The following is a 115,343-nucleotide window of genomic DNA, read 5'->3' on the forward strand; positions in this document are numbered from 1 at the left end:
GTATCACCTATAAAACCAAAATCGATCATCTTCCCGAAAAAGGTGAAACCTTCACAAATTATGCAAAATTAACAGAAAATCAAACGGTGGTGGAAGAAGTCGAAGTGAGTCGTGTCTCACAAACGGGTGGTGGAGAAGCTAATGGTGAACAATATGATGTTGAAATTCATAAAGAAGATGAAGCAGGCCAGCGTTTAGCAGGTGCAGAGTTTAAACTCATTCGTAACTCAACCAATCAAACAGTGGCCAAAATCACAACAGATCAAAACGGAACAGCGGTTGTTAAAGGCTTGTTAAAAGATAACTATACTTTAGAAGAAACCAAAGCACCTACCGGTTACCAGCTTTCGCAAAACAAGATTTCAATAACACCTGAAGACTTTGGTAAAAACTTAGTTGCACTGAAAACTGTTGTGAATCATAAGATTTCATATCAACCAGTCGCTGCCTCATTTTTAGCTGGAAAAGTTCTTTTAGGAAAACCACTGAAGGATGCTGAATTTCAATTTGAATTGTTAGATGAGAAAGGCACAGTACTAGAAACGGTTAGTAACGATACTTTAGGGAAAATTCAATTTTCACCATTAACCTTTGAAACTCCTGGAAACTATCAATACACCATTCGGGAAGTAAACACGCAACAGACAGGTGTTTCCTACGATACGCACAACCTTCAAGTTCAAGTAACCGTCGAGGCGCTTTTAGGAAATCTTGTAGCAACTACTCAGTATGATGGAGGTCAAGTATTTACTAATCACTATACGCCAGAAAAACCTATAGAAAGTACCACGCCACCAACGAGTGGGACAACAGATACTACCACGAATTCAACCACAGAAACTACTTCAATAACCATTGAAAAACAGGCGATTCGTAATAAGGAATTGCCAAAAACAGGAGAAACAAAAGAAAACGCGTTTCTTTTCTTAGGTAGCCTTCTTTTGATTCAAGGAGCATTTATCTATTTTAAAACGAAAAAATAATCGCTTAGATAGTTCCAGTAATCGAGACAAAATGTGCAAATTTCGAGAGATTTAGCTTGTTCATTTGAGTTTGGAATGGTTCTGTGCTATACTATCTTTAGCGTAATGATACTAGTTGGGAGTGAGCGGATTTCTGCTCACTCTTTTTGATGGAAAAGTCATCAGGACACGGTTCGTTACATCAATCTCGAAGGAGGCGAAAATTTTGAGTAGTGCTGTGGAAACTGTAACAAAGTTAGTCACACCAATCTTAGAAGAACAAAATTTTGAACTTGTGGAAGTAGAGTTTGTTAAGGAAGGAAAAAATTGGTTTTTACGAGTATTTATCGATAAAGAAGGTGGCATTGATATTGAGGAATGTGCCTTTGTCAGCGAAAAATTAAGTGAAAAACTAGATGCAATGGATCCAGATCCAATTCCGCAAGCGTACTTTCTGGAAGTTTCTTCTCCGGGAGCAGAACGTCCGTTAAAGAAAGAAAGCGATTATGAACAAGCGGTAGGCAAGTACATTCATATTTCTCTTTATCAAGCAGTTGATGGAGAAAAACAGATTGAGGGTACCTTAGTCCATCTTGATTCAGAACAATTAACATTAAGTGTAAAAATTAAAACCAGAGTGAAGGAAATGACTTTTGAACGTAAAAATATCGCAAAAGCTCGTTTAGCCATTCAATTTTAATCAACAGACTCGAATGTAAAAAAGGGTCCACTAAAAGTTTTACTTTTAGCCAGGCCTGTGACAAGTTTTAACGAGAAGTTTTTCCCTTGGAAGAAGAACCACTCGTTCAGCTTTAACGAATCCATAGGAGGAAAAGAAAAACAATGAGCAAAGAAATGTTAAATGCATTAGACGTATTAGAAGCTGAAAAAGGGATTCCTAAAGATACGGTGATTGAAGCGTTACAAGCAGCTTTAGTTTCTTCATATAAAAGACATTATGGACAAGCAAGCAACGTCGAAGTTGAATTTGAACCAAAAAAAGGCAATATTCACGTGTATGCTGTCAAAGAAGTAACAGAAGAAGTATTTGATTCACAATTGGAAGTTTCATTAAAAGATGCCGTTGCATTAAATGGTGCATATGAAATCGGCGACAAAATTCGTTTTGAAGTTACGCCAAAAGACTTTGGCCGCATTGCTGCCCAAACAGCAAAGCAAGTAATTTTACAACGTGTCCGTGAAGCAGAAAGAACAATTATTTATAATGAATTTAGCGAATACGAAAATGACATCATGCAAGGAATTGTTGAACGTCAAGATCGTCGTTATATCTATGTAAACTTAGGTAAAATCGAAGCAGTCTTATCAAAACAAGATCAAATGCCAAATGAATTTTACCAACCGCATGATCGGATTAAAGTTTACGTATCACGTGTTGAAAACACATCAAAAGGCCCACAAGTTTTTGTAAGCCGTAGTCATCCAGATTTACTAAAACGTCTTTTTGAACAAGAAATTCCAGAAGTTTATGATGGAATTGTTGAAATCGTAAGCGTCGCTCGTGAAGCTGGCGATCGTTCAAAAGTAGCCGTTCGTTCAACAGATCCTAATATTGACCCAGTGGGTACCTGTGTTGGTCCAAAAGGCCAACGTGTCCAAGCGATTGTGAATGAATTAAAAGGCGAAAATATGGATATTGTGGAATGGAACGAAGATCCAGCTATTTATATTAGTAATGCCTTGAATCCAGCTCAAGTATTAGATGTTATTTTTGATCCAGAAAATAGCAAAGCATGTACAGTTGTTGTACCTGATTATCAATTGTCATTAGCAATTGGTAAACGTGGTCAAAATGCGCGCTTAGCTGCTAAATTAACGGGCCATAAAATTGATATCAAATCAGAATCTGATATGGCTGAATTTTATGAGCAACAAGCCAATCAAGAAGTTGCCGAAGTGGCAGAAGAAATGGATGAAGCAATTATCCATTCAGATATGACGGCAGATGATTACGAAAACTTGGCTGCTGAAGAAGCAGTTGTTGAAGCAGAAATTACAGAAGAATTACCTGAACAAGAATAACGTTTTTGGAGGGTGAAAAAATGAAAAAGAGAAAAATTCCAATGCGTAAATCGGTTGTTTCAGGCGAAATGAAACCGAAAAAAGAATTAGTCAGAATTACTCGCTCCAAAGAAGGCGAAGTGGCCTTAGATCCAACTGGTAAATTACCTGGACGTGGCGCTTACGTTGATTTGGATCCTGCGGAAGTCCAAAAAGCTTGGGATAAAAAAATTCTTGATCGTGTCTTAGAAACAAAATTAAGTGATGAATTTTATCAAGAACTATTGGATTATGTAACACATCAAAAAGCCCGCAAAGAGTTGTTTGGCGATGGAAAATAAAACCAAAATTTTGAACCTTTTAGGTTTAGCAATGCGCGCCGGTAAATTAGTCACAGGCGAGGAATTAACCCTTAAAGATATTCGTGCAAACAAAGCGAAATTTGTGTTTGTTGCGCAAGATGCCAGTGAGAATACTAGAAAGAAAATCAAGGACAAAAGTTCTTATTATAATGTTCCTGTTAGCGAACTGTTCAGTCAATTCGAGCTCAGCCAAGCGATTGGGCGACCACGAATGGTTATCGGAGTAACTGATGCAGGATTTGCCACCAAAATCAAGGAATTACTAAAAGGTTAGGAAGGTGATTGCATGGGAAAAAAAAGAATTTATGAACTAGCAAAAGAAATGAATAAAGCAAGCAAAGACGTTGTCGATAAAGCGCATCAATTAGGTATGGATGTTAAAAACCATATGGGCGCAATTAGTTCCGAGCAAGAAACAAAGCTTCGTCAAGCATTCGGAGGAGGAAGTACCGTAAATACTCAATCAAAAGCAACAAACAACCAAAAGCAACAAACAACACAAAATAAACCAGCCAATAAGAAACCAATGAACAATAAACCTGGTGAACAAAGAAATAACCAAAATCGTCCAAACAATCAATCAACGAATGGACAACAAAGAAACAACAACAACCAAAATCGTCACGGCCAAAGCAACACACAAAACCGTAGCAATCAAACAAATACAAACAATCAAAACCGCAATACCCAAAACAATAACGGTTCTACAACGAATCAAAATCGGACCAGCCAAAATAACAATGGCGGGAACAACCAAAACCGTGGCGGCCAAAACCGTAACAACAATTTTGGAGGCGGTCAAAATCGTAATAACCGGAATAACTTTAATAACCAAAACCGCAATCGTTTCAACAAAAAAGGGAAAAAAGGCAAACATCAACAAGAATCAGCGAAGCCAGCAGTACCAGCACGTAAATTCCGTGAATTACCAGATGTTTTAGAATATACAGAAGGTATGAACGTGGCGGATATTGCGAAAAAAATCCACCGCGAACCAGCGGAAATCATCAAAAAATTATTTATGATGGGTGTCATGGTTAACCAAAACCAAGCCTTAGATAAAGATACAATTGAATTATTAGCTGTGGATTATGGCATGGAACCGCAAGAAAAAGTCCAAGTTGATATTGCGGACATTGATAAATTCTTCGAACCGGAAGCAGTTGTTGAAGAAAACTTAACCACACGTCCCCCTGTTGTCACAATCATGGGACACGTAGACCACGGGAAAACAACATTATTAGATACATTGCGTCATTCTCGTGTGACTTCAGGTGAAGCGGGCGGAATCACGCAGCATATTGGTGCCTATCAGTTAGATATTGATGGCAAACCAATTACGTTCTTAGATACACCAGGACATGCGGCCTTTACTAGTATGCGCGCGCGTGGTGCCAGCATCACTGATATTACCATCTTAGTTGTTGCAGCGGACGATGGAGTAATGCCACAAACAATCGAGGCGATTAACCATGCCAAAGCGGCAAAAGTGCCAATTATTGTAGCAGTTAACAAAATTGATAAGCCTGGTGCAAATCCTGATCATGTGAAACAAGAATTAAGTGAACATGAATTAATTCCTGAAGAATGGGGCGGAGATACGATTTTCGTCAATATTTCAGCAAAATTCAATCAAAACATTGATGAGTTGTTGGAAAATATTTTATTGATTGCTGAAGTAGAAGACTTAAAAGCTGATCCAACGCAAAAAGCAATTGGAACAGTGATTGAAGCACGCTTAGATAAAGGTAAAGGTCCGGTTGCGACATTACTCGTTCAACAAGGAACTTTACATGTTGGTGATCCAATCGTTGTTGGTAATACTTATGGACGTGTTCGTGTGATGACCAATGACATGGGCCGCCGTGATAAAGAAGCAGGACCCGCAACTCCTGTGGAAATTACCGGATTAAATGATGTTCCTCAAGCGGGTGATCGTTTTGTGGTCTTTGAAGATGAAAAAACAGCACGTCAAGCAGGGGAAGAACGGGCTAAACGTGCGTTGCTTGAACAACGTTCAGCAAGTAGCCGTGTGACATTGGATAACTTATTTGAAAGCCTAAAAGAAGGCGAATTAAAAGAAGTTAATATCATTGTCAAAGCAGACGTACAAGGATCTGCCGAAGCCGTTTCAGCAAGTTTACAAAAAATTGATGTAGAAGGCGTTCGTGTGAAAATTGTTCACGCGGCAGTTGGGGCCATCAATGAAAGCGACGTAACTTTAGCCGCAGCAAGTAATGCGATTATTATCGGCTTTAACGTTCGCCCAACACCACAAGCAAAACAACAAGCAGAACAAGAAGAAGTTGATATTCGTTTACACCGTATTATCTATAAAGCCCTAGAAGAAATCGAAACAGCGATGAAAGGGTTATTAGATCCAGAATTTGAAGAAAAAATTACGGGTCAAATGACGGTTCGTGAATTGTACAAAGTATCTAAAGTTGGCACAATCGCTGGCTGTTATGTTACAGAAGGCTTTATTCGCCGCGATAGTGGCGTTCGTGTCATTCGTGATGGTATTGTTATTTATGAAGGTAAATTAGCAAGCTTGAAACGCTTTAAAGATGACGTGAAAGAAGTCAAACTTGGTTTTGAATGTGGTGCTATGATTGAAAACTTCAATGATTTACGTGTAGATGATGCGATTGAAGGCTTCATTATGGAAGAAATCAAACAATAATTTTAGTAATTGGAGGAAGACACTATGGCAAATTATCGTGACCGTCGTGTAGGTCAAGAAATCATGCGTGAAGTGAATGATATCTTGAACAAACGCATCAGAGATCCACGCGTCCAAGGCATCACTATTACAGATGTTCGTGTGACCGGTGATTTACAACAAGCAACGATTTATTACAGCTTGTTATCTGATTTAGCTTCCGAACAACAAAAAGCTCAACAAGGCTTAGACAAAGCCAAAGGACTGATTCGTAAAGAATTAGGACAACGGTTAACCTTGTATAAAACACCAGAGTTGATTTTTGAAAGAGACGAATCTGTCCAATACGGAAATCACATTGATGAGTTGATTCGTAAGTTGAATCAAGGTGAATAATTAAAAAGAAAAAGCACACCAGACGAATGGTGTGCTTTTTCTTTTCATGATTTCTTGATAAAATAGTCATGGAGGTGCAAAGATGAAAAGAATTGTTGTTTTCTATAAAAATGGAGATCGTTATTTAAAAGAAATGGGTTCAGGCAAGAGTTCCCTGTACTTTTTTCTTTTCTTCTTTGTACTACATAGTATGCGGGAACATATTATTCAGTTCATCGGATTTTGGCCGTCATTTATATTCGTCCTCATACTTGTCCCAAATCTTATGCTTGGCGTCGGACATATTAACCATTGGTACCAAAACCGCTCTTGAATTTTCCAGAATACTTTTAAGCATGGAACAAAATCCTTATTGATTTTGTTCCATGCTTTTTAAGTTAACCCAGTATTTAATACCATCACAGAATAATCCCTAAATTCAAAAATCCGTCCTTTATAAAGATAAGTGGCGCCATACTTTTGTCGATAGTACGTAATCACATTTTTTAATGTTTCAACATCGATTTCCAAAAATTCAGCACAAGAATAATGGTTACTTAAGCCAGCTTCAGAGCAACGAATTAAATCGTCTAATGTAACTAATTGCTCTAAGGCCACATTGCGAGCTTTCAACTCTTGCTTCCGATTTTCTGTACAATTTTGATTTAAAATAGTGCCAACGGATGTTTGATAATGCCCGTATTCCTCGGCTAAAATGTTCTTCTTTTGACGGGTACTCAATGTTTTTTCAATATAAATTTTGCCATTTCGATACAACCCATAACAACCTGTTTGATTGTATAAATCAATTTCTAAAACCGTCACATCCTTTTGAATGGAACTGACGAGTTTTTCATAATCATTCACTTTACCATTCACCTGCCATTACTTAATAAAAAGAGTAGATGGGAAGTTAATCCTCTTTTTTGTCAGAAGAAATCGATTGTTGATATTTGGCATCAATTTCATCCAAGTAATCGTGAATTTTCTCGATTTCTTCTTTTGAAAATATCTTTTCTGGATCCCCAGCGTGGGCAGCCAGTGTCATTTCGTCACGGCGAGGGAATGAGAGAATTTCTGCTTGCGTTTGTTGTTCGTGTAATTGTTGTTCGGCAAATTGATAAACGATGGCTTGTCGTTGGGGCTCTAATTTTTTATAAATGCGGTCGATAGTTGAGGCATTTTTTTCCATGGGAACCTCTTGTCCCATCAACCAGGCCTCATTAATGTCTAATGCATCTGCAATGCGATAAACTTTGTCTTGTTTTGCTTCGTAACGACCAGCTAGCCAATCGCTGATCGAAGATTTACCGATGCCAGTTTTTTTCGCTAAATCACTAGGTTTGATGTTCTTGGCTGTTAAAGCCTCTTTTAAACGGACAGCAAAAATGTTCATATTTCCGAACCTCCTATTGCCTCAAAGTATACTATACCTGTTTTGAGAAGGCAAGTAACAATCGCAATTAAATTTAGCAGTTCATAAAACCGAACTTATGAGTTGACAGTGAAAATATTTGATGCTAAGATAGAGCCATTCGAATGTTCGGTTAACTGAACTATTTTTTTGAACATTTTGTTCGGAAAACCGTATTTTTGTAGAAAGGGTGAAGAAATGAGTCGGAATTATAAAAAAACGTTGTCGGATATGTTACTTTTAGCAATTATTTTATTAATAAGCAGTGTCTCAATAAAAATTGGGGCCATCGTGATTGGTATGATTGGCCTCATGGAATTACTAACAGAGTAACAATAATTTAGTCAAAAGGAGAGAAGCGGATTGGCAGAACGACGCATGTTTGCAAAAACGATTATTGATAGTGATGCGTTTTTAGATATGCCCTTATCAAGTCAGGCCCTGTATTTTCATTTAGCGATGCGTGCCGATGATGATGGATTTATCAATAATCCCAAAAAATTGCAGCGAATGGTCGGTTGTGGGGAAGACGATCTAAAATTGTTGATGGTTAAAAAATTTATTCTAGTATTTGAAAGTGGTGTGATCGTTATCAAACATTGGAAAATTCATAATTATATTCGCAGTGATCGTTACAAACCAACCTTGTATCAAGAAGAGAAAAATCAGATTGTTGAAAAAAATAGCAAAGCTTATACGTTTAAAGTAGAATCGTCTGTCAGTGGTCAACCAGCTGACTACCAACGGTTACCACAGGAAAGCATAGTCCAGTCTAAGTTAGGTCAGAGTCAAGGTAGTAGTTCAGAAAACGATTGTTTAAAGATGATTTATCATTTTTATGAGGAAAACGGCTTTGGTACACTGGCCTCAAAAACAAGCCAAGATTTTAAGTATTGGTTGCAAGATTTTATACAAAAAGGGGCTAGCCAAGAGGAAGCATGCCAATTAATCTTGCATGCTTTAGGAATTGCCGTCGATCGAAATAAACGGAATTACGGCTATGTAAATGCTATTTTGAAAAGTTGGGAGCAACAAAATTATTTATCCGTACATGAAGTTCTGGTAAATGATAAAAAACAAGTGTTGGAGCATGCGCCGCAAATGACAGAAGAATATCAAGAGTTAGGTTTTTAAAGAAAGGAGGAAATCAGTATGCATGCGACAGATCAAACTTTTCAAATACTATTGAGTCAATTGTTAGAAAAAGTTGAAGACCGTTGTCCTGGATGTGGCAGTGAACAATATGTTTGGCAACAAAAAAATAAAGATGGCACAGAACGTTGTGCCCCAACTTGTTGGTCGTGTGGGTATAAAATGCTAAAAAAACATGAACAACAAGCCAATCAACAACGTTCTCAAGAGAGTTTTGAGGCACGTACACAAAAATTTTTTCATCAAGGGTCCTTAATTGCTGATGATGCGCTACGGCAATGTCGCTTAACCAATTACCAAACCACTGAATTAGAAACAAGACAAGCAAAAGACCAGGCCTTAGCAGCAGTTTCAGCGATTGTTGAAGGAAAGCCAATCCACGTTATTTTTTCAGGGAAACCTGGTGTTGGTAAAAGTCATTTGGCTATCAGTATTTTAGTTGAAGTCTTAGAACGCTCTGCATATCAAAAGTATTGTTTATTTGTCAGCTACTCTGAGTTATTAGAAAAACTAAAAATGTCCATGAATGAGTCGACCAAAAGCCAAGCAAAGGCTCAAGCGTATATTACTAGAATGAAAAAAGCAGACGTTTTGGTCTTAGATGATTTAGGTGCTGAATTAGGAATTAAAAATAAAGTTAGTACGGATTTTAATAATGACATCTTAAACCGAATTTTAGAAGCTAGACAGAATAAAGCAACTATTTTTACTACTAATTTTTCTGGAAAACAACTGGTGGAGGCCTATGGAACACGCATTATTTCTCGTCTAATGAAGCACGCCAGTGGCTATGTTTTCCAATATAAAGACACAACAGACAAACGAATGAGGAGTGTGAAATAAATATGTTAACAATTATTATTGGGTTTATCTTTTGGACAATGACACTAATGTTAGGTTATCTAATTGGTGAAAGAGAAGGCCGTAAACATGAGTAATTTAACAAAACGTAAAAAAGATTTATTTGAAATGAAAAGCGTTGTATTTAAAGATATTTCAAAGCAACAAAGCGAAAAAGCACAAAAAAGAAAACGACTCTTACAACTAATGAATCAATATCCCGATTGGGCAAGTCAAAAAAATAAACTTATTATGCAGGAAATTCAAGAATTAGGACAAGCAATCGGTAATTGGTCGATGGATCAATCAAGACCCATCCAATCCATCAAGGCCGCATCGTTTACAAAAAGCGAGTATCTCTATTTAATTTGGCTCGGTTATTCAGATGAAGCAATTCGTCACGGCTTAGACATGTCGAAAGAGTGTTATTTTATTTATCGATTAACACTTTTAAATGAATAAAAGTAAAGGAGATTAACCAATGCGTACGTCAACATTTAATTATATCAAAGATATTTTAGCAGACTTTTATAAAACAGATGAGTATATCCGGCAACGGGAAGAAGAATTACGGCACCCTTATCAAGAAGCAGATTTAAATGCTGGTATTAGAGGACAAGGACTTCACTCTGTAGTGACCGAACGAATGGCGATTACGATAGCTATGGATCGTCGTCTGTGGAACTTAGAGAGAAATCGAGACATTATCAAAAATTGTTTAGCCGAAGCGGATGAACAAACGCGCGTGATTATTGAAGAACTATATATGAAAAAACGGCCCTCTTTAACATTAATTGGACTTGCCCAGCAATTATTTATTAGTAAAAGCCAAGCCTATAAATTAAGAAATCATTTCTTTGAAGCGGTGGCGGATGAACTAGGGATGTAAACATGGAAAAAGCGTGGAATTTTTTCAGGTGTCAACATGGTAAATTAATAGTGTCGAAAGAGATAGATAAACGTGAGGCAACCAAAAAAATAAAGACACGGAATTCTATGATTTTGACTGCTTTCTTGTGTCAGCTATGAAGGAGCAGAAAATGCCGGCTGCTTTCAAGATCCTTCATTTTGACTAGAAGAGAGCCAATTTGTTAACCAATCCTGAATTTTTAGAATGGAAAGGTGGCGCTAAAAATGAATGAAGCGGAACAAGAATTATATGAAGCCCTTGTTGCAATCTGCCAGACGTCAGGATTTTTGTTGCTAGAGGAACTGCCGACAGATTTACCAGATCAACCATTTGTTTACTTAGGTGATAGTAAAGAATTACCTAAGCCAACTAAATCAGCTATTTTGGGAGAAATTGAATTAGTAATGCATGTTTATGGTGCGTTATCTGAACGACAACAAATTTCTACAATTAAAGGAACGATTTTACGGCAGGCAACCAGTAACTTAAAACGAACGGCTCATTTTAATTGGGGTATCAAACATCAAGAAGTCAAAGCACAAATGGTAAAAGATACCAAACAAATGAAAAAAACAATTTGGCATGCTGTACTACCATTACACATGCAATTTTACTAGGAGGAATTATCAATGGGAGAAGTTATGCAAGGAAAAGACCGTATTTTATTAGTTCGTCGCTTGGATGAAGCAGCGACAAAGAAAGCAATGAAACCCTTATTTCAAATTGAACATGAATGGGAATTCTCACGTGAATCGAGCGGTACGCAAACAAAAGATGGCGTTGCGAATGCTGTTTCTGGTTTAGAAGTTACGTTATCGTTAAGCGGTTTAGCCTCTCGAGATGATGAAAATTTATACATGAAAGACGCAGTTGAAGATGGCATCTTAATGGAATTTTGGGATGTTGATTTAAAAGGTGAAAAAAATGCGGAAGGTAAATATCCAGCAATTTATGCCCAAGGTTATGTAAATTCATGGAGTTTACCAGCCAATGTAGAAGAATTAGTAGAAATCGAAACAGAAGCCTCTATTAATGGCAAACCACAAGATGGTTTTGCAACAGTAGAAGCAGATATTATTGCGGAAGCACAATATGCGTTCCAAGATACCGTTCCAGAGAAAGCACCACAACCTGGCGCATAATCAAAAAAGTGTTGAATTTTAGGAGGATAAAAAATGAATTTAGAGATTAACGGAAAAACAATTGAAGTGAAATTTACGATTGGCGCGATTCGCGAATTAGATAAACGTTACCAAATTGAAAATGGCGCTGCCAAATTCGGCATGGGCATCAGTTCAGCAATGATTTATTTACGCCAATACAATCCAGTAATCTTAGTTGACATCATGGAAGCTTTACAAAGTGGGCAATTAAAAATAGGTAAGTCGGAAATTGAAGCATGGTTAATGACCCAAGATGTCAAAAAACTTTCAGATGATTTGCTTAAAGAAATGGGAAAGCAACCTCTTACAAAACCAATGATCGATCAGTTCAACAAAGAAGCGAAGAAAGCAGAAGCGCAAGCGACCAACTAATTAAAACGAGCGATGACGTGTATCACGACATCGCTCTTTCTGCTTTTCGCTACTTAGGCTGTCGTTCATTTGAAGAAGTGGATCGGATGACCATGTCTGAATTTGAATTACGAATGATTGCTTTTAATTTAGCAGAAGTAGATGAAGAGCGGAAAAGGCACGAGCTTGCCTACTTAAATGTTAAAGCGCAAGCGACAAACAAAAAAGGAAAACCCGTTTTTGAAAGCTTTAAAAGTTTTTATGATTATGAAAAACGAGTTGCTGAAGTTCTGGCAGCTAACCAGCCACAACGAACGAAATTAAATGAGCGGAAAAAAACGCAACTTGCTACTGTGGCAGAGCGTCTACGCCGCTATCGAGAAGGGAGGAGAGTAGATGGAGAATGACAAAGAAAAAACGCCGTTGTCGGAGGCAAAGAAAAGCCTTGCAGGCGTCCAACAAGCATTAAAAAGTATGAGCGGTGAGTATGCCTTATTAAGTGGATATTTAGGGAAAATTAGTGCGGGTGTCAATCAGTCAGCCACGGTCATGAACACATTTAAAACCGTTATGCAACAATCTGGAGAAACAGTGAAAAAAACAGGAGACGAAACAGCAAAGGCAGCAGATCAAATGAACACAGCGTTAACAGATTCTGCTGAACAAGCTGGTGAAGCAGCTAAAAAAGCGGGGAAAGAAACCTCTGATGGCTTTACTAATGCACAAAATAATATGCTGAGCTTTGGGACGGCCATGACTAGTGCCGTTTCCTTACCTATGCTGAACGTTTTAAAAACAGCTATGGGCGTCGGTGCTGGGGTCAGTGGCGAATTTCAAGGAATGCAAGGACTGATTATGGCCAGTGCAGGAGGGATTTCTGATTCATTGCAAGGCGAGTTGCAAGGGGCATTGACTCAGATGAATCAATCATTTGAAGCGGCGGCACAAGTGATTCAAAGCGTGATGGCTCCAGGAATGGAAATTTTGGTTCAAGTGGTTATCACAGTCGTCAAAGGCATTACAGCTTTGGTGAATTTATTTATCAAATTACCAAAACCCGTCCAAGTTTTTATTGTTGCCATTATGGGCATTTTAGCCGCCATTGGGCCCATGTTGATTATGGTAACGATGGCTCAGCAAAAATTTCAACAGTTTAGTGATGGTTTGGTTCTTGTAAAAGGAAACATTGGGAAGTTAGGTGGTGGCTTATCAAAACTAAGTGCTAGTTTTAGTGCCTTAAGTGGAGGACCATTAATTTTACTTGTAGCAGCCGTTTTAGCAGCGGTAGCAGCGTTTATTTATTTCTATAAAACCAATGAAACATTTAGAAATAGTATCAATAGCTTAGCTAGTGCCATTCAAGGAGCTGTTTCAGCGGCGTTTGGCAAATTGGTAGGATTGCTACAACAGATCCAGCCGGCCTTTCAGCAAGTAATGGCAGTTTTTAAACAATTTTTTGCAGTAGGCTTAGAGAAAATGGCGACTATTTTTTCAACAATTGGTCGTGTGCTAGCAGGCGTTTTTGCCAGCGGTTTGCAATTAGGTAGTAACTTATTAGGGCAATTTGGTGGCACCTTTGACAAAGCTGGTTTAGCGGTTGGTCTTTTGGTAAAAGTTCTGACAAAAGTTGCACTGGCTGCATTAGGAATTTCTGGGCCGTTTGGTCTAATTATTTCCTTGATTGTTTCATTCGTGACGGCCTGGATGAAAACCGGTGATTTGAGTGCGGGTGGTATTACCCAAGTCTTTGATAATCTAGGTAACACGATTACATCGGTTACAACAATGCTGGCAGCTAATCTACCGAAAGTTATACAACTTTTTACAACCGTCTTAACCAGTATTCTCGGGAAAATAACAGAAGCTATTCCAAGCATCGTAACCGCGTTATCTAGTTTAATTACGTTAATTGTTGGTGCGATTGTTGCCAATTTGCCAGTCTTAATTGAAGCGGCAACACAAATTATTACTACGTTGATTCAGGGGATTACAACAGTCTTACCAATGTTGATAGAAGTTGGTTTGAGCTTATTAATGACTTTAGTTAATGCGATTGTCACCGCCTTGCCAACAATTACAACTGCAGCGATTAATATCATCACTACATTAGTGACAGCTTTTGTCACAGCGTTACCAATGCTAGTTACAGCAGGTGTTTCAATTATCACGGCCTTAGTCAATGCATTTGTTACTATGTTACCGTTGATTTTGACTGCTGGTTTACAAATTTTGATGGCATTAATCACTGGGATTATGACGATTTTACCTCAGTTAATTCAATCAGCGCTGACGATTATTCTAGCGTTAGTGACAGCGTTGATAGGTGCCTTACCACAGATTATCAGCGCAGGTGTCAAATTGTTAATGGCGTTAATTCAAGGAATTATTTCGATTTTACCAACCTTAGTTGCGGCAGCTATTACCTTAATTTTGACATTGGTAAATGCCTTAATTGGTGCCTTGCCACAAATCATCAGCGCAGGCGTCAAATTGCTAATGGCTTTGATCCAAGGGATTATTTCAATTTTACCGCAACTGGTTACTGCAGCAATTACGCTAATTACCGCTTTAATGGGTGCGTTAATCAATGCGTTGCCACAGTTGTTAAGTGCTGGGATTCAACTGATTCAAGCCTTAATTAATGGTGTACTCAGTCTATTGGGTGCCTTGCTGTCCGCAGCAGGAACATTAATCTCACAAATGATCACGAAGATTGGTTCTTATTTTGGTCAACTGTTAGCTTCGGGCGGACAGTTAGTTGAAAATATCAAAAATGGGGTTACCAATGCAGCCGATCAGGTAAAAAATGCCATTGGTTCTGTAATTGAAGGTGCTTGGCAAGCAATCCAAGGTTGGTTTTCAAAATTCACCGATGCCGGTGCGAATATTGTCGGTATGATTGCTGATGGAATTACAGGCGCAATTGGAAAAGCCAAAGAAGCAATCGATGGGGTCGTCAGTAAAATTCGTAACTTTTTACCATTTTCACCAGCAAAAGAAGGTCCCTTATCTGATTTGCATAAATTGAATTTCGGCGGCACGATTGCCACGGGGATTTATGCAGGCGAAACAGCCGTTAGTAGAGCAATGGCTTCTATTTTAGACTTACCGCTGTTAAATGATTTTGCCTTGGACTTAGCTGGTCGAGGAAACTTCACAGCAACGATTGACCATCGTTTAGAAAATGATGCATACAATCGACCATTATTTGTGACAGTAGAGTCAACGTTAGATGGGAAAGTTGTCGCAGCAACTACGGCGCCTTATTTAGCAACAGAGTTACAACGACAACAAGTGAAACAAAATAACCGCTTAGGAAGGAGAGGATAACATGTATAAATTTGTTGATACCAATCAAGCAACTCATTCAACGCCTCTTCCTTCAGAAGCGTTGAATTTTAACGGCCAATTTTTAGAAAAAGTCATCCCTGGTTATCAAACATTATCAGTTTCAGGACGAGAATTAGTTCCAAGCAAAATTGAAAGCTATCAATTAGGGATTCGTGATGGTAAACGTCACGTTTATGCGCGAATTCCAGAACGAGAATTAACAGTCAAATATCGCCTTTCAGCTGTGAATAATGAAGCGTTTCGAGATGCATTTAATCATTTAAACGTTGCTTTGTTTACGGAAAAAGACGTTTCTATTTGGTTTAACGATGAACCGGAAATGCTGTGGTTTGGCAGTAAGTCTTCAGTGAGTGATGTACCCGAAGGTGTTAACCAAGTAACAGGCACCTTTACTTTATTGCTTTCTGATCCGTATAAATACACACGGAGTGATGCGACTAGTGTGATGTGGGGTTCGCCAACCATTACATTTCAAGCGAATTACTTAATGGGGAATACAGGCTCAGGTGCAGTTGATTTTCCAATTTTAATTGAAGGTGGAGCCTATTGGGGATCAACCATGATTACCTTTCAAAATCGGGCTTACACGATGGGGGATTTAGGCAAAGAAGTTCGGCCAATTGAAATTTATCCTACGGTCGAAGGATTAAAAGTCAAACCGACCATTATTTTAACAGGAACCGGTCGTGGTGTTTGGATTAAAACACGGAACGATACAATTAACTTAGGAGACTTTGATCGTTCGGAAATTATCATTGATACTGAAAATTTTTATCTGACAAAAAATGGTGCACCGATGATTCGACCAATGAACGATTTTTATCTATATCCCAATGAACCGCTGTATATTCAAGCCAAAGATAGCGACTTCCGCTTGACGATTCGCTATCCTAACCGATTTGTGTAGGAGGGTGATTAAATGTTAATGGCGCTGGATTTGAAAAGAACATATACGGCAATCTTGGATAATGCCTATCAAGTCAGTTATGAAAAAATAGAGAACAAAATTGGCAGTTTAGATTTTACCATGCCGCTAGATGATCCTAAAAATGAATTTATTGCAGAAATGCAATGGGTGGAACTGACCGACAATGAGAATGAATATATTGGTTTATATCGCGTGATGCCAACCACAATTAAGAAAGATGCGAACAATAATCAAATTCACTACTCTGCCACAGAAGCATTATGTACCTTAGGCGATACTGTCCTATTTGGTTGTCACGAAATTAAAAACAAAACAACGAAAGAGGCCATTCAATTTCTATTAAATAAACAAAAAACAAAGCATTGGGTCCTAAAAAAATGTGATTTTTCAAGGAAATTAACCTATAAATGGGAGAATGAAAATGGGCTAGTCGAGCCTTTATTTAGCATCCCAGCCGATTTCGAAGAGGAATATCTTTGGCAATGGAATACAGAGGTCTATCCTTTTGAACTTTCATTAGTCAAACCGCCAACAGAACCAGTTGCGCGAATTCAAGAAGGTTACAACATGCAAGGATTTGAAATAGAACGTAATCCCAAGATGCTAATCAATCGGATTTATCCATTAGGTTCAGGCGAAGGTGTTAACAAAGTCAATATTCGCTCGGTCAATCAAGGGGTTCCGTATTTAGAGAACAAGGCCGCAATTGACCGCTATGGTTTATTAGAGTCAATTTGGGTGGAACAGCGTTTTTCTGATCCCAAGTCATTAAAGGAAAATGCTTTGCGAATGTTAAAAGAATGGACCAAACCACAAGTTTCTTGGGTAGTGACTGCAGCTGATTTAATTAAATTAACAGATCAACCTTTGGCAATCGATCGTTTGCGGTTGGGTACGGTTATCATGATTAATACGAATGAGTTTGGGAGTGTCAACCTTCGTATCAAAAAAGAAAGTAAAAAAGATGTCTTTGGTGCCCCCCAAGACATTCAGCTAGAGTTGGGAAATCTGCAAGAAACAATTCATAGTACCATGACAGCTTTCAGTCGGAAACAAGAGATTAGCGAAACTTACGCACAAGGGGCGACGACACTTTTAAATCGTTCAATACAAGGAGAACTTAGCAAGACACAGCCAGTGGAGCTGAATTTATACTTTGACGAGGACATTCTTTATGTAAACACCGCAGAATTAACATTCAAGGCAACTGCTAAAGGACCTTCGCATTCTGTAACGAACATTGATTTGGTAGTGGATGGCAAAAAATTACCCCAACTATCATTGCAACAACAACGGCTAAACATTTTGAGTTATTTACGAAAAACAACAGATGGAAAAATCGAACGCGGCAATCACACGCTTCAATTTTTCTCTCATCAGCCACTATGGTTGGATGCTTCGGTCATCTGTCGTGTGTATATTCAATCCCAATTGGGTGGCCAGTTTTAATAAAATAATGAAAACTAGAGGAGTGTGACGAAATGTCAGTAGAACATATTGAAGAATTAGATACCCTGAATCAAGGTCGCCTTAAAATCAATGCAATCTTGGATCAGTCGAATGCATCAGCTGAGAAAGTTGATGCTTACCAAGTCCAGTTAACGAATGGAATTTCTGAAGCGAAAAACATCGCAGATGAAGCTGGCAAAGAAGCCGTACAAATTGCCACCGATGCAGGCAATCAAGCAAATGAAACAGCCAACCAAGCGATGAACAATGCCAAAACAGCCATCACGATTGCAGGAAATGCAGTTTCAACGGCAAATAATAATAAACAAGAATTTGATACTTTGCGAAATGATTTCGATCAATTAGTAGCAGAAGCGGGTGATAGTAATCCAGAAATTGTCCAAGCACGCACAGATACACAAGGCATCAAACAAGCTACCTTAGCGAATCGTCTTCAAATTGATTTGAATGACCGTATGACAAAAGCAGACGGTATTTCTTTATTGGCTAAGCCAACCACTGTCAAATTGAAGTTAGACTTTAACGGTAAAACGGCCGGCAATACAGCCACCAATGCAAACAGTTATTCCACTGATTTTACGGCTAAAATTCTTAAGAAGCCAACAGACGTTTGGGAGGAAGTTTCCCAAGCGGACTACAATAAAATGGCCAGCCGTGATGATGAGGGTGTGAAAACAGGTTCCACCCAAAGTGGTGTGATTCCACAACAATTAGCGGCCTTCAATCTCGTTGAAGCCGCAAAAAAATTAATTCCACAAATGTTTGAAACATTCACAACTGACGAGGCGGTGGCATTTATTCGCCAGAACGTTCAATTTTTTACGATTAATCAACGTGTGAAAGCCGCTGCGCCCAATAATCAAACGATTAAAATCGCTACGTATTTACCAACTACGGATAATTGGGTAACTCAAATCCAAGAATCAGCAAAAGAGTTCAGCGATTTTTCAATTCAAATCAATGATCAGAATTTTATCACAGATGAAGGTTTCATTTATTTAATGAGCTATACAGATTCATCAAATGGGGTAACGCCAGCCAGCGTAGAAGTTGATTACGTTGGGCTTCATATTGGTCTGTCTGTTGATGCCCAAGCGGTTTTAGCGAAGAGTGGTTTTGTTCAAGCGGAGCAACTCAAGACCCATGTGGAAAATCAGGATAATCCGCACCAAGTAACCGCTGAACAAGTGGGGCTAGGCAATGTAGAAAATTATGGCTTCGCATCAGACAGCGAAGCAGTCGCGGGAACTTTAACGAGTAAATATATGCACCCGAAAAACGTTGCGGAAGCGATTAAAGGTCAAGCTGTGACACAAACAGGTGATCAAGAGATTGCTGGGGTGAAGAATTTTTCCGAAGCTCCTTTATTCAAAAATCTTCCCTTAGTTAGTCTAGGCAAATTTAACCTCGTAGGTATAAACGGAACAGAAGGTAGTTTTACAAAAGTCATTGGAAATATGAATAATAAAGAAGTAGGATTTGGTAGTGATTTTTCTTACATTGACGAACGAGCAAAACTTGCTAATTTAAATAAAAATAACAACCGTTTAGTTATTGAAGAAGATGGAATGTATATTTTAATTGTGCACTTTTGGGTACAGCCTATAACAACGGTAAATGGCTATTGGTACTTTAATTTTGCTATTAATGGTGTACGAGCTGGTGGTCCAACAGATCGTTTTTGGGGACTCGGAGGTACCAGTTGGAAAAATCGTCAAGATGGACTTGGAATGGTCATACGTAATTTTAAGAAAGGAGACCAACTTTCTGCATTAATTGAGACAAATTATATGGGTGAAGTAAACAGTACAGGAATTAAATCTGCTACGCTAATCAAAATAGGGTGATTTAGATGGAACGTTATCTCAACACAATAACAATGCTTTTAAGCATTTTCGGTGGGATTGTCGTACGTTTATTAGGCGGATTAGATCAATTGTTGGATGTCTTCCTCTTTTTAATTATTGTCGATTTCATCACAGGTTGGATTAAGGCAATCGCCACAAAAGAATTGTCCAGTCGAATTGGTATGCTCGGAATTGCGAAAAAAGTGACGATGTTATTTGTGGTTGCTGTAGCGGTTCGTGTTGAAAAAGTTGTGGGGAACAATTTGCCAATTCGGGAAATGGTTCTGATTTTTTACATTGCGAACGAAGGACTTTCTTTTTTTGAAAACATTGCGACCTTTATTCCTATGCCGAAAAAGTTAAAAGAGTTATTTATTCAGTTAAAAAATAAAGATGATTAAGTAGAAGTGGTCGGGACAAACGTAGAACTTTCGGCTGATTGCCGAAGAAATTACTTCTGTTCCGCCATTTATCTGCAGGTTTAAGCCGTGGAAGGGAAGTTATTTTGACTTTCCTTTCATGGCTTTTTTAAGAAAGGAGCATGCTATGTTTAAAAAATTAATGATTCAACTTGCTTTAGTGATTGGCTTAAGTTTAACGATTCCGATGACGGCTTGCGCTTACACCATCGAAGCGGATCCAATCAACTTTACTTATTTTCCCGGCTCTGCAAGCAATGAATTAATTGTTTTACATGAATCTGGAAACGAGCGGAACCTAGGACCACACAGTTTAGACAATGAAGTGGCCTATATGAAACGAAATTGGTCAAATGCTTATGTCTCATATTTTGTCGGATCTGGTGGACGAGTGAAACAATTAGCTCCTGCTGGCCAAATTCAATATGGCGCAGGTTCTTTAGCTAATCAAAAAGCCTATGCGCAAATCGAATTGGCTCGAACGAATAATGCGGCGACATTTAAAAAAGATTATGCTGCCTATGTTAATTTGGCCCGTGATTTGGCTCAGAACATTGGTGCTGATTTTTCTCTGGACGATGGAACAGGTTATGGCATAGTCACTCATGATTGGATTACAAAAAATTGGTGGGGAGATCATACAGATCCTTATGGTTATTTAGCGCGTTGGGGGATTAGTAAAGCGCAGTTGGCACAAGATTTACAAACGGGCGTTTCTGAAACAGGTGAGACTGTCATTATTCAGCCAGGTAAACCTAATGCGCCAAAATATCAAGTAGGACAAGCAATTCGTTTCACTTCAATCTATCCAACACCAGATGCTTTAATCAATGAACATCTATCAGCAGAGGCACTTTGGACACAAGTAGGAACAATTACAGCGAAATTACCGGACCGACAAAACCTTTACCGTGTTGAAAATAGCGGACATTTGTTAGGTTATGTGAACGACGGCGACATTGCTGAACTTTGGCGCCCGCAAACGAAGAAATCATTTCTAATTGGTGTGGACGAAGGCATTGTTTTAAGAGCAGGACAACCTAGTCTGTTAGCACCCATTTATGGTATTTGGCCTAAAAATACTCGCTTTTATTACGATACGTTTTATATTGCAGATGGGTATGTTTTTATTGGTGGAACAGATACGACAGGCGCGAGAATTTATTTGCCAATCGGACCAAACGATGGCAACGCACAGAATACATGGGGATCATTTGCTAGCTAAAAAAAGCCACAAACTCTGCTTTTATCAGAGTTTGTGGCTTTTTTTGCATTTAGCAGAGATTTTTCCAAAGGGAATAAGCAACGGAGACTGCGAAGCTAGGTACTTTTATGCTATAATGACAAAGTTAGTATTATCGGAACTGGAGGAACTATAATGGACGGCATTTTACCGTTATGGAAGGAACGTGGCATGACAAGTCATGACTGCGTATTTAAATTGAGAAAAATTTTACATACCAAAAAAATTGGTCATGGTGGTACGCTAGATCCAGATGTCGAAGGGGTCTTACCCATCTGCGTTGGCAAAGGAACGAAAGTGATCGAATACATGGTAGATTCTGGCAAAACCTATGAAGGTGAAATTACACTTGGATTTGCTACGACAACCGAAGATGTTAGTGGCGAAATTGTTGAAAAAAAACCAGTTACAGCACCTCTGTCAACTGAACAAATTGATCAAGCAATGGCCGAAATGACAGGTGAAATCACACAAATCCCACCGATGTTTTCTGCGGTGAAAGTCAATGGTAAACGTTTATATGAATATGCGCGGAACGGGGAAGAAGTTGAACGGCCCCAACGAAAAGCTATGATTTATTCATTTGAACGCACTAGTGAACCAATTTTTAACGAATCCGCTCATACACAAAGTTGGCGGTTTAAAGTGGTCTGTGGCAAAGGAACCTATGTGCGGACACTATCAGTGGATACTGGCAAAAAATTAGGCTATCCTGCCCATATGTCGGATTTAACGAGAACGGCAAGTGGCGGTTTGCAAGCTGCGCAATGCTTAACGTTAGAAGAAGTAGCCAAACAAATGGCTGCTGAAACAATCGATCAATGCCTGTTGCCCATTGAGACAGCAGTAGAACAATTCCCACGAATTGATTTATCAGATGAATTGTATCAAAAAGTAAAAAATGGCATGCGTTTGCACAAAAAAGAATTAGGAATAAAGGCAATGCCAGAATCCTTAGTCGCCTTATTTTACCAAAATCAAGTGGTTAGTTTATACATGCCACACCCAACGCATGATAAATTATTGAAACCAAGTAAAGTTCTACGGAACAATTAAATAAAAAAGAAGGAAGTTTTTGCACATGCAAGTTATTCAACTACATCATCCCTATGAACCCAATCAAATTCCTAATGAAGAAGTCGTGATGGTCCTAGGCTTTTTTGACGGTGTTCACAAAGGCCACCAAAAAGTAATTGAAACAGGTAAAAAGATTGCGGAGGAAAAAGGCTTGAAGTTAGCTGTGATGACCTTCAACCAACACCCATCAATCGTTTTTCAAAAAGTTTTACCAGAAAATATGAAATATTTAACTAGCTTGGAACAAAAAGAACGCCTAATGGCCAACTTGGGCGTTGATATTTTATATATTGTCGAATTTACTTCAGCGTTTGCTCAATTAAAGCCGCAAGATTTTGTCGATCAGTATATCGTTAATTTAAATAGTGCAGTGGCAGTCTCTGGGTTTGATTATACGTATGGTCCTAAAGAAATTGCTGGAGTCAAACAGTTACCAACTTATGCGCAAGGCCGTTTTGAAGTGGTGACAGTACCAAAAGAAGAAATGACTGGTGCCAAAATTAGCTCAACAAGAATTCGCGAAAAAATGGAAGCCGGCGAAATGGAGGAGGTCACGGAGTTGTTAGGATATATTTATGAAACAGAAGGAACAGTTGTCCATGGCGATGCTCGTGGCCGTTTATTGGGTTTCCCGACCGCTAATGTCAAAGTGAAAAGCACCGTGCGTTTACCAAGAATTGGCGTCTATGCTGTGCAAATCGAAGTTGGTGGCAAATGGTATGTCGGCATGGGCTCAATTGGTCATAATGACACCTTTGGAGAAGGACGCGATTTAACCGTGGAAGTCTATATTTTGGACTTCCATCAAGACATCTATGGTGAGCAAGTGGTGGTTCGTTGGAATCATTATTTACGTGACCAAGTGAAATTCAATGGGGCTGAAGCCTTGATCGACCAATTAAAACAAGATGAACGAGATACGGCTGACTATTTCCAACAATCTGAGGACAAATAATGAAGATTCGTCAAGAAAAACCTGCAGAGTATCAAGCTGTAGAACGTTTAACGTATCAAGCGTTTAAGGAATTAAACTTGACCGAAAACTGGCGTCCCACAGAGCATTTTATCGTGCATTTATTAAGAGAAAGTGCCAACTTTATTCTGGAGTTGTCCTTAGTTTCAGAAACTGATCAAGGAAAATTAACGGGTCATATTATGTCTTCAAAAGCCAAACTACGATTACCTGATCATACAGAAAAGGCTGTTTTGACCGTTGGGCCGCTAAGTGTCCATCCAGAAGCACAGAACACGGGCGTAGGCTCAGCGTTAATTAAGCATTCTGTGCAGAAGGCCAAAGAATTAGGCGTCGGCGGATTGATTATCATGGGCCATCCAACTTACTATACGAAGTTCGGTTTTGTTCCAGCGACTACTTTTCAGATTACGTTACCGGAAAAAGAAACATCAGAAGCATTATTGGCTTTGGAATTACTGCCAGGTTATTTTGGCACAAGTGGTGGGGAGTGGCATTTTTCAACATGCTTTGCTTATCCAGAAACACACCTTGCAGAATTAGAAGCCTTTGAAGCAGAACTCTGAATAAATGAATAAAGAATAATAAGACACGCCAACCACTAGTTAAGTACTGGTGGTTGTCGTGTCTTTACTACTTTTTATTACAAAGTAGTTGACAGAACCGGTACTCAGTATTATTATGTAGTGGTATGTAGCAATAAAGAGTAGTTCAGGGAGGAAAAGCAGTGAAGCAGACAGAGTTGCTAAAAGGCATTTTAGAAGGTTTAGTTTTAGCCATCATCCAAAGGAAAGAAACATATGGTTATGAAATTACAAAAATTTTAAATGACCAAGGGTTTACTGAAATTGTTGAAGGAACCATTTATACGATTTTACTGCGTTTAGAAAAAAATCAATGGGTTATAGCTGAAAAAAAGCCTTCAGAAAAAGGACCAATGCGGAAGTTCTATCGCTTAACCTCATCAGGAGAAGCAGAACTCGCTGATTTTTGGCAGCGGTGGACGTTGCTTTCAAAACAAGTAAACAAGATGAAAAAAATGGAGGGATAGAGCATGTCAAATTTTAAAGCGTTGATCAAAAAAGTTGTTGGGGATAAAAAAGAATACAAAGAATATAAACGACGGATTGCAGCATTACCAGCAGAGTATCGACAAGTATTTCAAGAAATTGAAAAATATGCATGGCATTTTTCAGATCATAGCGGAGCCAATATGTTCAATGCGTTGACTGATTTACTTGATCTGTTTGAAGAAGGAGCTGCTAACGGAACACCTATCAAAAATATTACGGAAGAAAAAGTAGGTGATTTTGCTGAAACAATTGTCAATGAAGTCGCTGGCAAATGGACTGATAAACAGAAAGAAAAACTGAATCATCAATTTTCTAAACAATAGTCAAAACAAAAAAAGGAGAATAAACATGGTTGAAAATTTTTTTAAAGAAGGAAAGTTGCTGGTTATTCCCAAGAAAAATGCGAAAAAAGTCCAAGTGTTTCAACGTGTGGCCAACCAATTTGAATTTGGGAAAGAATATACGGAAAAAGAAGTCAATCAGCGACTTAGAGAAATCTATGAAGATTATGCACTTTTGAGACGGTATTTAGTAGATTATCAGTATTTAGAAAGAGATAAGTTTGGAAAAATTTATCAGAAATGTGAGCAACACACAAAAATTATATAAATGGCTTTTTTTAAAAGTAGCGAAACTAGGTGAAATGAACCAAGTCTAGCTACTTTTTGTTATGTAAGCTTAGTAATAGTTCTATAAAAAACTCTCTATTTGTTTTCTAACTCAGACTGGTAAGATTGATTTAATTAGAAAAAGATAGAGGTGAGAGAATGAATCTACGTACTTTAGGTCTAACAAAAATTCTTTTGACCTTTATTATATTAAGTATTATTGGCGCGTTAATGATTTATAGCGCCAGTAGCTATGACTTGTTGATGCAAGGCGTGAAGCCCACTGCTGTGTTTATTAAACAAGGCATTATTATGTGTCTCAGCTGGGTGCTAATGTTCGTGATCTACAAAGTTCGATTAGAAGTGTTATTTAATAAAAAAATTGCGATTGGACTGCTTTTAGTTTCGGTACTATTACTGTTAATGGTTCGACTACCTTTTTTTGGTGTAGCAGCGAATGGCGCACAACGTTGGATTTCTCTCTTTGGAATCCAATTTCAGCCATCAGAGCTTTGTAATTTTGCGATTATTTATTACTTGAGCTGTTATTTAGGTGAAAAAGAAAATGGCTTGACAACGAAGCAGTTAAGGAAACAATGGCTGTTTGTTTTGGTCGTTGCATTTTTAGTTTTGATTCAACCCAAAGTTGGCGGGGCTATTCTTATTTTAGTTATTGGCAGTGTCTTGATTTTCTCAGCAAGTATTCATGCAAAATTTAGTGTAATTGCTGCGGGGATTGTCGTTGCTAGCGCGGCGCTTCTTTCTAAAATAATTATTTTTCTAGGCGATCACCGCTACTTACCACATTTTTTTGCGCATGTGTATGACCGCTTAGTTGTTTTGAAAAATCCGTTTTTATCCTTTCATGATCGCGGATTTCAGCCTTCAATGGCCTATTTAGCAATGTATAACGGTGGGTTTTGGGGCACTGGATTAGCCAATGGTATGGTAAAAAAAGGTGGCTTGCCAGAAGGTCAAACCGATTTTATTTTTGCGGTGATTGTGGAAGAACTTGGTTTGATTGGCGGCTTACTATTACTATTTCTTTTGTTATTTTTAGCTGCCTCGATTTTGCGGAGTAGTTGTGTAATAAAGAATCATTGTTACGGCTTGTTTTTGTTAGGGGTCGGGACCTTGATTTTAGCTCAAACGGCGATTAACATTGGTGGCGTTTTGGGTTTGATTCCAATGACGGGAATTCCTTTACCGTTTGTTAGTTACGGTGGGACAAGTTATTTAATCTTTTCAGTGGCATTAGGAATCGTCATTAAAATTATTGCAAACGAAAGGCGGCAGTTAAATGGTCAATACAAAAAAATTCAACTTACATCTTAATTATGATTTATTATTGCCCATTTTTTTACTCACACTTTTATCTTCTGGTGTGCAATATTGGATTGCCGTTAATGAAGGAAAAGACGGAACTGTGCCAGCATTAAAACAACTCTTCTTTATTTTTGTTGGCTATGCAGGCATGTTTTTAGCTAGTCGGCTGTCACAGAAGTTTATTTGGAAAGTAGCTCCTTTTTTCTATGGGTTTTCATTAATCTTAATGAGTGCTTTGTATTTTTCCTATGACAAAGGAATGTATTTATTGACGGGCACAAAGCGCTGGTTAGATTTAGGGTTTATTAAATTTCAGCCATCAGAAATTGCGAAAATTGCGTTTATTTTAATGTTGGCAAAAATTATTGTCCAACATGAGCAACAAGACTGGTCTGATAAATGGCGTTCAGACAAGCAACTTCTAAAAAAAATCGTTGCGGTTAGTGTCCCTGTTTTTTTCTTGATGGCGGTACAAAAAGATTTTGGGACATCCCTTGTTTTCGTAACGATTATTCTATCTCTTTTAGTTATTTCAGGAATTGATCGCAAAATTTTAATCATTATTTTCAGCGCTTTAGCAACGTTAGGCGTGGTCTTGATTCTGTTAGTCTTTACAGAGTGGGGGCACAAAGTACTCTTCTTTTTACATTTTAAACAATATCAATTGGATCGAATTTTGGCATGGATTCATCCCTATGATTATGTCGATAAAATCTCCTATCAACAAGTACAAGGCTTATTGGCAATCGGTTCGGGTGGTTTATTTGGTAAGGGTGTACATGGGATTGAAGTGTATGTCCCTGTTCGTGAGTCTGATATGGTTTTTACTTTTATCGGGGAAGCCTGGGGCTTTGTGGGCAGTGCCACCGTTGTTTTTCTCTATTTTTACTTGTTTTATCAAGTTTTAGTAGCTGGCTTGCGGAGCAATTCGCGTTTTTGTATGTACATCTGTGTTGCCCTCATCTTTTCGCTGGTCTTTCAAACGGTGGAGAATATCGGTGCGGTGATTGGACTGTTGCCGTTAAAAGGTATTCCGCTTCCGTTTTTAAGTCAAGGAGGCACTTCGTTAGTGATGGCTATCACTTCTTTAGGATTTGTCAAAGGAAGAGAAGCCGCTACCTGAAAACACAAATAAAAACCAAGACTGGAACTCGCTTGCCGACAAGCTCTAGTCTTGGTTTTTACTATTGAAATTGTTTTTGGCATTCAGCCAAAAGTTGTTGAAGTTGTCGACTCATGTAACGTTCTTTTAAATAATAAACTGCCATGTTTCGTTTAGGTAGTTCTTGGTAAGTTAGTGTATGGATCGAATTGTCTAAAAGTTGAATATTTGTGTATTCGGGGACGATAGCGAAACTATCGGAATGAGACACCAAGTGAGTAATAAGTGAAAGAGTATCCACTTGAATGACTTTCTCTGGAGAAAAATTAGAAAACGTAGTATCTAGCCAATTGGTTAATTTGTTTTGCTCGGAAAATTCGGTATTTAAACGGACGAAGGGGTACATTGTTAGTTCTTTTAAAATTTCTTCCGTCGTGGCTTTGGCCAAAGCTGGATGATCGTTTCTTAAAATGAATTGATAATTTGCTGTAAATAAATCAATTTTACCAATATGTTCAGGTAATGGTAAGTCAGCAAAGGAAATACCAAAATCTGCATCCATTGTTTCCAAGGATTGAAGAATATTTTCTGTAATAATAGTGTGGACTTGTAAGTTGGATGAACGATCCGTTAATGTTGTCATTAGTAAGTCATTCAATTTATATTCTAAATCACAGAGATAAGTGGCTACATAAATATGGTTGGAAGAATGATTAATTTCTTTTAGCTCTTCTTCAATTGAGACCAACTCATTGGTGATGCGCCAACAATATTTTTCTAAAATTAATCCAGCTGGTGTTAAGGTGGTAGTTTGGCCTTGGCGATTAAAAAGTTCCGCGCCTAACGTTGCTTCAAGAATTTTTATTTGCTTACTTAATGCAGCTTGAGAAATTGCTAAATTTTCGGCTGCTTTAGTAAATTGTTTCACTTTGCATAACTCTAAAAAATAATGTAAACGAAATAGTTCCATGGGAATTCCTCCTTTTTCTATTCCTAGAATAAATAACGTAATTGTTCAAATAAATAACGGTGTGCTTCACAATGTCCGTGATGATTATTCTGAACTAAATAGATGGCTCGTTCTGGACTATCTTCCAGAGGAATACCAACTAAGTTACGTCTGTTTAGTTCATCAGTGAGTGAATAGGGAAGGATGCTACAGGCTTTTTCTCGTTGGACCATGTCTAAGACTAAATGAAGAGAAGGAAGTTCGATGACGATTTGCCGATTTTCCCAATTGATTTTACGTTCCCAACGTTTAAACACTTTTTTTTCATATACTTGATCGGAATATGCAGCAAAAGGTAAAGAACGAATTTCGTCAATCGTTACGCTATCGGCATGGGCTAAAGGATGATTTTTATTGACACAAAGGAGATAGCTTTCTGTATAAATTAATTCTTTCTCTAATGGAATAGAGGTATCCAAAAATATCCCAATCCCAATGTCAATTAAATCTGTTTCCAAGGCTGTTTCAAGATCGTAATAATACTTAAAATCAATACTTACATACGGATAGGATTGATTAAATAACAACAAGACTTCTCCAAATGCTTTATCTATATCAATTAAGTTTGTTCCAATCCGAATGGTCGTTGTCGATCCTTGGGTCACTAATTCATTAATCTCTTCTTGCGCTTCCTTAATGAGTGCAAAAATCATTTCTGTTCGCTTGGCGACGACTTCGCCTGCTGGAGAAAGCCGACAATGTTTCTTGTCTCTTAAAATTAATGAAGCACCTAATTCACGTTCCAACTCCTTGAGCTGGGTACTTAAATAAGGTTGACTCGTATGGAGCTTTTGAGAAGCTAAAGTAAAACTCGCATACTTTGAAACTGCCATAAAATATTCTAGTTGTTGTAATTTCATTTTCCTCACCGCCGTTTCTTTAACTATACAAAAAATAGCAGAAGAAAAGCTTCTCGACAAGGCTATCTGACGGTCTTTAGATTAATTTAACCAGTTATGATTCTATGAATAAATACGAATCATACCAGAAAACCATAGTAAATAAGCGGATTATTTTTCTTTTTGTTACTGAATGGACAAAAAGTTATCTGCTAAAAACTTTTTCTATATCGTTATTTTTTCAAGGAAGAATTATACTTGCTGTTGTAATTAAATAAGATTTGTTAGGTGAGGCTCCTATACAAACATAGGCTACTGCCCAAAAATGTCGAGAGACGCCAATGGGTAGAACAGGAACTGTCGAATGAAGGCTTTTCTTAAGGTAGCTAAAAGCAATCGCTTTTTACGTTGTATAGTGCTAAAGCTCAACGATAAGAACGATTATTCTTTGACACGTTGAGCTTTCAGCGTGTCTTTTTTTGTGGAAAGGGTGAGGAAAATGGAAGATGAACCAATCGTCAATTCAAGTCAACAACAGATAAATGAGGTGAAAGAAAATGGAAAAGAAAATGCGTCACTTGGGCCATGACTATAGTTACAAAAAGTTTGCCCATTCAGAAGTAGAAAAAGTTTTACAACGTTTCGGCTCAACTTGGGATGGCATTAAACACCAAGATATTGAAGAATTAAAAGAACGTTATGGCCGCAACAAAATTATGAATGAAAAAAAAGCTTCACGGCTGCGACTTTTTATAAAATCGTATATCACGCCGTTTACTTTGGTGTTATTAGCACTAGCCACGATTTCATTTTTTACAGAATATGTCTATGCTGCGCCAGAGGAAAAAGATGTTACTGGCGTGTTAATTATGTTAGCGATGGTCATCTTAAGCGGCACGATGAGTTTTGTACAATCAGTCAAATCAAGCAATGCAGTTGAAAAATTACAAAATATGATTAAAGTTACAGCGACAGTCATTCGTGACAAGAAGCAAATGGAAATTCCTATTGAGGAAGTTGTGTGTGGCGACTTGGTCCAACTATCCGCTGGCGATATGATTCCAGCCGATTTACGTTTAATCCAATCTAAGGACTTATTTGTTTCCCAATCATCCTTGACTGGAGAGAGTTTTCCCATTGAAAAACACGCGACTCATCAAAAAGATAGTGATCAAATTGATACAGAATACGACAATCTTTTGTTTTTAGGAACAAATGTCATTAGTGGCACTGGTTTGGGCATTGTCATTAAAGTTGGTAATCAAACTTTATTCGGACGGATGGCTTCTGATAACGGAGAAGAGCAGCAGCAGACGAGTTTTGAAACAGGAATTAATAAAACAACGTGGGTGCTGATTCGCTTTATGTTGGTCATTACGCCAACTGTTTTTCTAATTAATGGGTTAACAAAAGGTGATTGGGTGGAAGCGTTAATGTTTGCGATTGCCACAGCTGTCGGCTTGACACCAGAAATGTTACCTATGATTGTAACAACCAATTTAGTCAAAGGTTCTCGAGAAATGGCTAAAGAAGGCACGATTATGAAAAATGTCAATGCCATTCAAAATTTTGGCGGGATGGATGTACTTTGTACGGATAAAACAGGTACCTTAACACAAGATAAAGTAATTTTAGAATACCACTATAATATTGGTTGCCAAGAAGATCAAAAAGTCTTGGATTTAGCATTTCTAAACAGTTATTTTCAAACAGGTTTGCGTAATTTAATGGATAACGCCGTTATTCAAGCGGCGACACAAGAAAGTGATATACAATCAGATGATTTTTATAAAGTAGATGAAATTCCTTTCGATTTCAATCGACGTCGAATGAGCGTGATTATCAAAGAGTTTAAAACGCGAGAAACACGCTTAATTACCAAAGGTGCGGTTGAAGAAATGCTCTTGGTCTGCACACAGGTGCTTTTAGATGGCGAAATTGTGCCCTTAACAGAGACACTGCGTCAAAAAATTACCAAAGACGTTGAAGCTTTAAATCGAGATGGTTTGCGCGTTCTAGCAATTGCCGATAAAAAAGTCGAAGCGGCTGAATGGGAGTATACAACTAAAGATGAATCAGAGTTGATTTTACAAGGTTATCTTGCCTTCTTGGATCCGCCAAAAGAAACAGCAGCGGCAGCTATTCACGCCTTGCATCAACATAATGTAGCTGTGAAAGTATTAACGGGGGACAATCAGTATGTGACGCATTCTGTTTGTAAAGAAGTTGGTCTGGCTGGCGAAAAAATTATTACAGGAAATGAACTTCAACAATTAAACCAAGAAGAATTAAGAAAAACCGTTCAAGCGTATAATATTTTCGCCAAAATTACGCCTGACCAAAAAGTTCGTATTGTAAATGCGTTAACTGAAAATGGTCAAACTGTTGGCTTTTTAGGTGATGGAATAAATGATGCTGGAGCAATGCGTGCTGCTGATGTAGGAATCTCTGTTGATACAGCTGTCGATGTGGCGAAAGAATCGGCGGATGTAATTTTATTGAGAAAAGATTTAATGGTTTTAGAAAAAGGAATTTTATCTGGACGGCGCGTGTTTACGAACACGATGAAGTACGTCAAATTAACAGCAAGTTCTAATTTTGGCAATGTTTTTTCCGTGATCCCAGCAAGTATCTTTTTACCATTTTTACCGATTGCTCCGATTCAATCGCTATTATTAAATCTAATTTACGATACTTCGTGTATGTCAGTTCCTTGGGACAAAGTAGATGAAGAATACGTAGAAAAACCAAAAAAATGGGAACCAAAATCAATTGGTAATTTTATGCGTTGGTTTGGTCCAACGAGTTCTATTTTTGATATTGTTACCTATTTATTTATGTATTTCATTGTGTGTCCGGCTATCCTAGGTGGCTCATTCTTTGAATTAAATGGAGCAGATCAATTGCTCTTTATCGGTATTTTCCATGCAGGGTGGTTCATTGAGTCCTTATGGTCCCAAATGCTCGTCTTGCATTTCCTACGAACAGAAAAAATGCCTTTCCTTCAAAGTAGTGCTTCTGGAATTATGACGTTAGTCACTACAGCAGGGATTGTTCTCGGAACTGTTTTACCCTTTACCGCTTTCGGTGCAGAACTAGGATTTGTCGGTTTATCACCAAGCTATTTCTTGTATTTAATCCCGACAATTGTTGCTTATTTAGCACTGGTTGCGTTCATTAAAGTTTTATACGTCAAACGTTACGGTCAATTACTGTAACTGATTTGTACTATTATATATAGAAAAATTTTTTTACTTTTCTTTCAAGGTTGAGGAGGTGTCGGTTTTTATGACAGCTCCTCGTTGTTGTTTTAAGTGGCTGCGCGAATTTTTTTATGGATTTATTTGTCATTTACAGTTAGTATGGCTAGTAGAGACTTTCCAAAAAGAACGAGCTTTTTGGTAATAAGGAGATAAAACGAGCTAATGACCAAAACAAACCAACTTTCAACTTCAACGCCGATGTTCGATCGGTCGGCCTATATTCATATTCCATTTTGTGAGCATATTTGTTATTATTGCGATTTTAACAAGGTCTTTTTAGAAGGACAACCAGTTGATGAATATATTCAGAGTTTATTAAAAGAAATTCAACTTACGCAAGCATTGTATCCAGAACAAGAAATGAAAACCATCTATATTGGCGGAGGCACGCCAACTTCATTATCAGCGAAACAGTTAGATGTGCTACTAAAAGGGGTTCGCGAACAGCTAACGTTTGATGACCGAAATGAATTTACGGTGGAAGCAAACCCTGGTGATTTAACCCAAGAAAAATTACAAGTCATGAAAAACTATGGCGTCAATCGTCTTTCGATGGGCGTTCAGACATTTGATGATCGCTTGCTCAAAAAAATCGGCCGCAAGCACACCGCCGAAGATGTTTATGAAACAATGAAATTTTTAGAGAAAGAAAATTTTACCAATGTCAGTATTGACTTAATCTATGCTTTACCTGGACAAACATTGGAAAGTTTTCGCGATACTTTGACAAGAGCCTTAGCATTGGACTTGCCACACTATTCGCTTTATTCATTAATTCTTGAAAATAAAACAATGTTCATGAACTGGGTTCGTCAAGGACGGTTACAGCTGCCTGAAGAAGAAATCGAAGCACAAATGTTTGACGAAACGATTGAAGCAATGGAGAAAAAAGGACGTCATCAATATGAAGTCAGTAATTTTGCTTTAACAGGAAAAGAAAGCCAGCATAATCTGGCTTATTGGAATAATGACCACTACTATGGATTTGGCGCAGGTGCCAGCGGCTATCTTGGGCAAACTCGTTACAAAAATCACGGTCCAATCCAACATTATTTGAAACCCTTGCGAGAAAATCAATTGCCAATTGTGGAGACTGAAGAATTAACTCGTCTAAATCAAATAGAAGAGGAGTTATTTTTAGGCTTACGTAAAAAAGTAGGCATTTCTAAACAAAAATTCCAACAAAAATTTCATGAACCAATTGAAGCAATTTATGGAGAGGTCATTCAACGCTTAATCAAAGAAGAATTATTAATTGAAGAAGCAGATATCTTACGTTTAACGAAAAAAGGACTATTTGTGGGAAATAATGTTTTTGAAGCATTTTTGTTAAGTGAAAAAGAGTAAAAAAACAAAAAAATCATCGAAGTGTGACAAAGCATTTCGATGATTTTTTTATTACAAAAGTTGGTATTGATGGTTTTTGAAGGTGGTTTGCAGCGATTAGCACTCTTGCGTTAAGAGTGCTAAAAAGTTGCGTATTTCCCTTGACAAAAAGGTAAGGACTTGTTATATTAGTATATGTGGTTAGCACTTAGATGTTAAGAGTGCTAATGAAGGGTGGTAATAACGATGATTACAGAAAGACAACAAAATATCTTGAGACTTATCATCCAAAATTACACGAACACGGGCTTACCTGTCGGTTCTAAGAAATTGATGGAGGATGGCATTGCCTCTAGTTCTGCCACAATTCGTAATGATATGAAAGCATTAGAGGAATACGGCTTATTAGCTAAGACCCATTCTTCTTCAGGGCGAATCCCCTCAATGGCTGGATATCGTTACTACGTGGATCATCTTTTACAACCAACACAAGTAGAAGAGAACGAACTTAGAAGGATTCGTCAATCTTTTGGAAAAGAATTTCATGAGATTAATGATATTATTCGACAATCAGCTGAAATTCTATCAGAATTGACAAGTTATACTGCTTTTTCATTAGGACCTGAAGTGAAAGAACGGAAATTAACCGGCTTTCGAATGGTTCCTTTGAATGATCGGCAAGTCCTTGCTATTATAGTGACAGATAAAGGCAATGTTGAAAACCAAGTGTTTGCCATTCCTGCCGCTGTTTCTAGCCAAGATCTTGAAAAAATGACACAAATCATCAATGATAAGTTGGTTGGACAACCTTTGTTGACCGTTTATCATCGTTTGCGGACGGAGATTCCGATGATTTTACATCGCTATTTCCAAACGCCAGAAGGAATGATGAACTTATTCGATGAGATGTTAGGACATGCCTTTGAAGAAAAAGTCTTTGTCGGTGGTCGCATGAATTTGTTAGATTTTGGCATCAAACAAGATATTGAACAATTGAAATCTGTCTATTCCTTTATGCAAAATTCTGATGAGCTGACGCATTTATTAAATGGTTCTGCAACAACAGAAAATCCAATTGTTTTTCGTATCGGCTCAGAAATTGGCAACAATCTCTTAGAAGATATGAGCATGATCACTGCTACGTATGAAGTATCAGGACATGGCAAAGGAACAATTGCCCTGCTAGGACCAACCAGTATGCCGTATTCAAAAATATTCGGTTTGGTAGACACGTTTCGACATGAGCTAGCTTCACAACTAGGTGACTATTACCGTTTTTTAGGTAATTAAGCAAACCTTGTTAGGATAAGAAGTAGATGCATAAAGAGAAAGGAAGTTGCTGAAGTGAGTAAAAAAGAAGAGAAGCAAGAAGAATTACAAGAAGAAATGGAAGCTGTTGATGCTGCTGGCGTTTCTGAAGTAGAAGTTGAAGCAACAGAGATTGAAAATCTTAAAGCAGAGCTTTCCGAAATGGAAGACAAGTTCTTGCGGGCAAGAGCCGAAATTGCTAATATGAGCAATCGAAATAAAAACGAACGAGAATTATTAGTTCGTTACCGCTCACAAGATTTAGGTAAAAAGATTTTACCATCTATTGATAATTTAGAACGAGCAATGGCTATTGAAGTATCAGATGAACAAGGCGAAAGCTTGAAAAAAGGTATTTCGATGGTGCTAGAAAGTATTACTGTGGCTTTAAAAGAAGAAGGAATTGAAGAAATCCCAGCAATGGGTGAAACCTTTGATCCAAATTTACATCAAGCCGTTCAAACAGTCCCTGCTTCTGAAGAAACCCCAGCAGATACCATTGTTGAAGTTCTACAAAAAGGGTACAAATTACAAGATCGTGTGTTACGACCATCAATGGTCATTGTTGCACAATAACAAACGTTAATTAAAAATATATTATTATAGAAAACTAATACAGATTGGAGATATTCACTATGAGTAAAATTATTGGTATTGACTTAGGAACAACAAACTCAGCTGTCGCAGTACTAGAAGGCGGCGAAGCAAAAATTATTGCAAACCCAGAAGGTAACCGCACAACTCCTTCGGTCGTTTCATTCAAAAACGGTGAAATTCAAGTGGGCGAAGTAGCAAAACGTCAAGCTGTTACAAATCCTAACACGATTTCATCTATTAAACGTCACATGGGTGAAGCTGGGTACAAAGTTGATGTTGAAGGAAAATCATATACACCACAAGAAGTTTCTGCAATGATCTTACAATATTTAAAAGGTTTTGCTGAAGACTATTTAGGTGAAAAAGTTGAAAAAGCAGTTATTACAGTTCCTGCATATTTCAACGATGCGCAACGTCAAGCAACAAAAGATGCTGGTAAAATTGCTGGTTTAGAAGTAGAACGGATCGTTAACGAACCAACAGCAGCAGCTTTAGCTTATGGCTTAGATAAAACAGACAAAGATGAAAAAATTCTTGTCTTTGACCTTGGTGGTGGTACATTCGACGTGTCAATCCTTGAATTAGGCGATGGCGTTTTCGATGTATTATCAACAGCCGGTGATAACAACCTAGGTGGGGATGACTTTGATAATAAAATCATTGACTACATGGTTGCAGAATTTAAAAAAGAAAATGGCATTGACTTAGCTAACGATAAAATGGCGTTACAACGTTTGAAAGATGCTGCTGAAAAAGCGAAAAAAGACTTATCAGGTGTAACAAGCACACAAATCAGCTTGCCATTTATTACTGCTGGCGAAGCAGGACCATTGCACTTAGAAATGAACTTAACTCGTGCAAAATTTGATGAATTAACAAGTGATTTAGTTGAACGTACAAAAGTACCAGTACGTCAAGCCTTGAAAGATGCTGGATTAAATCCTTCTGAAATCGATGAAGTTATTTTAGTTGGTGGTTCAACACGTATTCCAGCTGTAGTTGAAGCTGTTCGCAAAGAAACAAACAAAGAACCAAACAAATCAGTTAACCCTGACGAAGTAGTAGCAATGGGTGCTGCAATCCAAGGTGGCGTAATCACTGGTGATGTTAAAGACGTTGTCTTATTAGACGTAACACCGTTGTCATTAGGGATTGAAACAATGGGTGGCGTATTTACAAAATTAATTGATCGTAACACTACGATTCCAACAAGTAAATCACAAGTCTTCTCAACTGCTGCTGACAATCAACCAGCTGTTGATATTCACGTTTTACAAGGTGAACGTCCAATGGCCGCTGATAATAAAACATTAGGTCGTTTCCAATTAACAGATATTCCTGCGGCTCCTCGTGGTGTGCCACAAATTGAAGTAAGCTTTGACATTGATAAAAACGGGATTGTAAATGTTCGTGCGAAAGACTTAGGCACTCAAAAAGAACAAACAATCACGATTAAATCTTCTTCAGGTTTATCTGATGATGAAATCGAACGTATGGTGAAAGATGCTGAAGCAAACGCTGAAGCAGATAAACAACGTAAAGAAGAAGTTGACTTACGTAACGATGCAGATGCTTTATTATTCACTGTTGATAAAACATTGAAAGAATTAGAAGGCAAAGTAGACGCTGAAGAAGTGAAAAAAGCAGAAGATGCGCGTGATGAATTAAAAGCAGCGATCGAAGCAAACGATATCGAACAAATGAAAGCAAAACGTGATTCATTGAATGAAATCGTCCAAAACTTAACAGTAAAACTTTACGAACAAGCTGCGCAACAACAAGCACAAGAAAATCCTGAAGCTGCCCAAGGTGGCGCTGATGATGTTGTTGATGCTGATTTTGAAGAAGTAAATGGTGATGACAAATAATCAATAACAATTGATTTTAGGGACTGGATCATTAGTACAATGACTAATGTCCCAGTCCCTTGTCTTTTGTGAGAAAATCAACCACAATCAAGTTAGCAAGAAACTATTTAGGTTTTGAAAGAACTGTGGTATGATTACAACGATGTTAAACAAGCTGAAAATACCTATTCACAGCTAGTAACACTGATTCAAGGTGTGACAGATAATCCAACCAGAGAGACCGAAAGCAATCGATGAATTTGGCTGGTTCTAAACACATTGTAAAGTTTGAAGAAAGTTGGAGGGAAGTCAATGGCGACGAAACGAGATTATTATGAAGTGCTAGGATTAGCAAAAGGTGCTTCAGATGATGAAATTAAAAAAGCATACCGCAAACTTTCCAAAAAGTACCATCCAGATATTAACAAAGAAGCCGATGCGGAAGAAAAATTTAAAGAAGTTTCTGAAGCGTATGAAGTATTAAGTGATCCACAGAAAAAAGCGGCCTATGACCAATATGGCCATGCAGGAACTGATCCTAATTACGGTGGCGGCGCTGGTGGCTTTGGCGGTTTCGGTGGCGGCGGATTTAGCAGTAGTGGTTTTGGTGGATTCGAAGATATTTTCGATTCATTCTTTGGCGGCGGCGGTGGTCGTTCTGTTGATCCAAATGCACCAAGACAAGGCGCCGATTTACAATATACAATTCAATTGAAATTTGAAGAAGCTATTTTCGGTGTCGAAAAAGAGATTAAGTACAATCGAGAAGATACTTGTGCAACCTGTGGCGGTAATGGCGCCAAACCAGGCACACACCCAGAAACTTGTCATAAATGTCATGGCTCTGGAACAATCAATGTTGAACGTCAAACGCCATTAGGTCGTATGATGAGTCGTCAAACTTGTGATGTGTGTCATGGTACAGGGAAAGAAATTAAAGAACCATGTCCAACTTGTCATGGCACAGGTCATGAGAAAAAAGCGCATACTGTTAAAGTAAATGTGCCTGCTGGAGTAGAAGACGGCCAACAAATGCGCTTAGCTAACCAAGGAGAAGCGGGTACCAATGGTGGACCATATGGTGATTTATATGTAGTCTTTCGTGTTGAAGATAGTGATATTTTCGATCGAGATGGCGCAGAAATCTACTATGATTTACCAGTAAGTTTCGTCCAAGCGGCTCTAGGGGACGAAGTAACTGTCCCAACTGTTCATGGTGACGTGAAATTAAAAATTCCGGCTGGAACACAAACTGGCACAAACTTCCGCTTAAGAGGCAAAGGTGCGCCACGTTTACGTGGTGGGGGCAATGGTGATCAACACGTGAAAGTGAAATTAATAACACCAAAAAATCTTAATGAAGAACAAAAGGATGCCCTACGAGCTTTTGCAAAAGCTGGCGGACAAAATGTAACTGAACAACAAGAAGAAGGCTTCTTTGATAAAATGAAAGATGCGTTTGGCGGTAAGAAGAAAAAATAAACCAAACGAGTCAGAGACAAAAGCAGTTAGCTCCAAGTGTTCATCACTCTTGAAAGCTAAATTGCAACGAGTAATTGCAGGTGCTGCTTTTGTTCAACTGATTATTTTAAGATTTAGAGAGTGGGACATAAGTCGTTTTGACTTATGTCCTATTTTCGTTTTTTATTTCCAAACATTTTACGAGAATATTTTAAAATTTAGCGTATACTTAATATAAGCAAGTTAGGAGGGCTTATTTATGAAACCATATGTTTATGTAATCAGTGATATTCATGGACAAGCAGATTTGTTTGGTGCCTTACTCACAGACTATGACCCAGTCGAGCATCAGCTAGTTTTAATTGGTGATTTAAACGACCGTGGTCCGCATTCTAAAGCCTGTTTTCTCAAAGGAAAAGAACTTGTCGAGCAACACGACGCTGTTTATTTACGAGGCAATCATGAAGAATATTTTTTGCAGTTTCTTCAAAATCCAGAGGACTGGTTTGCAGGATATGTTCGCAATGGTGGCAAGGAAACAATTGAAAGCCTCTTGCATCCAGGAGCTACTGCAGAATACTCACCAACAGAAATGGCCTTAATGATCCGTAGTCGCTATCCAGAGTTAATTGATTTTTTAACAAAACGACCGCTTTATTTTGAATGGCAGCATTACTTATTTGTGCATGCTGGGGTTGATTTAACGATGGAAGATTGGCGGCAAACAGCACCTAAGGATTTTTTGTGGATTCGCGAACCCTTTCATCAAGGGAAAAATAATACAGGCAAGACCATTGTTTTTGGTCATACCATTACCCCGATGTTACATGGTGATATGCAGACCACGGACCTTTGGCAAAGTGATGGAAAAATTGGGATAGATGGTGGTGCTATTTTTGGCGGCTCTGTACATGGTGTAATTTTTAATGAAACAGGCATTGTCCAAGATATCGAATATCAAAAACGCACCCCTGCGTGGCAACCAGAATTTTGATTCCTTAATCGCACGAATCAGTTACCTCACTTCTATATTTAGAAGCAAAAATATGCTAAAATAGATAAGTATGCATAAGAAAAGAGGTATCTAGTTAATGGCAGAAGCTTATAACGAAGAAGTAGTAGCGCTACTTCAAAAAGAATTGACAACGTATCGTTCAAAACAAATAACAACGGTTTTAACTTTATTAAATGAAGGAAATACAGTTCCTTTTATTGCCCGTTACCGGAAAGAAATGACTGGAAGTTTAGATGAAGTCCAAATCCGTGAAATAGAAGAACGTTATCATTATTTACAAAACTTGAAAAAGCGGAAAGAAGAAGTTCTCCGTTTAATTGAAGAGCAAGGAAAACTAACAAAAGAACTCAAAACAGATATTCAAAAAGCAGTAAAAATGCAACAAGTGGAAGATTTATATCGACCATATAAACAAAAACGTCGGACCAAAGCGACTATCGCGAAAGAAAAAGGGTTGGAACCATTAGCAGATTGGTTGCTCTCTTTACCTGAAAACGCGGATATCTTAGCTAAAGCGGCTACTTTTATTAATGAAGAAAAAGAAGTTGCAACCGCCGAGATAGCCTTGCAAGGTGCTCATGAAATTTTAGCAGAACGTATTAGCGATGAACCAAAATACCGAATATGGTTACGTGATTATATGGTTAAACATGCGCAATACGTTAGCGTAGTTAAGGATGAAGAAAAAGATGAAAAGCGGACCTATGAAATGTATTACGATTTTGCAGAACCAGTTAGCAAAATGGTGCCGCACCGTGTCTTAGCAACGAATCGTGGTGAAAAAGAAGACATTTTAAAGGTTTCCCTTGTCGCTGATGAAACAAAAATTAATGATTATTTTCAACGTCAACTAATCGGCAAGCAAGCAACAAGCTTAGCTGCTCCATACATTGAGGCTGCTTATTTAGATAGCTATAAACGATTTATTGGACCAGCGATTGAACGGGAGATTCGCAATGAATTAACAGAAAAAGCTGATGAACAAGCGATTGCAATTTTCGGTGAAAATTTACGTAATTTATTATTACAGTCACCACTTAAAGGAAAAGTTGTTCTAGGATTTGACCCGGCTTATCGGACAGGTTGTAAATTAGCAGTTGTCGATGAAACGGGTAAAGTTTTAGCAATTCAAGTGATTTATCCACATAAACCAGCGACTGCTGCGAAACGTGAAGCCGCTGGTCCAGCCTTTAAAAAAATCATTGAAGACTATCAAGTGGACATGGTAGCTATTGGAAACGGAACGGCAAGTCGTGAATCTGAATTGTTTGTGGCAGAGCAATTAAAAGCGGTGAAGCGTGACGTCTTTTACGTGATTGTTAATGAAGCAGGGGCTTCCGTTTACTCTGCGAGTGAAGTGGCTCGTAAAGAGTTTCCTGATTTACAAGTCGAAGAACGAAGTGCGGTCAGCATTGCACGTCGTTTACAAGATCCGCTGGCAGAATTAGTAAAAATTGATCCCAAAGCAGTCGGAGTTGGTCAATATCAGCATGACGTATCGCAAAAACGTCTTGCCGAGCAATTGGATTTTGTTGTGGAAACTGCAGTAAACCAAGTTGGTGTTGATGTGAATACAGCGAGTGCTCAACTTTTACAACATATTTCTGGCTTAAATAAAACAACGGCGCAAAACTTAGTCACTTATCGTGATGAAAATGGTGTCTTCACAGCACGAAATCAAGTAAAAAAAGTACCTCGTTTAGGACCAAAAGCATTTGAACAAGCAATTGGCTTTTTACGAATTCCTAATGGCAAAAATGTGTTAGATAACACTGGCATTCACCCAGAAAGTTATCCAGTAGCACAAGCAATTTTAGAAAAAGCAGAGATTGCTTCTAAAGAATTAGGGACAGCAGAAGCTATCGAAAAATTGAAACAGTTACCAGTGAATCAATTAGCTACTGAGTTAGAAGTTGGTTCAGAAACACTCACAGATATTATTGCTAGTTTAATCCAACCAGGTCGTGATATGCGCGATGAGATGTCTGCACCACTTTTACGTAAAGACGTGTTGACAATGGAAGATTTGAAACCAGGAATGGAAATGCAAGGGACTGTTCGAAACGTAATTGACTTTGGCGCGTTTGTCGATATTGGTGTGAAGCAAGATGGCTTAGTCCACATTTCTAAGTTAAGTACTAAATTTGTTAAGCACCCAACGGATGTCGTTGCGGTGGGGGATGTAGTCACAGTTTGGGTAGAAGATGTTGACTTGAAAAAGGGGCGTATTAGTTTAACTATGTTGCCTCGGGCTGATAGAAAAGAGTAGCAATGAAAGAGTCTCAACCAGTCTTGATGACAGATCAAGCGCTTCAAACGCTAGTGGAAAAAATTTCAATCGTATTTTTTCAGAAACCTTTTCTGCATCAAGCTACATTTAATCGGCGGTTAAAAACTACGGGCGGTCGCTATCATTTAGCTTCGCATCACCTGGATTTTAATCCAACTGTTTTTTTAAAGTATGGACAAGAGGAACTGGAAAAAGTCATTAAGCATGAGTTATGTCACTATCATTTACATTTAGCTGGCAAAGGCTATCAGCATAAAGATAAGGACTTTAAAGAGTTATTGGCTAAGACTGGCGGTGCCCGTTACGCACCGCCTCTAGTAGAACGGAAAAAAGCAGTTTTCCATCAGTACCAATGTCAGTCTTGTGGAGAAGTCATCCTCAGAAAACGACGAATTGATACGACACGATATGTCTGCGGAAAATGTCATGGGCGTTTGTCCTGGCAAGCGAAAAAAGAACAAATCTAACAATTCTGGTCTTTGTTATCTTGACAAAGACCAGTAATTATTTTAGGATAAATAAGTGCTCTTAAAATGCAGATGTGTTGGAATTGGCAGACAAGCATGATTGAGGGTCATGTGGACAGATGTCCGTGTGGGTTCGAGTCCCATCATCTGCATCAACTAGTATAACAAGAGGTCGGGACAGAAGTGTTTAACTCCGAGAAATAAGAAGGAGTTGCTTCTGTTCCCGCCGTTTATCAGTTTTTGAGCGTGGAGCAAAAATCCAAAGTGATTTTTGTCCCACGCTCTTGTTTATTACGGAAAAACCATCAATTTTTTATTAAATTCTGATATTTATTATTGCTTTTTCATTATAGTTGGCGTAACTTTAGAGTATAAATTTGTGAAGCGAGGGAGTCCGTGTGAGAAATTTTAAAAAATCCGATAAATTAAATAACGTAAGTTACGATGTCCGTGGTCCTGTTTTAGAAGAAGCAGAACGCATGCAAGAAGAGGGCATACGTATTTTGAAATTAAATACAGGGAATCCAGCGCCATTTGGTTTTGATGCCCCAAATGAAATTGTGCGCGACATGATTGTAAATGTTCGCGATTCAGAAGGTTATTCCGATTCAAAAGGTATTTTTTCTGCAAGAAAAGCGATTGAACAATATTGCCAATTAAAAAAATTTCCTAATGTAACGATTAATGATATTTACACTGGTAATGGCGTGAGTGAACTAATTACCATGTGTATGCAAGGCTTGTTAAATAACGGCGATGAAGTACTTGTGCCAATGCCAGACTATCCTTTATGGACTGCATCTGTTTCTTTGGCGGGCGGTACGCCCGTTCATTATATTTGTGATGAGCAAGCAGAATGGTATCCAGACATTGATGATATAAAATCAAAAATAACTTCGAATACAAAAGCAATCGTTATTATAAATCCAAATAATCCGACTGGTGCTTTATATCCGAAAGAGTTATTACTAGAAATTGTCGAAGTGGCACGTCAAAATGATTTAATTATTTACTCCGATGAAATTTATGATCGTTTGGTCATGGACGGTTTGGTTCATGTACCGATTGCTACATTAGCACCTGATTTATTTGTCGTAACATTGAATGGTTTGTCAAAATCACATCGAGTGGCAGGCTTCCGATGCGGTTGGATGGTGTTAAGTGGAGATAAATCACGAGTAAAAGGGTATATCGAAGGGCTAAATATGCTTGCTTCCATGCGGTTATGCTCGAATGTGTTGTCACAACAAATCATTCAAACCGCATTAGGCGGCTATCAAAGTGTCGATGATTTACTTTTACCAGGTGGCAGAATTTACGAACAACGAGAATTTATTTACAATGCGATAAATGATATTCCTGGTTTATCAGCCGTGAAGCCTAAAGCAGCTTTCTATATTTTCCCGAAAATTGATACGGCCAAATTTGACATTTATGATGATGAAAAATTTGTTTTAGATTTCTTACACAAACATCATATTTTATTAGTCCATGGTGGTGGGTTCAACTGGCAACAACCAGATCACTTCCGTATTGTTTATTTACCGAAGATGGAAGACTTAAAAACTACAGCAGATAAAATGCGTGAATTTTTAAGTACCTACAAACAAAAATAAAAGAACTACCAAAAAATAGCCTCTAACGAAGCTATTTTTTGGTAGTTCTTGTTTTATCAACAATACTATTCTGCGGTTTCACATGCTTTTTTACTAATAATCATTCGGTTGGTATATTTTTCTTCCATATCAGGACTAGGATTTGCTACTACGATGAGATAAGAATTTTCATACTCCTTCTCCACAAAGCCTGAATAATTTGTTTTTTCCCAAATGAAGTGAACCTTTTTCTCTTCGGCCATACAATAACACTCCTTTTTAATAAAAATGAACCTATTTATTTTCTAAGAAAACCTTAGATAATGTTCTTGCAGTATATTATGCAATAAAGTACAATAAAAGCATAATGCGAATTCGCATATTTTGACAAAATCCCCATTTTCCAAGGAAAATGGCCGATATAAATAGGAGCTATTGTGATGAATTCTTTAGGTGCAGTTATTAAAGAAATTAGAAAAAATAGAAAATTGACACAGAAAATGTTATCAGAAGACATCTGTTCGCAAAGTGTTTTAAGTCGCATTGAAAACAATGAAGAGTTGCCAAACGTTCTCGTAATGCAACAACTTTGTGATCGTTTAGGTGTGACTGTTGACCAGATTATGCGTTATAAATCTGGTGATGTGCACGTTGTTACGTATTCATTTGAAAAAATGGCTGAATATTTTCGCCATAAAAAATATCAATTATTATTAAATTATTTAAAGGAAAATCGTATTGAAGAACAATTGTATTTAGATACGGACTGGCAAAAATATTATTATTATTTAGGTAGTTGTGAATTGTTTGTTCTAAATGATTACGAAAAAGCTATTGCTAGTTTGCGTAAAGGATTATCTTTCACCTATAAAGCCGATAAATTAAATGTTTCTGATTTAGAGATTCAATTAATTAGTTGTCTAGGTGCTACTTATGGTTACATGGGCAATCGAGTAGAGGCAGAACGATTTTTAAGTTTGAGTATTCATTATTTTAATCAATTGCCAAATGAACGCAGTAATGCAGAGTTAACGAAAATATTTTTTAATTATGCTGATTTCTTATTCAAAAATTATACAGAAAAAGATGCCGAAATTTATGTGGATCAAGGAATTACTTGGGCTCGCAAAAAAAATAGTTATTATTATTTAAGTGAATTATTAAATCTAAAATATTTAGTTTTAATGAGAAAGAATAAACATGAAGAAGCGGAACGTTATCTGAACTTAGCACAACAAATGAAAAATGTGGAAAGTGGCAATCTTTAAAAAATCCTCAGAATTGCTTAAAAGGTCTACACCATTTCTTGACTTTTGTACTGATTAAGAGTACTTTTGAAGTAAGTAAAATAAAGAAAGAAGGATGAAGATGAAAACATTTATCTTTGCAGACAAGTTCTTTTTAAAAAGCGATGTTAAAGGACCTGGTTATTTAGAAATCACGGATGGTATCTTTGGTAATTATACAAAAGATGAACCGCAAGGGGACGTAAAAATTATTCGTGAGGAAGGCAAATGGATTGCCCCAGGTTTAGTCGATACTCATATTCATGGTTACATGAATCATGACGTAATGGATAACGATGCAGAAGGCATTAAAGTGATGTCTGAAGGCTTATTATCTTGTGGTGTAACTTCATTTTTACCAACAACGTTAACTTCAAGTAAAGAACGTTTAACAGACGTTGCACGTACGATTGGTCAAGTCTACCAAGAAGTACCTGGTGCAAAAATTCAAGGGATTTACTTTGAAGGACCTTTCTTTACTGAAGAACATAAAGGCGCACAAAATCCAAGTTATTTTGGAGATCCAGACCTTGATACATTCCACGAATGGCAAGAAGCTTCAGGCGGAATTATTAAGAAAATTGCGTTGGCACCAGAACGTAATGGTGTGAAAGAATTTGTTGAAACCGTTACAGATGAAGGTGTCGTTGTTGCTTTAGGCCATAGTAATGCGACCTTAGAAGAAGCTGATGTGGCAGTTGAAGCAGGCGCTAGCGTTTTTGTTCATGCATATAATGGGATGCGTGGCTTAAATCACCGTGAACCAGGGATGGTTGGTGCATTGTTAACGTTACAACACGTTTTCTCTGAATTAATTTGTGATGGACACCATGTACATCCGCAAGCGGCTGAAGTATTGATGGAAAAAGCGGGCCATGATCACGTTGCGTTAATTACAGACTGCATGATGGCTGGCGGTATGCCAGATGGCAACTACAATTTAGGTGAATTTCCTGTTGTGGTAGCAGAAGGAACGGCTCGTTTGGATACTGGGAACTTAGCAGGTAGTATTTTAAAACTAAAAGAAGCAATTAAAAATGTAGTTGATTGGGGTATTGCAACACCTGCACAAGCAATTATGATGGCTTCATTAGTTCCTGCGATCAGCTGTAAAATTGATGATCAATGTGGCATGATTGCAAATGGTCGCGATGCTGACTTTATCGTATTAGAACCAACCATGGAATTAGCAGCCACTTATTTAGATGGCGTTGAACGCTATCGAGCATAAGACACAAGAAAAAGCTTGCGGAAATTTATCCGCAAGCTTTTTTATAATTCTTTTGGTAAAATCGCAGAAGTGATTTCTTTGTTCTCGTAGGCAATAAAAAAATCGATTAATTGCTTGTCAAATTGCTCAATATCCTCTTTGTAAAGGGAGCTAGGAATCACAAAGGTTTGCTCTAGGGTGCCTGCTAGATAATCGCCATCTAAACTTTGGGCGACAACTAAAAATTCTTGTTCGCGCCAATGTTCCACATCTGTTTCAGAAATGGTTTCCGGAGAGGCTAAAAATTTACAATTTTCGACAAACTGTTCATCAATTTCTTCACTGAAAGTTAATTCAGCATCCTCTTCTTGAGGTTGAGAGAGGATTGCTTGCAAAAATGTTTGTGGTTTTGCATCGGGTAATGTTTCTTTTAGCTGTTCAAAATCCAATGAAAGTTCCTCCTTATTGTTTGTTTAAAATAGTTACTGAAAAATCAATGGGTGAATTTGTTTTAAGGCTTTTGGCTTCTAAGATGATTTTTTCAGCCAACAAATCGTTTCCGTTATATACAGGTGTCACGCGATAGCGAACGGTTTCGCCGCGATCAAGAGCTGCCCGAATCTGATTTTCATATTTCGTCATATAAGGAGTGTTGACAGGATTCTGATACAAGGTGGTTAAGTTACGTGGATCATCACCACTGCCTCCCATTTGACGGCCGATTAGGTGGCCACGCGAATGATTAGCTTTTCCTGAAATGAAACCAGCTGGTCGAATATCTTTATTAGCGGAAGTTCCTGTATTGACCATTGCGGGTTTTAATAGCGCATCAGCGCCTGTCGCTCGTTTTAGACGATCTAGTGAATGATAAGTAATCCAGCCGTTTGAGCTATCCTTTAATTCCTCTGCTGAAAATGTGGCTTTACCATTTTCAATGGGTCCAGGATTATCTCCTTTTGGTGCTGGTGTGCTTGAGGGGGTGGTTGTTTGTGGTTGAACATTAAATAAATCTTGTAAAGCATCAGGAACTTTAACGCCAACCGCGCCTAAAATTAAAATGATTAATGCGCCAATCAGCATGATGGTTGAATTAAATGGTGGTTTCTTCTTTCTGTTTGCCATAACGTGCTCCTCTAATTTTATACTTGCAATAGTCCAAATTTAAGTGGACCATCTTTTCTATTATACGTAAATTTGCTAAAAAATCAAAAAAGGCTTTTCTTTGAAAGACTTGTTTTCTCAGATATGTTACTATTTTAATGTAGAAGGGAAGGGATAGTGGATGGCCTATATTGAAGTCAAAAATGAATACAAGCGTTACCAAATGGGAGAGACAACTATTACTGCGAATGACGGCATTTCTTTTGAAGTGGAAAAAGGAGAAGTAGCGGTTATTTTAGGCCCCAGCGGTGCTGGAAAATCAACTGTTTTAAATATTCTTGGTGGAATGGACAGCTGTGATGAAGGGGAAATTATTATTGATGGTACAGATATCGCTCAGTTTTCAGAGAAACAATTAACCACTTATCGACGCAATGATGTCGGGTTTGTTTTCCAATTTTACAATTTAGTCCCAAATTTAACGGCAAAAGAAAATGTCGAATTGGCTTCGCAAATCGTTGCGGATGCGTTGGATTCGACCACTGTTTTACAATCGGTGGGTTTAGGGGAACGTTTAGATAATTTTCCAGCGCAACTTTCTGGTGGTGAACAACAACGAGTAACCATCGCCCGTGCGATTGCTAAAAAGCCCAAGTTACTTTTATGTGATGAACCGACAGGAGCACTGGATTATGAAACAGGGAAACAAATTTTAACCATTTTGCAAAACACTGCTCGCGAAACAGGAACGACCGTCTTAATTATTACCCACAATTCAGCCATTGCAGAAATGGCCGATCGGGTAATTCGAATTAATGATGCGAAAGTTCGCGAAATGACTGTGAATGATCAGCCTAAATTGGTTGCTGAAATTGAATGGTAGGTGCCTAAAATGAAGAAAACAGCGCTAATTAAAACAAGCTTACGTGAAATTAGACAATCTACTACACGGTTTTTATCGATTATGGGGATTATTTTCCTTGGTGTAATGGTCTTTGTTGGTTTGAAAGCTACTGGACCAGATATGATTAAAACCGCGAATAATTATTACCAGAAAGAGCAGCTTCCAGATGCGCGAATAATTTCTACAATGGGACTGGAAAAGAAAGATTTAACAACACTACAGTCTTTAAAAGATGTCGAAACAGTTGTGCCGCGGTATACAATAGATGCCACGATTGGGCCGCAAAATAATGCAGTAAAATTGTTTGGCTATCGAAAAAATCAAGCAGGATCGGTTAACTATCAAGTAGTTGACGGTCGGTTACCTAAACAAACAAATGAAATTGCATTAGATACATTAGCGAAAACTAGATATGATTATAAAATGGGTGATAAAATCACTTTAAACGATGCAGCGATTAAAGAAAAAGGACTGACGCAAACCCATTTTACTGTTGTCGGATTTATCAATTCACCAGAATATATTGATAATACATCCAGGGGAACCACAACGGTCGGTTCTGGAACGTTAAACTTTTTTGGCGTGGTTTCGGAAAAAGCCTTTGACAGTCAACGGTATCCAGAATTGCTAATCTCATTTCGTTCATTAAAACATCAAAATACGTATTCCTCTGATTATGAAAAGAAAAGAGAGCAGGCCTTAAATCAAGTAAAAGAGGCACTGAAAAATCGGCCAGAAGAACAGGTTGCGGCTCTGCGTGATTCGGCTCAGCCGGACATTAACCAAGGTCGGCAAGCGCTGGAAACGGGAAAACAAGCACTTGCGCAGTTGGAGCAACAGCCAGGAATTCCAGCTGAGATGCTTGAAAAGCAAAAAGACGAATTGGCTAAACAAGAACAACTGTTGGCTGAAAAAGAAACAGAGCTAGCCAATTTAAAAGCCCCGACGTATTATTATTTTACCAGGGAAGACAATCCAGGATTTTCTGAATATCAAGATAATGCTGATCGGATTTCTTCTTTAGCCACGCTGTTCCCGTTGTTCTTTTTCCTAATTGCGGCATTAGTCAGCTTAACTACCATGACACGTATGGTGGAAGAAAAAAGAATGGAAATTGGTAGTTTGAAAGCTTTAGGTTATCGTAATCGTGAAATTGCTTCGATTTTTATTACCTATGCAACGGTTGCCAGCCTAACAGGTGCATTATTAGGATTGGCAGTTGGCTATTATCTATTCCCTAAAATAATTTTTGATGCCTACGGTCAAATGTACAATATTCCTGATTTAGTTACACCGTGGTACTTAAATTACAGTTTATGGGGCATCATTGTAGCCTTAGCTTGTACTGTGGGAGCGGCCTTAGTGACATTAAGAATCGATTTATTAAGTACCCCAGCTACCTTGCTAAGACCCAAAGCGCCGAAAGCAGGCCAACGGATTTTATTAGAACGAATCCGCCCTTTATGGCAACGCATGAGCTTTATTCAAAAAGTGACCGCTAGAAATCTGTTCCGCTATAAACGACGGATGCTGATGACTGTTATCGGAATAGCTGGTTGTATGGGGCTGTTAATTGTTGGTTTTGGTTTACGCGATTCAATTGTGGATGTCGCTACAATTCAATTTAATAAAATCTGGCATTACCAAGCAGTCGTGACTTTTAAAGAGCAAACAACACCTGAAGAGACAAAAGAGTATCAAGAAACGTTGCGCAAACTGGATGGTTTGAATAAAACAATTCCGTTATATTCAGAAATCTTTAAAACGAAGGGCCAAGGTGCACCAACTCAAAATATTACTCTTTATGTGCCACAAGATCCTTCGAAAATGGCTGATTTTCAATTATTTAATGATCGAGTCACTGGAGAAAAATATTCCCTCAACGATGACGGTGTAATCATTAATGAAAAATTAGCTAAATTATTTGGCTATAAAGTCGGAGATCAATTAAATTTAGAAAATAGTGATAATCAAACCTATCACGTGAAAATTGCCGCGATTGCAGAGAACTACACGGGTCATTTTGTCTATATGACGCCGAAACTCTACCAGACGATGACGAAACAGAAGCCGGAGTATAATACAGAATTCCTACTTTTTGACAAAAAGTTATCCTCAAAACAAGAAACCTCAATCGGAGAGGCGTTGACAAAACAGCCGAAAGTGTTGAACATTACGTTTTTAACTGCGATGAAAGGTTCGTTTGATGATATGCTGAAAAGCCTTGATATTGTCATTTGGGTACTAATTGCTGTTTCTGGTTCTTTAGCGTTAATTGTGTTATATAATTTAACCAACATTAATGTTTCTGAACGGATTCGAGAACTTTCCACGATTAAGGTTTTAGGGTTTTACGATCGTGAAGTCACTACCTATGTTTACCGTGAAAACATTATTTTAACGTTCATTGGTATTATTGTTGGCTGCTTCTTTGGAAAAATTTTGCATCAGTATATTTTAGCAACCGTTGAAGTTGATTTAATTATGTTTTCGCCAATTATTCATTGGCCAAGTTATCTATATTCCGCAGTCATCACCATGTGTTTCACGTTGTTTGTGATGGTCATTATGCATCGGAAATTGAAGAAAATCAATATGATTGAAGCGTTAAAATCAAATGAATAGCACATTTTAAAAAACGAGGAGTCCGTAGAAGTTCGATAATTCTAGGGCTGCTCGTTTATTGTTGCTTCTTTTATTAAGAAAAAATAGGTCTTAAGATGTATCTTTTGAGATTTATTTGGAAATTACTACTCTTTTTATTTAAAAATTGGTACACTATTACTAGGTTATAGCACAGAAAGGAGTGTGGGAAAAGTGTTAGAAGGTCTACCATTGGAAACGGTTTATTTTTATGCATTAGTGGGGAGCGCGGTCCTCGCTTTTTTACTAATTATTTTTGGGGATGTTTTTAATTTTGATGGACCGGTGGACCCAATGCTGATTATTCCATGGATTGCTTTTACCTCGCTGTTTGGGTACCTTGGGGAAGAGTTAACAGCGGTGAATAGTTGGCTTATTTTAATTGTCAGTGGTATTCTTTCAACCATTATTGTTTTCTTCCTAAATTTTTATGTGTTGGTCCCTTTGAAAAATTCGGAGGCCACAATTTCTATTTCGGAAAAAGACATGGAGGGTCGTGTTGCTACTGTGATTACCCCAATTCCTGTCCGGGGAATGGGCGAGATTCAATTGAAGAGTGTCACAGGTTCGTTAAGTCGACCAGCAGCATTTTATGTGCCACAAGAAGTGGCTGCGCCAAGAGGTAGTGAGGTATTGATTATTGAATTGAAAGAACGGGTTTGTTATGTCATTCCTTACGAAGGCAGTCTAAAAATATAGAGTAGGAGAGAAGAAAATGGGGATTTTGTTACCGATTATTATTGCAGTTTTAGTATTATTAATGTTATTAATTGTGTTTGTTTCTAAATATCAGACAGCCAAACCTGATGAAGCGTTAATTATCAGCGGGAGCTATCTAGGCTCTAAAAATGTTCATGTAGACGAAGGTGGCAACAAAATTAAAATCGTTCGTGGCGGTGGTGCGTTTGTCTTACCAGTGTTCCAACGCTCAAATCGAATTAGTTTGCTTTCAAGTAAATTAGATGTTTCTACACCAGAAGTGTACACAGAACAAGGGGTTCCTGTGATGTGTGATGGGACATCAATCATTAAAATTGGTTCGTCAGTTGAAGAAATTGCGACAGCAGCGGAACAATTTTTAGGAAAAACAACAGAAGAATTAGAAAATGAAGCACGTGAAGTATTAGAAGGACATTTACGTTCGATTTTAGGTTCAATGACAGTGGAAGAAATTTACCAAAACCGTGATAAATTTAGCCAAAGTGTACAAGAAGTTGCCAGTGTTGACTTAGCTAAAATGGGCTTAGTTATTGTGTCGTTCACAATTAAAGAAGTTCGTGATAAAAATGGATACTTGGATTCATTAGGGAAACCAAGAATCGCTCAAGTTAAACGTGATGCAGATATTGCTGAAGCAGAAGCCTTGAAAGAAACTCGCATCAAAAAAGCGGAAGCTGAAAAAGAATCACAACAAGCGGAATTGCAACGTCAAACAGAAATTGCAGAAGCTTCAAAAGAAAAAGAATTGAAATTAGCGTTATACAAACAAGAACAAGATATTGCCAAAGCCAAAGCAGACCAAGCCTATAACTTGGAAAGTGCGCGTGCACAACAACACGTGGTGGAACAAGAAATGGAAGTCAAAGTTGTTGAACGTCAAAAACAAATTGAGTTAGAAGAAAAAGAAATTACGCGTCGTGAAAAACAATACGACTCAGAAGTTAAGAAAAAAGCTGATGCAGATCGTTACGCACGCGAACAAGAAGCTCTTGCTCAAAAAGCACGCGAAGTAGCAGAAGCCGAAGCAGAACGCTTCAAAGTTGAAGCATTAGCCGAAGCGGAAGCCAATAAAACGCGTTTAACAGGTCAAGCGCAAGCCGAAGCTATTTTAGCTCGTGGTGCAGCAGAAGCCGAAGCCAAACAAAAGATTGCTGAAGCCTTCAAAGAATATGGTGAAGCAGCTGTGTTAAGTATGGTGATGGAAATGTTACCACAATTAATGAAAGAAGCAGCACAACCATTGGGCAACATCGACAAGATTTCAGTGGTAGATACAGGCGCAGGTGGCGAAAATTCTGGCGCCAACCGTATTACCAATTATGCAACAAACTTGTTGGCTGGTACACAAGAAACACTAAAAGAAACAACGGGCCTCGACGTGAAAGAGCTAATTGAAAACTTTTCTAAAAAAGGTACCTCAAATAGCGTGAACTATCATGCAACAGAAGGTTCAGAAAAAGAATAGAAATCAGCCATTAAGGAGTAGCGAATCGCATTTCGTTACTCCTTAATGCTGCATTGAAACGATAAACGAACAATCTGACAGAGAAATAGCGAGTGCTTGTTTTGTTTCAAAGATTCTGATAACATAGAGTTCTTGGAGGGATAGAGATGTCAAAAAAGAATAAAGATATTGAAGTACGTGTTGAAGAAGAAAAAGCCCAATACAATGGAGCAAATGTTTTAATGAACAAATTATTTATTGGTAAAAAAGAAATCGGTCGTGTCATTCCGCAAAATGATAAAAAATTCATCATTGAAATTGATGGCAAGCAAGAAGGTACAGCAAAAAATCTGGACGAAGCCTTTGAAACAATTATTCGTCAATGGAATTTAAGTGAATAAAAAATAAATAACAATTTTTTTAAAAAAAGGGTTGCTTTTTTCTGGAAAAGATTGTATTATAACTAAGTCAGGTCGTTACAGCGACAATGACTTTTTGGAGGAATAGCGAAGTGGCTAAACGCGACGGACTGTAAATCCGTTCCTTAGGGTTCAGTGGTTCGAATCCACTTTCCTCCATTTTCTTTTTGGGGTATAGCCAAGCGGTAAGGCAACGGACTTTGACTCCGTCATGCGTTGGTTCGAATCCAGCTACCCCAGTTTTCAGAACATTTCTGGTAGAGAGATGTTCTTTTTTTGTATAATTATATAACAAAAATGAGGTAAGATTTTCCTCATGTACAGGCTAGAAAAGTTTTCATTTATATAAGAATATGCTAAAGTATTAAGAAAGAATAGTCTGGAGTTGATAAGAATGAACTTTAAAGAAAAAATTACAGAAATGGTTGAAAATGTTTACGATTTAGCACGCGATGGTAAGTATGATGTCAAAGTTGACTTAATTCCTCGTAAAAAAGGCAACATCAAAAGTGGTGTTAAAGTCACTTCTTCAAGAAATACAGCCCACAATATCAAGTGGCGTTCAAAAAACTAATTCGTCTTTAACAGAAACACCGGAGCAGACAAAATTATTGTCTACTCTGGTGTTTTTATTTTTCTAATTCGATACCTAAGACAGTTAAATGCCCATTACCAACTAATTTGATAACTAATTGGGCTAAGTGGTTGGGTGTCATATCTGTTTCGCTAGTAATCCACCAATGAAGGGTACCGATGAAGATAGAGGTCATGTATTCAATAACAAAATCTATCGGTACATCAATATCATTTTCGGTAATACGCAACTGCGAAAAAATCGTCGCATATTTTTCTTCGATAATTTCAGCTAAGCGTTTTCGAAAGTGTTCGTTGAAATTATTGTCCATGATAGTTAAGAAGAAAGATTTGTTCTCTTGAATATTAATATAGAGTTGCGTCAGAAGTTCTTCAATGTGCTTCACGCGGACACGGTTGCCATTAACCAGTTGTTGCGAATCAAGAATAGCGGTAAAAGCACTAAGCGTAAAGGTGAAGATTGCATCATATAAATGCTGTTTGTCTTTAAAATGAGCATAAAAAGTCGCACGATTAATCATAGCTTCATCAGCAATATCCTGAATCGTCACCGCTTCGTAGCCTTTCGTTTCTACAAGTTTAAAAAAAGCTTCAATAATCATTTTTCTGGTTCGTTGTACTCTAAGGTCTGTTTTCTTTGCCATCATAAATTCCTTTCGAGATAGTCAACATTCGCGGAAACTTTGTTGTTTATCTCACAAAATAGGGTAAATTGCTTGTTGCAAATCATTTAGAACCTTTCTAAAATAGGTATATCTATTATAACAAACAGTTTGTATAATAATCAACAAACTGTTGGGAAATGAAGGGGTATTTTAATTGATGGTTATGAGAGCAGGGATTGATGTTGGGTCAACGACAGTAAAATTAGTATTTTTAAATAAACAAAATCAGCCTATTTTTACAAAATATGAACGCCATTTTTCAGATGTCAAAGCAGCAACGGAACGTATTTTAAAAGAAGGGCTATCAAGGATCGGTGCAGACCAACCTGTGACAATGAGCATAACTGGCTCTGGTGGTATGGGGCTGGCTGAGGTATTAGGGATTCCCTTTGTTCAAGAGGTTATCGCGTGTACACGAACTGTCGAAACAATAATCCCAGAAACGGATGTTGCTATTGAACTTGGCGGAGAAGATGCAAAAATCACTTTTTTTGATGGTGCTTTAGAGCAACGAATGAATGGTAGTTGTGCAGGTGGGACAGGCGCCTTCATCGATCAAATGGCTGTTTTACTTAAAACGGATGCCAATGGAGTGAATGAATTGGCGAAGAATTATCAAACTATTTATCCGATTGCTTCCCGCTGTGGGGTTTTTGCCAAAACGGATGTTCAACCTTTAATCAATGAAGGAGCAGCGAAAGAAGATATCGCGGCGAGTATTTTTCAAGCGGTAGTTAATCAAACAATCGCTGGGTTAGCTGCTGGTCGCAAAATTAAAGGTAAAGTAGCGTTTTTAGGGGGACCCTTATTTTTCATGTCAGAATTGAGAAAACGGTTTGTTGAAACCTTAGCAATTCAGCCAGAAGATGTTATTTTTCCAGAACAACCGCAACTGTTTGTAGCAATGGGAGCAGCACTTTATTCAGAAGATGCAGCCGAATGTACATTGGAAGAATTAATTCAGCGCTTAGTGAACAGCCAGGCTACTGATTTACAGCCGAGCGACACGTTACCACCGTTATTTAACAGCGCAGAAGATTTAGCAGATTTTCGAGAAAGACACGCGCAAGCTCAAGCAAGGGAGAAACCTTTATCTCAACATACTGGCGTGACCTTTTTAGGGATTGATGCAGGCTCCACAACGACAAAAGTTACATTGATTGATGAAGATGGCCATTTGTTGTTTTCTTTTTATGGTAATAACCAAGGGCAACCTTTAGAAACCACCATGACAGTACTGAAATCACTTTATCAACAACTGCCTGAAGAAGTTTTTATCGGAAAAGCGGCTGTTACAGGATATGGAGAACAGCTAATAAAAAATGCGTTAAAAGTCGATATTGGTGAAGTTGAAACGATGGCCCATTACAAAGCAGCCAACCATTTTCAGCCAGGTGTGGATTTTATTTTGGATATCGGAGGACAAGATATGAAAGCGATGACCATTAAAAATGGCGTGCTTTCCTCGATACAATTAAATGAAGCTTGTTCTTCTGGGTGCGGTTCTTTTATCGAAACCTTTGCGCAATCCTTAAACTATAACGTGAAGGATTTTGCTTTGGCGGCTTTAGAATCGCAAGCGCCGGTTGATTTAGGTTCTCGGTGTACTGTTTTTATGAACTCAAAAGTGAAACAGGTTCAAAAAGAAGGGGCCTCTGTCGGCGATATTTCTGCTGGACTATCTTATTCAGTCATCAAAAATGCCATTTATAAAGTAATTAAGGTTCGCCGACCTGAAGAGTTGGGAGAAAAGATTGTCTGCCAGGGAGGAACATTTTACAATGAAGCGGTCTTGAGAGCTTTTGAAAAAATTAGCGGTCGTGAAGTGGTTCGTCCATCTATTGCTGGTTTGATGGGGGCCTATGGGGCAGCGCTGATTGCTTTGGACGCTTATGAAATTGGGGAAGAAACCACGCTTCTTTCTTTAGGAGAGTTAGCGGCATTTACCTCTGAAAAGGAATTTACTCATTGCGGCTTGTGTGAAAACAATTGTCAATTAACGGTCACAGTGTTTTCGGATGGGCGCCAATTTATTACGGGAAATCGCTGTGAACGTGGTGCACGAATTAAAATTAAACGAGAAGAACGCAAAGTGAATTTGGTTGATTATAAGTACCGCAAGTTATTTAAGTACCGACCTTTGCGGGAAAATAAAGCGTTTCGTGGGCGCTTGGGTATCCCTAGAGTCCTAAACATGTATGAAAATTATCCTTTGTGGCATACATTTTTTACTGATTTAGGCTTTCGGGTCGAATTATCGCCACGTTCTAATAAGCAAATCTATGAACAAGGCCTTGAAACGATTCCAAGTGATACGGTTTGTTACCCAGCGAAAATGGCACATGGACATATTCAAGCATTAATTGATGCGCAAGTGCCAATCATCTTTTATCCTGGTGTCGTTTTTGAACAGCAAGAAACAGTGGAAGCAGATAATCATTTTAATTGTCCAATTGTGCAAAGCTACCCAGATGTTATTCGAAATAATGTGGATGCCATCAGAGAGGGCCAAGTGGATTATCGAAATCCCTATCTTAATTTAGCGAATGAAACTGCAGTTGCCAAAGTTTTAGCTGAAAATTTTGCTGATTTAGGGATTTCCTTAGAAGAAATTCAAACAGCGCTGCATCATGGTTATCAAGAATTAGCAGCCTTTAAAAAAGAAATTCAAGAAAAAGGCGAAGAAACGTTAGCCATGTTAACTGAAAAAGGCCAGAGAGGAATTGTCTTATCGGGACGACCGTATCACTTGGATCCAGAAATTAATCACGGCATTGCCGAAGTCATTACACAGGAAGGATTCCATGTCTTGACAGAAGACAGTATCTCGCATCTTGGAGACGTGCAGAATTTACGTGTGGTGAATCAATGGGTCTATCATTCTCGCTTATATGCGGCGGCTAAAGTAGTGGCTAAGACGAAAAATTTAGAACTTGTCCAACTGAATTCCTTTGGTTGCGGCTTAGATGCTGTGACAACCGATCAAGTAGAAGAAATCATGGATCGGTCTGGCAAAATTTATACAGTCCTCAAAATCGATGAAGGTGCGAATTTGGGCGCAATTCGTATTCGGTTGCGCTCCTTGAAAGCGGCTGTCAATGAGCGGGAGAAGCAACAGTTTGTTCCGCATATGCAAATGGAAGAGCCGGAGAAAATTGTGTTTACAAAACAAATGAAAAAAACACATACCTTACTGTTACCAATGCTTAGCCCGATTCATCAATCTGGATTAGTCGATGTAGCATTACAAGCTTCTGGCTATCATGTCGTCTGTTTGCCTACGCAAGACAAAGAAGCTGTGAATGTCGGGTTAAAATATGTCAATAATGATGCGTGTTACCCAGCAATTATTTCCATCGGACAACTAGTTGAAGCTTTGGAAAGTGGTCAATATGATTTGGATAATGTCAGTGTCTTAATGACGCAAACAGGGGGCGGTTGTCGCGCAACGAATTACATTCCCTTATTACGAAAAGCTTTAAATGATGCTGGTTTTTCTCAAGTTCCTGTAGTTTCAGTTTCGATGGGCAATAAAGGAGTCGAATCCAATCCAGGATTTAAATTTACGTTGCCAATGATCAAGCGCTTAGTAGTTGCCTTTTTATATGGTGACTTATTCGAACGAGTAGTTTATCGAACAAGACCTTATGAAACAGAAAAAGGAATGGTGGATCAACTGCACCAAGATTGGCTAAAAAGAGTGGAAGCCAATGTCCGGAATGGTTCGCTGACACAATTTAATCACTTCATGAAAAAAATTATTCGGACGTTTGATGAAATTCCTTTACAAGAGATAAAAAAACCAAAAGTCGGTGTGGTCGGGGAAATTTTAGTGAAATATTCGCCGACAGCGAATAATGATATTGTGCGTTTGTTAGAAGAAGAAGGTGCTGAAGCAGTTGTGCCAGATATTGTTGGCTTTATGAACTATTCTTTGTACAATCAAATTTGGAAATACGAAAATATGGGCATGTCAAAACAAAGCAAACGTTTAGCAGAATTTGCGATAAAAATCATTGAATTGGTAGAAAAACCAATGGATAAGGCATTGAGAAAATCGGTCCGTTTTGATGGTATTCATTCCATTTATGATATGGCAGCAGATGCAAGTAAAATTTTATCAATTGGCAATCATACGGGTGAAGGTTGGTTTTTAACAGCTGAAATGATTGAGCTCTTAAAACATGAGGTGAATAACATCGTTTGTATGCAGCCGTTTGGATGTTTACCAAACCATATTGTTGGAAAAGGGGTCGTGAAAGAGCTACGACGTCAATATCCGCAAGCAAACATTGCGGCGGTGGATTATGATCCAGGGGTATCTTTGGTTAATCAGTTGAACCGAATCCGTTTGATGATGGCCACAGCGAACAAGTTGTTGAAAGAAGAAAATGTAAAAAGATAATAACTAATAGCAATTCGTTTAAAAACATTTGACTTGGTCACTTTTTACTGACTAAGCCAAATGTTTTTGTTATAAAAAGAAAGCATGCAACTAGACCAACTTTGATAAAAATTCCAATTCCTCTTTTATTTATCATTTTTTGGTTGTTTACACGGTCTATACCAGTTATAATAGAAGAGGAGATGAACGAAGAGGAGGAAGCGTAAATGGTTCAAAATATACCAATTTATATTCAAATTCACGATAAAATCAAAGAAGATATTGAAAAAGGTGTCTGGAGTATCGGGGATCGTTTGCCCTCTGAGCGAGAATTAGCTTTGAAATTTGATGTTAGTCGAATGACCTTACGCCAAGCCATTCAGACTTTAGCAGACGAAGGGATTTTAGAACGAAAAATTGGTTCAGGAACGTATGTAGCACGTAAGAAAGTTCAAGAAACAATGACAGGTACCACTAGTTTTACAGAAATTACCTTGTCTCAAAATCGCGTTCCTTCTAGTCGGACGGTGTCTTATTTTGTAGCGAAACCTAGTTCTAGTGAGATGGAAAAATTACAACTAGGTCCAGAAGATTCAATTTTACGAATGGAAAGAATTCGTTTTGCGGATGACATTCCGATTTGTTTTGAGGTGGCGAGCATTCCTTATTCATTGGTCTCGCAATATGGCAAATCTGAAATCACGAATTCTTTTTATAAAACACTTGAAGCCAAATCTGGCCACAAAATTGGCCACTCTAACCAAACAATCTCTGCTGTTCAAGCATCGGAACAGATCGCAGAATATTTAGAGATTAAACGAGGCGATGCGATTCTGCGTGTGCGCCAAGTATCCTATTTTGAAAACGGACTACCTTTTGAATATGTTCGTACGCAGTATGCAGGAAGTCGATTTGAGTTTTATTTAGATAAGTAGAGAAAAAGAATGAATAAAAGATAGGAAAACTTATCACATTGATAAGTTTTCCTATCTTTTAATTTTTTTTGCTAAAGAAATAAATTGTTTTTTTAATAAAATGCATATTTACTTATTAATTTATCTGACGTTAAAAAATAACGATTTAATGGAATTTATTTATTTTTTAAATATTTTTTAAATAATTTTTATTTATCAGTTATTTTTGTTTTTATTTTGATAAATATTGATTTTGATGGTTTTGTAATGTTGTTTTTAAGAGTTTTTATTTGTTTATTTTATTGTTATAATTATTTTTATGCGAATACGTATATTTTTAAATAGTTGTTGACTATATTTTTTATATATAGTTATAATATTTGTAACAGGTAATAAAACTATAAAAAATGTGGAGGGATTACTTATGGCAGGATCAATTGCTGTAACACCAGAACAACTGAAATCACAAGCGAAAGTATATTCGCAAGCATCGTCTCAAATTCAAGATGCAATTCGTAAAGTGAATTCAATGAACCAACAAATTTCACAACAATGGAAAGGGCAAGCATTTCAAGCGTATCTGGAACAGTACAATCAATTGGAAGGTAATGTCAAACAGATGGAAGAATTATTGATTAGTATTAATCAACAATTAAACAAATATGCAGACACTGTCGCAGAACGTGACCGTCAAGATGCAGGATCATTTGGCTTTTAATTGATCAAAGATTGAAGCGCTAGCGCAATGAATTGCACTAGCGCTTTTTCTAAAGGAGAGAAGATAATGGAAGGGAAAATAAAAAAAGGTATCCCTTTTGCCTTAGCAATTGGAGCAACTTTCTTGTTATTACTTTTTTTCATTCATTTAGGGTTTAAAGATGAGAACGTGACTCGAAGTAGCAAAGATCAGACAACAAAGATGCAGTACGCATTAGTTAATGAAGATAAAGGCGCAAGTTTTGAAGGAAAACGTTATGCATTAGGTTCTGATTTTGTCACATTAATTAACAAAGATACAGCTAATCGATGGGAAACAACGACTCGGAATATCGCAACATCTGGGGTTGAAAATGGACAATTCGATGCTCAAATTATTATTCCGCAAGATTTTTCGGAGAAATTATTGTCACTACAAGCTGTTAGTCCAGAGCAGGCTTCTGTTGAATACCAAGTGCGAGACGGACAAAATGAATTGACCAATCAAGCAATTCAAGACAAAGTAAATACTATTTTGAAAGATTTTAACCAACGCGTAATTCAGATGTATTTTTCCAGTATTGTTGGAAATTTAGTTATCGCACAACAAAACGTTAACCAAATTACTGATACGCAGTTGCTGTATCAAAATCAATTAGAAGAAACAATTCAGCAACCATTTAAAGAAATTCCCATGAATTATACGACAGTATTAAGTACGGCTAGTATTTTAGATGAGGACAATAAATTATTTACAAACGAGCAAGAAGCGTTTGTAAAATCAGTACAAACCTTATTAGAAAGCAACAATCGGAGCTTAGAATCAACTAGTAAGACAACGGAAGATACGAAAAAATCAGTGGACGAGTATTCGAAAGAAGCAAATGAAAAAATAAAAAAATCAATTGCACAATTTAATGAACAGTTTGAGAGACAAAAACAAGAATTGACTAATCAATGGGAAAGTGACACGACAGTATACAAACAACAATTCGATCAACTAAATGGAATGGTAATCAATCAGTTTAGCTCCTTCTACACACCAAGTGAACAAGGAAGCTCAGGGATTTATGCTGACTTTTTATCAGAATCTAAATTATTTCAAGAAACACAAAGCAATCGCATTGGCGAACTACAAAAAGAAATCGCAGAACTACATATGCAAGTAGAACAATTAACTGCGTTAAAAAAGCAAATTGCGGCTACATATTATAATGATCTTGAAGCAACACCTGAGATAGCAACAGACACTCAAATTAAGCAAGCGATTATTCAGTTAATTACGAACGAAAAAGAAAATATACCTAACTTAGATAAAAATTATCAGGAAAGATTGGAAGAATCACTAAGTGAAATTTCTTTTGTAAGTTTAGAAAGACTCGTTAGTGAATTAGAAATGAATAATAGGATTTCAGTTGAACAAGGCAATCTTTTCCGTGATGAGTTACAAATTATTCAGCGATATGCAGAACAACATGAACTTGATTTCACCAATTCAAGCCGCTTTATGTATTTGGAACCTAAACAACTTCATGAAGATACTATAGCGATTCCACAAGAAAAAGTAACTTTTTCACTAGCGACAAATCAAGAGTCGGTTATTTCATTACGACAAACCAATACACAAAATGGCGAATTGTCATTTCTTTTAGATGATTCAAAAGTTCAAACAATTAAAACATCTTTGAATCAGCAGTTAGCAGGTACAGGTTACAGCATTGATATTTCAGCAATTACCCCAACACAGCTAACAATTACCAAACCAGTCAAAATACAAGCTGAGATTCCTGAGAATGATGAAGTGGACGAAGAAAATACGCAAGAAGAGTTGGCAGAAGAATCCGAAGATGAATCTGAAAAAGTAACTGAGCCAGTAAATGATTTGCTCTCACTTCCAGAAAAACTTTCCTTAACGATTGACTTACCAATGTCTTGGCAACTGACACCAGAACAACAAAAAACAGCATTTAATCAGATTGATTATTCTTGGTGGGTAAATAATGAGCTTCAAAATGCACGTTCGTTCGCTGTGTATATTGCAATGGACCAACCATTAGTAACCGATATTCCTGAAATCATGAAGCAATTTCAACTTTTAGATACTGTATCACAACAAATTGTGACTTTATATGGTACGCCTAATCAAAGTCTATCTATTCAAGAGTATGCAGCAATGTTAACCGCTCCTGAAAATCAGGATAAAACAATTGAAGAGTTAGCAGGTGAGACATCCATTTACTGGATGTACGACAATATCACTGAAAACGAGCAAACCATGATGATTACAGATAAATTATTAGACGAATATAAAAAAACAGGAAATCAATTATATCGAGAAACAGATGAACAAATTAATCAATTAAAACAATTAATTGGTACTGAGACAGATCAAAATACAGACGGACGACCTACAACACTTTACGGAACATTAAATTTAATGACGGTCCCTGAAAAATTATTACGAGAAGCGGAGAAATTAAATACATGGTTTGATGAAGCAACAAAACAAGTCAATGCGACATATGCTACTTGGCAAGAAGCTGGAAAAGTGGGAGCTACTTCTGTAATTGATGAAAGAAATCCACATCCAGAAGAAAATCAAACCAGCACTTTAGATGTAGAAACAGAAAATTTAGTTAAAATGATGCAAACGTTAATGCAAACAACGAAAGAAACTAGTCTAACAACAGCTGATTCAGCAGCCAAAGTCAAAGATGTTGCCCAGACTATCAAAGAATTGAAAGCCTCAACAACCAAAGTTCAAGATCATGCGCAAAATATCTTAGCAAACTTAAATGATTCAATTGATGAGTCAAAGAAAACAACCAAAGAAAATGAAGAGTATGCCAAAACATTTGAAAAAGTATTGGCTAATACAAGAGACGGCGGTGCTGATAATCCACGGGTATTTAGTTTCCTTGCGAGCCCAATTCAAGGAGAAGGGATCTTTGGCGAAACCCGACAAGTCTCTTTAATTCCCTATTACGCTACCTTGATTGTTAGTATTTTAACATTCGTTATTGCGCTAACTTTCCAAGGCTTTATGAAGAAAAGAACAGTTACTGTAGCGGATGCGTTGGTTGAACCAACCAGAGTTTGGCAAAATATACCAAATCTGTTATTACTCTTGATTACGGTTATTTTGTTTGGGAGTGTCTTTTCACTTCTACTGGTGTTCAATGTATCTCAAATAAATCGATTCGCTTGGTTTAGCTATAGTTTCTTAGTATTTGCTAGCGGTGCACTTTTGGTTTGTGCTTGTTTACGCCAATTTAAAAAACTTACTTTATATGTTTATGGAGCTATGCTGGGGTTATTTTTCATGTTGACACCTTTATTAGGCATTGCAACAAAGGTAGGCTCATTAAGCAATTGGCTCTATCGTTTATCGCCGCTTCAAAATATCCAAAATGGCTTTACTGCTTTAGTAAATGGCGTACAAATTAGTTGGGTTAGTTACCTTATTTTAATCGTTTTACTTGTTTTAGGTGTTGTCCTTAATTTATTTGTACGACCGGAGGAATAGCCATGAGAAAATTAATAAAAATAGTGATTGTTTTAAGTGTTAATATGCTCTATTTGTCATTGTCATCAACAAAAACAAAAGCAGAAGAAGTAGGCGCTTTAAAAATAAATAATCAAGTGATCTACCAAGATAATCAGCAGAAAAAAAACGTAGAAGTGAATTTCATTATTCCAGATTTGTTTTTGCCGATAAAAGCAGAGAGAGAAAAAGAAGTCAATCAAAGTAAAGCGAGGGTTGTCAACGAAGCAAAAAATGATGTATTTAGGACAGAACAGAATGCAAAAACATTAGCAGTTGATAAAAAGGTAAGGCCTTTTCTGTTCAAAGAGACGGCAACGGTCACTTCTCCTGAAAGCGTTGAATCTCTTGAGGTTCAACGAGAAATATCCATAAACTTTTGGTTGTACAGTGGTATTTTTTTAGGAAGTATAGTTATTTTATTCGTTGGTGTTTTTCTAGGAAACCGTTTTTCATATCATCGTGCACAAAGCGGAAATTAAGGAGTGAAAGAAACATGAACAAAAGAACATCGATTGGTATCGGCTTACATGTGTCGAATCAAATTATTGATTTGCAAATCCCTAATCAGGTATCAGTTGCACGTTTAAAAGAATTGTTACTCGAATCGTTTGAGATGTTGCCAAACCGTTTGCCAGCATCATTTGAATTGGTTGTTTTGAATAAACCAATTCATTTAGCTGACAATCAATTAATTGCAGATTATCCATTAGGGAATGGCGACCAACTAGTAGTAAAAGAAATTGTAAAGGAGACACATGGATGAGCGAGTTAAAGGATATTTCAGAGACAATCACGTTAGAAGCAACAAAAGAATATGTTCAAGTGACATTACAAGCAAATCAATATCAGTTAGAAAGACTAGAACAGTTTCAACAATTTTTAAAATCAAGTCGTGGATTTTTATCGGGAAAAATAATACAAGCAACGGAAGAAGCGTTAGTGATTCAATACCATAAGGATCAATATATGCAATCCATTTTACAAGCGATAAAAAAAATGGATCAATATGAGCGATTATTGTTAGCGCAAAGAGTTCATTATTTGGTTGATTTCTTAGGTACGCCGGTCCAACCCTTTATTCATCCAGAAAACATCTATATCTTGGGAGAAGAATTATTAATTGCTCATCGTGGTTTTATGCAGGTCATTGTGCCTTATTCAGCAGATGAAAGAGAATTTTTTAAACAATATCGAGCGCTGATTTTAGCAATCTTACATCCAAAGTATGAGTATGAACAATTGATTCAAGGGAATGGCACCCTGAAAGATACGCTATCTAAACAATTACAAGAGGCGAAAACAATCAATGAAATTGAGCAAATCATTGGTGAACAAATCATTCGTCAAAAAGCCAAGCGCGAAGCAGAAACCAAATTAGTGAGTAAAAAAAGTTATTTAACCTTTAAATGGGCCAGCTTAGTGTTATTGGCTTTAACGCTACTTTTTGCAACTACAACAGGGATTTATGTCTTAAAAAAATTACCAGCCCAAGAGCGAGTGAGTTTGGCAGAAGCGCAGTATATTTCTAATGACTATGCAAGTGTTACGAAAACATTAAAAGAAGATACACCAGAAGAATTGCCGATAGGAGCTAAGTATGTTGCTGCTGTTAGTTCTGTCCAACTAGATAATTTATCAAATGAACAAAAAACAGCAATTTTAAATAATTTATCTCAAAAATCTAGTGAAAATACCTTACTTTATTGGATTTATATTGGCAAAGGAGACTTTGAAAAATCATTAGATATTGCCCAAAATTTAGGCGATAACCAATATATATTACATGCCTATACAAAATTATATGATGCAACCAAAGCCAATAACAAAATGAACGGCGAGAAAAAACAAGCATTGTTAACAAAATATGAAGAAGCAATTGATAAATACATGAAAATCTTGGGAGGAAAAACGGATGACAACGAAAATCAGTAAAAAATTGGTCTCTGTGAATGATCAAATTCATACATCTAGCATGATTTATTTTGACATTTTTTATTTTGGTCCCCAACTTCTTCACCGTCAAATTACGGCTAAAAACCCAAGTGTTTCAATCAATCAACAATTATTTTTTTACGAAAATGAAGAATTATTCTGTAATGGTGAAACCTTTGATTCTGCTGAAAATTTTTCTGTTTTTCCCCACGAAGAATTGATTACTGTCACCACCAATAAACCACAGAAAGATTTTTTAATTGCCTCTGCCAAAAATGCTGCGATTTCATTAGAAACAGATGCCATCATCAATATTACACTAACACCAGAAACTGGGGAATATACAGCAACGATTTATCCCGGAGAAGATACGATTTACTACAATCATTATTTAGTTGAAAAAGGAAGCTATGCTTTTGCAGTCGGTGATCAATTAGTTGTCAATGGCTTAATCATTGAAGTTCGGGAAAAACAATTAAAGTTAACAAGTCTAGGAGCTACATATTCCCTGGATCCTTGGCAAATTGTAGAAGAGGAGGTTATTCCAGAATATCCTGTGGATTTCCCGTCATTTCGACGAAGTCCACGGATTCACTTGAAGGAGCCAAAAAAACAAATAGAAATTGCTGCCCCAAAAGCCAAGCAAACAGAAGGGAAAAATGAACTGTTACGGACGATTGTCCCACCTTTAGGAATGGTCGTTTTGAGTGGCGCAACAAGCTTTTTAAGTGGGGGAAATCCAATTATGATGCTTAGTATGGGCGGAGCGAGTTTATTGACGGCTGGTTTTTCAGTCTCTAGTTATTTCACCAATAAAAAAGAAACAAAGCAAAAGAATATCGAACGGACAAATAGCTACGAACAATATTTAATACAAGAGAAAGCTCGTTTAAGTATACTGCAACAAGAACAAAAAGAGGCCCTGGAATATATGAATCCTGCCATGAACGAATTAGCCTTAATGACAAAAGAGTATCATGCGCGGATATATGAACGCATGATGACTAATGAAGATTTTTTGACAGTTCGCTTAGGGGTTGGTGAAATTTCTTCAAGTTTTACGACAAATTATCAGTCAACGGAAGATGATTCACTAAGTCAAGAAGCTGAAGAACAATTAGTATGGCCATATAAACAATTAGAAAAGGCGCCGATTGTTGTACCACTAATGGGACAAACCTTAGGATTGGCGGGAACACCTGCTGTTTTAAGGACAGCCATTCAAACGTTGTTATTTCAAGTGTCTGTTTTACATTCCTATCGTGACGTAGAGTTTGTTACTTTAGTACCAGAGGAAGATTATCAGAAAGATTGGCATTCTTGGCGTTGGTTGCCACACGTCAAAATCCGCAGTCTGAATTTGCGTGGGATTGTTCATGATCCTCAAACAAGGGATATGGTTTTAAATTCTTTCTATCAAATGATTACGAAACGTCGTCAACAAGTGCGCGAAGCCGGCAATGAAAAAGTTCACTTTCAACCACAGTACATTCTGTCGATTTTAGAAGAAAGCTGGTTGTCAGGGCATGGCTTAAATGAATTTTTAGCTGAAGATATGAGTCAATATGGTGTGACAGTTATTTGGGGAAAAGATGCTTTAAATATGTTACCAGAAACGACAACTACACTGATTGAGTATCAAAGTAGTGAAGCAGCGACTTTAATCAATCAAAATAATAAATATGTGAACCAAAACTTCGTTCCTAATCATTTACCGACTGCTTATCCGCTTGCTTATGCGATTCAGCGCTTGGCGAACTTGCAGCATGTGGAAGTGGAGAAGAATGCGGTGCCAGAAAGTCTGAGTTTACTTGAGCAATACGAAGTAACAAGGATTGAAGAATTAACTATCGATCAACGTTGGTTGAATGCGCAGCCAAATAAATCAATTCGTTCACTAATTGGCTGGCGTGGTAAATCAGATTATGTCTATTGGGACTTACACGAACGTTTGCATGGGCCTCATGCACTTGTTGGAGGGACCACAGGCTCTGGAAAATCAGAATTTTTAACAACTTATCTAATTGGCTTAGCGATTAATTTTTCTCCTGAAGATATCGGCATGTTGATTATTGATTGGAAAGGTGGCGGAATAGCCAATACATTAGATAAGCTACCGCATTTTATGGGCGCTATTACCAATTTAGACGGAGCCGGAACAGCTAGAGCCTTAGCCAGTATCAAAGCAGAATTGGATAAACGTCAACGAGAATTCGCCAAATATGGTGTGAATAATATCAACGGATATATGAGTTTATACAAACAACGACACGAACCGAAACCTGATATTATCTATCCTACTAAACCATTGCCTCATTTAATTTTGGTTTCTGATGAATTTGCGGAATTAAAAGCGAATGTTCCAGAATTTTTAGATGAGCTAACTTCGGTGGCGCGGATTGGCCGTTCATTGGGTGTTCATTTAATTTTGGCGACACAAAAACCAAGTGGTGTGGTAAATGATCAAATTGAAGCCAATAGTACCAGCAAAATTGCTTTGAAAATGGCTAGTGTCCAAGATTCTAATGAATTATTAAAAACACCAGATGCAGCTCAAATTACCAATCCTGGTCGGGGGTATTTAAAAGTTGGGGAAAATGAAGTTTATGAAATGTTCCAAAGTGGTTATGCGGGGGTTCCTTACGATCCTGACCAAGTGATGGAAGAAGTGGTGGATGAACGGCTATATCGGATCAATGATTTAGGTCAAACTGAATTGCTTTATGATCCAGGTGAAGAAGTGGTTCAAGGAAAAGATAAGAGCGACTTACCAACCCAATTGGAAGCTGTTATTACTACGATTGGCGAAATTTTTGAACAATCAACACTGACGATTCCAGATAAACCGTGGTTACCTAATCTTGAAGAAAAAATAGCAACACCAAGTATTGGAAAATCAAATGATCGTAGCCTTAAAGTACCAATAGGCTTACTTGATATTCCTGCAAAGCAAGCTCAAGAAGTCTATGAATATGATTTGGAGAAGTCCAGCCATACAGCAATTTTTGCGAGTCCAGGATATGGGAAATCGACGATTTTACAAACGATAGCAATCAATCTTGCCCATAAGAATACCCCTGAACAAGTTCAATTTAATTTAATTGATTTCGGAAATAACGGCTTATTGCCACTAAAAGATCTACCTCATGTAGCCGATATTGTGACTTTAGAAGAAGCAGAAAAATTACAGAAAATGTTGGATAAAATTAGTCAACTTCTAGCACAACGGAAAAATCTTTTTAAAACTAATGGTGTGGCCAGCTTGGCACAGTATGAAGCCAAAACGCAAAGCAAATTGCCAATCATTATTAACTTATTAGATAGCTACGATGGATTAAGTTTGGAAGACAAACGCAAAGACGGCATCGATGAATTATTACTTCAACTCTTAAGAGATGGCGCCAGTTTAGGAATTTACTTGATTTTCACAGCTAGTCGATCTGGCAGCATTCGCATGAATATGATGAGTAACATTGCTACAAAAATGGCATTGTATTTAAACGATGAAAGCGAATTAAACTCTTTACTAGGAAGGGAAGTCTTAGCTGCCCAAGCCATCAATGGTCGCGGGCAGGTCCTATTAGAAGTACCAACTGCGATTCAATTTTATTTGCCAACAAAAGGAGCGACTAGTGCGGAGCTGTTGGAAAACTTAGAATCAGAGGTCACTAAAATGAATCAAGATTGGACAGGCACGCGCCCAGAACCGATTCCGATGGTTCCCGAAGAATTAACTATTGAAAAATTCCAACAATTTGTCCCAGAAAAAGAAGCCAATCAATTCTATTTGGGATTAAACAAATTAAGTGCTTTACCAGAAACATTCCCGTTATTCCGAGGAAAAACATTGGGGATTTTTGTCGAATCCAATAAACAATTCCAGTTATTAATGCCCTGGTTTATGCAGCAACTGGAAGAATTGTCTGCTGATCACGAAGTTATCTTGATTGATGTTGCAGGGAATTTGGAAATGATGATAGACAAAGTCGCAATTTACATTGAACGAACACAAGTGGCACAGCAAAGCGCCGAACTTAAAGAAGCCCTAATAGCAATAGTGGCAGAAAAAGAAAGGCAGCGAGTGGTGGTTATAAATGGAATTGCTGATTTAGTTGAAAAACTTTCTTTAGAACCAGAAGCAATAATAATGCTACTAAACAACCGTAAGCAAAACTTGCAAGTGTTATGTGTTGATTCCTTAAGTAAAGTTGGTGCAACTTATGGCGGTATGACAGCCTTAGCTAAAGAAAATATAGAATATCTTCTTTTCGGTGGTAGTCTCAACAAACAATTATTTATTGAGAATTTATCATTGGATCAAAAGAATGCGCCAGTTTCTAGAAATGTCTTGCATAGTTTGAAAGATGATGTATTAGAAGCTATTACCATTCCGACGGAGGTGACCAAAAAATGAGTGAAGAATTATCAACTCCTTTTTTAGCGCTGGGTAGTGTGATTCGTTTAAATGAGGGAATCCACGGAGCAATGTTATTTTTTATAGTAGCTCGAGCAATTGCTAAAAATAATGACGGCAAAATTATTTCTAGATACAAAGTAGCGCCGCATCCATTTGGAGATGTTCCAACGGAAAATGTTTTTTCAATTAGACATGATGAAATCTCTGAAGTAGTTTTCGAAGGATATACAAATGAAATTGACAATAAATTTCTCGAAAGTTTAATCACTAAAATGACGAATGCCAAAGACATACCTGTTGCTCAGCCAACTGCTCAAGTAGTTGCTCCAAATGAATCAGAAGAAATTGTCGATGAAAAAGAAAAACTCAAAAAAGATCCCTTTTACAAATTTAGAAAGTGAGGAAATAAGCAATGACTAAAGTTGCATCAAATCAAGGAGCGGCTCAAGCAGCCGTTTCTGGGATTAAAAATGTGTCCGTTAGTAAAAATACAAAGTGTACATTAGGAGAAAGTAACATTTCTGGAATGAAAAAAGGCGTAAAAGTTAATAATAAAATGCTGAATAACTTGTCTAAACTAGTGAAATGTGTCAATACTCAAGCCAATAAATTCCCTAAATTAGCAGCGGCGATTGCCGCAAGAGATAGTCAGACACGTTTCAAATAAGGAGTTGAAAAAATGGAGACCGAAAATAAAGAGCGTTTAAGCAATGAGTATAGTCAAAAAATTATTCAAAAAGAACATCAAATGGATAATTTATCAAATGATCAGAAGAAAATCCAAGCTATATTTGGTACACTAGACTATGAGATAACTAGAAATTTTCGAGAACTAGAACGATTGAATGGAGAGGACATTAGTAAAGGCAATAAACCAGCTCGTTGGGCACAAGATGAATTATCCGGTAAACAACGATACCTTACTGAATTTCTCCAACAACAAAATCAAGAATTTACACGGAATTATGCTAAGGCGACAGAAAGAGTGCGTGAAGAACGTGATCAACTCCAAAAAGAAAGGAGTACGTTATCATGGGATTAATCTATTCTAGTGCAGACTCCTCAGAATTAATGAGTGCTCTGGCTAGTAATCTATCTGTCGCACGAACGACCACCAGTGAATTAACAGCTGGTTGTCAACAACTAATCACAGCCATTGACGGACATACGTTGTCAGGAGTGGCTTATAACGCCGGAAAAGGCTTGTTTTCAGAATTAGTGATTCCAACGATTCATCGAATGACGGCTGCCATTGATCATGTTCAAAGTGATTTGACCAAATATGGCGCAGCCAACGCATTTATCTCCAGTGAAGGCTATTTAAATGAAGATAAGTTAAAATTACAAATAAAAATCATGAAAGCCAGTCAAAAATCCTTGCATGAAGCAGCTAAACAAGTAGCAACGATTGCTTATAACACGCCAATCCCAGGGATTCATAACCTGTTAAAAGACACGCAACGCACCTTGATTCAAATGGCAGATAGCCTTCAACAAGATATTGACAAAATCCAAAAGAAATTGCAAAAACTCAATGATTTCGCTATGCAAATCAATGGCTTATTTAACAATAGCCTCAACGAGATGGAACTTGCCATGCAAGGTGTTACGGTATTGAATGAAACAACTGTCAATAGCAACGGAACCTATACACTACCAAGTGGTGTCGATAAAAGTTATTTCACGGAAATTAAAAAAGACACCTCAACAGTTATTGATTCAGAGAAACAAAAAATTGAGCTAATCAAACCAACTGATAGTATAGAAGAAGTCAGCAGAAAAACAATCGCTTTAGCCAACCTTGGAATCAATCCCTACACAGGTGAAAAGATAAATGAAAGTCAAGCCAATCGATTTAAGTATGCCGCATGGTCGGGAACATTAACAGACGTGGGAAATGTAGTGCTAGGTTCATATTATGGGAACAAAGCCGCTTCACGATTGGACGGACTTGATGATGTGGGGAATGTGAAGCAAAAATCGTTTAGTAAAAAAGATAGTGGAACTAATTTGAAAGTGTTAGAGGAGGTTTCTAATCCGATTATAAAATCTCCTAGAACTGGGAGCGGGCTGAAGATAGATGATATTAAGCCAATTAAAGGAAAAGGATATATCTACGATATTGACCCATTGACAGGAAAACATCCTACGAAAAAAATTCAAATTATTATAGATGAGTTTCCTCATGTTCCTAAAGCACATGGATTCTCTGATATAGTTGATAATTATGCTGGATTAGCAAAAGTCACTGATTTAGGGAATGCTAAACTATATCAAATTCAAGGAAGTCAAAACGGTGTTATGGGGCGTTTTGAATGGATAATCCAAAATGGAAAAGTTACTCATAGAATGTTTGTAAGAAATATAGAATTGAACGGAGTGCCTATAAAATGATGAACTATATAGACGAATTTAAAGAAAATGCTATTTCTTTTTCTTGGAGCGAACTGAAAATCGGTAGATTTGGTTATTCAGATGATAATTTCTATCTGCAAGGAAGGATTAATGATGATTATGTAATGGCATATACGTTAGATTATCTATCTAAGAATGAAAATGAGGAGAATTCTTTTTTATGGGAATTAGGAAGCTTATCTTTACCATATGATGAAACGGAAGTGTATGACCTTTTGGATTCAATTACTAATTCTGATGAAGATTTGCAGGCTTACTACAAATGGCGATGGATTTTAGTTAATAACCTATTAAACGAGATTAAATGTATGGATACCATCAATGCTTTATTAGAGATTAGTGAGTTTTGGCTGGATTTGCAATCTCCATTTGATATGCCTTATCAGTATCAGGGAATTAATAATGATATGACTCCTGAATACTTTTATACAGAAGAGCATTTGTCTAAAGTTATTTTAGAACATAAAGAATGGTTAATAAGTGAAAAAAAGAAATTATCTTAGTATAAATTGTAATAGACAATATTTATTAAAGCGACTGGCTCTAAATTTAATTATTGTTAGAAGTATATTTTGCAAATTGATGTTTTAAAGAAATAAGTGAAAAATGGAAAAATCCAATTAGATGAGCAAAAACTATCAAAAAAACTTGCATCTTTAGTAAAAAAATACCACTTAGAGGTGGTAGAACTGACGCCAAAGGAATTGAACGCCCGAGTCAATTAATCAGCAGAAAAAAGGATACAATTATTTTGACAAAAGCGAAAAAATAAGAGGATTAGGACTGCTGTCTCATGGACAAGACTTTATAGAAGGTATTCAAGAATCAGGAGTTTGGGATTCCTTGTGGTCGGTAGGAATGGGCGTTGCGTCGGTAAAGAATGCGCAGACTTTTTCTAACGAGGTTAAAGGAACAGATAACGCTGCTTTAAGGGGAAGTAAAAACGGAAAAACTTATGTGTTAGATAAGCCTAAAAGTACTGGAACTGTAAGTTATAAGAAAGCCAGTGGAGTTTATGGTGAATATAGTACAAAAATAGACTCTAAAGTTATAGAAATAGAAAAAGCAAATTTACCAGATGGGTTGAAAAAAACATATACAGATAGTTATTATAGAACTGTCGAATCCGTAGATGAATTAAAAACTTATAGAACCTTTGGCGGAAATGCAGATGCTGGTGGAGGATTTGCAACAACAGAGCCAGCTGTTTCGAGAATAGACGCCAAGATGGATACTGCACTTTTACCAGATTGGAAAAATTCTAGAATGTATGAAGCGGAAATAACAATACCTAAAGGTGAAAAACTTAATATTGGGAAAGTGGCTCCTCAAATAAATGACAAAACTGGAACAGTTTTAAAAGGAGGTGCGGATCAAATATTGTTACCTCAAGATTGGCCATTAGAATGGATTATAGATATAAGAGTAGTACCTAGCAAATAGGAGTGAAATGAAATGGAAGAATTAAAAGAAACATGCAAAAAAATTTTAATATTGTTAGATAAGGAATTTCCTAATCAACAATATTATGCAGGCGTAATAAAGAAGATTCGGACTATTGTTAAAAATATTTATTCCACCGCGTTGAGGGATGAAACTTATAAAGAAAAGATAAATTTTAACAGTTTGATTAGAGAGTTTGTTGATGAAACTACACATTTTTCTAGCCCTGTTATTCCAGAATTAGAAAAATTAGATAGGTTATTATCGTAAATTAGGAGATGAAAGAACGGAACAAGAAGAAGTCAAAAATCCTGAATTAGTAATTAGAATTGAAAGTATTAAAAAAGATTATACGCAAAAGAATGAGCAATTCTTTTACGAAAAATTAGAAGATTCAAAACTGTTACTACCAGTTAACTTCGATTCTCAAAATAAACTTAATATTATTAAAATTGAGGATTCTGTAGGCAATGATTATATACCAGCGTTTACAGACTGGGAAAATCTCCGATTAGGCGAAGAAAGTAACGCTGTAGTTTTTACTATATATGATTATTTGAAAATTATTCAAGAAGATTTATCTATTACTGGTATAGTAATCAATCCTTACAGCCAAAATTTAGTTTTAAATAGAGGTAATTTAGAGTTTATAAAATCAAATAGTGGAAATATCAGAAAAATGAACAAGTGTCAATCGGAATCCCACGAGAGTATCCAGAATTTTTTGTGGATAAATGTAAAAAAAATTTCAAAAAAGAAACTAAAATAAACAAAGCTTTTTTGTTGCAAATGGTAAGAAAAAAGCTTCAAAAAAGCTATTTATTGGTAATCGATTCAAAAGATGAAGATCAAATACTACCGTATGTAAGCATAAGCAATAAAGTTCAAAAGTATCTAGGGAAAGAAGATATACTTGATATAATTTCTTTAAACAGTGATTTTGGGAGGAACGTTACTAAAGAATACAATCCATTTTATGAAAAATAATCCTTAAGCTAATATAGATGATTATTTCAGTTTAGTGAGAGAGCAATCTCCATGGCCGAAAAATTATCAACCAAAGCAGTCTATTCTCAAACCAGGGATCAGTTCGAAATGGCTTTATCTGTTGGACAAGGAACAGAATACCCGGGAAGGTTTGGAATATTAACAGATACAATTAGTGATGTAGAATATGTTACAGATAACCTTGCTGTAAAATATGAATGGAAACCATCCATAGACAAAATGGTAACTTATCAATTTGTTGGATGATAAACATAGTTTTAGACTTTAAAAGGGAGGAGGAATCTCATGGAACTTTTTATGAAAATCATTCCATTAGCAATGGTTCTAGCAATTGTCTATTGGCTAGTGAAAGTATCGAAGATATATAATAAAAGTGAATATGCAAAGAAGAACGATGAAGAAACTAATTGTGAATAGAAAGAAATAGCCAAAGAAAATGATAAGTGATTCTAACTGTAATTATGGTTAGAATTACTTATTTAAATATATAAGTGAAATACATAACAAATGATAGTTTTTTTATACTAATATCAACAGATTGTTATCTGGCTTGGTAGATATAGCAGACAAATTACCAAGTGATGTCGATAAAAGTTACTTTACTGAATTAAAAAGGATATGCCAACAGTTATTGATTCGGATAAACAAAAAATTGAGCTAATCAAACCAACTGATAGTATAGAAAAAATCACTAAAAAAACAATCGCCTTAGCAAACCTAGGAATTAACCCCTATACAGGAGAAAAAATTTCAGAAAGAGAAGCCAATAAATTTTAATATGCTGGTTGGGTGGGAACATTGACAGAAGTTGGCAATGTAATGCTAGGTTCATATTATGGGAACAAAGCTGCATCAAGACTAGACGGCTTGGATGATGCTGGAAAGGTGAAGAATGGACGACAAAAGTCTACAAATGATTTGTACGTAGTATCTAAAAATGTATTTGATATTGAACAAGTACGTCCTTTATTAAAAAACAGAACCCAATACAGCTTTCTTTTGGTCTGGAAGAACAAAAGGCGTTGGTGGAATTGAATTTGAATAAATGTATAAATTACAATATTTGTTATTTATTATTAAGTAATTATTTATAAAGACTATCCTATTTTATGAAAATAATTAAAAATTACAAATATTCAAATGGCGGATGGTATCTAACAAGATATTGACAAGTTCTAAAATAAATTGCAAAAGCTCAATGATTTTACTATGCAAACCAATGGCTTATTTAATAATAGTCTCAATGAGATGGAGCTTGCCATGCAAGGTGTTATAGCATTGAATGAAACAATTGTCAATAGTAATGGAACTTACTCATTAGAAGATCAACGGAAAGACGGGATTGACGAGCTACTTTTACAACTCTTAAGAGATGGTGCTAGTCTTGGCGTTTACTTAATTTTTACTGCGAGCCGTTCTGGCAGTATTCGGATGAATATGATGAGTAATATCGCAACTAAAGTCGTTCTTTATTTAAATGACGAAAGTGAAATAGGTAGCTTGTTAGGTAGAGATGCTTTAATGGCTCAAGCAATCAGCGGACGTGGGCAAGTCATGTTGGATACGCCAACGGCGATTCAATTTTACTTGCCAGCAGAGGGTGAAAATAGTGCAGAATTATTAGAAAATTTAGAAACCAAAGTGGCTACGATGAATCATGACTGGGTGGGAATTCGTCCTGAAAGAATTCCAATGGTTCCTGAAAAATTATCACATGAACAATTCCAACAATTTGTACCAGAAAAAGAATTGAATCAGTTATATTTGGGATTAAACAAATTAAGTGCTAACCAGAAACGCTACCCTTATTCCAAAGAAAAACGCTAGGTATTTTTCCAGAATCTACTAAACAATCCCAACTAATCTTTCCATGGTTTATGCAGCAAATCAGTGAATTAACTGTCAATTATGAAGTTGTCTTGATTGATGTAGCGGGGAACTTAGAAGAATGGTCTGAAAAAGTATCCCTTTATATTCAACGAACACAAGTAGTACAACAGAACGTGGAATTGAAAGAAGCGTTAGAAGCAATGTTAATTAATGAAACGACACAACGAATTGTGATTATTAATGGCTTGGCAGACTTGGTCGATAAATTATCATTGGATATTGATAGTCTGGCTTATATAACAAATAGTCCTATCGGCAAACTACAGTTAATTTTATTAGATACTTCAACAAAGCTTACATCTACTTACAGTAGTTTTATTTCGACAATCAAAGAAAACACAGAACAAGTTCTTTTCGGAGGTACATTGCAAAATCAATCATTTGTTGAAAATGTTCCTTATGATCAGCAAAATCTTCCTGTCCCTAAAAATGTGTTACATCGCTTAAAAGAAGAAGTATTAGATAAAATTGTTGTGCCAATGGAGGTGAACAAATGAGTGAAGATTTAACTACCCCTTTTTTACCATTGGGGAGTGAGTTGAAGTTAAAAGATACAACCAATGATACATTATATTATTTCATTGTTGCTCGAGCGATTGCCAAAAATGGTAACGGAGAAATTGTTTCTCGTTATAAAGTTGCACCACATCCTTTTGGGGATATACCAACACAAGAAGTCTTTTCAATTGAAGTAGAGCAAATTATAGAGGTTTTGTTTGAAGGTTTTTCTGATAAAACGGATGAAGAGTTTTTGGAAAATTTACTTTCACAAATGAACGGGAGTGCAGAATCGTTTCCAAAGGATTCTGAACCGGAGGTTGAAAAAAGTAGTGAACTAGAAAAAACGGAAATGGAAACAAATGGAGACCCATTTTATTATTTTAGAAAAGGAGGAGAGGACTAGATGGGAAAGATTGCCTCAAATCAAGGAGCCGCACAAGCGGCGGTTTCTGGAATTAGTAATGTATCGGTGAGTGGAGGACAAAAGTGTACGCTAGGAAAGAGTAATCTTTCTGGTATGAAAAAAGGTGCGCAAGTCAGTAATCAGCTTGTAGCTAACGTATCAAAGATGGTGGAATGTGTAAATAATCAAGCAAGTAAGTTTCCTAAATTAGCCGCAGTCATCGCAGCACGTGATAGCAGGACAAGATTTAAATAAGAGGATTATAAAATGAAAAATAATGAGCAGTTACGAGCGGAATACAATCAAAAAATTATTGAAAAAGAGCAAGAAATATCTTCAATTTCTAGTGTAAAGAGACAAGTTCAAAACTTATTTGACACATTAGAAGGAGATTTAACGCGAAATATACGTAAGTTAGAAAATCTGAATCATGAATTAGCTAAGAATGGTAATCAAGAAGCAAGATGGCTACAAGAAGATTATCTTCAGAAGCAGCAAAAGCAAACCTCTACTTTTCAACAAGTTCATCAGGAATTTTATCAACAATGTGTCAGAAAAAATGAACAATTAAACGAAGAACGTCTTGAATATCAAAAAGAAAGGAATGAATTGCCATGGGATTAATCTATTCAAGTAGTGACAGCGATGCCATCAAAAGTTCATTAGCAACGAATCTCTCTATTGCTCGGACAGCAGTCAGTAATCTAAACTCTGGTAGTCAGCAATTAATCGCAGCAATCGATGGCCAGACATTAGCAGGAGCAGCGTATACCGCAGGGAAAGGGTTATTTTCAGAGTTAGTGATTCCAACAATCAAACGTGTTTCGAGTGCAGTAGATAATGTTCAAAGAGATTTGAATACGTTCTCTTCAGCGGACAGTTTTATTGCTAGCGAAGGTTATTTGGAAGAAGACAACTTAAATGAACAATTGACATTATGTAAAAGTTCCAAGACGGCTTTGGAGAACGCTGAACGTACAGCCAACATGATTGCCAATGCATTGACAGAGCCCTTACTATCAGAAATGATAAGAGGGATGCAGCGAAACTTCGCGAGGAGAGCGCAAGACTGTCAAAAGGATATTCAACGGATTGAAAAAAAGTTGAACAAGCTAAGAGAATTTAATGGCAAAACAAGTGGGCTGTTTCAAGAAAGTTTAGCTGAATTTAAACTGGCTATGCAAGGCATAATGGTGTTGAATGGAACAACAATTCATGCGGATGGTAGTTATACATTGCCGAGTGGTGTGGATAAAAGTTGGTTTAATCAAATAAAACCTAAAGCTAAGGAGCAAATAGCGACAAATAATAGTAATGCTTTTTTAGAATTATATACACAAGTGAAACAATTGATGAACCCATTAACCAGTGGTAAAACGGATAACATGAAACGAATGGAACAATTATTGGCTATGTATCCCAAGGCATTAGTAGATAAGCTGATGAAAAATGATGAATTTTGGATGCTTGCCGATAAATTACCGTCAAAAGTCCAAATAAAATTGATTAATGGATTAGCAAAATACGAATCATTTGGACAAGCGGTAGCACATGGGAAATGGATTCCTAAAATAGATACCCTAGGTAAGGGATATCAATGGTTTAGTAAAATGACAAATCCGATAAAAACCTACGTAAGTGAAAGTCTGAAACATTCTAAATTTGTTCAAAGTGCCAAAAGTTGGGGTGTAGCTAAAGGGCTAGGAACAGCTGCTCAAGTGGCAACATATGTACAATTAGGTGTGACATTTGTGTCTAGCACTGTTAATGAATACGGGAAAACAGGTAGTATCGGCAAAGGTGTTATTGGTGGAGCGATAGATACAGTGAAAAGGGTAGGTCCGTTGGAGGGGATGACGATAGGTTCCCAGATAGGTGGGGTTATTGGTACTGCAATTCCTATTCCTTTAGTAGGGACAGTTTCAGGTGCTGTAGGAGGCGCTAATAAACTTATCCAATTTTTTAAACCAGATTTATATGATAATATCAAAGATGGATCTTATAAATTATATGATAAAGCTTCAGAAACTGTAGGAAATGCATCCAAACAAGTAGGAAAAGCTGTTGAACAAAGCATTAACAATGTGAAACAGGTATATAAAGATACTCAACAAGTAGGAAAATCAATTGGAAAAGCACTTTCTTCAGTAAAGATGCCAAAAGTTAGTTTTGGGTGGTGAAAATATGAAAAAGTTGTTTACTGCATCATTTGAACAAAGTTTAAATTTGTTGGATGACCCTTTCATTATTTTTATGAATAAAGATGTGAATAGATTACCTGATCCAGAAGGTGGAAGAAAAATATTTGCTAGGTTAATAGGGATTTTCTTACTTTTCTTTTTAGTAGGACTTAATTTTTTGCTAGCTTTTGTCTCTACAGAAGCTAGTGAAGGAAAATTTTGGGAGAATTCATTTCCTAAACCAGAGATTAATTTTTTACCAATGTGGTTATTCTATTTTCTATTTTTTATATGGGTCGTTTTAGTAATAGTTTTTAGAGATCGAGGTGAATACTACTTTTCAAGAATACGAGGTCAGTTTAATCTAAATCTGTATATAATTTGGTTATTTATAGAAATGAATCTTTTGTTCGCAACAGTGTTTTTTAAAATGCTAACAATAATAGGAATGATTGGTATATCAGGGTTGCTAGGATTATTAGGATATATCATCTTTAGAAGTAAAAAGAAATCGGTAGAAAAAATGCTATATGAAACAGAAGCAAAGAAAGAAAAAATTGATGAAATAGTGGAAAAGATACTAAAACTAATAATGAAATATGGCTGGATAGTTGTAATTATAGTTATGTTACGGAAACTGATTTTTTCTAGTGGTAATGAGGTACGAACAGATATTGTGGGTTCCATTGGAATAGTAAGTATGTGGATAGCGATAGATGTAGGGTTTATTGTGGTAGAAGCTTATCTATTCTTTCCTTACTTATTACACGGCTACTACAAATATAAATATCCAGAGGAATATAGAAAATGGGAAGATAAAACGCAATTGGAGTGGTATGGAGAAAAGTATTTTAACAAACATATTAAAGGTATGAAGAAAGAGGAGAAGGAATGACGATAGGAACTCAGATAGGTGGAGCTTTAGGGGGACTTAATAAATTGGTACAATTTTGGAAGCCTAATTTATATGACGATATTAAAGATGGTGCATATAAACTCTATGATAAGACTACGAAAGCAGTGGGAGATGTTTCTAAAAATATAGGAAAATCGGTTGAACAAAGTTTTGATACAGTCAAACAAGTTTATAAAAGTGTTCAACAAGTAGGGAAATCAATAGGAAAGGCGCTATCTTCTGTCAAAGTACCAAAGATTAGCTTCAGTTGGTGATGCGTGTGAAAAAATTATTTAATGTGACCTTTGAACAAAGCTTAAACTTATTAGACGATCAACTAGTTATGTATATGATAAAGGATACTGAAAAGAGATCGTTATATAATGGAGAAAAAAGATATTTATTATTTGCATTATCCATAATTTTCATATTGATTCAGTATGGTTTAGTTTTACTCACTCAATATATAATAAACAACCCAGATAGCGATAGCTTCGTACCAAAAGCAGATATAAATTTTTTGTCAAAGCCTATTTTTTGGTTATTTTTTGGGAGCTATATAGTTTGTTGGATATATATGAAATTAAAAAATGATGGGAATAAAAGTGTGGCTGTTTTTGTTACAATGTGTTCTGTTAATAACTTTACTTTATGGTTGATAGTAGAAATTAACCTTATGTTTATTACAGCGTTTTTAAAACCTTTAACAGTATTAGGGACAATAGTATTATTAATAGGAGTTTTTATAGTAGGTGTTGTTATTTTTAAAAAAAAGATAACATTTTTAAACGTATCGTTACTTGATATGAGAAAAAATAAAAATACAATAGATCCGTTTATAGAAAAGACTTTACAAATAATACTAAAATATGCTTGGATTGTAATTATTGTATGGGCCGGTTGGAAAATATTTTTTCCTAGTAACGGTACCCCTCGGACGGATGTAGTTGGTTTCATTGGAATGGCAGGTATGTGGGTAATTTTAGATATAGGATTTATCGCAGCAGAAGCTTATCTATTCTTTCCTTACCTACTACACGGCTACTACAAATATAAATATCCAGAGGAATATCGAAAATGGGAAGGTAAAACGCAATTAGAGTGGTATGGAGAAAAGTATTTTAACAAACATATTAAAGGTACGAAGAAAGAGGAGAGCGGAAATGATTGAAAATAAAGAGCTATTGCCATTGGGAAGTATTGTATTGTTAGAAGAAGGGCTACAGAAATTAGTAGTAGTAGGTCGAGGTGTTGTATACACAGATCAAGCGACGGATAAAGATACGTTTGCAGATTATATGGCGGTACTATATCCAACGGGTTTAAATCCTGAAACAACTATTTTCTTTAATCACGAAAATATTGATAAAGTAATTTTTAAAGGATTTTCAGATGAAGAAGAAACGCGCTTTTTAGAGGTTTATCTTGAATGGAAAAGTGATTTAGATAAATCCAGAAAGGAAGAAAATCAAGAAAGCGAGATTTTTGGTTTTTAGTTATTTACAGATAAAAAATAGCAATGATTTTCTAAAAGGAGAAGATTTTTTCTCCTTTTAGAAGTACATACACAAAAACAAGTAGTTATACATTGTCAGAAGGAACCAGTAAAGAATGGTTTACAAAAATTCAAGGGATTGAAAGTTTAGAATAAGCAAAGAAAAATCAACAAAATATGGCAAAAATGATTAATGACTTATTTAAGAAGAATCCAGCGGCGGCTATCGAAAAAGTCAAAAAAGATAAACGATTGTTTAACTATATTATTACTGCCTTGGATTCAGATAAAGTACCAGAGAAACTGAAAATGGCAGCATTAGAAATATTTATTTTTCAAGAAAATGTGAATGATTGGCCTAAAGAAAAAGCGCTGAAGGTTTTAAGAAGTTCGGAGCTGGCTATTTTAGCAGAAAAGTTGCCGCTAGATAAACAAGCTCAATTATATGGGATATTATTTAAATTAAGTGAAAAGGGTTGGGAAGTTTTAGCACCAATGAGCCACTTGACGGGTGTTTTGTCAAAAAGCTCATTAGGTTCACGAATCATTGCAGGTTCCAAAGTAGGTTTAGCTGAGTTTAAAAAATTGAAAGCTGTTTCTGATTTTTTAAAAGCACATCCCGTACTGAAAGAAGGACTATTATATATAGGAGATGGTTTAACCTTCCTTTCCTATGCCTATGAAGAATACACTAATCCAAAAAGTCCAGCATATGGAGATGAAAGTAAGGTTATTTATGGAGGAATAAACTTATTCTTATGGAATGCAGGACCACTAGAAGGAGCACAATATGGGGGACCTGTTGGGGCTTTGGCTGGGACACTCAATACAGTTTATTTCTATAGCAAATATAAAATAATTAATAACTTGCCTAAATTAGTACTTGGAGGGAGAGAAACTCTTGGTTGGAATTCTAATGCTGAAAAACGTAGCTGGTTAGATAAGCAATATGAAAGTTATGGTAATCCAACAGCTCGAACAACAGACAAAAATTACAGACATGGTGTGCAACCAGAAAGTGGTAGTAAAAGTTTTAATCCAGATATAAACTATAATAATGATTCGAATTATAAAAATTATTGGAGAAATAAAATGAATGAATTTTTTGTTAAAAGATATGAAAATGAAATAAATAATATTAGTTACGAAAAAGCAAAACAAGGGATTAATGTAAAACAAGTATTTAGCAACAGATTGATTGTTGTTAAATACTGTATTTTCATTATTGTTATATTGCTAGAGATAGCAATGTTTACAAGTTTTTTAAGTAAAGATTTATTTAATCCTGTGTTTGCGTTAATAGAAACTAGTATTGTGTTAATTACTATAATCTACTTTTTTAGATTAAATTTTAAAAGCTTCTCAAAAAGTTATTTAATTAGATATTATTCATGCTGTTCAATCGTTTTTAGTATTGCTTCTTTTATAGTATGTTGTAGCATTTGGTTGTTGTTATTAACTTATTCTGGAAAAATGACTAGTGAGTTTTATTTACAGATGTTAGTACAAACTGTATTTTCTATAGCAGGGTGTTATTATATATTATTAATAATATATAACTATATGAAATATAGAATAAAACAAGAGCTTTCTTTGTTTGTAAAAGATATAAAGGTTCCTAAAGTGGGTAAAGTCATCGAAAAGACTACTTCGTATGGAATTATTGTAATAATAGGAGTTATGCAATTTTATAGAATGAATAAATTCTGGATAGAAAGTAATGAATCTAATGCAATCAATGCCATAATTGCATTAGGGCAATTAATCGTTGGGATTCTATGTTTTTTGATATTAATTATTTTACCTATCCGAATGTTTTATCCAAATTTTATTTCATCAATGTTGTTAAAAAAATATTCAGAGGAATTTCGCCTTGATTATGGATTTTCAAAAAAGGAATGGTACGAAGGATAAAAGGAAAGAGGGAATGAAAACGAATGAAATCTTAAAATAGCGTACCTGTTGGGGCTGTTGCTGGAACGATGAATTATTGGGCACAAGGAGGCGGAATGGCTAACTTATTTGCAAAATTACCTCATTGATGTAGGACTTTTCAGACAAATGGAAAGGGAGGTTATTTATAATTATCAAATAAAATTTAGTGATGGTGATAGACACACTTTTGATTTAAGAGGGAATTATCCAACGATAGCATTCAAAGAAAAAATTGAAGAATTCTGGTTTAAATACAATAGCTAAATTAATCTTCCTTCCCCCTCCTAGAAAACACAAAACCGTGGTACAATAACTTACGTAATAGACACACCTACTCTGAATGTCAAAAAAGGGCAGAAAAGTAGACAAGAAATTGTTTAAGGAGTAAAGTAAACTTACTTAAAATTTTGGGGGAAATAAAATGTATGATGTAATTATCATTGGTGCCGGTCCTGCTGGGATGACGGCAGCACTTTATGCATCACGGTCTAATCTTTCTGTATTGATGATTGAACGCGGTGCGCCTGGTGGGCAAATGAACAACACTGCTGAGGTAGAGAATTACCCAGGCTTTGATTCTATTATGGGTCCAGAATTGGCCTATAAAATGTATGAAAATGTAGAAAAATTTGGTACGGAAAATGCGTATGGCATTGTGATGGGCATCGAAGACCACGGATCCTATAAAGAAGTGATTTGTGATGACAAATCTTATGAAGCTAAAGCGGTAATTATTGCAACAGGCTGTGAACACCGAAAATTGGGTGTAAAAGGCGAAGAAGAATTTGCTGGCCGTGGTGTTTCTTATTGTGCCGTTTGTGATGGTGCTTTCTTTAAAAATAAACGCTTAGTAGTCGTTGGCGGCGGCGATTCTGCAGTTGAAGAAGCAATCTATTTAACGCAATTTGCTTCTGAAGTAGTGATTGTTCACCGTCGTGATGAATTGCGTGCGCAAAAAATCATTCAAGATCGTGCCTTTGCAAATGAAAAGATTTCCTTTGTTTGGGATACAGTTGTCGAAGAAATTGTTGGCAATGAAATGGTTGTGACAGGTGTGAAAGCACGGAATGTCAAAACAGATGAAGTTTCTGAAATTGAAGCAAACGGCGTGTTCATTTACGTGGGGCTAGATCCATTAACAGAACCATTTAAGAAAGCTGGTATTACGAATGAGGCTGGTTGGATTGAAACAGACCAAGAAATGAGAACAAAAATTCCTGGTGTTTATGCCATTGGTGATGTCCGTGAAAAAACATTGCGTCAAATCACGACAGCGGTCGGTGAAGGCGGTATTGCTGGACAACAAGTATTTAACTATATTGAAGAATTAAAATAAAAAAATGCTTTTGCCTTTAATAATAAGGGCAAAAGCATTTTTTTAATAGGTTCCTTTAATGACAAAATAAGAGCCGCGAATGGTTCCAGCTAATTTTGATTTTTGACGAGCAAATTTGAATTTTCCTTCAAATTCTGCAGGGATTGCCATACCATCTGAAAGTTTAAACCCAACGGCGCGTTTGCCTTCCTCAGCTAATGTGTACATCACGTTAACTGCTAAGCCGTTTTCATAAAATACATAGGCCATTTTTATGCCATCTAAAGTGAAAGAAGAAATTTCAAGTGGCTTGTAAGGGAAATGTAACGCTCGTTCCAATAAAATTTTTTCAATCCAGGCCAATGTTTCTGGAGCTTCAGAGGCAGGGACGGTCGTAAAGCGATGTTTGTATTTATTCCAAAAATAGCGAGCTTCATTCGCTCTTAGTCCAGCAAGGGCAAGTGCCACTGGTGAACTTTCTAAACCAATAGTGGCTACTTCTTTAAAATCAACTGTATAAACCATGAATTGATACTCCCATCTTTTCTTTTAAACTAAGTATAACGGTAGCAGGGGTAACGAACAATTATTATTACTTAAAAGAATGAAATTGGGACAGAACGATCGGCTTCAGAAAATGTTAAGGTTTCCGAATGCGTAGGTTCTGTCCCAAAGAGTATTTTAAGATTTGGTTATTTAGTGATAAGTTATACGCTTGTGCTTATTTATTGGCATCTAAGGTAACTTTTTCATCTGCCGTAGTCGTTTTAACATCTACTGTATAAACAAGTTTATTGTTATTTTTGGTTAACTTCCAAGTCAAAATACGTGGAGAAAGTCCTCCAACTTCTTTTTTTGCTTTGGCTAAAACGTCGTTAACAGCGCCTAATTCTTTGACTTCAGCAGCTGAAAAGGCTGTCTCGTTTTCGCCAAGTTGATTTGCTTCAGTATTTTTGGTGACTTTTCCTGTTTCAGGATTCACGTAAAGTGTTTCTGTCTCGTTAGTAAAGATATAGCTGTAGTCACTTGCTGGTTCTGTATCAAATTGGACATTTACTAATGGTTTGCTGTTGCCAGCTTCTTTTTCATAGATTTCAGCAGCTTGCTGCAAACTAACTTTGTACTTAGTATCAGTGACAGCATCTTTTCCTATGCCACAACTAGCTAAAATAAAAATAGCTCCTAAAAGTGAAAAAAATAGTAAAAATGTTTTTTTTAACATGAAATTACCTCGTTTCTTTTTATTAAGCATTCACAATCATTTAGTATACGGTGGTTTTATAAAAATTACAAACAAAAAATAATCCTTTAAGAGAAATTAAAGGATTATTTTTTGTTATTTATTCTGCACGTAAAGCAACTGCCGCATCTTTTTTCGCTGCCATTCGGGCAGGAATATGGCCACCAATCATGGTTAAGATTGTGCTAATTACAATCAAAATAATCCCGTGAATTGGATTTAAGGTGGCAACATTTTCTAAATCAGTCAGGTTATAGAGCACTGAATTGATCGGAAATGTTGCGAGAAAGGCAATCACAACACCAAGAATACCAGAGGCAACGCCTAAAATAGCAGTTTCGGCATCGAACACCCGGGTAATATCTTTTTTACGAGCTCCTAACGCTTTCAGGATACCGATTTCTTTGGTCCGCTCAATGACAGAAGTATAGGTGATAATCCCAATCATAATCATACTTGTAACAAGGGAAATCCCAGCAAATGCAATCAGCACATAGGTGATGGCATCCATTAAACCACCTGTTAAGCGGGTCATTGTTCCAGCTAAATCAGAATAGATGATTTGGTCTTTTTTATCTTTTCCTTTGTTATAAGCATCTAAATAATCAAGAATTTTATCTTTTGATTTGAAATCGTTTGGATAAATCATAATACTTGAAGGGATTTCGTTCGCTCCTAAATAAGACAACAGGTTTTCTTTCGCGGAAGCATCTAATGTTTCGTTAGTCATAACGTTAGTGTTGCTGGCTTCTTGCGCTTTAACAATGTCAGAGGTTTTGTTTTTGGCAATCATATTAGTTGAAAGTGCATCGCTATAAGCAATTCCAGGTGCTAATAGATTCATTGTTGAAGAATCTTTAATTCGCAAAATCCCTGAAATTGTTAATTCGGTATTTTCTGGATTATCGTAAACAGCTTGCAAATCTTGGTTAGGAATGAAGTTGCCTGTCGGTAATTTGGTGTAAAATGCATTATTATTGGCTAATTTCATTTTTGTGCCAACAATGTCTGAAAAGGCAATCTTTTGATTATCTTTCACGTCAAAGCCAAGATTTTTTAAAGCATTAATATTGGTGGTATTGTTACTATCGACGATTAAAACGACATCGGTTTCTTTTTCTGGATAATTTCCTTCAAGCAACGAGTAATTGTCTTTTAAGAAATTGTTTTTTCCATTTTCTAGTTGTTTAGGAAAAGCAGAAACGCCGACGCCAGTTTGGGCAGCCATCATAGAAGCCATCGCGTTTGATTGGCCGTCGGGTGCATCGTTTGAAAATTTGACAGCTTGTGCTTTCCCGTTGATTTCTCTTAATAAGTTCATATTGACTAGACGAGTATAGCCGATATTATTACTTAATTCAGGATCAATGTGATTGACATAGTCAATAAACTTTTGATCAATTAAATTCGTGTGTTGCGCACGGTCCGCATCGCTAATTTTAGCAGTCACTTCTTTTTCTTTCGGGAAGGTGCCTTTTTTGTCCTGATTATTGAAACTTTCTGGATCTTGATCTGTCGCTATTTTAGAAATGGTAATCGGAAATTGCGCTAACGTTTCCGACTGAGTTTTATCAATTTGTTTCTGGAATCCTGTTGAAAGAGAAAGGACAATCGCGATACTGATAATTCCGATACTTGAAGCAAAGGCGGTTAAAAAAGTTCGCCCTTTTTTAGTGCGGATATTATTAAAAGATAAACGCAGCGCAGTCGTGAATTTCATTTTGGTGCGTTTCAATTCGAAAGGTTCTTTTTTTTCATGTTCAATATGAGGACGCGAGTCATGACGAATTTGGCCATCTGAAAATTCAATAATTCGATCAGCGTATTCATGAGCTAATTCAGGATTGTGGGTCACCATAATGACTAATTTTTCTTTCGAAAGTTCTTGGATAAGTGCCATAATTTGCAGACTGGTTTCTGAATCCAATGCACCAGTTGGTTCATCACAAAGTAAAATATCGGGATCATTAGCTAAAGCGCGAGCAATGGCAACCCGTTGCATTTGACCGCCAGATAATTGGGAAGGTTTTTTATGGATATGGTCCTTCAAACCGACACGGATGAGTGCATCTTCGGCTTTTTGGCGTCTTTCTGCTTTTGAAATACCACTCAGTGTCATACCAAGCTCGACATTATCCAAAATCCCTTGATGACTAATTAAGTTGTAACTTTGAAAAATAAAACCAATTGAGTTATTCCGATAAGCATCCCAGTCGGCTTCTTTAAAATTTTTTGTTGATTTGCCGTTAATGATTAAGTCACCAGAATCGTAATTGTCCAATCCGCCAATCACATTCAACATCGTCGTTTTACCAGAGCCGCTGGGACCCAGAATGGCTACAAATTCTTGTTTTCGAAAAGCGACAGAGACGCCATCTAAAGCTTTAGTGGTCGTTCCGCCGACAGTATAATATTTTTTTATCTCTTTGAGTTCTAGCATATTTTTCGCATCCTTCTTCCAATTTATCAACAACGCAACCTTAAGTTAGTGTATAACGTAACATAATAGTTAACAAAAATCAATCATTACCATTTGATAATCAAGTGGATTTAGTATACACTAGGTGGGAAACGAGGGAGAACATATGGATAAAGAGAAGCATTCATCAAATTTAGATATTAGTGTCTTTACTGAAATTTTTTCATATATGAGCCAATTGCTTTTTAAAGACCTAGACTTGGAGGATCTAAAATTAACAAAGTTAGACATGTTAATTTTATTAATTGTGGCAACGAATGAAGGAATCAGTATGACAGAGTTAGCCAACCAAGTAGGAACGTCGAAAGTTCAAGTGAGTCGCTCTATTGCGGGGTTAGAAGAACGAGCGATTGTTCAACGTCGCCATAATCAGGAAAATCGCCGCGTGGTTAATGTTTATACGACAAAAGAAGGCGAGAAGCTCTTTAAGCAAAAAGAAAATCAAGTAAAACAGCAACTATCTGAAACACTTAGTGTTCTTTCGTTAGAGGATTATCAAGAAGTCAATCAACACTTTTTGGCGGTCATGAAAATTTTGTCCAATTATCAAGCGCTACGAAGAAAAACGTGTAAGGAAAACAACGCCAAAAAATAAAAAACATCGTTTGGTGAGCCGACCCCCAAAAGTTAGACCTAGAAATCTAACTTTTGGAGGTTTTTTTGTATGGCAAAATACAGTTTTGAATTTAAACTTAAACTTGTTCATGACTACTTATCTGGTCAAGGAGGTCTAAGGTTTCTCGCAAAGAAGTATGGGTTTAAAGATAGTTCTCAAATAAGCAAATGGATAAATGCCTATAAAGAACTTGGTGAAGAAGGCCTACTTCGCAGTCGAAAAAATAAGAATTACTCTGTTCAATTTAAGCTAGATGCGATAGAGTTATATTTAACAACAGAGTTGTCCTATCAAGAAGCAGCTAATCTTCTAAAAATGAACAATCCATCATTGATTGCGAATTGGCTTAGAACGTATCAGAAGTTTGGTATAGAGGGACTCTCTAAACAGAAAGGACGTCCACCTACCATGTCTAAAAAGAAACGAAATGAACCCCAACCACTACCAAGTGAACGATTTCAAGTAGAGAAACTAGAAAAAGAAAATAGAATGTTAAAAATTGAGAATGCCTATTTAAAAGAATTGAGGAGACTGCGTTTAGAGGACGAACAAAAAATGAACGAATCGCACGAATCATTCACAGTCTCCGAAGACACTTTCGATTAAAAGATATTTTGGAAACCCTAAGGTTTCCAAAATCTACTTACATGTACTGGCAAAAACGCCTCGACAGAACAGCTTCAACACAAATCATTGAAGAAGAAATTCAAGCGATTCGTAAAAAACATCAACATTATGGCTATAGAAGGATAACCCAAGAATTGAAACGACGTGGATTTCAAGTGAATAAAAAGAAAGTCCAGCGATTAATACAAAAGTTAAAGTTACAAGTCAAAGCTTTTACTAAGAAATCCAGAAAATATAATTCCTATAAAGGAATCGTTGGTAAAATCGCTAAAAATTTGATTCGTCGCCGATTTAAAACCTCTGTTCCTCATCAAAAAATTACAACTGATACAACTGAATTTAAGTACTTTGAAGCAGATAACGCAGGCATCTTTCGTCAGAAAAAACTATACTTAGATCCATTTATGGATATGTATAATAGTGAAATTCTAAGCTATAGCCTTTCTACTCAACCAAATGGTAAAACAGTTATGGAAGGTCTGAAAGAAGCAATTTCTCAAACAAATGATTGTCCCTATCGGCGCACCTTTCACTCTGATCAAGGCTGGGCTTATCAAATGAATGTCTATATACAAACATTAAAGGACAACAATATCTTTCAAAGTATGTCTCGAAAAGGAACCTGTTTAGATAATTCTCCCATGGAGAATTTCTTCAGTATCCTAAAACAAGAAGTGTACTATGGAAAAATCTATCAAAGTCAAAATGAATTGATAGAAGCAATTGAGAACTACATTTATTATTACAATCATCACCGAATCAAGGAAAAACTTAACTGGAAAAGCCCAGTAGAATTTCGACAATTCAATCAAAAAACTGCATAAAAATAGAGTGGAAAAATCCACTCTATAAAAAGTCTAACTTTTTGGGGTCACTACATGGCTATAAACCAAACGATGTTTTTTCTAGCCTTTGACAGAGCCAGAAGTCACGCCTTCTACATAGAAACGTTGCATTAATATAAATAAAATAGTAATTGGAATGGCAATTAGCACACATCCTGCTGTAAAAGCCATGAATAGTGAATTGGCTGTTGATTTGGTCATCATCGAAAAGAGACCAATCGCAACGGTGTAATTTTCAACTTTATCACCCATAATAACTTTTGCGAAAATAAAATCCATCCAAGGGCCCATGAAGGCGGTTAAAGAAGTATAGACAATAATTGGTTTCGACAATGGCAACGTAATTTTTGTGAAAATTTGCCACTTGTTGGCACCGTCAATCATAGCCGATTCGTCTAAAGCCATCGGAATGGTATCGAAGAACCCTTTGGCGATGTAAAAACCTAGCGCCGAGCCTGCAGAGTAAACCAGAATTAAAGCGAATAAACTTTCAGTTAAATTTAAGGCTTTTAAAATATAGTAAACGGCAATCATGCTCATAAAACCAGGGAACATATTTAAAACGAGCGCCACTTTTAAAAATGGTTTTCTTAAGCGGAAACGCAACCGTGACAGCGCATAAGCCATTGCGATTGTAATGAAAGTTGATAACAGACAGCTTGCGATGGAGACGAACAAGGTGTTCAAAAACCAACGGACAAAGGGGAAGTTGCCAGTCTGATTTGTTAATAATACTTTATAATTTTCTAAAGTGAATGTTTTGGGAATGATATAGGGAACAAATGCACCGCCTTCGCCACGAAAACTTGTTAAGATAATCCACACAATGGGGAACATCCAAAAAACTGCTAAAATGGTTAGAATGATGTAAACGCTGGTAAGTGCAGTGCGTTGTTTTTTCTGGTAACTTTTTGCTTTAGCCATAAGTTACGCCTCCTTAAATGAATTCGTCCGTGTATAGGCAATTAAACTGAAGACTGCGGAGAGAATGAAGATTAAAATACCAATCACAGAGGCTAAATTGTAATCCATTGTATCGACAGTCAATTTGTATAACCAGGTAACTAAAAGGTCAGTTGAGCCTGCACCGTAGAAGTTAGAATTGGCTGGCCCGCCACCTGTTAATAGATAAATGACATTGAAGTTATTGATGTTGCCAATAAACTGTTGAATTAGCGCCGGGGTCATCACAAATAGAATTTGTGGAAACGTAATACTTTTAAAAATTTGCCATTTATTGGCGCCGTCAATTCTAGCAGCTTCGATTTGATCTTCAGGGAGATTTTGGATAATCCCTGTAGAGATTAACATCGTAGCAGGAATACCAATCCACATATTGACAACAATAATGGTTAATTTTGCCCAATTCGGATCTGTTAAGAAGGGGATAGAAGAATCGATTAAGCCCCAGTTTAACAACAGAGCATTGATAGGTCCGGAACCATTTAAGAGGTTTCGCATAATTAAAAGTGAAACAAACGGAGGTACGGCCATCGTGATAACAAAAATGGTCCGCCAAAATGCTTTATATTTTAAGCCTTTTGTATTGATAAGCAAGGCTAAAATGATTCCAAAAAAGAAACAAGTTGCGGTTGCAAAAACAGCCCAAATCAAGGTCCAGCCAAGTACTGGAAAGAACGTTGAAGCCATATCGCCTGTGATTACATTGCCTAGATTTGCCAATCCAACCCAAGTAAAAAGGTTTTTCGGTGGCAAATGGTTATGGTCGTAGTTGGTAAAGGCAATTGAAATCATATATAACAACGGCAAGATGGTAAAGAAAAGAACGCCTAGTAAGGGGATCGTCATTAAAGTTGCATGGAAACGTTCGTTTAACAAGCTACGTAAATCATCCATAGTTGTTGGAATTTTTTTGCCGGCTGTCTTTAATTCATATAGGTGACGGGCGCTTTTTAAATTGATTACATATAAAATGATTAGCGATAAACAGACTAAAATTGCTGCAATTCCGAATAATAATAAGAGCATTGAATTATCGCCTTCTTTTAGAACTTCAATCCCTAAAGAATCATCATATACTAATCCTTGCTGTTGGGTCCCTAGTGTTCCTAGCATCATTAATGCATGGAAACCATTACGGATTAACCAATAGATAAAGCCAATTTCAGCTGTTAAAAAGATGATTCCCTTTAACCACTGCTTGTTGGCGAAGTTTGCAGCACCCATAACTAAAAAAGATAGTTTTGTAGCGAAGTCGCCTTTTTTAAAGACCTCTCGAAATGACGTCTGGGCTTTCTTTTTCTTGAACATCTTCGTTCACTCACTTTCTACTTAAATAAAAAAGATAGAGGAAATGGGACAGCAGATTGAAGCTCGTCCCATTTCTTTACTCTTTTTATTCTTTTGCTTCTTTTGATGTGTCTTGGACTAATTTATCTAATTTTGCTTGATAATCCGCAGGTTTGATATTGCCTTTGTACGTATCATTGATCACTGCATCCATCGCAGGCCAGAATGAAACGATTTCTGGGATTTTTGGCATTACCACAGAGTGGGTTGGTTGCGCCATTTCTAAGATAGCTTTTGCAACAGTATCTTGTGTAATTTCTTCGTTTGTTTGTAATTTTTTGTTTGAAGGGACAAAACCGATTTCTTTGAAGTAAGTCATTTGTGATTTTTCACTTGTTAAATAGTTTGCTAATGTCATTGCGGCCAATGGTGCTTGTGTTTGTTGGTTGACAGCAAAACTACGAACGCCCAAGAAAGCTTTCATTTGTTTTTCTCCATTGCCAAAATCAATGGTTGGATAGGCAGCAGCCCCCATTTTGTCGCCAAGAGCTTTTTCTACATCGTTTTTAGACCAAGGACCAGAAAGGAAGGCATCCGTTTTGCCAGAACCTAGATTAGACAATGCTTCTGTATTTGATTGGATCACACCAGGATTATTTTTTTGATCGGCAATCCATTGTAATACTTCTATACCTTGTTGGTTGTTAAAGTTGGTACCTTTTGGATCTTCGCCATTTTCACCATATAAGTAATCGCCGTTACTCATAAATAGAGGACCGAAGATATAATTTGCGCCATCTTCGCCAAAATTGGTACCGATTTTGCCTTTTTCAGTTAAAGACTTCCAAGTTTTGATTTCCTCTGGAGAATACGTATCTTTGTTATAATAAAGAACTTGTGACTCTACGGCATAAGGGTAGGCATAGACTTTGTCTTTCCAAGTGACCCCTGCGACTGCCGAGTCAATATTATTTTCTTTGACTTCTTTTTCATATTTTGTGTTAGGGTAAATCAGACCAGCTTCTGCCATTTGACCAATTTGATCATGCGGCATCATGAAAACATCTGCGGCAGCTTTAGGATCTTTTGCAATGTCTTTTTTAGCATCTGCCGAATTTCCAGCAGTTAAGTTAACTTTAATATCGGGGTTTTCTTTTTCAAAATCGGCGACAACTTTTTTAAAGACGCCCATATATTCAGTATCAACCCATAATTTTACGTCACCAGCTGCTTTATTTGCTGAACCGCTTTCATTTTCAGCTTTCGTTTTTTCTGCGCCACCACAGGCAGTAAGTAAAACCGCGGAAGCACTTAAAAGGATACCGCCCATTAAAATCTTTTTCCAATTCGCTTTCATTTTTGAACCCTCCAAAAATTATTTTTTACAAGTCTTATTATGCAACCGATTGCGGAAATAATCAAGTGTTTTTCATCAAGAAAGTTAAAAAAGTTTTTTTGTTATAAATAACATACTGTTTGTTTAAAGTGGTGTATACCACTAATTAAGCATTTTAAATAAAAAAATAAAAAAGGGTATACAAATGCAATCGTTTGCGCTAAAATGTGTTCGAGTATTAGAAAATACACGAAAAGCGACAATTAAAGGAGAGAATTAAATGAACACTGCTGCAATCTACCATCGTCCAGAAAGTGAATTTGCTTATCTTTATACAGAAGAAACAATGCATATTCGTTTGCGTACGGCAAAAGGCGACATTGCCTCTGTCCAATTAGTGCAAGGAGATCCTTATCTTTTAGGGAAAGAAAAGTGGTACCAACAGTCGTTAACTATGAAGAAGTTAGTATCTACGGAGTTATATGATTACTGGTTTATTGCATTAAGTGCAAAATTTAAACGCCTTTCATATGCTTTTACTTTAGTAGGGACGGATGGCTTGACGGCGTTTTATGGCGAACACGGCATTTATCCTTTAGAAGAAAAGTATTTAGCGATGGCGAATAATTATTTTCGGATGCCGTATTTTCATGAAATCGATCGTTTTAAAGCACCTGAATGGGTCAAAGAAACGGTTTGGTATCAAATATTTCCAGAGCGTTTTGCAAATGGTGATCCCGCCAATGATCCTGAAGGGACGTTGCCGTGGGGATCTAAAAGACCAGATCGACAAGATTTTTTTGGTGGGGATTTGCAAGGGGTGCTAGATCATCTTGATTACATTGAAGATTTAGGTGTTAACGGCTTATATTTTTGCCCAATTTTTGAAGCGTTTTCTAATCACAAATATGATACGATTGATTATTTAAAAATTGCCCCAGCTTTTGGTGATGGCGCTACCTTTAAGCGTTTAGTCGAAGAGTGTCATCGACGGGGCATTAAGATTATGTTGGACGCCGTTTTTAATCATATGGGGGACGCTTCGCCTCAATGGCAAGATGTGTTAAAAAATGGCCAGGACTCAATTTATGCCGATTGGTTCCACGTAAATGAGTTTCCAGCTAGCTATGAAGAAAGTGCTGATTTTGAAGAAGCAAGCAACATTACTTATGATACTTTTGCATTCACTCCGCATATGCCTAAATTAAATACAGCAAATCCAGAGGTGCAAGCCTATCTTTTAGAAATTGCTCGTTATTGGATTGAGGAATATGATATTGACGCCTGGCGTTTAGATGTGGCAAACGAAGTGGATCATGCGTTCTGGAAAAAATTCCGGCAAACATGTGATGACGCAAAAAAAGATTTTTATATTTTAGGAGAAATTTGGCACTCGTCGCAAAGCTGGCTCCAAGGAGACGAATTTCATGCAGTGATGAATTATGCATACACAGATGCGATTATGGGCTACTTTGTCAAGCAAGAACTGTCCTTGGAAAAGATGCTTTCTGAAATGAACAACCAGTTAATGCTCTATCGACAACAAACGAATCAAATGCAGTTTAATGTTTTAGATTCCCACGATACACCACGCTTATTGCATGAAACGAAAGAGGATAAAGAGTTGATGCGCCAAGTATTAGCGTTTACGTATATTCAACCAGGCGTCCCTTGTCTTTACTATGGTGATGAAATTGGTATGACAGGTGATATGGATCCTGATTGTCGTCGTTGTATGGTTTGGGAGGAAAATCAGCAAGATTTGGATTTGAAGGAATTTGTAAAATCATTGATTGCCCTTCGCAAAAAGTATGCGGCTGTTTTTTCTGGTGGAACAATCGATTGGACAGGAACTTCTTTTGAAACGGGGTTGATTAGACTCGCTTGTCGTTTGGAGGAACAAACGATCTATGGGATTTTTAATACTGGCCAAGAGACACAATTTGTTGATAGAACTGATCGAGAAGTTTTGCTAAGTTCTTCTATCGAAACTGCTTCAGAACAGATAATGGTTTTACCAAAAGGTTTTCTTTTATATCAAGCATAATAATTAAGCAAAGGAATGTGAAGAAGAATGGAAAAACATTGGTGGCAAGAAGTCGTGGTTTATCAGATTTATCCTCGCAGTTTTAAGGATAGCAATGGAGATGGCATTGGAGATTTACCAGGAATTATTGAAAAATTGGATTATTTGGAAACGTTAGGCATTGGGGCTATTTGGTTATCACCAGTTTATCAATCACCCAATGATGACAATGGTTATGACATTTCTGATTATGAAGCGATTATGACAGAGTTTGGGACGATGGCGGATATGGATCGTCTAATTGAGGAAGCGAAAAAGCGAAAGATTGAAATTATTATGGACTTAGTGGTTAACCATACCTCAGATGAACATCGTTGGTTTATTGAAGCGAAAAAAAGCAAGGAGAACCCCTACCGAGACTATTATGTATGGGCTGATCCTGCTTCAGATGGCGGTGTGCCTAACCGATTGAAATCTGCCTTTTCGGGTTCGGCGTGGACGTTTGATGAAGCGAGTGGGCAATACTATTTGCATTTGTTTAGTAAAAAACAACCAGATTTAAATTGGGAAAACCAACAAATGCGTCAGTCGGTTTACGAGATGATGAATTTTTGGATTGATAAAGGAATTGGCGGTTTCCGTTTAGATGTAATTGACTTAGTGGGTAAAATTCCAGGAGAAGAGATCACCGCGAATGGGCCTCATTTACATCGTTATTTACAAGAAATGAACGCCGCGACATTTGGCGGCAAAGAGCTGTTAACTGTAGGTGAAACATGGGGGGCCACACCTGAGATTGCAAAAATGTACTCTAGTCCAGAGCGTCATGAATTATCTATGATTTTTCAGTTTGAACATATGAGCTTGGATCAACAACCAGGTAAAGAAAAATGGGACCTTCAGCCAATGGAAGTTGCCAAGTTGAAACAGGTTTTTGCAAAATGGCAAACAGAATTAGGAAATGATGGCTGGAATTCTTTGTTTTGGAATAACCATGATTTACCGAGAATGATTTCACGTTGGGGAAATGATCAGGAATATTGGTTGGAAAGTAGTAAGTTATTCGCTATTTTACTGCACATGATGAAAGGCACACCTTATATTTATCAAGGGGAAGAAATTGGTATGACCAATACGCCGATTACAGATATTCGTGAAGCGCGGGACATCGAAACGATTAACATGTACCATGAGTATCTAGAAAAAGGATATTCTAAAGAAGAAATTTTGCTGAAAATTAATACTAAAGGTCGCGACAATGCACGCCGGCCTATGCAGTGGACCGCTGAAAAAAATGCGGGCTTTACGACTGGTACACCTTGGATTGATGTTAATCCCAATTATCAAACGATTAACGTCGCTGCTGCTTTGGCAGATAAAAATTCACTATTCTATACGTACCAAGAAATGATTCGTTTGAGAAAAGAACATCCTTTAATTGTTTGGGGCAACTTTGAATTGCTGGAAACAGTGGAGGAAGTGATCAGTTTTTATCGTACCTATAGTGAGGAACGCTGGCTTGTTGTAACGAACTTTTCTGACAAAGTTCAGCCATTTTCTGCAGATGTTTCTGTAGAACAAGTAATGATTGAAAATATGCCGACAGATGTCACTGCTTTAGCAGACTATTCGTTAGCGCCTTGGCAAGCATTTGTTGTGAAAGTGAGTCAATAAGATGGACCAATGGTGGAAAAATGCTGTCGGTTATCAAATTTATCCTCGGAGTTTTAAAGATAGCAACGGGGATGGCATTGGTGATTTGCAGGGAATTATTGAGAAATTACCGTATTTAAAAGAACTAGGGGTCGATTTTTTATGGTTAAATCCGATTTACACTTCGCCGAACGTTGACAATGGTTATGATATTGCGGATTATCAAGGGATTCAGCCAGAATTTGGTACGATGGAAGATTTTCAAGAACTTTTGGACCAAGCGCATCAATTAGGTTTGAAGATTATTCTTGATTTAGTGGTCAATCATACAAGTGATCAACATCCGTGGTTTGTTGAAGCAAAAAAAAGTTTAGATAATCCGTATCGTGAGTATTATTTATGGGCCGATGCGACACCAGAACGTATGCCGAATGAATGGCAAAGCTTTTTTGGTGGCTCGACTTGGACGTATGACGAGGATACAAAGCAAGCATATTTTCATGTGTTTGCAAAAGAGCAACCTGATTTGAACTGGAAAAATCCTAAAGTTCGTGAAGAGATTTATGCGATGATTCGCTGGTGGTTAGATTTGGGAATTGATGGTTTCCGATTAGATGCGATTAGTCATATCCAAAAAGAACCTTGGAATTTTAAGATTACCACGAATCCATGGGCTCCCTTTATGAATGTAAAAGGCATTGAAGACTATATGTTGGATTTGAAAGCTATTTTTGCTGAGTATGACATCATGACAGTGGGGGAAGCTAGTGGCGTTTCAAGTAAAAAAGCGGTGGAATGGACCAATGATGCGGGCTATCTGAATATGATTTTTGAATTAGAGCACAATGTTCGAGAAGGGAAGCCAGGAGAAGAACGGTTAAATATTTTAGGCTATAAAAAAGTAATGGCTCGCTGGCAAAAGCATTTAGGGACAGAAGGCTGGAATGCATTATATGTAGAAAATCATGATAATCCCAGAATCAATTCAATTTTAGGCAATGAAACCTCTCATTCTGCTAAGGCGATTGGAACAATCGCCTTGCTCTTGCGAGGAACGCCGTTTATTTATCAAGGACAGGAAATCGGCATGGTTAATTATCCGTTTCAACAGATTGACGAGTTAGATGCTAAAGATTCCCATAACCATTATCGTTTGCTTATAGAAAATGGCTACGATGCGAAACAAGCATTAAAAGAAGTGGCGCATTGGACGCGGGACCATTCGCGTACGCCTATGCAGTGGACGAATCAAGAGGCAAGTTCATTCACCTCGGGGCATCCGTGGTTAGCAATTCATCCCAATTTCAAAGAAATAAATGTGGCTGACCAAGAAACGGATGCGCAATCCGTGTTGAATTATTATAAAAAGTTAATTGCGTTGCGGAAAGAAAATCCAGTCTTTACAGATGGACAGTTTGAACTATTAGCGCCCAATCATCCGTCTGTTTTTGCTTTTTTAAGAAAAACAACTGAGGCAACAGCGTTAGTGATTGTCAATTTAAGTGGAGAAAAGTGCCAATTTGACTTGCCGAATAAATTACTAGGCAGAAAGTGGCAACAATTGTTAGGAAACCAAGAGTTTACAGTGGAGAAACGGATGCGGTTAGCACCTTATCAGGCAGGGGTCTTCCAATAACTGATTTGTTCTATAATGAGTGCAAGAGGCTTACTTTTAAGTAGGACTCTTGCACTCGTTTTTAGGAACTTCAACAACCGAGAGACTTCATAAATAATTGAATTTTTACAGAAATGCGTTATACTTACTTTGGGTAAGTTATTTAATTTTATGAAAGTAGGGGGAAATGATGCCGAAAACACGTGTAGAAGCATTTACAGATGCAGTCATTGCGATTATTTTAACGTTATTAATTTTAGAATTAAAAATTCCTGAAAAAGCAGATTGGTCTGCTCTGACTCAATCTGGACACAAAATCATTATTTATTTAATTAGTTTTGTTACTTTATTGATTTATTGGAACAATCATCATCATTTATTTCAAAGTGTCCGTAAAATTGATGGACGTGTCCTTTGGATGAATAATTTATTAATTTTGACGTTGACGTTTTTCCCGTTTGTTACTGGTTGGGTAGGTGAACATCCGTTTTCTTGGCCGCCACAAGCTTTGTATGGCTTAGTAGTATTAGGAGCTGATGTTGCTTATTATCTAGTGGTGCGGGCATTGATTCAGGCAAATGGGCCCAAATCCGAAGTACAACGTTTGTTTGGCCACTATCCAAAATTAACGCTTTCGATTGTGTTGAATATTATTGCGTTGATTGTAGGCAAACTAGTAGCGCCAATCGCTGTCCTGATTATTGATACGATTGTTTTAGTCATGTGGTTTATTCCTGAGCGAAAAGCAGAAATAAAGGAAATTTTAAAGTAGTTATTTTTTATTTATAACAAAAAAGTCATAAATCTTTTGACAAGAATGTCAAACTCCTCTATTATAAGAAGTGGATAAAAACTGAATAATTGTTAGGTGAGGCTCCTATTTGGACAAATGCTGCTGCCGCGAAAGGATCGAGAGACCCTTAGTTGGTTGAACAGGAATAATCGTGAAGGTTATTCATAATGTAGCTGATACATGTTATCTACGCCCTATAGTGCTAAAGCTCAACGATAGAGAATCTTATTTAAAGATGGTATTTTGGGACGTACTCTATTGTTGAGTAGGTCCTTTTTTGTGTGTTTGGCAAAAAAGCAATTATTCACTGGAAGTATAAATAAGAAAAAGAAAGGATGACTGTCATGGAAGACCCTGGAAGTGAACAGAGAAACAAAATACAGTCACCAACGAAAGGAGAAGATTTTAGCGCTCTTTTCGGCAGGTGACCACAACCTTGGAGGAAAAGAAAATGATGAACAAAAAAACAATGGATATGAGAAAAGCAACCAAAGATCAAGAATTACGTAAATTGGCTTTGCTTTCTGAACGGGAATTAATGATGGAATTACGGACATCTGAAAAAGGACTCTCGAATGAAGATGCCGAAAAAAGATTAGAGGAATTTGGACCAAACGAAGTTTCTGCACAAAAGCCAACCCCAGCAATTATTTTATTTTTAAGTGCATTCAAAGATCCGTTTGTCTATGTCTTAGCCTTATTGATGGTCGTTTCAACTTTAACGAAAGACTTCGAAGCCGCTATCGTGATGGGCGTGATGATTTTAGCCAGTGTCTTGATTGCTTTTATACAAGAGTATCGTTCTCAAAAAGCGAGTTTGGATTTAAAAGAATTAATTGAAAATACCGCTGCAGTGACACGGGAAGGGATTACGAAAGAAATTCCAATGGACGAAATTGTTCCAGGAGACATTGTAACTTTAGCTACAGGAGACATGATTCCTGCAGATGCCGTGTTGATTTGGACCAAAGATTTATTCGTTAATCAATCGTCGCTAACAGGCGAATCCATGCCTGTCGAAAAATTTGTGGATGCAGGTGTGGATCGTCAACAAACAGAGGTTTCTGCATTAGATATGCAAGACCTAGTGTTTATGGGCACAGATGTCTTGAGTGGACAAGGAAAAGCGATTATTTTAAAAACTGGGCAACATACATTTTTTGGTGATATTGCTAAAAATGCTACAACACAACGAGGAAAAACTAGTTTTGACTTAGGCTTAGCAAAAGTCAGTAAGTTTCTATTACGAATGGTAATGATTTTGTTTCCAATCGTTTTCTTGATTAATGGTTTAACTAAAGGTGCTTGGGGCGAAGCGTTTTTCTTCGCGATTGCCGTTGCAGTTGGTTTGACACCAGAAATGTTGCCAATGATTGTTACGAGTAACTTAGCCAAGGGTGCATTATCCTTATCGAAACATAAAGTCATTGTTAAAGAATTAGCGGCTATCCAAAATTTGGGTGGAATGGATGTGCTCTGTACAGATAAGACTGGAACGATTACCGAAGATCGTGTAGTTTTGGTTCAACATTTGAATCCATTAGGTGATTTGAGTGACGAGGTTCTAAATTTAGCCTACTTAAATTCTTCTTATCAAACAGGTTGGAAAAATTTAATGGATATTGCCGTTATTAATTTTTATGAAGAGCATCAATGGAAAACGCCGTTTAAAAATGTCACTAAAATTGATGAAATTCCTTTTGATTTTTCCAGACGCCGCTTAACGGTTGTCGTGAATGCAGATGATCATCAATTGATGATTACGAAAGGCGCCGTGGAAGAAATGGAAGAAGTGTGCACGCATGCGCAAATTAATGGCGAAATTGTACCATTAAGCAGTGCTGTACGAGAAGAACTACGCCGAGTGAATGTTCAAATGAACAAACAAGGGATGCGTGTGTTAGCGGTAGCTGTAAAAAAAGATGTCCACAAAGAAGCAGTTTATTCAGTTGAAGATGAAAAAGAGATGACATTGATTGGATTTATGGGTTTTCTTGATCCAGCAAAAGAGTCAGCCGTCAGCGCTATCCGCTCCTTACATGAACATGGTGTCAACGTGAAAGTGCTAACGGGCGATAATGACATTGTCGCCAAAAAAGTCTGTAAAGATGTAGGCATTGAAGTTTCCCATGTGTTATTAGGTTCTCAAATTGAAGCAATGACAGATGAAGAGTTGCGGGCGCAAGTAGAAGAAACTAATTTATTTGCCAAATTAAATCCGATGCAAAAATCTAAAATTATTGAATTGCTACAAGCAAAAGGTCATACGGTTGGTTTTATGGGGGATGGCATTAATGATGCACCGGCATTACGAAAAGCTGATGTGGGCATTTCAGTAGATACTGCAGCTGATATTACTAAAGATGCTAGCTCGATTATTTTACTGGAAAAAAGTTTAAATGTACTGGAATCTGGTGTGATTGAAGGACGAAAAGTATTTAGCAATATGATGAAATATATTAAAATTACCATCAGTTCTAATTTTGGGAATGTCTTTTCAATTTTAGTAGCCAGTGCTTTTTTACCATTTCTACCAATGCTTTCCTTACAACTCTTGATTCAAAATTTGATTTATGATGTAGCTCAGTTGACAATTCCTTGGGATAATGTCGATGAAGAAGAGTTATTAAGCCCTGTTCGGTGGGAAACTAACGGACTAGCGAAATTTACGGTATGTATTGGCCCGGTAAGTAGTATTTTCGATATTCTAACGTATCTTGTCATGTGGTTTGTGTTTAGCGCCAATAGTTTGGCCACTCAACATTTATTCCAAACAGGTTGGTTTATGGTGGGACTTGTTAGTCAAACGTTAGTTGTTCATATGGTCCGGACGCGGAAAATACCATTCATTCAAAGTCGTGCGTCAATGCCTGTGATGTTAAGTAGTTTAGGCGCAATTTTACTCGGTTTCTTGATTGTAGCAACGCCTATAAGAGAGGTTTTTGACTTTGTGAAACTTCCGGCTAACTACTGGCCATGGTTCTTTGGAATCATCATTGCGTACATGTTAACTGTTGAAGTAGCTAAACGTTTATATATTAAAATTACCAAAGAATGGATTTAGTAAAATCTACTGAAAGAGAAGAGAATTTGCTAAGCTGTATTACTCGTTTTGCGAAAATTTGGTGATTTTAAGCAATGAATGTTCGTGATAAAACCTAAGGTAAAGTATTTGGCAAAAAAACGAGCCAAAAAAAATAAAAATTAACGAAAAAAACTTTGTTCTCTAAAAAATAAAAAACCGCATGCTGAGTAGGTTACTCGGCTGACGGTTTTTATTTTTTGGTTTTTTCAAGATAATTTTCATGAAAACGCAAAGTTCGGAAATCAGATTACTAGCCAGCTCGGGTATGAGGGGGCTCGAATTAATAGAACTGTTATATAATATTTTCAAAATAGAATATAACAGTTGGGAGAAAAATAGTACAGAAGAAGTGTGGAACAGAAACCGTTTTCTTGTTTGTGAAAATTATCACTAAACCGCAAAAACATGCGGTTTTGCTCTTTTGTGAAAAAATGAAGAAATTAGAGTTTTTTTCTTGCGCTTTTTCGAATTTAGTGATAATTTGTTAAGTGTAGTCGATAAAAAGTAATACAGTTTCGCACTCTGTTTTACTTTTATCGAAATTAAAGAAACGTAATAGAGAGGATTGTGTGACAAAATGGCAAAGGCTAAGAAACAAAAACCTATTGACTTTAAAGAGCTAATGGCTAAAGTCGACGCTGATTTCCCAACTTTCCAAATCTTGGATCAAGATGGAAAAATTGTGAATGAAGATTTAGTACCTGATTTATCGGATGAGGAATTAGTTGAATTAATGACACGTATGGTTTGGTCTCGTGTGTTAGACCAACGTTCTACTGCATTAAACCGTCAAGGACGCTTAGGATTCTTCGCACCAACAGCTGGACAAGAAGCAAGCCAATTGGCAAGTCAATTTGCAATGGAAAAAGAAGACTACTTACTACCAGGTTACCGTGATGTACCTCAATTAGTACAACATGGTTTACCATTAAGAGAAGCTTTCTTATGGTCTCGTGGTCACGTAGCAGGGAACTACTACGCGGAAGATTTAAATGCATTACCACCACAAATTATCATTGGTGCTCAATACATCCAAGCAGCTGGTGTTGCTTTAGGATTGAAAAAACGTGGAAAAGAAAATGTTGTCTTCACTTATACTGGTGACGGCGGTTCTTCACAAGGGGACTTCTATGAAGCAATTAACTTTGCTGGTGCTTACCAAGCAAACGGTGTCTTCATTATCCAAAACAATGGTTTTGCGATTTCTACACCTCGTGAAAAACAAACAGCGGCTAAAACTTTAGCTCAAAAAGCTGTTGCAGCAGGAATTCCTGGTATTCAAGTTGATGGTATGGATCCATTAGCAGTTTACGCAATTGCAAAAGAAGCACGCGATTGGTCAGCTGCAGGAAACGGTCCAGTTTTAATTGAAACATTAACCTATCGTTATGGTCCACATACTTTATCTGGAGACGATCCAACACGTTACCGTTCAAAAGAAATGGATGACGAATGGGTACAAAAAGATCCATTGACTCGTTTCCGTAAATATCTAACAGATAAAGGCTTATGGTCTGAAGCAAAAGAAGAAGAAATTATTGAAAAAACAAAAGAAGAAATCAAAGTAGCGATTGCAGAAGCGGATAAAGCGCCAAAACAAAAAGTTTCTGATTTCTTGAAAAATATGTTTGAAGTTCAACCTCAAACAATTAAAGAACAAATTGCATTTTATGAAGCGAAGGAGTCGAAATAAAAATGGCACAAAAAACTATGATCCAAGCAATTACAGATGCCTTAGCTCTTGAATTAGAGAAAGACGAAAATGTCTTAATCTTCGGTGAAGACGTTGGTAACAACGGTGGGGTTTTCCGTGCAACTGAAGGTTTACAAGAAAAATTTGGTGAAGACCGCGTCTTCGATACACCTTTAGCTGAATCTGGTATCGGTGGATTGGCTTTCGGTCTTGCCTTGCAAGGTTACCGTCCAGTTCCTGAAATCCAATTCTTTGGTTTCGTTTTTGAAGTATTTGACGAAATCGTTGGTCAAATGGCTCGTACGCGTTACCGTATGGGTGGAACTCGTAATATGCCAATTACTGTTCGTGCCCCATTTGGTGGTGGTGTTCATACACCAGAACTTCACTCAGATAACTTAGAAGGATTAATCGCACAATCACCAGGTGTTCGTGTTGTTATTCCATCAAACCCTTACGATGCAAAAGGACTATTAATTTCATCTATTCGTAGCAACGATCCAGTTGTCTACTTAGAGCACATGAAATTATACCGTTCATTCCGTGAGGAAGTGCCAGACGAAGCTTATGAAGTGCCTTTAGATAAAGCGGCTGTAACTCGTGAAGGAACAGACGTATCAATCATTACTTACGGCGCTATGGTTCGTGAAGCGATTAAAGCAGCTGATAGCTTAGCGAAAGACAATATTTCAGCAGAAATCATTGACTTACGTACAGTTGCTCCTTTAGATGTGGAAACAATTATTAACTCTGTTGAAAAAACTGGCCGTGTGGTTGTCGTTCAAGAAGCACAAAAACAAGCTGGCGTTGGCGCTATGGTTGTTTCTGAAATTTCTGAACGTGCCGTATTATCATTAGAAGCACCAATCGGACGTGTATCTGCTCCAGATACAATCTTCCCATTCGGACAAGCAGAAAATATCTGGTTACCAAATGCGAAAGATATCGAAGCAAAAGCTAGAGAAATCGTCGAATTTTAATAGTTATTCGAAGTAGATAAACGAAGAATTAAACAGGTGGATTACGGCTATAGGCATGAAATGTTCAGCTACTATAGTCGTTTCCCCGCGTTTTGCTCCTAAGAAAATAGACAGATCCAACGAAGAAGGGAAGACTTAAAAAATGGCTTATCAGTTTAAATTACCGGATATCGGTGAAGGGATTGCCGAAGGCGAAATCGTTAAATGGTTTGTAAAACCTGGCGATACAATCAACGAAGACGATACGTTATTAGAAGTACAAAATGACAAATCAGTGGAAGAAATTCCATCACCAGTAACAGGTACTGTAAAAAATATCGTTGTACCAGAAGGAACAGTTGCAAACGTTGGTGACGTGTTAATCGAAATCGACGCACCTGGTCACGAAGATAACGATGCAGCACCAGCAGCTCCTGCACAAGAACAAACACCAGCACAACCTGCTGCTGTACCAACAACCGAAGCAGCTGGCGGATTTTTCCAATTCAAATTACCAGACATCGGTGAAGGAATTGCCGAAGGCGAAATCGTTAAATGGTTCGTTAAAGCGGGCGACACAATTAATGAAGATGATTCATTATTAGAAGTACAAAATGACAAATCAGTAGAAGAAATTCCATCACCAGTAACAGGTACTGTAAAAAATATCGTTGTACCAGAAGGAACAGTTGCCAATGTGGGCGACGTGTTAGTTGAAATTGACGCACCTGGTCATAATTCATCAGCACCGGCAGCCGCAGCACCAGCTACTGACGCTCCTAAAGCTGAAGCATCAGCTCCAGCCGCTTCAACAGGCGTAGTTGCAGCCGCTGATCCAAACAAACGCGTTTTAGCAATGCCATCTGTTCGTCAGTATGCGCGTGAAAAAGACGTTGATATTACACAAGTAACTGCAACTGGTAAAGGTGGCCGTGTCATTAAAGCGGATATTGATGCCTTTGTTTCTGGTGGCTCTCAAGCAGCACCAGCTACTGAAGCTGCTGCAACAGAAGCAGCACCTAAAGCGGAAGCAGCTGCACCTAAAGCAGCGCCAAAAGCCTTTACTTCTGATTTAGGCGAAATGGAAACACGTGAGAAAATGACACCAACACGTAAAGCAATTGCTAAAGCAATGGTTAACAGCAAACACACTGCTCCTCACGTAACATTACATGATGAAGTAGAAGTTTCTAAATTATGGGATCACCGTAAGAAATTTAAAGATGTTGCTGCTGCAAATGGTACAAAATTAACATTCTTACCATACGTTGTAAAAGCATTGACTTCAACTGTTCAAAAATTCCCAATCTTGAATGCATCAATCGATGATGCAGCACAAGAAATTGTTTACAAAAATTACTTTAACATTGGTATCGCTACTGATACAGATCACGGCTTATATGTACCAAATGTTAAAAATGCTAATACGAAGAGCATGTTTGCTATCGCTGATGAAATCAACGAAAAAGCAGCATTGGCTATCGAAGGCAAATTAACTGCACAAGATATGCGTGATGGTACAATCACAATTAGTAACATTGGTTCAGTCGGTGGCGGCTGGTTTACACCAGTAATCAACTACCCTGAAGTTGCTATTTTAGGCGTTGGTACAATTGCACAAGAACCAGTTGTTAATGCAGACGGCGAAATCGTTGTGGGACGCATGATGAAATTATCATTAAGCTTTGACCACCGTATCGTTGACGGCGCAACTGCTCAAAAAGCAATGAACAACATTAAACGCTTATTAGCTGATCCAGAATTACTATTAATGGAAGGATGATTAACAAATGGTAGTAGGAGATTTCGCCATTGAACTAGATACAGTCGTAATCGGAGCTGGACCTGGAGGATACGTTGCTGCAATTCGTGCCGCAGAAATGGGTCAAAAAGTTGCGATTATCGAACGTGAATACATCGGAGGCGTTTGTTTAAACGTTGGATGTATTCCTTCAAAAGCTTTAATTGCTGCTGGACATCATTACCAAGAAGCACAAGATTCTTCAACTTTTGGTGTAACAGCTAAAGGAGTCGAATTAGACTTTGCAAAAACACAAGACTGGAAAGATAACACAGTTGTTAAATCATTAACAGGCGGCGTTGGCATGTTATTGAAAAAACACAAAGTAGAAATTATTGAAGGCGAAGCATTCTTCGTTGACGAAAATACATTGCGTGTTATTCACCCAGACTCAGCACAAACTTACTCATTCAATAATGCTATTGTAGCAACAGGTTCTCGTCCAATTGAAATCCCAGGATTCAAATTTGGCGGACGCGTGTTAGATTCTACAGGCGGTTTAAACTTAAAAGAAGTTCCTAAAAAATTCGTTATTATCGGTGGCGGTGTCATCGGTGCTGAATTAGGTGGCGCTTATGCTAACTTAGGTTCAGAAGTAACAATTTTAGAAGGTAGCCCATCAATTTTACCAACTTATGAAAAAGATATGGTTAAAGTTGTCACAGACGACTTCAAGAAGAAAAACGTAACAATCGTGACTTCTGCAATGGCTAAAGAAGCTGTTGACAATGGCGATAGCGTCACTGTTAAATATGAAGTTAACGGAAAAGAAGAAAGTGTTGAAGCAGATTACGTAATGGTCACTGTTGGACGTCGTCCAAACACAGACGACTTAGGCTTAGAACAAGCGGGCGTTGAAATTGGCGAACGTGGTTTAATCCCAGTTGACAACCAAGGACGTACTAACGTGAAAAACATCTTCGCAATCGGCGACATCGTACCAGGTGCTGCGTTAGCGCATAAAGCAAGCTACGAAGCAAAAATTGCTGCTGAAGCAATTTCTGGTAAGAAAGTTGCAGTTGATTACAAAGCAATGCCAGCTGTTGCCTTTACTGATCCAGAATTGGCAAGCGTTGGTATGACTGTTGCAGAAGCAAAAGAAGCGGGAATCGAAGCAAAAGGCTACAAATTCCCATTTGCTGGTAACGGCCGTGCAATCTCTTTAGATAAAACTGAAGGATTCATGCGTTTAGTTACAACTGTAGAAGACAATGTCATCATCGGTGCACAAATTGCCGGTGTCGGTGCAAGTGACATGATTTCTGAATTAGCTTTAGCTATTGAATCTGGCATGAATGCAGAAGACATTGCTTTAACAATCCACCCACACCCATCATTGGGCGAAATTACTATGGATACAGCTGAATTGGCTTTAGGTTTACCAATTCATATTTAATAGTATCACTTTGTCGCACGACAGATATAATGCGCCTTTTGCACTTGTTGCATTAGCCACAGCAAGTGCAAAAGGTGTAAAAAAACAACGACTTCTCGGAGTCGTTGTTTTTTTATGCTCTGTTCTTTCTTTTACGGTATTTAAGGGGTGTTTCACCCGTTTCTTGTTTAAAAATCCGGACAAAATAGCTATCTTCAACAAACCCTAAATCTTCACTGATTTGGGCAATTGTTTTATCTGTCTCCAAAAGAAGCTGTTTAGCCCATGTGATTTTTAATTGTCGATAAAATTGACTAAAGGGAATACCAAACTCCTCTTTTAATAAACGACTTAAATACGTCGGTGTCAAATGAACAAGGTCTGCCAGTTCTTGTAAATTTAAACGCAGCGATTTGTTTTCCCAAAGGGCATCTAAAACCGGTTGTAATTGCTTATTTTTAGTTTGATAGGCACTTGAAGGAGTTAATTGAGCAGTTAATAAAGTTTGTTGAATATCTTTTTGGATCATATTCAATGGCTCCAGCTCTTCTTTTCGCGAACTAATCTGTAAGGATTGTTTGTACGTATTGATTAAATAATCTTTTTTGATGGCTTCAGAAATAATATATTGGCTTAGATCAGCGATTAATGTCGCGCTCTTTTCTAAGTCTGCTAGTTCTAAAACAGGGTATTGTTGATACAGCTCTTGGTGTGTTACTAAAAATTCTTGAATGAAGGCATCATTCATGGTTAAAACCTGTTCTAACTCTTCTTGGTGATCTTCGAGCAAAACTTCACCAGCCATAATGGCTCCTACATACTGGTCATCAACAATAATGGGGATGGCCATATCAACGATGTTAAAGTGACAACGGTAGATAAAAGGCTGACCAGTGCGAACAGCTTCCAAGCCACCACGAGCATCACATTTTTCACAAAGTTTCGAGAGCTCAGGCGAGTGACGTACCAGTTGGCAAAAGGGTTGAACTTGACTATGTTTCGTCACAGGTCGCCCTTTATAATCGACTAAAATAATGGCTAAACGAGTGCTTAAGGCCAATGATTCTTGCAATTTTTCCCACTTTTCTAAATCTAAAATATTTTTTAATTCTACAGTCATAAGGCAATCCTTCAATCTAAAGTTTAAAAATCATAATATTTTATTATTTCACAAAATAATTCTATCATTTTTTGCAAGAAAACGATACCAAAAGTTCAATGCTTTTTGGATGAAAGCGTTTTATACTGTGTATGTAAACAAAATATAGGAGGCTATCAACATGAGAAAAGCATTGATTTTACCAACGAAATATGTTCAAGGGGAAGATGAATTACTAAACTTAGGTTACTTCGTTTCAACTTTTGGAAAAAAAGCGTTACTAATTGCAAATCCTGCTGACGTTGATCGTGTACGTCCACAATTGGAAGAAACAGCGAAAAAGTTTGACATTACCTTCGTAGAGGGTGGCTTTAGTGGAGAAGTAACGCGTGAAGAAACAAAGCGCTTGCAAAACGTTGGACAAAAAGAACAAGCAGACTGTATCATTGGTTTAGGTGGCGGTAAAGCAATCGATGCTTCAAAAGTCGTAGCAGAAGGTGAAAACTTAATTATTGTACCAACGATTGCGGCTCAAGATGCACCAACTTCGCATTCAGCTGTACTATATCATGAAGATGGCTCATTTGATGATTATGCTTACTTTAAACAAAGTCCAAGCGTCGTGATGGTTGATACAAAAGTGGTTGCCAAAGCGCCAACTAGATTTTTAGTTGCTGGAATGGGGGATGCCTTATCCACATATTTTGAAGCACGCGCAACACACAATTCGTATTCTCGGGTTAATGCTAGTTTGCCAATGGGTTCAAGAGAAGGCTTAACGCCCGCTGCTAGCGGCACATATGCAGCTTTGGCCATGGCGAAACTTTGCTGGGAAAATCTACAGGAAGATGGGTTAAAAGCGAAATTAGCTTGTGATGCAAACGTGGTTACTGAATCATTGAATAAGATTATCGAAACAAATATCTTACTTTCAGGCTTAGGTTTTGAAAGTGGCGGTTTAGCTGCAGCGCATGCGATTCATAACGGTATGACAGTCTTACCTGGTGCGCACAGTTATTTACATGGTGAAAAGGTAGCCTTTGCAACGATTGCACAACTTGTATTAGAAGATGCAGCAAAAGACGAATTAGAAGCTGTTTTAGACTTTAGCGCTTCTGTAGGTTTACCATTAACGCTTTCAGACATTGGTGTCGATGAAATCACTTATGAAGAAGCGTTGGAAGTAGCCAAAATTGCTTGCATTCCAGAAGAATCAATTCATTCAATGCCATTCCCAATTGTCGTTGAAGAAGTAGCGAATGCAATCATTGTTGCAGATAAAGTCGGACAAGAATATAAAACAAGACATAAATTAGATTAAGGAAGTGTCCACATGAAAGCAGATATTTTACTCGTTTCACATAGCAAAATGATTACAGATGGTATTAAAGAGATGATTGAACAGATGAACGCCAGTGAAGAAATTACGATTCATTCACTTGGTGGTACATCAGATGGTTCATTAGGTTCAGATCCAATGAAAATCATTGACACGATTAACGAAGCGGACTCTGACCGAGAATTTTTAATTTTTGCCGATTTAGGCAGTGCCGTTTTAAGTTCAGAATTAGCTTTTGATATGCTAGAAGAAGACCAACAGAAACATTATCATTTAGTCGATGCACCATTGGTTGAAGGTGCCTTTGCGGCAGCAATTACTGCAGGTGTCTCAGATGATTTGACGCAAATTTTAGCAGAAGCTCAAAATGCTGGTAAGAAAGGGTGGAACTAAATGAAAAAAATTATTAATGAACCTGGTAAAATTGTCGAAGAAATGCTCCAAGGAATTGTGAAAAGCTATGGAAACCTTGTTCATCAAGTCGAAGATTCTCGCGTGATTGCTCGCAACGACTCAAACAAACAAGTTGGGTTAGTATCTGGTGGTGGAAGTGGTCATGAGCCTGCACATGCTGGGTTTGTTGGTGATGGAATGTTAAATGCCGCAGTTTTAGGTGATGTCTTTACTTCACCAACACCAGATCAAATTTTAACAGGAATCCAAGCGGCAGACCAAGGGGCCGGTGTTCTGTTAATCGTAAAAAATTATACAGGCGATATTTTGAACTTTGAAATGGCCAAAGATATGGCTGATATGGAAGACATTCATGTAGAAATGGTCGTTGTCGATGACGATATTGCTGTCGAAGATAGCACCTATACCGCTGGCAAACGAGGCGTTGCCGGGACTGTTCTTGTCCATAAAATTTTAGGACATCATGCCCGCCAAGGTGCTTCTTTAGAAGAGCTCGTTTCTTTAGGAGAAAAGATTGTAGCAGCCACGAAAACAATTGGAGTGGCTTTAAAAGCAGCCACTGTGCCTGAAGTTGGCAAACCAGGTTTTACTTTACCAGAAGATGAAATTGAATTTGGCGTAGGGATTCACGGAGAACCAGGCTATCGTCGTGAAAAAATCCAACCATCGAAAGAGTTAGCGAAAGAATTAGTTGAAAAAACATTAAGTAGCTATGAGCAACAACCACAAACTGTGGGAGTACTTGTCAATGGTATGGGCGGCACGCCATTAATGGAACAATTTGTATTTATGAACGACGTGCTAACATTATTAGAAGATAAAGGTGTTCAAGTGACCTTCCATAAAGTGGGTAACTATATGACGTCTATTGACATGCAAGGATTATCTTTAACGATGATTGACTTGGCGACAAAAGACTGGCAAACAGCGCTAGAAAGCAATGTAACAACAATTTCTTGGTAAGGGTGATAAAAGATGGAATTAACAGTAAAAGACATTCAAACATGGTTAGACAATTATTCAAAAGTTATTGAAGAAAAAAAAGACTATCTAAGTGAATTAGACACGCCGATTGGTGATGGGGATCACGGTAAC

110 protein-coding genes, 3 tRNA genes, 2 pseudogenes and 2 riboswitches (2 of these 117 only partly in view) are annotated in these 115,343 nt (G+C 37.2%); of the genes and pseudogenes, 100 read left to right on the plus strand and 15 right to left on the minus strand.

The features are described from left to right. From IGM04_RS05400 to rbfA, 7 genes are all read left to right on the plus strand, one after another. A protein-coding gene (locus IGM04_RS05400; protein ID WP_086317807.1) for an Ig-like domain-containing protein crosses the window boundary here: on the plus strand, positions 1-983 show its 3' portion. 904 nt of this gene lie to the left of the window's left edge; the window shows 983 of its 1,887 coding nt (coding positions 905-1,887); its start codon lies beyond the left edge, outside the window; the stop codon is at positions 981-983. A gap of 205 nt (positions 984-1,188) precedes the next feature. After that, positions 1,189-1,662, plus strand: coding sequence for a ribosome maturation factor RimP (gene rimP, locus IGM04_RS05405; protein WP_002357863.1), 474 nt, complete (start codon positions 1,189-1,191; stop codon positions 1,660-1,662). Positions 1,663-1,805: 143 nt separating this feature from the next. Continuing rightward, positions 1,806-3,005, plus strand: a complete 1,200-nt coding sequence (gene nusA, locus IGM04_RS05410; protein WP_086317808.1) for a transcription termination factor NusA — start codon at positions 1,806-1,808, stop codon at positions 3,003-3,005. Between the two features lie 20 nt (positions 3,006-3,025). Next, entirely contained in the window at positions 3,026-3,325 is a 300-nt protein-coding gene (gene rnpM, locus IGM04_RS05415; protein ID WP_002363794.1) for an RNase P modulator RnpM, read from the plus strand. After that, on the plus strand, positions 3,315-3,620 hold the full coding sequence (locus IGM04_RS05420; RefSeq protein WP_002357860.1) for a YlxQ-related RNA-binding protein: 306 nt from the start codon (positions 3,315-3,317) through the stop codon (positions 3,618-3,620). Before rnpM ends, IGM04_RS05420 begins: the two co-directional genes overlap by 11 nt. 12 nt (positions 3,621-3,632) lie before the next feature. After that, entirely contained in the window at positions 3,633-6,029 is a 2,397-nt protein-coding gene (gene infB / locus IGM04_RS05425) for a translation initiation factor IF-2 (RefSeq protein ID WP_002357859.1), read from the plus strand. A gap of 24 nt (positions 6,030-6,053) precedes the next feature. Beyond that, positions 6,054-6,404, plus strand: coding sequence for a 30S ribosome-binding factor RbfA (gene rbfA / locus IGM04_RS05430; protein ID WP_002360497.1), 351 nt, complete (start codon positions 6,054-6,056; stop codon positions 6,402-6,404). 372 nt (positions 6,405-6,776) lie between these two features. Here the strand turns inward: rbfA and IGM04_RS05435 are convergent, their stop codons facing one another. Next, positions 6,777-7,262: a toxin gene (locus IGM04_RS05435; protein ID WP_002382232.1), complete on the minus strand. Its 486-nt coding sequence runs from the start codon at positions 7,260-7,262 to the stop codon at positions 6,777-6,779. Between the two features lie 34 nt (positions 7,263-7,296). Further along, complete coding sequence (locus IGM04_RS05440; RefSeq protein WP_002360496.1) at positions 7,297-7,779, minus strand: helix-turn-helix domain-containing protein; 483 nt, start codon at positions 7,777-7,779, stop codon at positions 7,297-7,299. 168 nt (positions 7,780-7,947) lie between these two features. Between IGM04_RS05440 and IGM04_RS05445 the strand changes: the two genes are divergently transcribed. The 23 genes from IGM04_RS05445 (at position 7,948) to IGM04_RS05555 (ending at position 27,651) form a co-directional block, all read left to right on the plus strand. Beyond that, complete coding sequence (locus IGM04_RS05445; protein ID WP_073459191.1) at positions 7,948-8,130, plus strand: hypothetical protein; 183 nt, start codon at positions 7,948-7,950, stop codon at positions 8,128-8,130. 45 nt (positions 8,131-8,175) lie between these two features. Next, positions 8,176-8,931, plus strand: a complete 756-nt coding sequence (locus IGM04_RS05450) for a DnaD domain protein (RefSeq protein ID WP_033599275.1) — start codon at positions 8,176-8,178, stop codon at positions 8,929-8,931. Positions 8,932-8,949: 18 nt separating this feature from the next. Next, positions 8,950-9,792 carry an ATP-binding protein gene (locus IGM04_RS05455; RefSeq protein ID WP_086317809.1) on the plus strand — a complete coding sequence of 281 codons (843 nt, stop codon included), beginning with the start codon at positions 8,950-8,952 and terminating at the stop codon, positions 9,790-9,792. 66 nt (positions 9,793-9,858) lie between these two features. Next, on the plus strand, positions 9,859-10,251 hold the full coding sequence (locus IGM04_RS05460) for a hypothetical protein (RefSeq protein WP_002360492.1): 393 nt from the start codon (positions 9,859-9,861) through the stop codon (positions 10,249-10,251). A gap of 19 nt (positions 10,252-10,270) precedes the next feature. Beyond that, complete coding sequence (locus IGM04_RS05465) at positions 10,271-10,678, plus strand: RinA family phage transcriptional activator (RefSeq protein ID WP_002360491.1); 408 nt, start codon at positions 10,271-10,273, stop codon at positions 10,676-10,678. A 245-nt stretch (positions 10,679-10,923) separates the two neighbouring features. Further along, entirely contained in the window at positions 10,924-11,316 is a 393-nt protein-coding gene (locus IGM04_RS05470) for a phage structural protein (RefSeq protein ID WP_010710441.1), read from the plus strand. Positions 11,317-11,328: 12 nt separating this feature from the next. After that, entirely contained in the window at positions 11,329-11,841 is a 513-nt protein-coding gene (locus tag IGM04_RS05475) for a phage major tail protein, TP901-1 family (RefSeq protein ID WP_002366557.1), read from the plus strand. A 33-nt stretch (positions 11,842-11,874) separates the two neighbouring features. Further along, positions 11,875-12,234, plus strand: a complete 360-nt coding sequence (locus IGM04_RS05480; RefSeq protein WP_002395084.1) for a tail assembly chaperone — start codon at positions 11,875-11,877, stop codon at positions 12,232-12,234. Positions 12,235-12,251: 17 nt separating this feature from the next. Beyond that, on the plus strand, positions 12,252-12,620 hold the full coding sequence (locus tag IGM04_RS05485; RefSeq protein WP_002361692.1) for a hypothetical protein: 369 nt from the start codon (positions 12,252-12,254) through the stop codon (positions 12,618-12,620). Continuing rightward, positions 12,610-15,543, plus strand: coding sequence for a phage tail protein (locus IGM04_RS05490; protein ID WP_086317810.1), 2,934 nt, complete (start codon positions 12,610-12,612; stop codon positions 15,541-15,543). The genes IGM04_RS05485 and IGM04_RS05490 overlap by 11 nt, the downstream gene beginning before the upstream one ends. A 1-nt stretch (position 15,544) precedes the next feature. Then, on the plus strand, positions 15,545-16,471 hold the full coding sequence (locus IGM04_RS05495; RefSeq protein ID WP_086317811.1) for a distal tail protein Dit: 927 nt from the start codon (positions 15,545-15,547) through the stop codon (positions 16,469-16,471). Positions 16,472-16,483: 12 nt separating this feature from the next. Further along, entirely contained in the window at positions 16,484-17,941 is a 1,458-nt protein-coding gene (locus IGM04_RS05500) for a phage tail protein (protein WP_086317812.1), read from the plus strand. 32 nt (positions 17,942-17,973) lie between these two features. After that, entirely contained in the window at positions 17,974-19,809 is a 1,836-nt protein-coding gene (locus tag IGM04_RS05505; protein ID WP_086317813.1) for a hypothetical protein, read from the plus strand. A 5-nt stretch (positions 19,810-19,814) separates the two neighbouring features. After that, the gene (locus IGM04_RS05510) at positions 19,815-20,210 is read left to right on the plus strand and encodes a phage holin family protein (protein ID WP_002357842.1); all 396 of its coding nucleotides are present in this window, start codon (positions 19,815-19,817) and stop codon (positions 20,208-20,210) included. Positions 20,211-20,328: 118 nt separating this feature from the next. Next, positions 20,329-21,453: an SH3 domain-containing protein gene (locus tag IGM04_RS05515; RefSeq protein WP_002382241.1), complete on the plus strand. Its 1,125-nt coding sequence runs from the start codon at positions 20,329-20,331 to the stop codon at positions 21,451-21,453. A gap of 153 nt (positions 21,454-21,606) precedes the next feature. Beyond that, a complete protein-coding gene (gene truB / locus IGM04_RS05520) occupies positions 21,607-22,527 on the plus strand; it encodes a tRNA pseudouridine(55) synthase TruB (protein ID WP_002379378.1) in 921 nt (306 codons plus the stop codon). Positions 22,528-22,552: 25 nt separating this feature from the next. Continuing rightward, positions 22,553-23,503: a riboflavin biosynthesis protein RibF gene (gene ribF / locus IGM04_RS05525; protein WP_002363808.1), complete on the plus strand. Its 951-nt coding sequence runs from the start codon at positions 22,553-22,555 to the stop codon at positions 23,501-23,503. Beyond that, positions 23,503-24,087, plus strand: a complete 585-nt coding sequence (locus IGM04_RS05530; protein ID WP_086317814.1) for a GNAT family N-acetyltransferase — start codon at positions 23,503-23,505, stop codon at positions 24,085-24,087. Before ribF ends, IGM04_RS05530 begins: the two co-directional genes overlap by 1 nt. A gap of 161 nt (positions 24,088-24,248) precedes the next feature. Next, positions 24,249-24,572 carry a PadR family transcriptional regulator gene (locus IGM04_RS05535; RefSeq protein ID WP_010775788.1) on the plus strand — a complete coding sequence of 108 codons (324 nt, stop codon included), beginning with the start codon at positions 24,249-24,251 and terminating at the stop codon, positions 24,570-24,572. 3 nt (positions 24,573-24,575) lie between these two features. Next, positions 24,576-24,917, plus strand: a complete 342-nt coding sequence (locus tag IGM04_RS05540) for a DUF1048 domain-containing protein (protein WP_086317815.1) — start codon at positions 24,576-24,578, stop codon at positions 24,915-24,917. Between the two features lie 25 nt (positions 24,918-24,942). Then, positions 24,943-25,203, plus strand: a complete 261-nt coding sequence (locus IGM04_RS05545; RefSeq protein ID WP_002360471.1) for a DUF2087 domain-containing protein — start codon at positions 24,943-24,945, stop codon at positions 25,201-25,203. 158 nt (positions 25,204-25,361) lie between these two features. Further along, positions 25,362-26,537 carry an FtsW/RodA/SpoVE family cell cycle protein gene (locus IGM04_RS05550; RefSeq protein ID WP_002357834.1) on the plus strand — a complete coding sequence of 392 codons (1,176 nt, stop codon included), beginning with the start codon at positions 25,362-25,364 and terminating at the stop codon, positions 26,535-26,537. Further along, positions 26,503-27,651: an FtsW/RodA/SpoVE family cell cycle protein gene (locus tag IGM04_RS05555; RefSeq protein WP_002357833.1), complete on the plus strand. Its 1,149-nt coding sequence runs from the start codon at positions 26,503-26,505 to the stop codon at positions 27,649-27,651. The genes IGM04_RS05550 and IGM04_RS05555 overlap by 35 nt, the downstream gene beginning before the upstream one ends. A 61-nt stretch (positions 27,652-27,712) precedes the next feature. Here the strand turns inward: IGM04_RS05555 and IGM04_RS05560 are convergent, their stop codons facing one another. Both IGM04_RS05560 and IGM04_RS05565 read right to left on the minus strand, forming a co-directional pair. Beyond that, complete coding sequence (locus IGM04_RS05560; RefSeq protein ID WP_002357832.1) at positions 27,713-28,600, minus strand: LysR family transcriptional regulator; 888 nt, start codon at positions 28,598-28,600, stop codon at positions 27,713-27,715. Between the two features lie 23 nt (positions 28,601-28,623). Continuing rightward, positions 28,624-29,499, minus strand: coding sequence for a LysR family transcriptional regulator (locus IGM04_RS05565; RefSeq protein ID WP_002382245.1), 876 nt, complete (start codon positions 29,497-29,499; stop codon positions 28,624-28,626). A gap of 252 nt (positions 29,500-29,751) precedes the next feature. After that, positions 29,752-29,922: riboswitch (M-box (ykoK) riboswitch) on the plus strand. Positions 29,923-30,035: 113 nt separating this feature from the next. Between IGM04_RS05565 and mgtA (IGM04_RS05570) the strand changes: the two genes are divergently transcribed. From mgtA (IGM04_RS05570) to IGM04_RS05625, 12 genes are all read left to right on the plus strand, one after another. Further along, positions 30,036-32,696, plus strand: coding sequence for a magnesium-translocating P-type ATPase (mgtA, locus tag IGM04_RS05570; RefSeq protein WP_086317816.1), 2,661 nt, complete (start codon positions 30,036-30,038; stop codon positions 32,694-32,696). 243 nt (positions 32,697-32,939) lie between these two features. Then, on the plus strand, positions 32,940-34,088 hold the full coding sequence (gene hemW / locus IGM04_RS05575) for a radical SAM family heme chaperone HemW (protein ID WP_164978377.1): 1,149 nt from the start codon (positions 32,940-32,942) through the stop codon (positions 34,086-34,088). A 225-nt stretch (positions 34,089-34,313) separates the two neighbouring features. Further along, complete coding sequence (hrcA, locus tag IGM04_RS05580) at positions 34,314-35,357, plus strand: heat-inducible transcriptional repressor HrcA (protein WP_002357828.1); 1,044 nt, start codon at positions 34,314-34,316, stop codon at positions 35,355-35,357. Between the two features lie 54 nt (positions 35,358-35,411). Then, positions 35,412-35,951, plus strand: a complete 540-nt coding sequence (grpE, locus tag IGM04_RS05585; RefSeq protein ID WP_002357827.1) for a nucleotide exchange factor GrpE — start codon at positions 35,412-35,414, stop codon at positions 35,949-35,951. 59 nt (positions 35,952-36,010) lie between these two features. Then, the gene (dnaK, locus tag IGM04_RS05590; RefSeq protein WP_002357825.1) at positions 36,011-37,840 is read left to right on the plus strand and encodes a molecular chaperone DnaK; all 1,830 of its coding nucleotides are present in this window, start codon (positions 36,011-36,013) and stop codon (positions 37,838-37,840) included. 114 nt (positions 37,841-37,954) lie between these two features. After that, the gene (locus IGM04_RS05595) at positions 37,955-38,077 is read left to right on the plus strand and encodes a hypothetical protein (protein ID WP_002357824.1); all 123 of its coding nucleotides are present in this window, start codon (positions 37,955-37,957) and stop codon (positions 38,075-38,077) included. A 54-nt stretch (positions 38,078-38,131) separates the two neighbouring features. Next, positions 38,132-39,301, plus strand: coding sequence for a molecular chaperone DnaJ (gene dnaJ, locus IGM04_RS05600; RefSeq protein ID WP_002357822.1), 1,170 nt, complete (start codon positions 38,132-38,134; stop codon positions 39,299-39,301). Positions 39,302-39,539: 238 nt separating this feature from the next. Next, positions 39,540-40,274: a metallophosphoesterase family protein gene (locus tag IGM04_RS05605; RefSeq protein WP_086317818.1), complete on the plus strand. Its 735-nt coding sequence runs from the start codon at positions 39,540-39,542 to the stop codon at positions 40,272-40,274. Between the two features lie 97 nt (positions 40,275-40,371). After that, positions 40,372-42,564, plus strand: coding sequence for a Tex family protein (locus IGM04_RS05610; RefSeq protein WP_002382246.1), 2,193 nt, complete (start codon positions 40,372-40,374; stop codon positions 42,562-42,564). A 26-nt stretch (positions 42,565-42,590) separates the two neighbouring features. Further along, the gene (locus IGM04_RS05615) at positions 42,591-43,052 is read left to right on the plus strand and encodes a SprT family protein (protein WP_002365561.1); all 462 of its coding nucleotides are present in this window, start codon (positions 42,591-42,593) and stop codon (positions 43,050-43,052) included. Positions 43,053-43,120: 68 nt separating this feature from the next. Further along, positions 43,121-43,204, plus strand: a tRNA-Leu gene (locus IGM04_RS05620). A gap of 246 nt (positions 43,205-43,450) precedes the next feature. After that, the gene (locus tag IGM04_RS05625) at positions 43,451-44,668 is read left to right on the plus strand and encodes a pyridoxal phosphate-dependent aminotransferase (protein WP_002357817.1); all 1,218 of its coding nucleotides are present in this window, start codon (positions 43,451-43,453) and stop codon (positions 44,666-44,668) included. Positions 44,669-44,733: 65 nt separating this feature from the next. Here IGM04_RS05625 and IGM04_RS05630 read toward each other — a convergent pair whose 3' ends face one another. After that, entirely contained in the window at positions 44,734-44,910 is a 177-nt protein-coding gene (locus IGM04_RS05630; RefSeq protein ID WP_002357816.1) for a hypothetical protein, read from the minus strand. 177 nt (positions 44,911-45,087) lie between these two features. Between IGM04_RS05630 and IGM04_RS05635 the strand changes: the two genes are divergently transcribed. Beyond that, positions 45,088-45,915, plus strand: a complete 828-nt coding sequence (locus IGM04_RS05635; protein ID WP_002381942.1) for a helix-turn-helix domain-containing protein — start codon at positions 45,088-45,090, stop codon at positions 45,913-45,915. 100 nt (positions 45,916-46,015) lie between these two features. Next, complete coding sequence (gene nagA / locus IGM04_RS05640; RefSeq protein WP_002357814.1) at positions 46,016-47,164, plus strand: N-acetylglucosamine-6-phosphate deacetylase; 1,149 nt, start codon at positions 46,016-46,018, stop codon at positions 47,162-47,164. A gap of 41 nt (positions 47,165-47,205) precedes the next feature. Here nagA and IGM04_RS05645 read toward each other — a convergent pair whose 3' ends face one another. Both IGM04_RS05645 and IGM04_RS05650 read right to left on the minus strand, forming a co-directional pair. Beyond that, entirely contained in the window at positions 47,206-47,592 is a 387-nt protein-coding gene (locus IGM04_RS05645) for a hypothetical protein (RefSeq protein ID WP_002357813.1), read from the minus strand. A 13-nt stretch (positions 47,593-47,605) separates the two neighbouring features. Then, positions 47,606-48,265, minus strand: a complete 660-nt coding sequence (locus tag IGM04_RS05650) for a DNA/RNA non-specific endonuclease (RefSeq protein ID WP_002363828.1) — start codon at positions 48,263-48,265, stop codon at positions 47,606-47,608. Between the two features lie 160 nt (positions 48,266-48,425). On the opposite strand from IGM04_RS05650, the gene IGM04_RS05655 reads away from it, so the two are divergent. From IGM04_RS05655 to IGM04_RS05690, 8 genes are all read left to right on the plus strand, one after another. Further along, positions 48,426-49,127 carry an ABC transporter ATP-binding protein gene (locus IGM04_RS05655; RefSeq protein WP_002360463.1) on the plus strand — a complete coding sequence of 234 codons (702 nt, stop codon included), beginning with the start codon at positions 48,426-48,428 and terminating at the stop codon, positions 49,125-49,127. 9 nt (positions 49,128-49,136) lie between these two features. Further along, positions 49,137-51,773, plus strand: coding sequence for an FtsX-like permease family protein (locus tag IGM04_RS05660; protein ID WP_086317819.1), 2,637 nt, complete (start codon positions 49,137-49,139; stop codon positions 51,771-51,773). 183 nt (positions 51,774-51,956) lie between these two features. Beyond that, positions 51,957-52,490: a hypothetical protein gene (locus IGM04_RS05665; RefSeq protein WP_002357809.1), complete on the plus strand. Its 534-nt coding sequence runs from the start codon at positions 51,957-51,959 to the stop codon at positions 52,488-52,490. 16 nt (positions 52,491-52,506) lie between these two features. Then, complete coding sequence (locus tag IGM04_RS05670; RefSeq protein WP_086317820.1) at positions 52,507-53,976, plus strand: flotillin family protein; 1,470 nt, start codon at positions 52,507-52,509, stop codon at positions 53,974-53,976. 146 nt (positions 53,977-54,122) lie between these two features. Continuing rightward, positions 54,123-54,356 (plus strand): DUF2969 domain-containing protein, encoded by a 234-nt coding sequence (locus IGM04_RS05675; protein WP_002357806.1) that lies wholly within the window; start codon positions 54,123-54,125, stop codon positions 54,354-54,356. 96 nt (positions 54,357-54,452) lie between these two features. Next, a tRNA-Tyr gene (locus IGM04_RS05680) sits at positions 54,453-54,533 on the plus strand. A gap of 9 nt (positions 54,534-54,542) precedes the next feature. After that, a tRNA-Gln gene (locus tag IGM04_RS05685) sits at positions 54,543-54,614 on the plus strand. A 154-nt stretch (positions 54,615-54,768) separates the two neighbouring features. Further along, positions 54,769-54,948: a hypothetical protein gene (locus tag IGM04_RS05690; protein WP_002357804.1), complete on the plus strand. Its 180-nt coding sequence runs from the start codon at positions 54,769-54,771 to the stop codon at positions 54,946-54,948. 55 nt (positions 54,949-55,003) lie between these two features. Here IGM04_RS05690 and IGM04_RS05695 read toward each other — a convergent pair whose 3' ends face one another. After that, positions 55,004-55,615 (minus strand): TetR/AcrR family transcriptional regulator, encoded by a 612-nt coding sequence (locus IGM04_RS05695; protein ID WP_002357803.1) that lies wholly within the window; start codon positions 55,613-55,615, stop codon positions 55,004-55,006. Positions 55,616-55,790: 175 nt separating this feature from the next. Here IGM04_RS05695 and IGM04_RS05700 point away from each other — a divergent pair, with 175 nt between their 5' ends. The 33 genes and pseudogenes from IGM04_RS05700 (at position 55,791) to trxB (ending at position 87,024) form a co-directional block, all read left to right on the plus strand. Continuing rightward, positions 55,791-60,038 (plus strand): 2-hydroxyacyl-CoA dehydratase, encoded by a 4,248-nt coding sequence (locus IGM04_RS05700; RefSeq protein WP_086317821.1) that lies wholly within the window; start codon positions 55,791-55,793, stop codon positions 60,036-60,038. A gap of 206 nt (positions 60,039-60,244) precedes the next feature. Next, positions 60,245-60,952: a GntR family transcriptional regulator gene (locus IGM04_RS05705; RefSeq protein WP_086317822.1), complete on the plus strand. Its 708-nt coding sequence runs from the start codon at positions 60,245-60,247 to the stop codon at positions 60,950-60,952. 403 nt (positions 60,953-61,355) lie between these two features. Further along, positions 61,356-61,649, plus strand: coding sequence for a WXG100 family type VII secretion target (locus IGM04_RS05710; RefSeq protein WP_002357798.1), 294 nt, complete (start codon positions 61,356-61,358; stop codon positions 61,647-61,649). A 27-nt stretch (positions 61,650-61,676) separates the two neighbouring features. Beyond that, complete coding sequence (esaA, locus tag IGM04_RS05715; RefSeq protein WP_002400324.1) at positions 61,677-65,153, plus strand: type VII secretion protein EsaA; 3,477 nt, start codon at positions 61,677-61,679, stop codon at positions 65,151-65,153. A gap of 2 nt (positions 65,154-65,155) precedes the next feature. Further along, complete coding sequence (locus IGM04_RS05720) at positions 65,156-65,653, plus strand: hypothetical protein (protein WP_002357796.1); 498 nt, start codon at positions 65,156-65,158, stop codon at positions 65,651-65,653. A gap of 14 nt (positions 65,654-65,667) precedes the next feature. After that, positions 65,668-65,937: an EsaB/YukD family protein gene (locus IGM04_RS05725; RefSeq protein WP_002357795.1), complete on the plus strand. Its 270-nt coding sequence runs from the start codon at positions 65,668-65,670 to the stop codon at positions 65,935-65,937. After that, positions 65,934-67,106, plus strand: a complete 1,173-nt coding sequence (gene essB, locus IGM04_RS05730; protein ID WP_002385952.1) for a type VII secretion protein EssB — start codon at positions 65,934-65,936, stop codon at positions 67,104-67,106. The genes IGM04_RS05725 and essB overlap by 4 nt, the downstream gene beginning before the upstream one ends. Beyond that, positions 67,087-71,520 (plus strand): type VII secretion protein EssC, encoded by a 4,434-nt coding sequence (gene essC / locus IGM04_RS05735; RefSeq protein WP_086317823.1) that lies wholly within the window; start codon positions 67,087-67,089, stop codon positions 71,518-71,520. Before essB ends, essC begins: the two co-directional genes overlap by 20 nt. Then, positions 71,517-71,924, plus strand: coding sequence for a DUF4176 domain-containing protein (locus tag IGM04_RS05740; RefSeq protein ID WP_033625593.1), 408 nt, complete (start codon positions 71,517-71,519; stop codon positions 71,922-71,924). Before essC ends, IGM04_RS05740 begins: the two co-directional genes overlap by 4 nt. A gap of 11 nt (positions 71,925-71,935) precedes the next feature. Further along, positions 71,936-72,190, plus strand: a complete 255-nt coding sequence (locus tag IGM04_RS05745; protein ID WP_033625594.1) for a hypothetical protein — start codon at positions 71,936-71,938, stop codon at positions 72,188-72,190. A gap of 12 nt (positions 72,191-72,202) precedes the next feature. After that, entirely contained in the window at positions 72,203-72,565 is a 363-nt protein-coding gene (locus IGM04_RS05750) for a hypothetical protein (protein ID WP_086317824.1), read from the plus strand. Next, a complete protein-coding gene (locus IGM04_RS05755; protein WP_086317825.1) occupies positions 72,556-73,917 on the plus strand; it encodes a T7SS effector LXG polymorphic toxin in 1,362 nt (453 codons plus the stop codon). Before IGM04_RS05750 ends, IGM04_RS05755 begins: the two co-directional genes overlap by 10 nt. Further along, positions 73,914-74,441 (plus strand): DUF2247 family protein, encoded by a 528-nt coding sequence (locus IGM04_RS05760; RefSeq protein ID WP_206537148.1) that lies wholly within the window; start codon positions 73,914-73,916, stop codon positions 74,439-74,441. The genes IGM04_RS05755 and IGM04_RS05760 overlap by 4 nt, the downstream gene beginning before the upstream one ends. A gap of 355 nt (positions 74,442-74,796) precedes the next feature. Beyond that, positions 74,797-75,381, plus strand: coding sequence for a hypothetical protein (locus IGM04_RS05765; protein WP_256924911.1), 585 nt, complete (start codon positions 74,797-74,799; stop codon positions 75,379-75,381). 12 nt (positions 75,382-75,393) lie between these two features. Next, the gene (locus IGM04_RS05770) at positions 75,394-75,651 is read left to right on the plus strand and encodes a hypothetical protein (protein ID WP_086317827.1); all 258 of its coding nucleotides are present in this window, start codon (positions 75,394-75,396) and stop codon (positions 75,649-75,651) included. Between the two features lie 67 nt (positions 75,652-75,718). Then, positions 75,719-76,150 (plus strand): SseB family protein, encoded by a 432-nt coding sequence (locus IGM04_RS05775; RefSeq protein ID WP_370684188.1) that lies wholly within the window; start codon positions 75,719-75,721, stop codon positions 76,148-76,150. After that, positions 76,066-76,368, plus strand: a pseudogene (locus tag IGM04_RS05780) (enhanced serine sensitivity protein SseB C-terminal domain-containing protein); the annotation flags it as partial. The gene IGM04_RS05775 and the pseudogene IGM04_RS05780, both read left to right, overlap by 85 nt. Before the next feature lie 51 nt (positions 76,369-76,419). Then, positions 76,420-76,635, plus strand: coding sequence for a hypothetical protein (locus tag IGM04_RS05785; RefSeq protein ID WP_086317830.1), 216 nt, complete (start codon positions 76,420-76,422; stop codon positions 76,633-76,635). A gap of 39 nt (positions 76,636-76,674) precedes the next feature. After that, complete coding sequence (locus IGM04_RS05790; protein WP_256924912.1) at positions 76,675-76,806, plus strand: hypothetical protein; 132 nt, start codon at positions 76,675-76,677, stop codon at positions 76,804-76,806. A 201-nt stretch (positions 76,807-77,007) separates the two neighbouring features. Continuing rightward, positions 77,008-77,166: a hypothetical protein gene (locus tag IGM04_RS05795; RefSeq protein WP_161796734.1), complete on the plus strand. Its 159-nt coding sequence runs from the start codon at positions 77,008-77,010 to the stop codon at positions 77,164-77,166. Between the two features lie 21 nt (positions 77,167-77,187). Beyond that, positions 77,188-77,424: a hypothetical protein gene (locus IGM04_RS05800; protein WP_086317831.1), complete on the plus strand. Its 237-nt coding sequence runs from the start codon at positions 77,188-77,190 to the stop codon at positions 77,422-77,424. A gap of 225 nt (positions 77,425-77,649) precedes the next feature. Continuing rightward, positions 77,650-78,216 carry a hypothetical protein gene (locus tag IGM04_RS05805; RefSeq protein WP_086317832.1) on the plus strand — a complete coding sequence of 189 codons (567 nt, stop codon included), beginning with the start codon at positions 77,650-77,652 and terminating at the stop codon, positions 78,214-78,216. 50 nt (positions 78,217-78,266) lie between these two features. Beyond that, positions 78,267-78,776 (plus strand): hypothetical protein, encoded by a 510-nt coding sequence (locus IGM04_RS05810; RefSeq protein WP_086317833.1) that lies wholly within the window; start codon positions 78,267-78,269, stop codon positions 78,774-78,776. Continuing rightward, positions 78,773-79,183, plus strand: coding sequence for a DUF4176 domain-containing protein (locus IGM04_RS05815; protein ID WP_086317834.1), 411 nt, complete (start codon positions 78,773-78,775; stop codon positions 79,181-79,183). Before IGM04_RS05810 ends, IGM04_RS05815 begins: the two co-directional genes overlap by 4 nt. Continuing rightward, positions 79,184-79,438 (plus strand): hypothetical protein, encoded by a 255-nt coding sequence (locus tag IGM04_RS05820; RefSeq protein ID WP_033594686.1) that lies wholly within the window; start codon positions 79,184-79,186, stop codon positions 79,436-79,438. 12 nt (positions 79,439-79,450) lie between these two features. Continuing rightward, positions 79,451-79,807 carry a hypothetical protein gene (locus IGM04_RS05825; RefSeq protein ID WP_002394401.1) on the plus strand — a complete coding sequence of 119 codons (357 nt, stop codon included), beginning with the start codon at positions 79,451-79,453 and terminating at the stop codon, positions 79,805-79,807. Further along, positions 79,798-81,363 (plus strand): hypothetical protein, encoded by a 1,566-nt coding sequence (locus tag IGM04_RS05830; protein WP_086317835.1) that lies wholly within the window; start codon positions 79,798-79,800, stop codon positions 81,361-81,363. The genes IGM04_RS05825 and IGM04_RS05830 overlap by 10 nt, the downstream gene beginning before the upstream one ends. Before the next feature lie 4 nt (positions 81,364-81,367). Then, positions 81,368-82,258, plus strand: a complete 891-nt coding sequence (locus tag IGM04_RS05835; protein ID WP_086317836.1) for a hypothetical protein — start codon at positions 81,368-81,370, stop codon at positions 82,256-82,258. Then, positions 82,255-82,533 carry a hypothetical protein gene (locus IGM04_RS05840; protein WP_086317837.1) on the plus strand — a complete coding sequence of 93 codons (279 nt, stop codon included), beginning with the start codon at positions 82,255-82,257 and terminating at the stop codon, positions 82,531-82,533. The genes IGM04_RS05835 and IGM04_RS05840 overlap by 4 nt, the downstream gene beginning before the upstream one ends. Further along, positions 82,533-83,429, plus strand: coding sequence for a hypothetical protein (locus tag IGM04_RS05845; protein ID WP_086317972.1), 897 nt, complete (start codon positions 82,533-82,535; stop codon positions 83,427-83,429). The genes IGM04_RS05840 and IGM04_RS05845 overlap by 1 nt, the downstream gene beginning before the upstream one ends. Then, entirely contained in the window at positions 83,422-83,754 is a 333-nt protein-coding gene (locus tag IGM04_RS05850; protein WP_010824596.1) for a DUF4176 domain-containing protein, read from the plus strand. The genes IGM04_RS05845 and IGM04_RS05850 overlap by 8 nt, the downstream gene beginning before the upstream one ends. A 176-nt stretch (positions 83,755-83,930) precedes the next feature. Next, the gene (locus IGM04_RS05855; RefSeq protein WP_438756750.1) at positions 83,931-85,667 is read left to right on the plus strand and encodes a hypothetical protein; all 1,737 of its coding nucleotides are present in this window, start codon (positions 83,931-83,933) and stop codon (positions 85,665-85,667) included. Positions 85,668-86,109: 442 nt separating this feature from the next. Further along, on the plus strand, positions 86,110-87,024 hold the full coding sequence (trxB, locus tag IGM04_RS05860; RefSeq protein WP_002357780.1) for a thioredoxin-disulfide reductase: 915 nt from the start codon (positions 86,110-86,112) through the stop codon (positions 87,022-87,024). A gap of 42 nt (positions 87,025-87,066) precedes the next feature. On the opposite strand, the gene IGM04_RS05865 is transcribed toward trxB, so the two are convergent. From IGM04_RS05865 to IGM04_RS05875, 3 genes are all read right to left on the minus strand, one after another. Beyond that, on the minus strand, positions 87,067-87,528 hold the full coding sequence (locus tag IGM04_RS05865; protein ID WP_002373132.1) for a hypothetical protein: 462 nt from the start codon (positions 87,526-87,528) through the stop codon (positions 87,067-87,069). A gap of 196 nt (positions 87,529-87,724) precedes the next feature. Beyond that, entirely contained in the window at positions 87,725-88,225 is a 501-nt protein-coding gene (camE, locus tag IGM04_RS05870; protein WP_086317839.1) for a plasmid sex pheromone cAM373 precursor, read from the minus strand. A gap of 118 nt (positions 88,226-88,343) precedes the next feature. Then, positions 88,344-90,683, minus strand: a complete 2,340-nt coding sequence (locus tag IGM04_RS05875) for an ABC transporter ATP-binding protein/permease (protein ID WP_086317840.1) — start codon at positions 90,681-90,683, stop codon at positions 88,344-88,346. A gap of 124 nt (positions 90,684-90,807) precedes the next feature. Here IGM04_RS05875 and IGM04_RS05880 point away from each other — a divergent pair, with 124 nt between their 5' ends. Both IGM04_RS05880 and IGM04_RS05885 read left to right on the plus strand, forming a co-directional pair. Next, positions 90,808-91,317 carry a MarR family winged helix-turn-helix transcriptional regulator gene (locus IGM04_RS05880; RefSeq protein ID WP_002365578.1) on the plus strand — a complete coding sequence of 170 codons (510 nt, stop codon included), beginning with the start codon at positions 90,808-90,810 and terminating at the stop codon, positions 91,315-91,317. Positions 91,318-91,386: 69 nt separating this feature from the next. Continuing rightward, positions 91,387-92,789 (plus strand): annotated as a pseudogene (locus IGM04_RS05885) (IS3 family transposase). Positions 92,790-92,870: 81 nt separating this feature from the next. Here IGM04_RS05885 and IGM04_RS05890 read toward each other — a convergent pair. The 3 genes from IGM04_RS05890 to IGM04_RS05900 all read right to left on the minus strand — a co-directional run bounded on the left by IGM04_RS05890 (position 92,871) and on the right by IGM04_RS05900 (position 96,417). Then, positions 92,871-93,734, minus strand: a complete 864-nt coding sequence (locus tag IGM04_RS05890) for a sugar ABC transporter permease (RefSeq protein ID WP_002360454.1) — start codon at positions 93,732-93,734, stop codon at positions 92,871-92,873. Between the two features lie 3 nt (positions 93,735-93,737). Then, positions 93,738-95,081 carry a carbohydrate ABC transporter permease gene (locus tag IGM04_RS05895; protein ID WP_002357775.1) on the minus strand — a complete coding sequence of 448 codons (1,344 nt, stop codon included), beginning with the start codon at positions 95,079-95,081 and terminating at the stop codon, positions 93,738-93,740. Between the two features lie 85 nt (positions 95,082-95,166). Continuing rightward, positions 95,167-96,417, minus strand: coding sequence for an extracellular solute-binding protein (locus IGM04_RS05900; protein WP_002395113.1), 1,251 nt, complete (start codon positions 96,415-96,417; stop codon positions 95,167-95,169). A gap of 259 nt (positions 96,418-96,676) precedes the next feature. Between IGM04_RS05900 and IGM04_RS05905 the strand changes: the two genes are divergently transcribed. The 9 genes from IGM04_RS05905 to lpdA all read left to right on the plus strand — a co-directional run bounded on the left by IGM04_RS05905 (position 96,677) and on the right by lpdA (position 111,417). Further along, positions 96,677-98,443: a glycoside hydrolase family 13 protein gene (locus tag IGM04_RS05905; RefSeq protein WP_086317841.1), complete on the plus strand. Its 1,767-nt coding sequence runs from the start codon at positions 96,677-96,679 to the stop codon at positions 98,441-98,443. Between the two features lie 27 nt (positions 98,444-98,470). Continuing rightward, positions 98,471-100,096 (plus strand): glycoside hydrolase family 13 protein, encoded by a 1,626-nt coding sequence (locus IGM04_RS05910; RefSeq protein ID WP_086317842.1) that lies wholly within the window; start codon positions 98,471-98,473, stop codon positions 100,094-100,096. 1 nt (position 100,097) lies between these two features. Continuing rightward, complete coding sequence (locus IGM04_RS05915) at positions 100,098-101,711, plus strand: glycoside hydrolase family 13 protein (RefSeq protein WP_010828757.1); 1,614 nt, start codon at positions 100,098-100,100, stop codon at positions 101,709-101,711. Positions 101,712-101,880: 169 nt separating this feature from the next. Next, positions 101,881-102,462, plus strand: coding sequence for a TMEM175 family protein (locus tag IGM04_RS05920; RefSeq protein ID WP_002392546.1), 582 nt, complete (start codon positions 101,881-101,883; stop codon positions 102,460-102,462). 81 nt (positions 102,463-102,543) lie between these two features. Continuing rightward, positions 102,544-102,711: riboswitch (M-box (ykoK) riboswitch) on the plus strand. A gap of 223 nt (positions 102,712-102,934) precedes the next feature. Beyond that, on the plus strand, positions 102,935-105,547 hold the full coding sequence (gene mgtA / locus IGM04_RS05925; protein WP_002413922.1) for a magnesium-translocating P-type ATPase: 2,613 nt from the start codon (positions 102,935-102,937) through the stop codon (positions 105,545-105,547). Positions 105,548-106,145: 598 nt separating this feature from the next. Next, positions 106,146-107,261 (plus strand): pyruvate dehydrogenase (acetyl-transferring) E1 component subunit alpha, encoded by a 1,116-nt coding sequence (gene pdhA / locus IGM04_RS05930; protein WP_002357768.1) that lies wholly within the window; start codon positions 106,146-106,148, stop codon positions 107,259-107,261. 2 nt (positions 107,262-107,263) lie between these two features. Then, positions 107,264-108,241: an alpha-ketoacid dehydrogenase subunit beta gene (locus tag IGM04_RS05935; protein WP_002357767.1), complete on the plus strand. Its 978-nt coding sequence runs from the start codon at positions 107,264-107,266 to the stop codon at positions 108,239-108,241. A gap of 142 nt (positions 108,242-108,383) precedes the next feature. Continuing rightward, positions 108,384-110,003 (plus strand): dihydrolipoyllysine-residue acetyltransferase, encoded by a 1,620-nt coding sequence (locus IGM04_RS05940; protein WP_002397244.1) that lies wholly within the window; start codon positions 108,384-108,386, stop codon positions 110,001-110,003. A 7-nt stretch (positions 110,004-110,010) separates the two neighbouring features. Beyond that, positions 110,011-111,417, plus strand: a complete 1,407-nt coding sequence (lpdA, locus tag IGM04_RS05945; protein ID WP_002357765.1) for a dihydrolipoyl dehydrogenase — start codon at positions 110,011-110,013, stop codon at positions 111,415-111,417. 112 nt (positions 111,418-111,529) lie between these two features. On the opposite strand, the gene IGM04_RS05950 is transcribed toward lpdA, so the two are convergent. Next, positions 111,530-112,516, minus strand: coding sequence for a PocR ligand-binding domain-containing protein (locus tag IGM04_RS05950; RefSeq protein ID WP_002382271.1), 987 nt, complete (start codon positions 112,514-112,516; stop codon positions 111,530-111,532). Between the two features lie 160 nt (positions 112,517-112,676). On the opposite strand from IGM04_RS05950, the gene IGM04_RS05955 reads away from it, so the two are divergent. The 4 genes in view from IGM04_RS05955 to dhaL are tightly spaced (at most 12 nt apart) and all read left to right on the plus strand, a layout consistent with a single transcriptional unit that may run on beyond the window. Further along, positions 112,677-113,816, plus strand: coding sequence for a glycerol dehydrogenase (locus IGM04_RS05955; protein ID WP_002363858.1), 1,140 nt, complete (start codon positions 112,677-112,679; stop codon positions 113,814-113,816). A gap of 12 nt (positions 113,817-113,828) precedes the next feature. Continuing rightward, on the plus strand, positions 113,829-114,227 hold the full coding sequence (gene dhaM / locus IGM04_RS05960) for a dihydroxyacetone kinase phosphoryl donor subunit DhaM (RefSeq protein ID WP_002357762.1): 399 nt from the start codon (positions 113,829-113,831) through the stop codon (positions 114,225-114,227). Next, positions 114,228-115,211: a dihydroxyacetone kinase subunit DhaK gene (gene dhaK / locus IGM04_RS05965; RefSeq protein WP_002357760.1), complete on the plus strand. Its 984-nt coding sequence runs from the start codon at positions 114,228-114,230 to the stop codon at positions 115,209-115,211. It begins immediately after the preceding gene. A 12-nt stretch (positions 115,212-115,223) separates the two neighbouring features. Beyond that, positions 115,224-115,343, plus strand: the start of a protein-coding gene (dhaL, locus tag IGM04_RS05970) for a dihydroxyacetone kinase subunit DhaL (RefSeq protein ID WP_002360441.1). 483 nt of this gene lie beyond the right edge of the window; only the first 120 of its 603 coding nucleotides appear in the window; it begins with the start codon at positions 115,224-115,226; its stop codon lies beyond the right edge, outside the window.

Origin of the sequence: Enterococcus sp. DIV2385 (assembly GCF_051711925.1) — a bacterium.
Taxonomy (GTDB): Bacteria; Bacillota; Bacilli; order Lactobacillales; family Enterococcaceae; genus Enterococcus; species Enterococcus faecalis.

Bases quoted from the DNA above. Each gene is read 5' to 3' on its own strand.
- IGM04_RS05690 (WP_002357804.1), top strand. From the start codon at position 54,769: ATGAACTTTAAAGAAAAAATTACAGAAATGGTTGAAAATGTTTACGAT.
- IGM04_RS05835 (WP_086317836.1), top strand. From the start codon at position 81,368: ATGAAAAAGTTGTTTACTGCATCATTTGAACAAAGTTTAAATTTGTTG.
- IGM04_RS05810 (WP_086317833.1), top strand. From the start codon at position 78,267: ATGCAGCAAATCAGTGAATTAACTGTCAATTATGAAGTTGTCTTGATT.
- IGM04_RS05505 (WP_086317813.1), top strand. From the start codon at position 17,974: ATGTCAGTAGAACATATTGAAGAATTAGATACCCTGAATCAAGGTCGC.
- IGM04_RS05530 (WP_086317814.1), top strand. From the start codon at position 23,503: ATGAAGATTCGTCAAGAAAAACCTGCAGAGTATCAAGCTGTAGAACGT.
- IGM04_RS05770 (WP_086317827.1), top strand. From the start codon at position 75,394: ATGGAAGAATTAAAAGAAACATGCAAAAAAATTTTAATATTGTTAGAT.
- IGM04_RS05560 (WP_002357832.1), bottom strand. From the start codon at position 28,600: ATGGAACTATTTCGTTTACATTATTTTTTAGAGTTATGCAAAGTGAAA.
- IGM04_RS05845 (WP_086317972.1), top strand. From the start codon at position 82,533: ATGCGTGTGAAAAAATTATTTAATGTGACCTTTGAACAAAGCTTAAAC.
- IGM04_RS05740 (WP_033625593.1), top strand. From the start codon at position 71,517: ATGAGTGAAGAATTATCAACTCCTTTTTTAGCGCTGGGTAGTGTGATT.
- IGM04_RS05450 (WP_033599275.1), top strand. From the start codon at position 8,176: ATGTTTGCAAAAACGATTATTGATAGTGATGCGTTTTTAGATATGCCC.
- IGM04_RS05865 (WP_002373132.1), bottom strand. From the start codon at position 87,528: ATGGTTTATACAGTTGATTTTAAAGAAGTAGCCACTATTGGTTTAGAA.
- IGM04_RS05490 (WP_086317810.1), top strand. From the start codon at position 12,610: ATGGAGAATGACAAAGAAAAAACGCCGTTGTCGGAGGCAAAGAAAAGC.
- IGM04_RS05765 (WP_256924911.1), top strand. From the start codon at position 74,797: ATGGGCGTTGCGTCGGTAAAGAATGCGCAGACTTTTTCTAACGAGGTT.
- hemW (WP_164978377.1), top strand. From the start codon at position 32,940: ATGTTCGATCGGTCGGCCTATATTCATATTCCATTTTGTGAGCATATT.
- IGM04_RS05895 (WP_002357775.1), bottom strand. From the start codon at position 95,081: ATGTTCAAGAAAAAGAAAGCCCAGACGTCATTTCGAGAGGTCTTTAAA.
- dhaM (WP_002357762.1), top strand. From the start codon at position 113,829: ATGAAAGCAGATATTTTACTCGTTTCACATAGCAAAATGATTACAGAT.
- IGM04_RS05545 (WP_002360471.1), top strand. From the start codon at position 24,943: ATGGTTGAAAATTTTTTTAAAGAAGGAAAGTTGCTGGTTATTCCCAAG.
- IGM04_RS05815 (WP_086317834.1), top strand. From the start codon at position 78,773: ATGAGTGAAGATTTAACTACCCCTTTTTTACCATTGGGGAGTGAGTTG.
- IGM04_RS05695 (WP_002357803.1), bottom strand. From the start codon at position 55,615: ATGATGGCAAAGAAAACAGACCTTAGAGTACAACGAACCAGAAAAATG.
- IGM04_RS05470 (WP_010710441.1), top strand. From the start codon at position 10,924: ATGAATGAAGCGGAACAAGAATTATATGAAGCCCTTGTTGCAATCTGC.
- IGM04_RS05650 (WP_002363828.1), bottom strand. From the start codon at position 48,265: ATGGCAAACAGAAAGAAGAAACCACCATTTAATTCAACCATCATGCTG.
- dnaJ (WP_002357822.1), top strand. From the start codon at position 38,132: ATGGCGACGAAACGAGATTATTATGAAGTGCTAGGATTAGCAAAAGGT.
- IGM04_RS05760 (WP_206537148.1), top strand. From the start codon at position 73,914: ATGATGAACTATATAGACGAATTTAAAGAAAATGCTATTTCTTTTTCT.
- IGM04_RS05840 (WP_086317837.1), top strand. From the start codon at position 82,255: ATGACGATAGGAACTCAGATAGGTGGAGCTTTAGGGGGACTTAATAAA.
- pdhA (WP_002357768.1), top strand. From the start codon at position 106,146: ATGGCAAAGGCTAAGAAACAAAAACCTATTGACTTTAAAGAGCTAATG.
- IGM04_RS05605 (WP_086317818.1), top strand. From the start codon at position 39,540: ATGAAACCATATGTTTATGTAATCAGTGATATTCATGGACAAGCAGAT.
- IGM04_RS05905 (WP_086317841.1), top strand. From the start codon at position 96,677: ATGAACACTGCTGCAATCTACCATCGTCCAGAAAGTGAATTTGCTTAT.
- IGM04_RS05510 (WP_002357842.1), top strand. From the start codon at position 19,815: ATGGAACGTTATCTCAACACAATAACAATGCTTTTAAGCATTTTCGGT.
- IGM04_RS05655 (WP_002360463.1), top strand. From the start codon at position 48,426: ATGGCCTATATTGAAGTCAAAAATGAATACAAGCGTTACCAAATGGGA.
- IGM04_RS05465 (WP_002360491.1), top strand. From the start codon at position 10,271: ATGCGTACGTCAACATTTAATTATATCAAAGATATTTTAGCAGACTTT.
- trxB (WP_002357780.1), top strand. From the start codon at position 86,110: ATGTATGATGTAATTATCATTGGTGCCGGTCCTGCTGGGATGACGGCA.
- IGM04_RS05855 (WP_438756750.1), top strand. From the start codon at position 83,931: ATGGCAAAAATGATTAATGACTTATTTAAGAAGAATCCAGCGGCGGCT.
- ribF (WP_002363808.1), top strand. From the start codon at position 22,553: ATGCAAGTTATTCAACTACATCATCCCTATGAACCCAATCAAATTCCT.
- IGM04_RS05495 (WP_086317811.1), top strand. From the start codon at position 15,545: ATGTATAAATTTGTTGATACCAATCAAGCAACTCATTCAACGCCTCTT.
- IGM04_RS05875 (WP_086317840.1), bottom strand. From the start codon at position 90,683: ATGCTAGAACTCAAAGAGATAAAAAAATATTATACTGTCGGCGGAACG.
- dhaK (WP_002357760.1), top strand. From the start codon at position 114,228: ATGAAAAAAATTATTAATGAACCTGGTAAAATTGTCGAAGAAATGCTC.
- IGM04_RS05480 (WP_002395084.1), top strand. From the start codon at position 11,875: ATGAATTTAGAGATTAACGGAAAAACAATTGAAGTGAAATTTACGATT.
- IGM04_RS05635 (WP_002381942.1), top strand. From the start codon at position 45,088: ATGAATTCTTTAGGTGCAGTTATTAAAGAAATTAGAAAAAATAGAAAA.
- IGM04_RS05900 (WP_002395113.1), bottom strand. From the start codon at position 96,417: ATGAAAGCGAATTGGAAAAAGATTTTAATGGGCGGTATCCTTTTAAGT.
- nusA (WP_086317808.1), top strand. From the start codon at position 1,806: ATGAGCAAAGAAATGTTAAATGCATTAGACGTATTAGAAGCTGAAAAA.
- mgtA (WP_002413922.1), top strand. From the start codon at position 102,935: ATGATGAACAAAAAAACAATGGATATGAGAAAAGCAACCAAAGATCAA.
- IGM04_RS05500 (WP_086317812.1), top strand. From the start codon at position 16,484: ATGTTAATGGCGCTGGATTTGAAAAGAACATATACGGCAATCTTGGAT.
- IGM04_RS05910 (WP_086317842.1), top strand. From the start codon at position 98,471: ATGGAAAAACATTGGTGGCAAGAAGTCGTGGTTTATCAGATTTATCCT.
- IGM04_RS05950 (WP_002382271.1), bottom strand. From the start codon at position 112,516: ATGACTGTAGAATTAAAAAATATTTTAGATTTAGAAAAGTGGGAAAAA.
- IGM04_RS05555 (WP_002357833.1), top strand. From the start codon at position 26,503: ATGGTCAATACAAAAAAATTCAACTTACATCTTAATTATGATTTATTA.
- IGM04_RS05475 (WP_002366557.1), top strand. From the start codon at position 11,329: ATGGGAGAAGTTATGCAAGGAAAAGACCGTATTTTATTAGTTCGTCGC.
- IGM04_RS05755 (WP_086317825.1), top strand. From the start codon at position 72,556: ATGGGATTAATCTATTCTAGTGCAGACTCCTCAGAATTAATGAGTGCT.
- IGM04_RS05940 (WP_002397244.1), top strand. From the start codon at position 108,384: ATGGCTTATCAGTTTAAATTACCGGATATCGGTGAAGGGATTGCCGAA.
- IGM04_RS05710 (WP_002357798.1), top strand. From the start codon at position 61,356: ATGGCAGGATCAATTGCTGTAACACCAGAACAACTGAAATCACAAGCG.
- infB (WP_002357859.1), top strand. From the start codon at position 3,633: ATGGGAAAAAAAAGAATTTATGAACTAGCAAAAGAAATGAATAAAGCA.
- IGM04_RS05785 (WP_086317830.1), top strand. From the start codon at position 76,420: ATGGCCGAAAAATTATCAACCAAAGCAGTCTATTCTCAAACCAGGGAT.
- IGM04_RS05725 (WP_002357795.1), top strand. From the start codon at position 65,668: ATGAACAAAAGAACATCGATTGGTATCGGCTTACATGTGTCGAATCAA.
- hrcA (WP_002357828.1), top strand. From the start codon at position 34,314: ATGATTACAGAAAGACAACAAAATATCTTGAGACTTATCATCCAAAAT.
- IGM04_RS05700 (WP_086317821.1), top strand. From the start codon at position 55,791: ATGGTTATGAGAGCAGGGATTGATGTTGGGTCAACGACAGTAAAATTA.
- dnaK (WP_002357825.1), top strand. From the start codon at position 36,011: ATGAGTAAAATTATTGGTATTGACTTAGGAACAACAAACTCAGCTGTC.
- IGM04_RS05675 (WP_002357806.1), top strand. From the start codon at position 54,123: ATGTCAAAAAAGAATAAAGATATTGAAGTACGTGTTGAAGAAGAAAAA.
- rbfA (WP_002360497.1), top strand. From the start codon at position 6,054: ATGGCAAATTATCGTGACCGTCGTGTAGGTCAAGAAATCATGCGTGAA.
- IGM04_RS05660 (WP_086317819.1), top strand. From the start codon at position 49,137: ATGAAGAAAACAGCGCTAATTAAAACAAGCTTACGTGAAATTAGACAA.
- IGM04_RS05805 (WP_086317832.1), top strand. From the start codon at position 77,650: ATGCAAGGTGTTATAGCATTGAATGAAACAATTGTCAATAGTAATGGA.
- IGM04_RS05455 (WP_086317809.1), top strand. From the start codon at position 8,950: ATGCATGCGACAGATCAAACTTTTCAAATACTATTGAGTCAATTGTTA.
- IGM04_RS05750 (WP_086317824.1), top strand. From the start codon at position 72,203: ATGGAGACCGAAAATAAAGAGCGTTTAAGCAATGAGTATAGTCAAAAA.
- essC (WP_086317823.1), top strand. From the start codon at position 67,087: ATGACAACGAAAATCAGTAAAAAATTGGTCTCTGTGAATGATCAAATT.
- IGM04_RS05540 (WP_086317815.1), top strand. From the start codon at position 24,576: ATGTCAAATTTTAAAGCGTTGATCAAAAAAGTTGTTGGGGATAAAAAA.
- nagA (WP_002357814.1), top strand. From the start codon at position 46,016: ATGAAAACATTTATCTTTGCAGACAAGTTCTTTTTAAAAAGCGATGTT.
- IGM04_RS05610 (WP_002382246.1), top strand. From the start codon at position 40,372: ATGGCAGAAGCTTATAACGAAGAAGTAGTAGCGCTACTTCAAAAAGAA.
- IGM04_RS05850 (WP_010824596.1), top strand. From the start codon at position 83,422: ATGATTGAAAATAAAGAGCTATTGCCATTGGGAAGTATTGTATTGTTA.
- rnpM (WP_002363794.1), top strand. From the start codon at position 3,026: ATGAAAAAGAGAAAAATTCCAATGCGTAAATCGGTTGTTTCAGGCGAA.
- IGM04_RS05440 (WP_002360496.1), bottom strand. From the start codon at position 7,779: ATGAACATTTTTGCTGTCCGTTTAAAAGAGGCTTTAACAGCCAAGAAC.
- IGM04_RS05795 (WP_161796734.1), top strand. From the start codon at position 77,008: ATGCCAACAGTTATTGATTCGGATAAACAAAAAATTGAGCTAATCAAA.
- IGM04_RS05630 (WP_002357816.1), bottom strand. From the start codon at position 44,910: ATGGCCGAAGAGAAAAAGGTTCACTTCATTTGGGAAAAAACAAATTAT.
- lpdA (WP_002357765.1), top strand. From the start codon at position 110,011: ATGGTAGTAGGAGATTTCGCCATTGAACTAGATACAGTCGTAATCGGA.
- IGM04_RS05915 (WP_010828757.1), top strand. From the start codon at position 100,098: ATGGACCAATGGTGGAAAAATGCTGTCGGTTATCAAATTTATCCTCGG.
- essB (WP_002385952.1), top strand. From the start codon at position 65,934: ATGAGCGAGTTAAAGGATATTTCAGAGACAATCACGTTAGAAGCAACA.
- IGM04_RS05820 (WP_033594686.1), top strand. From the start codon at position 79,184: ATGGGAAAGATTGCCTCAAATCAAGGAGCCGCACAAGCGGCGGTTTCT.
- IGM04_RS05705 (WP_086317822.1), top strand. From the start codon at position 60,245: ATGGTTCAAAATATACCAATTTATATTCAAATTCACGATAAAATCAAA.
- IGM04_RS05550 (WP_002357834.1), top strand. From the start codon at position 25,362: ATGAATCTACGTACTTTAGGTCTAACAAAAATTCTTTTGACCTTTATT.
- mgtA (WP_086317816.1), top strand. From the start codon at position 30,036: ATGGAAAAGAAAATGCGTCACTTGGGCCATGACTATAGTTACAAAAAG.
- camE (WP_086317839.1), bottom strand. From the start codon at position 88,225: ATGTTAAAAAAAACATTTTTACTATTTTTTTCACTTTTAGGAGCTATT.
- IGM04_RS05720 (WP_002357796.1), top strand. From the start codon at position 65,156: ATGAGAAAATTAATAAAAATAGTGATTGTTTTAAGTGTTAATATGCTC.
- IGM04_RS05830 (WP_086317835.1), top strand. From the start codon at position 79,798: ATGGGATTAATCTATTCAAGTAGTGACAGCGATGCCATCAAAAGTTCA.
- IGM04_RS05825 (WP_002394401.1), top strand. From the start codon at position 79,451: ATGAAAAATAATGAGCAGTTACGAGCGGAATACAATCAAAAAATTATT.
- IGM04_RS05955 (WP_002363858.1), top strand. From the start codon at position 112,677: ATGAGAAAAGCATTGATTTTACCAACGAAATATGTTCAAGGGGAAGAT.
- truB (WP_002379378.1), top strand. From the start codon at position 21,607: ATGGACGGCATTTTACCGTTATGGAAGGAACGTGGCATGACAAGTCAT.
- IGM04_RS05920 (WP_002392546.1), top strand. From the start codon at position 101,881: ATGCCGAAAACACGTGTAGAAGCATTTACAGATGCAGTCATTGCGATT.
- IGM04_RS05565 (WP_002382245.1), bottom strand. From the start codon at position 29,499: ATGAAATTACAACAACTAGAATATTTTATGGCAGTTTCAAAGTATGCG.
- IGM04_RS05420 (WP_002357860.1), top strand. From the start codon at position 3,315: ATGGAAAATAAAACCAAAATTTTGAACCTTTTAGGTTTAGCAATGCGC.
- IGM04_RS05745 (WP_033625594.1), top strand. From the start codon at position 71,936: ATGACTAAAGTTGCATCAAATCAAGGAGCGGCTCAAGCAGCCGTTTCT.
- esaA (WP_002400324.1), top strand. From the start codon at position 61,677: ATGAATTGCACTAGCGCTTTTTCTAAAGGAGAGAAGATAATGGAAGGG.
- IGM04_RS05890 (WP_002360454.1), bottom strand. From the start codon at position 93,734: ATGGCTAAAGCAAAAAGTTACCAGAAAAAACAACGCACTGCACTTACC.
- IGM04_RS05515 (WP_002382241.1), top strand. From the start codon at position 20,329: ATGGCTTTTTTAAGAAAGGAGCATGCTATGTTTAAAAAATTAATGATT.
- IGM04_RS05935 (WP_002357767.1), top strand. From the start codon at position 107,264: ATGGCACAAAAAACTATGATCCAAGCAATTACAGATGCCTTAGCTCTT.
- IGM04_RS05615 (WP_002365561.1), top strand. From the start codon at position 42,591: ATGACAGATCAAGCGCTTCAAACGCTAGTGGAAAAAATTTCAATCGTA.
- IGM04_RS05790 (WP_256924912.1), top strand. From the start codon at position 76,675: ATGGAACTTTTTATGAAAATCATTCCATTAGCAATGGTTCTAGCAATT.
- IGM04_RS05670 (WP_086317820.1), top strand. From the start codon at position 52,507: ATGGGGATTTTGTTACCGATTATTATTGCAGTTTTAGTATTATTAATG.